Raw genomic sequence first — 114,946 nt, 5'->3', positions numbered from 1 at the left:
GCGGCTGCGCGGGGCGGCCCTGCGGGCCGTGCACGCGTGGGCCTGGCCGAGGATCGGCGGCTTCCCGCCGGCCGACCCGGAGCGCGAGGGCGACGAGCTGGCCGCGCTGAAGGCGGCCCTGGCCGGCCCGAGGGAGCGCCACCCGGACGTGCCGGTGGTCGAGGAGGTCGTCCACGGGCATCCGGTGGCCGTGCTCCTGCAGGCCGCGAAAGGGGCGGACCTGCTGGTCGTGGGCTCCCACGGGCACGGGACGTTCGCCGGCATGCTGCTCGGCTCCGTCAGCCAGGCCATGCTGCACCACGCGCCCTGCCCGCTCGCCGTGGTCCGCGGCGGAGCGTGACCCCGGCCCGCGGCCCGGAGCCGTTCGCGCGTTCCGGTGATCCGGAAAGGCGATCCTTCCAGCGGTGATCGGGAAAGGCGATCTTCCCCGCGGCGGACCGGAGTAGGATGGCGGCGGACCCGACCCGTACGGCGTTCGGATCGAAGGAGGCGCCCCCGTGAGCGAGCTGGAGCGAGTGCCGCCGGGTGTGGACCCCCGCGTCCCGAGCGTCGCCCGGGTCTACGACTACCTCCTTGGCGGCAAGGACCACCTCGCGGTCGACCGCGCCTTCGCCGACAAGCTGCTCGCCGTCGCCCCCGAGACGCGGCTCGTCGCCCGGGCCAACCGGCTCTTCCTCGTCCGCGCCGTACGCCACCTGGCCCGGCGGGGGGTGCGCCAGTTCCTCGACCTCGGCACCGGCATCCCGACCTCGCCCAGCGTCCACGAGGTGGCCCGCACGGTCGCGCCCGACAGCCGGGTCGTCTACGTCGACTACGACCCCGTCGTACGCCTCCACAGCGAGGTGCTGCTGGCCAGCTCGCCCGGCGTCGAGGCCGTCCAGGCCGACCTGCGCGAGCCCGGCGTCATCCTCGGCGACCCGCGGGTCACCCGCCTGATCGACTTCTCGCAGCCCGTCGGCGTGCTCATGGTCGGCATCCTGCACTTCGTCCTCGACAGCGAGGACCCCGCCGGCATCGTGGCGGACTTCCGCAAGTGGATGGCGCCCGGCAGCCACCTCGTGCTCACCCACGCCATGGCCGACAGCTCACCCGAGGCGATCGCCCAGCTCAGCACCGCGACGGCCGGCACGTCGGCGCAGTCGGTGTTCCGCACCCGCGAGCAGGTGCTGCGGCTGACCGAGGGGTTCGAGCTCGTCGGGCCGGGCCTCGCGCCGGTCCACGAGTGGCGGATGCCGGGCGACGAGGAGGACGAGCCGCCCATCCCGCTGCTGGAGGGCGTGCCGGCGGTCCGCATCGACGCCGCCGTGGGCCGCCTGATCACCCCGGCCGAGCCCGGCCGCCGCTGAGCGGCCGGACCGGTCAGGGGGCCGGGGTCAGCGGTCGAGGCGCAGGCTGCCCACCGGGTGCGGCCCCTCGGTCTCCAGCCGGTACTCGTGGCCGGACTTGTCGGCGTTCTCCTGGACGACGGCCTCGGACGGCGCCTTCTCGCCGCCCATGAGCGCCTCCTGCATCTTCTCGAACCGCTCGTGGGCGTCCTGGACGTAGCCGGTGCCGAGCGTGGTGTAGTCGATCTGCGTGGCGATCAGCTCACGCAGGTACTCCTTGTTCGGCTCGAAGGTGACCGGAGCGGGCAGCGCGGGCGCCACCACCTCCTCGGGATCGCGGCCGTCGTGCCTCTTGAACAGCTCGGCGGCCAGCCGCAGGTGCTCCAGCTCCATGTTGAGGTGGAGCTCCCAGATGTTCCTCACCTTCGGGTCCGACTCGGTCTGCATGAACGAGTGGTACAGGTAGCACTCGTTGTACTCGTGGTTGAGCAGCATCTCCCACCAGCTCTCGCCCGGGTCGACCAGCGACTCGTAGTGGGTGACGTGCTCCTCCTCGATCAGCCCGATCTCCTGGTAGAGCTGCCGGGCGATCGGCTCCATGTAGGTGGGGCCGACGTTCATGTAGAAGTTCATGGTCTGCTGCTCGGCGGCCATGATGGTCAGCGCGTGCAGCTTCGAGACGGGCTGGGCCGAGATCCTGTCGTACGGCTCGCGGACGTTGTCGACCGGGTCGCGGTGGTGCAGGTACGTCGGGCGGCCCGGCATGACCTCGGTGAGCTGGTCGACGATCTTCTCGGCCCTGCGGTGCTCGATCATCTCGTACAGGTTGGCGTACCGGTAGAGGTGGTCGAAGTCCTCCAGCACGCCGAACTGGTAGGCCTGCTTGAGGTACGGGTCGGGCTCCATCCGCGCCACCCACGCGGTCAGGTCCACCGCCACCTGCTCGTACGCGAGCGTGGTCTCCAGCACCGAGGCCAGGCCGGGCAGCAGCCAGTTGACCGCCTTCTGCTGCTGGGCCTCGATGTAGCGCACCCGGGCGAGCTGCTGCTTGAGCTCCAGGTCGGGGCAGTGCCGGGCGAGCTGGTGGCTGAACAGGATCGCCTCCACCTCGATGCCGTTCATCGCGATGATCCTGCACCGGGTGTAGGGATCGGAGTGGTCCGGGTCGATCGGGGTGACGTTCAGCTCGCGCCAGTTGCGGAGCTGCTTGTCCAAGGGGATGCCGCGCTCCCGCAGCGGGTCGAAGGTCATGTGGCCGCGCTCCCTCGCTGTCGGCTCCGTGAACCAGCCGCCCTACCCGGAGCCGTGGGGGGCAATCGCCGGGCCGCGAGTGAAGCGGGCCACGCAGGGTAGCCGGACGGTGAGGAAGCGCCACACCCTTGTCGAGGGAGGCTCTCGATGGACACCCCGAGAACCAGAGCGGACCGCACACCCGTCCAGACCGCCGCGCTCATCGTCGGAGCGGTGTTCCTGCTCGTGGGCGTGCTCGGCTTCATCCCGGGCATCACCACCCACTACGGCGCCATCGCCTTCGCCGGCCCCGACTCCGGCGCGTTGCTGATCGGCGTGTTCCAGGTGTCGATCCTGCACAACATCGTCCACCTGCTGTTCGGCATCGCCGGCATCGTGCTCTCCCGCACCTTCAGCGGGGCACGCGGGTTCCTGATCGGCGGCGGGGTCATCTACCTGCTGCTGTGGATCTACGGGCTGATCATCAGCAAGGCCAGCGCCGCCAACTTCGTGCCGTTGAACACGGCCGACGACTGGCTGCACTTCCTTCTCGGCGTCGTGATGATCGCGCTCGGCTTCCTGCTGGCGCGCCGTCCGGCTCTCACCAAGTAGGCCTGTCCCGAGCGGGCCCGTCCCCGCGGGGGCGCAGCGGCTCAGGCCGGCGGCGCAGCGACCGTACGCTGTGCGCGGCGCGCCGCAGTCTGCGCCCCGCGTACGGCACGCCGCCGCCCAGCGCGGCGCCCACCGCCAGCCAGGCGCACGTGGCCCGCTCCAGCACCCACACCGGGGCGAACAGCGACGCGGTCCACGGGAACACCCGGCGGCCGCCCGCCCTGCGCCGGCCCGCCTCCGCCAGGCCCACCGCCAGCCCGGCGGCCATGGCCAGCGTGCCGAACCGGCGCCGCGCCAGCCCGGCCGCCACCGCGGGCAGCACGGACAGGAACAGCGCCAGCCGCGCGGGCTGGGCCAGGTCGTCGTAGGCCTGGCGGACGCGCTGGGACCAGAACCGGGACACGTCCGGGGGCAGCCGGCGCACGTACAGGCCGGGGGCGTGGTACTCGACGCCGCCCCGGGCGCGGACGGTGCGGATCAGCTCCAGGTTCTCGAACAGCACATCGCCGTCGTAACCACCCATCTCCCAGAAGAAGGAGCGCCGGACCCCGAACGTCCCCGGGTAGTCGGCGCCCAGGGCCCGGTTCAGCAGCGTGCGCGCGGTGTCCCAGCGGGCGTGCCAGGGGAGCGGGTCGAAGTGGTTCTGCGGCCGGACCAGGTCGGCCCCGGCCAGCAGGGCGTCCATCCCGGCCAGCGCGGCGGGCTCGTAGCGGACGTCGTCGTCGGCGATCACCACGTGCTGGGCGCGGGCCAGCCGCAGGCCCGTCGTCACGCCGTTCACCTTGCCGTTGGCGAACCGGAGCCCGGAGTCCGGGCGCACGTGCGTCACCAGCCCGCGCCAGCGCTCGGCGTGCCGGTCGAACAGCTCGTCCCGGCTGCCGTCCACGACGATCACCCGCGCGTGCCGCGACAGCTCGCGCAGGTACGCGGTCAGCTCCTCCAGGCCCGCGTCGTCGTCCCAGCGCAGGGGCAGCACGTAGTCGAGGGGCGTCGCGCTGGCCTCGCCCGGGCTGCGGGTCTCGCGGGGCGTACGGGCGAGGCGGGTCATGCTCCTCATGCGGTGCTCGCCACCGCGCTCTCCGGGCCGGCCGTCCCCGCGCTCTGTGCGCGGGCCGTCCTCGGGCGCGCCTCGGCGGCGTCCGGGCGTGACCCGTCCGCCCCGGGCGGCTCCAGGGAGGACGTCCCGCGCCGCCAGCACCCCAGCACGTGCTCGGCCCACAGCCGCTCCACCTCCAGGGCGCACGCCGCCCCGTACAGGATGTCGCCCGCCAGCGCCGGGTCCTGCGCGGCCAGGCCCGCGCACAGGTCGTGCGCGGCGATCTGCTCGTGGACGGCGTCGGCCTGCACGTGCTCGTCGAAGAAGCGGGCCGTCGTCGCGTCGCCGCCGAGCCGCCGCAGGCCTTCGGCGTAGTGCCGGTTCGGCAGCGAGGACGTCATCTCCAGCGCCGCGAGGTGCCCGGCCGCCGCGCCCCGCAGCCTCCGGTGCAGCCCGAACAGCGACATCACGTTGGACACCGCCAGCGTGATGCCGGGAACCCGGTCCAGGTAGGCGCCGTAGGAGTCGTCCAGGCCGAGGCCCCGCATGGTGGCGCGGAACAGCTCCGCGTGCATCCGCTCCGTCCGGCCGCCGCCGTACTCGTCGGACTGGATCTCCACCAGCGCCGCCTTCGGGCCGCCGCGCAGCCGGGGGATCGCCCACGTGTGCGGGTCGGCCTCCTTGAGGTGGTACACCGAGCGGTGCGCCACGAACTCGCGGAACTGCGCCAGATCGGCGTGGCGCCGCAGGAACGCCGCCGTGGACGGCCCCGCGCCGGGCGCGGTCATCGCGGCCAGCGCCGCCCGCACCTCGCCGGGAGGAACGGCCGGCGGCCGGGGCACCGCCCGCGCCAGGGCCCGCTCGAAGCGCCGTTCGAGGACGGCCCGCAAGGCCAGCAGCGACGGCTCCCACTCCCAGCGCGGATCGACGCCGTCGAAGCCCTGGTAGTGCAGCTCGTAGCAGGCGAACAGGGCGAGCTGGAGATCCCCGTCGCCCAGCTCGGAGGGCGCCGGGGCGGACCCGTCCGCGAGCCGCCCCGGCGCCGGGGCGGACCCGTCCACGAGCAGCCCGCCTCCGCCGTCCGCCCACGGCTCGGCGGGCGGGGCGGTGGCGAGGCGGGCGAACAGGGCCGCGGTGACGGGCCCGCGGGGACGCGGCAGGCGCATCACGTCTCCCCGGTCAGCCGGTAGACCGACACGTGCGCCCGGCTGTCGTCGCCGAACGGCGCGCCCTCCCAGTCGGCCCAGCGCGACTCCAGCGTCATGCCGGCCAGCCGGCCCATCAGGTCCAGCTCGGCGGGCCAGGCGTAGCGGTGGTTGGCGGGCAGCAGCCGCAGCCCCTCGTCGGTCATGCGGACGCGGGTCGTGTACATCATCTGCGTGGCGGGCGCCAGGCGGGCGGCCTCGGCGGTGACGGCCTCCTCCGACAGGGACAGCAGCCGCAGCGCCGGCCCGCGGGCGAAACCGCTCAGATCCGGCACCCACGCCTCCACGACGAACCGGCCGCCCGGCTCCAGATGCGCGGCCGCGTTGCGGAAGCACCCCACCTGGGCGTCCTGGGACGGCAGCGCGAAGATCGTGTTCGTGGTCAGGGCCACCAGGGCGAAGCGGCCCTCGACCCTGGTGACCGAGAAGTCGCCGACGGCCACCGGGATGCGGTCGCCGCCCGGTTTCCGCCGCAGCTCCGCGACCATCTCCGGCGAGCCGTCCACTCCCGCCACGGTCAGCCCCCGGGCCGCCAGGGGCAGTGCGAGGCGCCCCGTCCCGATCCCGAACTCCAGCACGGGACCGCCACCGGCGAGCCGGAACAGCCGCTCGACGGTCGCCTCGGTCGGCAGGTCCCGGGCGGTGGCGTCATAGATGTCGGCGATGCTCCGCCCGTAGGCGGAGGCGTCGAATGCTGCCGCCATGAGACCCCCGTTCCCTCATGTTTCCGCAGGTGAAGTGCTGCCCGCGCGGTTCCGGGGCAAACTCGGCCGGCCCGGGGCGGGAGGACGGCCCGCATGGAAGACGGCACGTATGGAAGACGGCACGCACGGAAGACGGGACGCCCCGCGACGGAGTGCCGTCGCGGGGCGTCCTTCGGGGTGGGGGCGGTCAGCGCGCCGCGAAGTCCTGGGTCCAGTAGATCTGGCCCTTGGAGTTCTTGGCCGCGCCGACACCGATGAGGGTGTACTTGCAGTTCATGATGTTGGCCTTGTGCCCGGAGCTGTTCATCCAGGCCTCGACCACGGAGGCCGGGCTCGGCTGGCCCATGGCGATGTTCTCGGCCCAGCCCGTGCCGCCGGTGAAGCCGGCGCCGCGGATGCGGTCCATGAAGCTGCGGCCGTCCTTGGAGGTGTGGCTGAAGTAGTTCTGCGCCGCCATGTCGGCCGAGTGGTCGTAGGCGGCCTTGTGCAGCTGCGGGTCGTGCTTGAGCGGCTGGCAGCCGCCCTTGGCCCGTTCGGCGTTGGTCAGCCGGACGACCTCGTTCTCCTCCGTGCTGCCGACCGTGCCGGACGTCGAGGTGGAGGTGGGGGTCGGCTTCGTGGTCGGCGTGCGGGTCGGCGTCGCGGTCACCGTGCGGCTCGGCGACGGGGAGGCCGTGGGCGTCGGCCTCGGGGACGAGGTGCGGGTCCCGCTCGGGGACGGGGAAGCCGTCGGCGTCCCGGTCGCGGTCGCCGTCGCCGTCGCGGTGGCCGTGGGGATGGAGCTCGAGGTTGGCGACGGGGACGGCGTCCCGGTGGGGGAGCAGGTCAGCTTGACGGGCTTGGACTTGCCGCTGTTGCCGCGGTAGTCGGTGGCTGTCGCGTAGTAGGTGCCCGGCGCGCACGCCATGGCGACCGTCACGCGGTTGACGCGGCCGCGCGCCGCGGCGCTCTTGACGACCGGGTCGTCGCCCGGCACGGCGCGCAGGATGCGGACGCGGACCAGCCCGGGACGGGCGCAGTCCTCCCGTACGGCGGACGCCTGGATCCGGCCGGCGGTGCTGAGGGTGGGCTCGTTCACGGTCAGCCGGCACGCGGCCAGGGACACCGACTCGGCGTGAGCGGTGGCCATGGGCGCGGAGAGCGCCGCGACGCTGACGAGGCCGGCGAGTACCCCTAGGGGTCTACGCATATGGGGTTTCCCTCCAGTTTTGCGGTAAGGCTGGATGGACTCCGCATTCTGTCGAGATCTGACACCCCTGTCATGAAATTCCGGATATTGGGGTGACCAGAAGAGATCAGCGAGGCGCGAGGGGCGGTCCACGGCGCGGACCGGAGCGGCCTACGATGTGATCGTGACCAGCAGCCCCCGGCGTGAGGCGCGCGCGGCCGCCCGTGGCGGGGCCGTCCCCAGCATCCGCGACGTCGCCGCCGCCGCGGGCGTGTCCCACCAGACCGTCTCGCGCGTCCTCAACGACTCGCCCCGGGTGAGCTCAGCGACCCGCGCCGCGGTGCTCGCCGCCATCGACCGGCTCGGCTTCCGCCCCAACCGCGCCGCGCGCGCCCTCGGCCTCGGCCGCGCCCACGGCGTGACCGTCGTCATGTCCGACACCATGCTGTACGGCTACGCCTCGACGCTCCAGGGCATCGAGGAGGCGGCCCGGGTGGAGGGCATGGCCGTGGGGGTGCGCGTCGTCGAGTCCGACGGGCCGGGCGACGTCAAGCAGACCGTCGACTACGTCAGCGACCCCAGCGCGGGAGCCGTGGTGGTCATCGCGTTCGACCCGTCGGGCGCGGCGGTGCTGGAGGCGCTGCCCCCGCACGTGCCCGCGGTCGCCGCGACCGAACCGGCCGCCCCCGACACGGGCCGGGTCGCCATCGCCCTCGACGAGCGCGGCGCCGCCGCCGACGCCACCCGGCACCTGCTCGGGCTCGGTCACCGCACCGTCCATCACGTGGCGATCCCCTCCGAGGGCCGCTCCGGCGGGCGCCACGCCGGCTGGCACGACGCGCTGCGCCAGGCGGGCGCCCCGGTGCCCGAGGTGATCGACTGCGGCTGGGACGTCGCGGGCGCCTACGAGGCCGGCCGGCGCCTGCTGGCCGGCGACCCGGAGGTGACGGCCGTGCTGTGCGGCAACGACGACATCGCGCAGGGCGTGCGCCGGGCCCTGTACGACGCGGGCAGGGACGTGCCGGGGGACGTGAGCATCGTCGGCTTCGACGACATCCCGGGCTCCGCGTACTGGACGCCGGCGCTGACGACGGTGCGGATGGACTTCGCGGGCCTGGGCAAGGCGTGCTTCCGGGCGGCGGTGGCCGAACTCCTGGGCCGGCCGCAGCCCACCCTCACCCTGACCCCGCCCCGCCTGATCATCCGCGAGTCCACCGCCCCTCCCCGCTGACCCTCCCACCCCGCCGCCGCGCCGTCCTCGTCGGTGCCTTCCTCTGCACCTGCGTCCATCGACATGGGCCGGTAACAATCCGGCAAAGGAGGGTTCCTCTGGGTGCGTGTTACCGCTCACACTTACGCCAACGGGATGCATGTGACCGGTCACATAGGCCGTACCTGAGGAGATGTGCCCATGCCCGCTGACGTGATCCAGACCTTGCGCTGGGGCCATGACGCCCTGACGGCGGTGGTGGAGATCCACCCCGACCGGCCCGTGGCGCTGCGGACGCTGGCCGCGCCTGGCGGCGGGGCGGCGGGCGGGGACGGAGCGCCGGCGCAGCCCCTGGTGGAGGTGCTGGTCCCCGGAGAGGGTCGCCGGCGGGCGTCGCAGCGGCTCTCGGAGACCGCCGTGGGCTGCCGGTTGCGGTACGCCGGGGCCGAGCAGTCGCGGGAGGGCGGCCGGCACGTGCTGCGGATCGCCCTGCGTGACGACCGCACCGGCCTGGCCGCCGAGCTGACGCTCCGCTCGTACGAGGGCGTGTCCGCCTGCCAGGCCCGGGTCCGCGTGACGAACCAGGGGACGGCGCCGGTGCTGCTGCTGGGCGTCAGCTCGTTCGCGGCGGGCTTCCCGGGCCGCCACGCCGGCGACCTCGACGTCCTGTACGCCGACAGCGAGTGGCTGGGGGAGGGCCGCTGGACCCGGCGGCCGCTCGGCGAGCTGGTCCCGGATCTCGGGCTGGACGGTCACGGGCAGCACGGCCGGGGCGCGTTCGCGCTGACCAGCTCGGGCACCTGGTCGAGCGGCCGGCACGTGCCGATGGGCGGGCTGGTGGACCGGCGCACGGGCGAGGCGTGGGTGTGGCAGATCGAGCACAACGGCGCGTGGCGCTGGGAGCTGGGCGCCCGCCGGGACGGCGTGTACGTCGCCGCGAGCGGCCCCACCGACCTCGACCACCAGTGGAGCCAGACGCTGGCCCCCGGCGAGTCGTTCACCACGGTCCCCGTCTCCGTGGCCGTCTCCCCGCGCGCCGACGGTCTCGAAGGCGCCGTCGCCGCGCTCACCGCGCACCGCCGCGCGCTGCGCCGCCCGCACCCCGACCGCGACACCCTGCCGGTCGTCTTCAACGACTACATGAACACCCTCATGGGTGACCCCACCACCGCCAAGCTGCTGCCGCTGATCGAGGCCGCCGCCTCCGCCGGGGCCGAGGTGTTCTGCGTGGACGCCGGTTGGTACGACGAGGACGGCGACTGGTGGGACAGCGTCGGCGCCTGGCGGCCGTCCAGGACCCGCTTCCCCGGCGGGATCGAGGAGGTCCTCGGGCACATCAGGGCCCACGGCATGACCCCCGGCCTGTGGCTGGAGCCCGAGGTGATCGGCGTGCGCAGCCCGATGGCCGACGAGCTGCCCAAGGAGGCGTTCCTCCAGCGCGGCGGCGAGCGGGTCGTCGAGCACGGCCGCTACCACCTGGACCTGCGCCACCCCGCCGCCGTCGAGCACCTCGACCAGGTGGTGGACCGGCTGGTGGGGGAGCTGGGCGTCGGCTACGTCAAGCTCGACTACAACATCAACCCGGGGGCGGGCACCGACGTGGACGCCACCAGCGCCGGCGCGGGCCTGCTCGCCCACAACCGGGCCCACCTGGCCTGGCTCGACGGCGTCCTCGACCGGCATCCGGCACTGGTGCTGGAGAACTGCGCCTCGGGCGCGATGCGGATGGACTTCGCGATGCTGTCGCGGCTCAACCTCCAGTCCACCAGCGACCAGCAGGACTTCCTCCGCTACCCGCCGATCGCCGTGGCCGCGCCGCTCGCCATGCCGCCGGAGCAGGCCGCCAACTGGGCCTACCCGCAGCCGGAGATGACCGACGAGGAGGTCGCGTTCACGATGTGCACCGGCGTCCTCGGCCGGCTCTACCTGTCGGGCAACCTGCACGCCATGAGCCCGGAGCGGTTCGCCCTGGTCCGCGACGGGGTGCGGCTGCACCGGGCGCTGCGGCCGGACGTGGCGTCGTCGGCGCCGTGCTGGCCGCTCGGGCTGCCCCGCTGGGACGACCCGTGGTGCGCGCTCGGCCTGCGCGCCGGCGCGGTCACCCACGTGGGCGTGTGGCGACGTCCCGGCGCGGAGGAGAGGGTGGTCCTGTCGTTCCCGCACCTCGCCGGCTGGGACGTCCGGGTACGGGTGGCCTATCCCCGGCAGGCGCCCGGCTGGGAGCACTCCTGGAACCCGGCGACCGGTGAGCTGACCGTGACCACGACCGTCGCCGCCCCCACCGCCCGCGTCATCGAGCTCCGCGAGCTCCGTCCCGAGTAAAACCCCATCTGCCCCCCCATGGGATTGTCCGGCACGATGGTGCCGGACACGGACAAAGGAACCACACCGTGAACCTGGCACCGCGCCTCACCACCGCCGCCACGGCCGCGGCCACCGCGCTGCTCGTCCTGACCGGGTGCAGCGACCCGGCCTCCGGCCCGGCCGCCCAGGCCGGGGACGCGACCCCCGCGGCCTGGCCCTCCCCGACGGGCCGGCTCGACGGCGTCACGCTCACCATCTGGGCCGCGCAGAACAGCACCACCGTGCCCGAGCAGGTGACGGCCGCCTTCTCCAAGGCCACCGGCGCCAAGGTCGACGTCGTCACCATCCCCGACCCGTACGAACAGGGCGTGCAGACCAAGGTGGCCACGGGCGACAAGCCGGACCTGGCCTTCTGGCAGCCCACCGCGTCCATGCTGACCGCCCTGAACGCCCGCGCCAACCTCCAGCCGCTGGACGACGCCCCCTGGCTCCCGTCGATGTCGCCCGAGCTGCGCGACATCACGGGCCTGCTGGACAGGACCCGCTACGCCGCGCTCATCACCAGCCCAGCCGTCGAGGGCGTCTACTACAACAAGGAGGTCTTCGCGGCCAACGGCGTCACCGAGCCGCCCGAGAACTTCGGCGAGCTGGTCGAGACGGCCCGCAAGCTCAAGGCCAAGGGCGTCACCCCGTTCTTCGAGATGGCCGGCGACAAGTGGGCGACCCAGTGGTGGGTGCAGGTCCAGCTCGCCGACGCCGCCCGCGACGGCCTCTGGGACCGGATCAACACCGGCAAGGAGACCTTCGCCGACCGGACCATCGTCGGCGCGATCAAGACGTACAAGTCGCTCATCGACGAGGGGCTGTTCAACGCCGACATCAAGACCGCCACCTTCGAGGACCAGGGCGCGGCGCTGCTGTCCGGCAAGGCCGCGATGGCCGTCCAGGTCAACTCCTTCTTCGGCCAGCTCCAGGCCAAGGCCGACACCGCCGAGCTGGACAAGAAGATCGGCTTCTTCCCGATCTCCCCGAGCGGCAACGTGGGCACGTTCATCCCCGACCAGTCCAACGCCCTGGTGGCGTTCAGGACCGGCGACGCCAGGCGTGAGGCCGCCGCGCGCCAGCTCCTCGCGTACTGGATGGGCCCCGGCTACCAGGAGTTCGTCACCGCCCGCAAGACCGTGTCGCTGAAGACGGACGTGCCCACCCCGGCCGGCGTGCCGCAGGCGCTGCTCGACGTGCACAAGTCCCTCGGCGGCTCGGTCGGGTCGATGCAGGCGCTGGCCGTGGCCAACCCCGACCTGTACCTCAACCTGGCCGACATGATCACCGGCAGCCTCACGCCCGAGCAGGTGGCGGCGGCCACGCAGAAGCAGTTCGCCCAGCTCGCCAAGGCGGCCGGCGCCTCCGGCTTCTGATGCGGCCCGCACCCGCCGGAGCGGGGCGCCGCACCCACCCCATGTGGTTCCTGGCGCCGGCCTTCGCGATCCTGTTCGTCTTCTTCTTCCTGCCCACCCTGTTCAACTTCGTCTACGCGTTCACCGACTGGTCCAGCTTCAAGAGCGAGATCCGGCCGGTCGGCTGGGACAACTTCGCCGACCTGCTGTCGGACGGCACCCTGTACGGCGCGCTGCGCGTCACGCTGGTCTACGCCGTCCTGGTCGCGCTGTTCCAGAACCTGTTCGGGTTCGGCCTGGCCGTCCTGCTGGAGCGCGACACCTGGCTCAACCGGGCGGCCCGCCTGGTGTTCCTCGTCCCCGTGCTCATGTCGGCGCTGGCGGTGGGCTACGTCTTCCAGGCGCTGCTCAAACCCGACGGCAGCCTGAACGACCTGCTCGGCGGCGTGCTCGGGACGAGCGTGACGATCCCCTGGCTGGGCGACACCACCTGGACACTGGTCGTCGTCGCGCTCATCCACGCCTGGAAGTGGATGGGCCTGTCCATGCTCATCTACCTGGCCGGGCTGAAGACGATCCCCGAGGACGTCACCGAGGCGGCCCGCATCGACGGCGCCACCGGATGGCAGGCGTTCTGGTCGATCCGCTTCCCGCTGCTGGCGCCGGCGGTCACGTTCAACGTGGCCACCGCGCTGCTGGGCTCCATGAACGGCTTCGACATCGTCCAGGCCACGACCGGGGGCGGGCCGGCCCGCAGCACCGAGATCCTCAACATCTTCATCTACCGCACCTTCGGCCAGGGCCTGTTCGCGCAGGCCACCACGATGAGCCTGGTGCTGTTCCTCATGGTGGCGCTGCTGGCCTTCCCGGTCATCCGCGTCCTGCGCAAGAGGGAGGAAGTCGTATGACGCGTGGAATCGCGGCCCGGCTGCGGCCGCCGGCCGTCGTCGCCCTCGTCGTGCTCGTCATGGGCGTGCCGCTCTGGCTGGTCGTCGTGACGGCGGCCAAGTCGCAGGGCGAGGCCCTGTCGCCCGACCTGTCGCTGCCGTCCCGGTGGCTGCTCTGGGAGAACCTGGCCCGGGTGTGGGAGCAGGGGGACGTGCCGAGGGCGTTCCTCGGCAGTGTGCTGGTCGTCGCGCCGTCGGTGCTGCTGGTGCTGACGTTCGGCTCGATGGCGTCGTGGGTGCTGGCCCGGCGGGCCACCCGGCTCAACGCCGTCCTGTACGCCTGCGCGATCAGCGGCATCGTGCTGCCCCCGGCCGTGGTGACGATCGTGCTGCTGCTGCGGCAGCTCGGCCTGGCCGGCAGCGCCGTCGGCATGATCGGCGTCTACGTCGGCATCTACCTGTCCACGGTCGTCTTCTTCGTCACCGGCTTCGTGCGCACGGTGCCGCTGTCGATCGAGGAGGCGGCCCGCATGGACGGCGCCGGGCCGGTGCGGGTGTTCTTCTCCGTCATCCTGCCCATGCTGCGCCCGGTGCTCGCGACCGCGACGATCCTCATCTGCCTGTACGTCTGGAACGACGTCTTCTACGCCTTCTTCGTCGTCGGCGGCCGGCTCGACACGCTGCCGCTGAACCTGTTCCAGGTGGCCAACGCCGGTCTCTACCTCAACAACTGGCACCTGATCTTCGCGTACATCATCCTCATGAGCCTGCCCCTGCTGGTGGTCTTCGCGGTGGCCCAGCGGCGCATCATCTCCGGCATCACCGGAGGCGCGGTCAAGTGAGCCGCCCGGACATGGGAAGGGGCGGGCCGGACGGCCCGCCCCTCACCCGGTGCGACGGATCAGCGCGCGCCCGCGCCCGCCCGCCGCTTGGTCCACACGTCGAAGGCGACCGCCGCCAGCAGGACGATGCCCTTGACCAGCATGACCCGCTCGCTCGGCGAGCCGATGAGCGACATGCCGTTGTTGATCACACCCATGATCAGGCCGCCGGTGATCGCGCCGACGACCTTGCCCACGCCGCCCTGGACGGCCGCGCCGCCGATGAACGCCGCGGCGATCGCGTCCAGCTCGAACGAGTTGCCGGCAGTCGGACCGGCCTGGTTGAGCCGGCCGGCGAAGATGATGCCGGCGATGGACGCCAGCACGCCCATGTTGACGAAGATCCAGAACACCACGGACTTGACCTTGATGCCCGACAGCACCGCGGCCTGGAGGTTGCCGCCGACCGCGTAGATGCGGCGGCCGAACACCGACCGGTTGGCCAGCAGCGAGTAGCCCAGCACCAGCAGGGCCAGCAGCACCAGCACCCACGGCAGGTTACGGAAGCGCGCGAGCTGCACCACCACGGCCATGATGAGCACCGCCGCGGCGGCGATCTTCAGGACGAACACCGGCAGCGGGTCGACGCTCTGGCCGTACCCGGCGCGGGCCGCGCGGGTGCGCCACTGGGCGGCGGCCATGCCGGCGATGGCGATCAGGCCGATCAGCAGGCTGAAGACGTCGGCGCCGCCGAGCGGGCCGAGCCCGACGTTGCCCAGGTAGGTGTCGGTGAAGCCGTTCGACAGGGTGCGCACGGCGTCGGGGAACGGGCCGATGCCCTGGTTGCCGAGCACGGTCAGCGTGAGCGCCCGGAACAGCAGCATGCCGGCGAGCGTCACGATGAACGACGGGATGCCGAAGTAGGCGATCCAGTAGCCCTGCCACGCCCCGATCAGGCCGCCCACCACCAGGGTGATGAGCAGCGCCAGCGGCCAGGGGACCCCGTAGTTCACCATGAGCACGGCCGCCACGGCGCCCGTGACCGCCACCACCGAGCCGACCGACAGGTCGATGTGCCCGGCGATGATGATCAGGATCATGCCGATGGCCAGGATCAGGATGTAGGAGTTCTGGACGACGATGTTCGAGATGTTCTGCGGCTGCAGGAGGGCGCCGTCGGTCAGCACCGAGAACAGCACCACGATCAGCGCGAACGCGATGTAGATGCCGCTCTGGCGGATGTTGATGGACAGGCCGCCGAGCTTCAGCCGGCCGGGCGGCTCGCCCTTGGCGTCCCGTCGCGGGCCCGCCTCAAGATCGGCGGGGGTCGTACTGCTGCTCATCCGGACTTACTCCTGTCCCATGGTCATGTGGTACATCAGGCGCTCCTGGGTCGCCTCCTCGCGCGGCAGCTCGCCGGTGATCCGGCCCTGCGACAGCGTGTAGATGCGGTCGCACAACCCGAGCAGCTCCGGCAGCTCCGAGGAGATGACCAGGACGGCCTTGCCCTCGTCGGCGAGCTGGTTGATGATCGTGTAGATCTCGTACTTGGCCCCGACGTCGATGCCGCGGGTCGGCTCGTCGAGGATGAGCACGTCGGGATCCGTGTAGATCCACTTCGACAGCACGACCTTCTGCTGGTTGCCGCCGCTCAGCTTGCCGACGACGCTCTGCACGCTCGGCGCCTTGATGTTCATGCTGCGCCGGAACTCGTCGGCGACCCGGTACTCCTCGTTCTCGTTGACCCAGCCGTTGCGGCTGAGCCGGCCCAGGCTGACCGAGGAGATGTTGCGCTTGATGTCCTCGATGAGGTTGAGGCCGTACCGCTTGCGGTCCTCGGTGGCGTACGCGATGCCGAGCTTCACCGCGTCCTGGACGTTGCGGATGTGCACCTCGCGGCCGTCCTTGTAGACGCGGCCGGAGATGCCGACGCCGTAGGTGCGGCCGAACAGGCTCATCGCCAGCTCGGTGCGGCCGGCGCCCATGAGCCCGGCCAGGCCGACGATCTCGCCGCGCCGCAGCGTGAGGCCGGCCCCGGAGACGACCCGCCGGTCGGGCTGGGAGGGGCTGTGCACCGTCCAGTCCTCGATGCGCAGAACCTCCTCGCCGACGTTCGGCTCGTGCGGCGGGAAGCGGTGGTCCAGGTCGCGGCCGACCATGCCGGAGATGATCCGGTCCTCGGTCACCTGGCCGCCGGCCATCTCCAGGGTCTCGATCGTCTGCCCGTCACGGATGATGGTGATCGAGTCGGCGATGTCGATGATCTCGTTCAGCTTGTGCGAGATGATCACGCAGGTGATGCCCTCGTCGCGCAGGCCGCGCAGCAGGTCGAGCAGGTGGGCCGAGTCCTGGTCGTTGAGCGCCGCGGTGGGCTCGTCCAGGATGAGCAGCTTCACCTTCTTCGACAGGGCCTTGGCGATCTCGACGAGCTGCTGCTTGCCCACGCCGATGTCGGCCACCTGCGTGACCGGGCTCTCCTCCAGGCCGACGCGCCGCAGCAGCTCGCCGGCCTGGTGGTTGGTGCGGTTCCAGTCGATGAGCCCGCGGCTGGCCCGCTCGTTGCCGAGGAAGATGTTCTCGGCGATGGACAGCTGCGGGCACAGCGCCAGCTCCTGGTGGATGATGACGATGCCGGCGTCCTCGCTGTCCTTGATTCCGCCGAACCGGCACAGCTCGCCGTCGAACTCGATCCGCCCCTCGTAGCTGCCGAACGGGTAGACCCCGGACAGCACCTTCATCAGCGTCGACTTGCCGGCGCCGTTCTCGCCGCAGATGGCGTGGATCTCGCCGCGGCGTACGGAGAGGTTCACCTCGTGGAGCGCGCGCACTCCGGGAAAGGTCTTGGTGATCCCCCGCATGTGCAGGATGTCATCGGTCATCGAAGGTCCTTCCCGAGGGGCGTCAGCCGCCGAGCTGGGCGGCGGTGTAGTAGCCCGTGTCCACCAGGGCCTTCTGGTAGTTGCTCTTGTCGACGATCATCGGCTCGAGGAGCTGGGCCGGGACGACCTTGTTGCCGTTGTCGTAGTCCTTGGTGTTGTTCACCGCGGGCTTGCCGCCCTTGAGGACGGTGTCGGCCATGGTGACCGTGACCTTGGCCAGCTCACGGGTGTCCTTGAAGATCGTGGAGTACTGCTCGCCCGCGATGATCGACTTCACCGACGCCAGCTCGGCGTCCTGGCCGGTCACGATCGGGTACGGCTGGCCGGAGGTGCCGTAGCCGTTGGACTTCAGCGCCGACAGGATGCCGATCGACAGGCCGTCGTACGGGGAGAGCACGCCGTCGACCTTGGTGTCGCCGGAGTAGGTCTTGGTGAGGATGTCCTCCATGCGCTTCTGGGCGGTGGCCGGGTCCCAGCGCAGGATGGCGACGGTCTTGAAGTCGGTCTGGCCGCTCTTGACCTTGAGCGTGCCCTTGTCGATGTACGGCTTGAGCACGGACATGGCGCCGTTGAAGAAGAACGTGGCGTTGTTGTCGTCGGGGGAGCCGGCGAACAGCTCGACGTTGAACGGGCCCTTGGCGCTGCCCGCGGAGCCGTCGGCGTTGAGCAGCTTGAGGCCGACGAGCAGCGAGGTGGCCTGCTGGACGCCGACCTTGAAGTTGTCGAACGTCGTGTAGTAGTCGACGTTCGGGCTGTTGCGGATCAGGCGGTCGTAGGCGATGACCGGGATCTTGTTGTCGGCGGCCTGCTGGAGCTGCGTGGTCAGGGCGGTGCCGTCGATCGAGGCGACGATCAGCAGCTTGGCGCCCTTGGTGATCTGGTTCTCGATCTGGTTGACCTGGGTGGGGATGTCGTTCTCCGCGTACTGGAGGTCGACCTTGTAGCCGAGCTTCTCCAGGCTGGACTTGACGTTCTCACCGTCGTGGATCCACCGCTCGGAGGACCTCGTGGGCATGGTGACGCCGATGAGGGCGCCGCTGGTGGTGCCGGAGGCGGCCTCCTTGTCGATCGTCTTCTCACTCGATCCGCACGCCGCGACGGTTGCGGTGAGTGCGAGGGCTGAGACGACCGTCGCGATCCGTCCGAATCTCATGTGTGTCTCCTTGCGAGGTTGCGCGTACGCGAAGGGGATGCCGTCCCTCTCGGACGTGCCGGGCGGAAGGCCGCGAGCCCGGTGCCGGGCATCGACCTGCGCGGTAGGATACGTCCGATTTGTGGCACTTCGTCCCACCCCACTGCATGATTGTTGTGGACGACAACTTGCCTAGGGCCTTGAGTGTTATCGCTAACAATTTGCCTGTCAACGGTGTGCGATAACGTCTCGGAAACAGACCATTCACATTCTGGGACGCTCTTGTCCCAGGTAAACGGCCTGTCATCCCTGTCCTCGCAGCCGATCCGGCGTGCCGGACCCCTCGGTGGGCGGCGTTTGCCATGTGAGCGAGAACACCGGACCCCCTCCGGCCGGGCCCGCGCCGCCCGGAGTCCGTAGGGTGTGGTGTGCGCGTCCGCCTCGCGTGCCGTAGTCTGCGCGCACGAGCGGGCGGGAGGTGAGCATGGCTCGGATCGTCTTCGTCGGCGCGGGTCAGGTCGACCTCATCCGCAGGGTGGTCTCCGACCTGTTCCTCGCCTCCGCGCTGAAGGGCCGCCTGGAGATCGTGCTGCACGACGACGACCCCGGCCACCTGGCGACGGCCGAGGCGCTGGTACGCGCCCTCGACGCCGAGTCCGGCGCGGCGGCGCGGATCACCGCCTGCCCCGACCGGCGGCGCGCGCTCGACGGCGCCGCCTTCGTGATCAGCCATGTCGACCGCGGCGGGTTCGAGGCCGCGCTGCGCGACTTCGAGATCCCCCGCCGCTACGGCCTGCGCCAGACGATCGGCGACACCATCGGCATCGGCGGCGTCTTCCGCGGCCTGCGCTCCATCCCGTTCTTCGTCCGGCTCGGCCACGAGATGGCCGAGCTGTGCCCCGAGGCGTGGCTGCTCAACGGCAGCGACCCCATGGCGATGATCGGCTGGGCGGTGCACGAGGCCACCGGGTTCGAGCGCTTCGCCGGGATGTGCCACGCCGTCTGCGACACCCACGCCTACCTCGCCGACCTGCTCGGCCGCGACCTCGACGAGGTGACGTTCCTCAGCGCCGGGCTCAACCACCAGTCGTTCGTGCTGCGCTTCGAGGCCGGCGGCCGGTCCCTCTACCCCGAGCTGGACGCCGCCCTCGCCGCCGACCCCGACCTCGGGCGGCACGTCCGCATGGAGATGTACCGGCGCTTCGGCTACTTCCCGACGCAGTCGAGCGAGCACGCCGCCGAGTACGTGCCGTGGTTCATGCGCCACGAGGCCGAGACCGAGCGCCTCGGGGTGCCGATGGAGGAGTTCCTGCGCCGCTTCGGCAAGGACATGCACGCCTACGAGGAGACGCGCCGCGCCCTGGCGGCCGGCCGGCCGCTGCTGATCCGCTGGCAGCACCAGGAGCCGGCCGCCGCCGCGATCCTCGCCATGCTGACCGGCCGCGGCAAGGAGGTCTACGTCAACGTCCGCAACGGCGGCCTGATCGGCAACCTGCCGGAGAACTGCTGCGTGGAGGTGCCCGCCACGGCCGACGCCACGGGCCTGCACCCCCGGCCCGTGGGCGACCTGCCGGTCCAGCTCGTGGCGCTGCACCGCACGTTCCTCAACGTCGTCGAGCTGACCGTCCGGGCGGTGCTCGACGGAGATCGCCGGCACGTCCACCACGCCGCGATGCTCGACCCCAACACCGCCGCCACGCTGCCCCTGCCCGCCATCGAGGAGCTGTGCGACGAGCTGATCGAGGCGCACGGCGAGCTGCTGCCGGAGGCGATCCGCCGATGACGGAGTCCATGCCGACCGAGGTGCGCCGCGAGCGCATGCTCGGGCTGCTCATGGAGCAGGAGTTCGCCCGGGTCGCGGAGCTGGCCGAGGCGTTCGGCGTGTCCACCGTGACCGTCCGGGCCGACCTCGACGCGCTGGAGGAGCAGGGCAGGGTCCGGCGGGTGCGCGGCGGCGCGGTGGCCGCCGGGTCGCCGCCCCGCGTCGAGCCGTCCTTCGAGCTGTCGCTCGGCACCGCCGCCGTGGAGAAGGCGCTGATCGCCAAGGCGGCGGCCAGGCTGGTCGCCTCGGGGGAGAGCGTGCTCATGGGGGCCGGCACCACCACGGCGTACGTGGCCAGGGAGCTGGTCGCCCGCGCCGACCTCACCGAGGTCACCGTGTTCACCAACGGGCTGCGCACCGCGCTGGAGCTGGAGCCGGCGCTGCCGCGCTTCGCCGTCGTCGTCACCGGCGGCAGCCTCCGCCGCCAGCAGCACTCCCTGGTCGACCCGCTCGCCACCCGCGTCCTGGAGGGCATCCGGGCCGACCTCGTCTTCCTCGGCTGCGGCGGCGTCCACCCGGAGGCCGGCGTGACCAACGTCAACCTGCCCGACGCCGAGATGAAGCAGCGGATGCTGCGCGCCGCCGGGCGGTGCGTGGTGGTCGCCGACTCCTCCAAGCTGGGCAAGGTGGAGATGGCGCCGGTCTGCCCGCTGACGGAGGTGGACCTGCTCATCACCGGGGAGTCGGCCGACCCGGCGACGGTGGCGCTCCTGCGCGAGCGCGGCCTCAAGGTGGACCTCGTCGGCTGACGCCGCCGGGCCCGGGTGCGGTCAGGGCGTGAGGGTGACCCGCAGCGGTTCGGGGAGCAGGTCGCCGTGGGCGCGGGTCAGGTCGTCGCACATCCGCCAGATCGCGTCCAGCGACAGCGTGGCCGCGGTGTTCGGGTCGGCCATCAGCGCGTGCCGCACGTGCTCCGGCCGCCCCTCCTCGGCCGCCCGCACGGTCAGCTCGTTGACGCTGACGTACGCCCGGTTGAGCGCCGCGCACTGCGCCGGCAGCGCGCCCACCCGGGTGGGCCGCACCCCCGTCGCGTCCACCACGCAGGGCACCTCCACCACGCAGCCGGGCGGCAGGTTCGCGATGAGCCCGTCGTTGACCACGTTGCCGTAGACCACGCGCGGCACGCCGGTCACGACGCTGTGGATGATCTGCGGCGCGTACTCGCCGGTCCCCTCGACGGGCAGGTCCCCGCCGGTCCGCACGGCGTCGCGCGTGCGCTTGTACTCGCGGACGTTCTCCTCGCTGATGCCCACGTACGCGCCGACCGGGATGCGCAGCCGCTCGATCTCGGCGTCGTGGCGCAGCAGCCACGGCACGTACTCCGAGGAGTGCTCGCTCGTCTCGGTCGGGTAGTGGCCGAGCCGCCGGTACATCTCCACCCGGACCCGGCGGCGCAGCTCGGGGTCCGCCTCGATCCGCGCGTCGAGCCGCTCGTACAGGTCGGCGCCCGCGCGCTCGAAGCGCAGCACCCACGCCTGGTGGTTGACGCCCGCCGCCAGATAGGTGACCTCCTCGTACGGCACCCCCACCAGCGCCGCAAGGTCGTGCATCGTCCAGTAGACCGAGTGGCACAGGCCCACCACGTTGCGGACCCGGGAGGCCAGGTACCACACGTTCATGGCCATGGGGTTGGTGTAGTTGAGCAGCAGCGCGTCCGGGCAGACGGCGCGGATGTCGGCGGCCAGCGCGTCCAGCACGGGGAACGTGCGCAGGGCGCGGAAGACGCCGCCCACCCCGATCGTGTCGGCGATCGTCTGCCGCAGGCCGTGGCGGGCGGGGATCTCGAAGTCGGCCACGGTCGCGGCGTGCCCGCCCACCTGGATCATGTTGATGACGAAGTCCGCGCCGTCGAGCGCGGCCCGCCGGTCGAGGGTCGCGCTGACCTCGGGGGCGGCGCCCCGGGCGGCGGCGATGCGGCGGGCCACGGCCTCGGCCGTCTCCAGCCGCTCCGGGTCGATGTCGTGCAGCGCGATCCGGGCCTGCCGCAGCTCCGGATGGGCCAGCAGGTCGGCCAGCAGGCCATGGGTGAACACGACGCTGCCCGCGCCGATGAAGACGATCTTCGGGTTGCTCATGAGGTGGCTTCCTCCCAGGTGGGCTGTGCCGCTGTGCCCCCCGCGGCTCGGGTGGAGAGGGTGCCGCAGGCCACGGCCACCTCCAGGCTCCGCCGTACGGGCAGGCCGCGCCGGCGGGCCGCGATCAGGCCCGCGTCGAAGCTGTCGCCCGCCCCGACCGTGTCCACGGCGTCGTTCGCACCCTCGCCGGCGTCCTTCGCCGCCGGGGCGGGCACGTGCAGCGGCTCGCCGTCCACGATCGTCATGGCGCCCTCGGCGCCGCACTTGACCACGGGGGTCGTGCCCCGGGCGGCCAGCTCGCGCACGGCGCGTCCGAGGTCGGCGACGCCCGCGATCGCCAGGGCCTCGCGCTCGTTGGGCAGCAGGACGTCGGTCAGCGGCAGCACCTCCTCCAGGCCCTCCCAGCGGCCGGCCGGGTCGTCGTTGGTGTCGAGCGAGGTGGTCGCGCCCGCCGCCCGGGCGGCGCGGAACAGCTCCGGCACGCCCTCGGCCAGCAGCGGCTGGAGGTAGAACGAGGAGACGTGCACGTGCGCCGCGCGCGCGAGCAGGCCGGGCGGCACGTCGCCGGCCGAGGTGCGGCCGAGGCAGCCCGGGGCGGTCAGGATGGCCCGGTCCTGCCCGTCGGCCAGGATGACGGTGAGCGCGGTGGCCGCTCCCGGCTCGACCACGCAGGCGGAGACGTCCACCCCGCGCCGCCGGAGCGCGTCCAGCACGAACGCGCCGGCCGGGTCGTCGCCCACGCGCCCGGCGAAGGCCACGCGCAGCCCGAGGCGGGCGGCCCCGCACGCGGTGATCGCGCCGGAGCCGCCGAGCACCAGGTCGCCGGTGTCCACCAGGTGTTCGCGCTGGCCGTAGGCGGGCCGCCGGGGCGCTCCCGAGACGATCACGTCCGGGTTGGCGTCGCCGACGACGAGCAGGTCGAAATCCGTGAAGGCCATGGGCAGGACGCTCCCAGGACCTTCGAACTCTTGTCAATACTTTCGAAGATTGTCGGCCATCGCGCACGACATGGCGCGTTTCCCGAAGGTATTGACAAGTTTTCGAAAGTCACCATGATGGGCTGCACCACGGCCGCTCGGCCGGCTCCCTCGCCCCCAGGAGGTTCGGAGATGCTGCTACGACAGGGCGAGCCCGCCGCGCCACCCGTGGCCGGGCCCGCCCACCGGCTCAAGGCCGGCACGCGCGGCGACGGGCGGCTCGCCGCCGCCTTCCTCGCGCCGGCGCTCATCGGGTTCGGCCTGTTCTACCTGTATCCGGCGCTGCGCGGCGCCTGGTACTCGATGACCGACTGGAACCTGCTGTCGCGGCCACGCTTCGTCGGCCTGGACAACTACGCCCGGCTCCTCCACGACCCCCTGTTCTGGAACGCGCTCAAGGTCACCGCCGGCTACGTCGTGCTCAACCTCGGCATCCAGCTCCTCGCCGGCCTCGGCCTGGCCGCCCTGCTGCACCGCCTGACGCGCTCCCTGGTGCTCCGGTCGCTGCTCGTGGTGCCGTGGCTGGTGCCCAACGTGACGACCGGCCTGCTGTGGATGTGGCTGCTCGACGCCGACCTCGGCTTCGTCAACCACCTGCTCACCGGCGCCGGGCTGCCCGCCCAGGGCTTCCTCACCTCGCCGGACCTGGCGCTGCCCAGCGTGGCCGTCATCACCTCGTGGAGCGGCACCGGCTACACCGCGCTGCTGCTGTACGCGGGGATGCTCCTGGTGCCGCGGCACGTCTACGAGGCGGCGGCCCTGGACGGCTCCGGCGAGATCCGCACGTTCTTCCGCGTGACGCTGCCGCTGATGCGCCCCATCCTCGCGTTCGTGCTCGTGGTGTCGCTGATCGACTCGTTCCAGCTCTTCGACGCCGTGGCGGTCACCACCAAGGGCGGCCCGGTCAACGCCACCCGGGTCATCTACCACTACATCTACGAGCAGGCGTTCACCCACTTCAAGATGGGCTACGCCTCCGCGCTGGCGCTGAGCCTCGTGCTCGTCCTCGGCGTGCTGACCTTCGTCCAGATGCGCCTGCTGCGCGCCTCCACCTCGGACCTCGCATGAACCGCCCCTCCCGGATCCGGATCGGCCGCCCGCTCGCCTGGGCCTGCCTGATCCTGGCCGTCCTGATCTCGTTGTTCCCGCTCTACTGGATGCTCCGCACGGCGATCACGCCCGGACGCGAGCTGGCCGGCGACAACGCCGGGCTGCTGCCCCGGCACCCGACCCTGCTCAACTTCGAGCGCGTGCTGGGCCTCACCACCCGGGAGGAGGCGCGGGCGGCCGGCGGGTCCGGGGCCGACCTCGACTTCTTCCGCTACCTGCGCAACTCGATCCTCTACACGGGCCTCGTCACGGCGGTGCAGACCCTGCTGTGCGCGATGGCCGGCTACGCCTTCGCCCGCCTCCGCTTCCCCGGCCGCGACCTGCTGTTCGGGATGTTCGTGGCCGCCCTCATGGTGCCGCCGATCTTCACGCTGCTGCCCAACTTCGTGCTGGTCAAGGAGCTGGGGTGGCTCGACACCGTCCCGGGTCTCGTCGCGCCCGGCCTGCTCATGACGCCGTTCGCGGTGTTCTTCCTGCGGCAGTTCTTCCTCGGCGTGCCGCGCGACGTGGAGCAGGCGGCCCTCATCGACGGCGCGGGCAAGGGCCTGATCTTCTGGCGGGTGGTGCTGCCGATGAGCCGCGGCCCGCTGCTCACCCTCGCCCTCACCACCGCGGTCTGGACGTGGAACGACTACCTGTGGCCGCTGCTGGTGGCCCCGGGGGAGGAGACCCGCGTGCTCACGGCGGCGCTCGGCATCTTCCTCAAGCAGTCGCCGAACACCGCGCCCGACTGGACCGGCCTCATGGCCGGCTCCGTCCTGTCGATCATCCCCGTGCTGCTGCTCGTGGTCTTCTTCGGCCGCCGGCTCGTGGACTCCATCCAGTTCTCCGGCATGAAAGGTTAGACATGAACAAGGCGCATCTGGCGGCGGGCGCGCTGCTGCTGCTCACGGCGGCCTGCGGCGGCGGCTCGGGCGGCTCGGGCACGGACGACGGGCCCGTCACGCTGACGTACGCGCTGTGGGACGACGCCCAGCAGGGCGCCTACCAGCAGTGCGCCGACGCCTTCCAGAAGGCGAACCCCGGCATCACCATCAAGATCAACCAGGCGGCGTGGGACCAGTACTGGCAGAACCTCACCACGCAGATGGTCTCCGGCAAGGCCCCCGACGTGATCACCATGCAGACGACCTACTACCCGCAGTTCGTCAAGAACGGCCAGCTCCTCGACATCGGCCCCATGGCCGAGGCCGACAGGATCGACTTCGGTCAGTACCGGCCCGGCCTCGCCGACCTGTGGGTCAAGGACGGCAAGAGGTACGGCCTGCCCAAGGACTGGGACACGATCGCCATCGTCTACAACACCGCCATGGCCGAGAAGGCCGGCCTCGACCTGGGCGACCTCACCTGGAACCCGGCGGACGGCGGCACCTTCGAGAAGGCCCTCGCCCGGCTCACCGTCGACACCTCCGGCCGGCGCGGCGACGAGCCCGGCTTCGACAAGTCGAAGATCGCCGTGTACGGGATCGTCGCGGAGCTCAACGACGGCTCCCAGGGGCAGAACGGCTGGGGCGACCTGGCCGTCTCCAACGGCTTCCGCTACATCGACAAGAACCCGTTCGGCACCCGGTACTTCTACGACGACCCCAAGCTGGCCGAGACCGCCGCCTGGTTCAAGCGGCTCATGGACAAGGGCTACGCGGCGCCCTACGACAAGAAGAGCTCCCTCGGGCCCGACGTCGTGCTCGGCTCCGGAAAGGGGGCGCTCGGCATCACCGGCTCCTGGATGATCAAGACGTACCTGGGCTCGACGGAGCAGAAGTTCGCCTTCGCCCCGCTGCCGACCGGGCCCCAGGGCCGCAAGTCCGCCTTCAACGGCCTGGCCGACACCATCTACGCGGGCACCGAGCACCCGGAGGCGGCGTGGAAGTGGGTGAAGTTCCTCGGCTCGACCGCCTGCCAGGACATCGTCGCCGACAGCGCCGTGGCCTTCCCCGCCATCACCTCCTCCACCGAGCGCGCCGTCGCGGCGCACAAGGCGGCGCACCGGGACGTCAGCGCCTTCACCAGCCAGGCCGACGCGCAGGGCGGCACGTTCCTGCTGCCGGTCAGCGACCACGGCGACGAGATCGACCAGATCGTGGGCACGGCGATGGAGGAGGTCTGGCTCGGCCAGAAGGACGCCCGCACCGCCCTGACGGCCGCCAACCAGCGGGTCAACGCCCTGTTCACCGCGGGCGGGTGACACTCGGCCCTGGGGAAGGCGTGCGGGCGGGGGACAGTCGGCCCCGGGGGCGGCGGGGGAGGGGCGATGGCCGGCCGGGCGTGGGCGGCGTGGCAGGGTGGCGAGTGGCAGGCCCGCCGCGGGCGGGGGAGCGGCCGAAGGAGATCGTCATGCGCACGTGGCTCACCGAGCGGTTCGACCTGACCGTGCCCCTGGTGGGGGCGCCCATGGCGGGGGTGGGAGCGGGCCGGCTGGCCGCCGCGGTGTCCGCCGCCGGGGCGCTCGGCATGTTCGGCGTGCCGGCCACGGCCACGGCCGAGTGGATCGGGGAGCAGGCGTCGGTCGCCGCCGCGACCGGCCGGCCGTACGGGATCGGGCTCATGGCGTGGGCGCTGCCCGGCAACCCCGCCCAGCTCCAGGCCGTGCTCGACGCCCGGCCCGCGGTCGTGTCCGTGAGTTTCGGGCCGTACGAGCGGTATGTCGGAGAGCTGCGACGGGCGGGCATCACGGTCGTCACCCAGGCCGGCACCACGGAGGAGGCGCTGGCCGCCGAGCGGGCCGGGGTGGACGCCGTCGTGGCCCGCGGCGCCGAGGGCGGCGGCCACGGCCGCGCCGACGTGGCGACGCTGCCCCTCCTGGAGGGCGTGCTGGACGCGGTGCGGGTCCCGGTGCTGGCCGCCGGGGGCGTGGCCACGGCCCGCGGGCTCGCCGCCGTGCTCGCCGCGGGGGCCGAGGGCGCCTGGGCCGGCACGGCGTTCATGGGCTGCGAGGAGACGACGATCTCGCCGGCGGCCAGGCGGCGGCTGCTGGAGGCCGCGGAGACCGACACCGCGTACGGGCGGGTCTTCGACGTGGCCCAGCGGCTCGGCTGGCCGGTCGAGTACGGCGGGCGCGCCCTGCGCAACGCCTTCTTCGAGCGGTGGGCGGGCCGCGAGGACGAGCTGGCCGCCGACGAGAGCGCCCGGGCCGACCTGGAGGCGGCCCGCCGCGACGAGGACTTCGACACCGCCTACATCTACGTGGGCCAAGGGGTGGGGCTGGTGCGCGAGCCCCGCACGGCCGCCGACGTGGTCGCCGCCTTCGCCGGGGCCGAGAAGCTGCTCGCCCGCTTCGCCCGGTAGCCCGCCGGCCCTCGACCGTCCGCGCCCGAGCCGGCGGACCGCTTCCCGAAAACAGGACGCGGCCTGGGCGAACGTCGCCCATCCGGTGGGAGAACCATGGCCGGGAGGGCGTGGTAAGCTCATACCCGTTGCAGTGTGGTACCCATGAACGTGTGTGCGCCTGACGGGATCCGACCCCTCGGGCGCCTTTTGTTTTCCGGTCATTTCCGGCGGGGGATCGCGGCGACGCGGGGCTCGTGACGTGCGAGTCCCAGACCTGCGCCTATCGAAGGAGATTGACATGGCGACCGGTACCGTGAAGTGGTTCAACGCGGAAAAGGGCTTCGGCTTCATCGAGCAGGACGGCGGCGGCGCCGACGTCTTCGCCCACTACTCCAACATCGCGGGCCGCGGCTTCCGCGAGCTGCACGAGGGCCAGAAGGTGAGCTTCGACATCACCCAGGGCCAGAAGGGCCCGCAGGCGGAGAACATCACCCCCGCCTGACGCGAGACGTCCTCGGCTGAGCCGGTCCCGCCCCTGACGAAGGGGCGCGGGCCGGCTCTCCGCTTTCCGGCCCCCGACCGCTTCATGGCGCGAGGCTTACGAGGCCCGCAGCGCCTGGACCGCGTCGTCGGCCGTGTCGTACGTCTGGAAACGCTTGTCCAGGCCCGTCACGCGCAGCAGCCGCGCCATGCGCGGCCCGATGCCGCTCAGCACCGCCCGGCCGCCGGCGCCCGCCGCGCCGTTGATCGTGGACACCAGCACGCTGAGGCCGGTGGAGTCGCAGAAGTCGACGGCCAGCATGTCGATCACCAGGAGCGGCGGCTCGTCGGGCGCGCCGGACAGCGCGTCGGTCACGGCCTGGCGCAGGGCTCCCGCCGTGGCGATGTCGAGCTCGCCGGCCAGGGCGACCACCGTCACGCCGTCGTGCCGCCCGCCGGTCCAGGAGAAGCCGGCCCGCCTCGCGCCCGCCCGTTCCACCTCGTGCCCTCCCGCCGCCGCGCCTGGGCGGTATCTCGGCTCTGCGCTTACGGCGCATACGTTCCGAGACACCATGATTGCACAGCGCGAGAGAACGGCGTAACCCTGCCCCGCCGCGCGCTGCCGGTCGGCGCCTCGGCGGGGGCGCGACCTCGCACACGCATCGGTTGACGATGTTTCGCCGGTGTGGGTACGTTCTCATGTGTGTGATCGTTGCCACACGGGGCAGCGCCACGTCGCCATCCCTCGCTTGACCCCGCGTGAAAGGCGAACACCTATGAGGTCCCGTCTTGTCCGTTGGTCCGTCGTGCCGATGTCGCTGGCCCTGGCCCTCAGCGGCTGCGCCAAGGGCACGGGCGGAGGCGCCCGGCCCGCCGGCGGCGTCACCTACGACCCCTCGGCCACGTTCCACGGCACGTTATCCATCATGGGCTTCGGCACCGGCGACGAGATCGGCAAGGTGCGCGCCGACCGCGCCGAGGCCGCCCTCGGCGGCATGGACGTGAAGCTCGCCGAGGGCGACCTCGACATCCAGCAGTTCCTGTCCTCGGTCGCCGCCGGCTCCGCGCCCGACCTCGTGTACGCCAACCGCGACCAGATCGGCACGTTCGCCTCGCGCGGCGCGATCGTCCCGCTGACCGACTGCGTCAAGGGCGAGGGCGTCGACACCACGATGTTCGACCAGAACGCCCTGGCCCAGGTGACCTTCGGCGGCGCGGTCTACGCCATCCCCGAGTTCAACCAGGTCCAGATCACCATGGCCGACTCCTCGCTGCTGGACAAGGCCGGCCTCACGATCGCCGACGTCAACGGCTCCAGCTGGGAGTCCCTGTCGGCCGCCGCCACGAAGCTGCTCCAGGCGCCCGGCGGCAAGCTCAAGGTGATCGGCTTCGACAGCAAGCTGCCCGAGTTCCTGCCCCTGTGGGCCAAGGCCAACGGCGCCGACCTGCTGTCGGCCGACGGGAAGACCGCGCAGCTCAACAGCCCGCAGGTGGTCAAGGCGCTGGAGTTCGCCGTCGGCCTCTACACCGCGCAGGGCGGCTTCGCCAAGGTCAAGGCGGCGCGCGACTCGGCCGACTTCTTCGGCAAGGGCAACCAGTTCGCCAAGCACGAGCTGGGCGCCATGCCGATGGAGCAGTGGTACGTCAACGTGCTCAACGACGTCTCCCCCGAGGCCACCCTGGCCTTCGACACCTTCCGCACACCGCGGGGCGAGCCGATCGCCTACTCCTCCGGCTCGGCCTGGGCCGTCCCCAAGGGGGCGAAGAACCCGCAGGCCGCCTGCCGCTTCGCCAAGACGATGACGCTCGTCGAGTCCTGGAAGGCCGCCGCCGAGGCTCGCGTCGCCAAGCGCAAGCAGGACGGCAAGCCGTTCACCGGCATCCTCACCGCCAACGACCGCGCCGACGAGGAGATCAGGAAGATGGTCACCTCCGGCGGCCGGCCGTGGGACAGCGGCGTGCAGGCCATGTACGAGGCGAACGACCACACCTTCAGCCTGCCCGCCAACCCGGCGGACAACGAGTTCAAGACCGCCTGGCAGGACGCCGTCAACCGGGTGCTCAACGGCCAGGAGAAGCCGCAGCAGGCCCTCGACCGGGCCCAGCGGGACGCGCAGGCGGCCCTGGACAAGGCATGGGCCGAGTGGGCGGACAAGAAGACGAACTGACCGGCCCGCCATGTCCCTCGCACGCGAACACGCGAACCGCCTCCCGCGACGGCGTTCCACGCGGTGGATCGAGACCCGGGCGGCCCTGCTGTTCATCAGCCCCTGGCTGATCGGGCTCCTGGTCTTCACCGCCTGGCCGATCATCAACAGCGCCTACCTGTCGCTGACCGACTACGACGTCATCAACGACCCGTCGTTCGTCGGCTTCGACAACTACGTGACGCTCTTCGAGGACCCCAAGGTCGGGCTCGCGATCCGCAACACGTTCCTGTTCGCCGTCATGTCGGTGCCGGCCCACCTCGTCGTCTCCCTCGCGCTGGCGCTGCTGCTCAACAGCGCCGCCAAGGCGACCGGCTTCTTCCGCACCGCGTTCTTCCTGCCCAAGATGACGCCGCCGGTGGCGATCGGCGTGCTGCTGGTCATGCTGTTCAACGGCCAGAGCGGCCTGGTCAACGGCGCGCTGGGGCTCGTCGGCATCGACGGCCCGGCCTGGACCACCGACCCCGGCTGGGTCAAGCCGGGACTGGTGCTCATGAGCCTGTGGACCGTCGGGGCGTCGGTCATCATCATCCTGGCCGCCCTGCGCGGCGTGCCGCAGGAGCTGTACGACTCGGCGCTCGTCGACGGGGCCGGCTGGTGGCGGCGCACGCTGCGCATCACGGTCCCGATGATCAGCCCGACGCTGTTCTTCCTGTTCATCGTGGACACCATCAACGCCCTGCAGTCGTTCACCGAGGCGTACACCGCCTTCTTCGGCGCGGGCAACACCACCTACAGCAACGACGCCGCCCTGTTCTACGCCATCTACCTGTTCCGGCAGGCCTTCGAGTTCCTGCACATGGGCTACGCCTCGGCGCTGGCCTGGCTGCTGTTCGTCATCATCATGGTGATCACCGCCGTGCAGATCCTGGTGACCAGGAGGTACGTGCACTACGAGGGGGGACAGTCATGAGGAGGGCCCGGCTCGTCCTCACCTGGGCCGCGCTCGGCGTGCTCACGGTCGCCTTCATGTACCCGTTCGTGTGGCTGCTGAGCGCGTCGTTCAAGCCGCGCGGCGAGGTGTTCGACCACCGGATCATCCCCGAGACGTTCACCTTCGACAACTACATCCAGGTGTGGCACGCGGCGCCGCTCGGGCTGTGGCTGGTCAACACCCTGTTCGTGACGGTCCTCGCGGCCGTCGCGGTGACCGTCACCAGCGCCATGGTGGCCTGGGGCTTCGCCTACTTCCGCTTCCCCGGCCGGAACGCGCTGTTCGGCGTGCTGCTCGGCACCATGATGCTCCCGGGCGCCGTCACCATGATCCCGACGTTCCTCATCTGGAACTCGCTCGGCATGGTCGGCACCCTGACCCCGCTGTGGGCGCAGAACCTGTTCGGCAGCGCCTTCTACATCTTCCTGCTGCGCCAGTTCTTCCTCGGGCTGCCCCGTGAGCCGTTCGAGGCGGCGAAGATCGACGGGGCGAACAACTGGAAGATCTTCACCCGCATCGCCCTGCCGCTGTGCCGGCCGGCGATCGTGGTGACCCTGCTGTTCGAGTTCCAGGCCGCCTGGACCGACCTGATGCGACCGCTGATCTACCTGCGCGACTCGGCCACGTTCACCGTGCCGCGCGGGTTGAAGGCACTGCTCGACCAGTTCGGCTTCGGCGGCGAGTGGCACTGGGAGATCGTCATGACCGCCGGCGTCATCACCACCGTCCCCATGATCATCCTGTTCTTCCTCGGCCAGAAGCACTTCGTCAAGGGCATCGCCACGACGGGCGGCAAGTGACGGCCCTCCCGTGTCCGCACGATCAAGGGTTGCGGCCGCTACCATCCCATGCTCACCACCGGGGCCGGCCAGGTCCCGCCCGCCCCGGATCGAGGCCCTCGGGTAACCCATGCACATCACCACCTCCGGCGACGCCTTCGGCGTGCGCGCCGACACCTACACCCTCACCGTCTCCCGGACCGCGCCCCGCGCCGAGCTCGACGGCTGGGGCACGCTCAGCCTGATCGCCGCCGTCAACACCACCGGGCGGCGCGACGAGACGTACGAGACACTGCCGCCCGTCCTCGTCGAGCGGGGCGAGCGGGCGGTGTTCGAGATCCCCCAGCGCACGGCCGTGTGGGACGCCAAGACCGTGCGGCTGGTCTGCGAGCCCGACCGCGTCGCGGTGGAGGTGAGCGTCGAGGGCGAGGCCGCCGTCGCCGACGTGACGCTGCTCGGCGGCCGGGCCGTGCTCAACACCGGGCCCGCCGGGACGTTCCGCTCCCACATCCGGGCGCGCAGCGTCTTCAACCCCACCCCCACCCAGCCCGTCCAGGTCGTGCGGCCCGCCGGCGAACCCGTGACGCTCGGCGTGATCGGCGACGCCGACCCCGGCCGCCTGCACGCCGTCTTCTCGCCCCCGCCGCTGGTGCTGGCCTTCGGCAAGGAGCCGGCGAGCACCCGGCCGGGGCGCGCCACCCGGGTGCCCGGGGGCCCGTGGCTCGGGCTCTCGCTCCGCGCGGGCGTGGCCGGGCTGACGTTCACGCAGTTCGGGTACGAGCCGCTCGACGGCGGGGCGCTGCTCCGCCTCGACTACGAGGGCCACACCCTCACCCACGGCGCCTGGACCTCGCCGGCCGTCGTCATCCGGCCCGCCGCCTCGCCGTGGGAGGCGATCGCCCACCACCGCGCCGACCTCGTCGAGCACGGCCTGGCCCCCGAGGGTCCCGTGCGTCCCGCGCACGACTGGTGGCGCCGCGTCATCTTCTGCGGCTGGGGCGCGCAGTGCGCGCGGGCCGGCGGCGGCGTCACGCCGATGCAGCTCTCCCGCCAGGACCTGTACGACGAGTGGCTCGACCGGCTGGAGCTGCACGGCATCGTCCCCGGCACGATCGTCGTGGACGACCGGTGGCAGGCCCACTACGGCCGGCCGGAGCCCGACCCGGAGCGCTGGCCGGACATGCGCGCGTGGATCGCCGCGCGGCACGAGCGCGGCCAGCGGGTGCTGCTGTGGTGGCGGGCCTGGGCGCCGCACGGGCTGCCCGCCGAGGAGTGCGTCACCGACCCGGCCGGGCGCCCGGTCGCCGCCGACCCGACCAACCCCGCCTACCGGCGCCGCCTGGCCGGCACCGTGGCGGAGATGCTCACCGGGCTGGGGGCCGACGGGCTGAAGATCGACTTCACGCAGTGGTTCCCGAGTGGCTCCCATCTGCGCGCGTACGGCACCAACTGGGGCATCTCCCTGCTGCACGAGATGCTCGCCACCATGTACGACGCCGCCAAGCGCGCCAAGCCGGACGCCCTGATGGTCACCCACACCCCGCACCCCGCCTTCGCCGACGTGACCGACATGATCCGGCTCAACGACGTGCTGGAGACCGACCCGCGAGGCCGTCCGGTGGCGGCCGTGGACCAGCTCCGCTTCCGGCACGCGGTCGCCGCCCACGCCCTGCCCGGCCACCTCGTCGACACCGACCAGTGGCCGATGCGCACCAAGGCCGACTGGCTCGCGTACGCGCAGGCGCAGCCGGAGCACGGGGTGCCCGCGCTGTACTACGTGGAGGCCATCGACGGCACGGGGGAGGAGATCACCGGCGAGGACCTGCGGCTCGTGGCCAAGTGGTGGGGCCTGTGACCGACGGGTCCGCCGCGGGCCGCCCGACCTCGCCGTAGGCACGGTCGCACGCTCCCGCTCTCCCGCCGGGCCCGTGCCCGCTCTCGCCCGCAGCCTCGCTCATCCCCTCTGAGCCTCGGACCTCGATCCGGACCCGTCCGTCGACTTCGGTGGACGGTCGATCGCGGGGACGGCCTCGACGTGAGGTGTGCGGGTTGCGGCTGTGGTGTCGGCGGTGGTGGAGCCGGACGCCGCCGACTCGGCCCCGGCCCTGGTCACGGAGCGACGGGGTCCGCGGGGGAGGGGGCGGTCGCGGGGGCGGGCATCGTGGTGGCGCGGAGAGCGGTGGTGACGGGGGCGGGTGGCGTGACGGCGGGGGCGGCCCGGTCGAGGACGGCGCGCACGAACGGCGGCAGGACGCCGCGCAGCACGTTCACCTCGTGCTGCTCCGCCCGCGCCAGCGCCTCCGCCACAGCCCGCGCCGCCTCGTGCCCGGCCTGTCGCGCGGCGGTTTCCGTGTCGTCTCGTGTCGTCTCGTGCCTGGCCTGTGGTGTGGCGGTTTCCGTGTCGTCTCGTGTCGCCTCGTGCCCGGCCCGTGGCATGGCCCCCTCCGCCGCTCCCTGCGCCGCCTCGTCCGTGGTGGCGGGCGGGAGCGTGGTCAGGAGGTCGAGCGCGGCCAGGGCGGCGGTGGCGATGTCGCGGGCGGCGGCGATCCAGGGGCGCAGCTCCTCGCCGATCCGCCCCGGCGCGCTCGTGGGCAGCGCCGCCAGCCGCTCCAGCTCGAAACGCAGCCGCCGCGCGGCGCCAGCGTCCTCCCCGTCCCGCTGCGCCGCGCCAGTGTCCTCCGCGCTCCGCAGCGCCGCGCCTGCGTCCTCCGAGCCCTGCCGTCCCGCGAGTGCGTTCGCCCCGTCCGGCCGTACCGCCACGTTGGCGGCCCTCTCGCCCCGCGGCCGTGCCGCAGCCCTGGAGGTGCCTGCGAGGACGGACGCGCACAGCGCCGACAGCGCCGGGCTCTGGTCGGCGCTCGGCGGCCACGACGAGCACGCCTCGACGAGCGGGGCGAGCTCGGCGGCCCCCGGCACGAGCCGCACCGCGCGTTCGTGGGAGAGCTCCGGGTCGTAGGCGGCGGGCTGCCAGGCGTAGTCGGCGACCGTGGCGAGCGCGAGCCGCGAGGCGGCGGCGTGGACCATGGGGTTGGCCGTCACTCCGGCCAGGGGAACGGTGTCGAGCCGGGTGTCGCGGCCGGTCAGCGGCCCCAGGAACACCCGGGTGAAGTCGAAGTCGTTGACCGGGAAGTTGTCCCACAGCGCCACCCGGTGCCCGTAGGAGGCCGCGGCGGCGGCGATCTCGTCGGCCGTGACCGTGCCGACGACCACGTCCCGGCCGGTCCACCACACCAGCACGCCGGGCGGCAGTTCCTCGGCCAGCCGGTCGCGGTAGGCGGTGCGGGACGTGCCCGCGTAGTCGGTCGGCACCATCGTCAGGGGCCGCTCCGCGCCCCGGGGTTCCAGGAACGCCTCGGTGAAGTCGCGGCACACCGCGGCGTGCGCGCGAGCGCTCGCCCCCGGCGCGGTGCCGAAGGCCGCGCGGTCGCGCTCGTGCTCCAGCTCGGCCGGGATGTCGTCGAACAGCAGGGCGAACTCCCGCACGCCCGCCTCCCACACCTGCGCGGCCTTGGCGCGCAGCGCGGCCCGCTCGGCCGGGTCGCTGTAGACCATCGACAGTCCGGGGCTCAGCGCGAACACGAACCGCACGTGCCGCGCCGCCGCCTCGGCCACCAGCTCGCCCAGCCGGGCCAGCTCCGTCGCGGGGTACGGCTCGCGCCAGCGCTCCCGGTGGTACGGGTCGTCCTTGGGCGCGTAGACGTAGGCGTTGAGCTTGTGCCGGCCGGAGAAACGCAGGTGCTCCAGCCGGTCGGCGTGGGACCACGGGGTGCCGTAGAAGCCCTCGATGGTGCCCCGCAGCGGCAGGTCGGGCCAGTCGCGCACGTCGGCGGCCGGCACGCAGAGCGCGTGCTCGGCGCACGGGGCGGCCACGAGCGCGATGAGGGTCTGCGCGCCGTAGAAGGCCCCGGCGGGGTCGGCGCCGGTGACGAGCACGGCGTCGCGGCCGGTGGTGAGCGTGTAACCCTCGGGCGGCAGCGCGGCGCCGGAGTCGACCCGCACCTCGACGCGCACGACGCGGCGGGACCCGGCGGCGGGTCCCGCGGCCGGGTCGGCGGGACCCGTGGGGAGGCCTGTGGGAAGGTGCGTGGGAAGGCTCGTGGGCAGAGCGTCGTGGAGCGCGGCGACGGCCGTGGCCGTGCCGGGGCCGCCGTCGACGTGGAACGCCTCGCACTCCAGGTGAGGGGCGCTGACCGAGGCCTTCTGAGGGGTGGGGTTCAGCCACTCCAGCGTCTGCATTGTGGGAACGATACCCGATAGCATGCGCACTCGTGAGTGCCGAAGTCACCGAAGTCGCCCCAGGGGTCTTCCGCGTCCTGGACACCTGCCACGTGTACGTCGTCGCGGTGCCCCCGGGGCCCGGCGGGGAGCGCACGGGCGTCGCCGTCGACTTCGGCTCCGGCCGGGTGCTCGACCTGCTTCCCGAGATGGGGCTCGACCGCCTCACCGACGTGCTCATGACCCACCACCACCGCGACCAGGCGCAGGGCTTACATCGGGCGGCCGGCGCGGGCGTGGCGGTCCACGTGCCGCCGGTCGAGCGTGAGCTGTTCGACGAGGTGGACGTCATGTGGGCGGGCCGGCGCCTGGTCAACGACTACGACCTGCGTGACGACCGGTTCTCGCTGCTGGAGCCGGTGCCGGTGGACGGGGTGGTCCCCGAGTACCGCACGGCGAGCTTCGGCGGCGTGGACGTGCGGGTCCTGCCCACGCCGGGCCACACCGTCGGGTCGGTGACCTACCTCGTGGAGACGAGGGGCGGCCGGGTGGCGTTCACCGGCGACCTCATCTACGCCCCGGGCAAGGTGTGGTCGCTGGCCGCCACCCAGTGGTCGTACACCGAGAACGAGGGCCCGGCCATGGTCATCCTGAGCTGCGAGCTGCTGCGCGCCGAGCGGCCGGACCTGCTGTGCCCGTCGCACGGCGAGCCGATGCCCGATCCCGACGCGGCGCTCGCGCGGCTGTCGGCCACCATGCAGCGCTACGTCGACGCCCGCCGCGCCTACCCGTGGGACGTGCGCGGCCTGCTCGACAACCCGTTCGTCCAGGTCACGCCGCACCTGCTGATGAACAGGAGCAGCCTGTCCCACAGCTACGCGCTGCTGTCGGAGTCGGGCGCGGCGCTGCTGTTCGACTTCGGCTACGACATGACGACCGGGCTGCCCGCGAGCACCGACCGGGCGGCCCGCCGCCCATGGCTGGCCTCGCTGCCCGCGCTGCGCCGCCACTACGGTGTCACGGACGTCGAGGTCGCGCTGCCCACCCACTACCACGACGACCACGTGGCTGGCATGCCGCTGCTGCGCGACGTGGAGGGCACCGAGCTGTGGGTGCCGTCCCACATCGCGCCCGTGCTGGCCGCGCCGCTCCACCACGACCTGCCGTGCCAGTGGTACGACCCGATCCCCGCCGACCGGGTGCTCGGGCTGGGCGAGACCGTGCGGTGGCGGGAGTACGAGATCACCGTCCACGACCTGCCGGGGCACACGCTGTACGCGGCGGCGTACGAGGTCGTGGTGGACGGCCACAAGGTGCTGGTGACGGGCGACCAGCAAGACGGCCAGGGCATTCCAGGCGAACGCCATGAGATCCTTAATTATCAGTACAAGAACCGGTTCCGGATCGAGGACTACCGGCGCAGCGCCGCCCTCTACCGGCGCCTGCGCCCCGACCTGATGATCAGCGGCCACTGGAAGCCCCGGTGGGTCGACGACGACTACCTGCGCATGCTGGCCGAAGGAGGCGAACGGCTCATCGACCTGCACCAGGAGCTGTTGCCGCTGGACCGGCTCGACCTGGGCGCCGACGGCGTCCTGTGCCGTCTCACCCCGTACCACACGCGTGTGGCGGCGGGCGGCGAGGTGGTCCTGACCGCCACCCTGCGCAACCCCTGGCCCGAGAAGGTCGCGGCCTGGGTGGAGCCCGTCGTCCCGCCCGGCTGGCGGCGCGAGCCGGGAACGTTTCCGGTGACGCTGCCCGCGCGGGGTACTGAGCAGGTGCACCTCCGTCTCGGCGCCGCCGCCATGCCCGGCCGGCGCGTCCGCCTGGCCGTCGACGTGACCATCGGCGACCTGCGGCTCGGCCAGCACGCCGAGGCGCTGGTGGACGTGATCCCGGAATGACCCTCCAGGAGAGGACCCGATGACCACAGAGCGCGGCGCCTCGCCCCTCGGCCGCGGCCGGCGACCGACGATCAAGGACGTGGCGCAGGCCGCGGGAGTGTCCCGCTCCACGGTCTCGCGGGCGCTGACCGGCCGCGGCTACGCCGCCGACGACGTCCGCGAGCGCGTCCAGCGGGCGGCGGCCGAGCTGGGCTACGTGCCCGACGTGATGGCCCGCACCCTCAAGCAGCAGGTCAGCCGGTCGATCGGGGTGATCGTCAGCGATCTGCGCAACCCGTTCTACGCCGACCTGGCGGCGGGGGCCGGCGCCGAGGCGCGCAGTCGCGGCTACACCATGGTGCTGGCCGACACGGGGCTGTCCGCCGACGCCGAGAACGAGGCGGCCGAGGCGTTCGTGGCGCTGCGCGTGGCGGGCGTCGTCGTCACCCCCAACTCGCCGAAGGTGTCCACGTACCTCGGCTCCCACGGCATCCCGGTCATCGAGGTGGACCGGCAGTTCGCGCCCGGCGTCACCGACGGCGTGGTGGTGGGCAACCGCGTCGGCGCCCGCGACGCCACGACGCACCTCGTGTCGCTCGGCCACCGCCGCATCGCGCTGTTCATCGACGAGACCAACTGGACCACCGGCTACGAGCGCTACCAGGGCTACTCCGAGGCGCTCGCGATGGGCGGCGCCACCGTGGAGCCCGAGCTGGTGGTCTCCTCCGGCTGGGACGTGGCCGACTCGCGGCGGCGGGCGCTCGACATGCTGCGCCTGCCGGACCGGCCGACGGCGGTCTTCGCCGCCAACAACGTGCTGGCCGAGGGCGTCTGGCGGGCGATCGCCGAGCTGGGGCTGCGCGTGCCCGCGGACGTCAGCCTGGTGGCCTTCGACGACGCGCCCTGGATGAGCATGGTCTCGCCCACGGTCACGGCGGTCGCGCAGGACACCATGGGGCTGGGCGCCGCGGCGGTGCGGCGCCTGCACGAGCGGCTGGAGACGCCGGACGGGGAGTCGCTGACCACGGTCCTCGCCGTCCGCCTGGTGACCCGCGGCTCCACCGGCCCGTGCCCGGACGGGGCTCGCGGTACCGGCTGACCCCCCTTGGCACGTCCGGCTCGCGGCACCGGCTGGCCCCCCTTGGCACGTCCGGCTCGCGGCACCGGCTGGCCCCCTGGCACGTCCGGCTCGCGCCGCTGGCGCGTCCGGCTCGCGGCGGAGTGCGGAGATTGACCCGGCAGGGGTGCGCTCCTAGGACCCGTGTGGGAACGATGCCATATCGGTTCCGCGTGCAGGGCTGCCGATCGGAGGCACATGGACCCGCACCTTCCCGCGGCCGAGCCGCCGCCCGTCCTCGCCCTCGACATCGGCGGCACCAAGCTGGCCGTCGGCGTGGTGACGCCCGACGGGCGCGTCCACGGCTGGCAGAGCGCGCCGACCCGCCGGGAGGAGGGGCCCGAGGCCGTCCTGACCCGGCTGTTCGACCTCGGCCGCAAGGCCGTCGCCGAGGCCGGGCGGCTGACCGTCGGCGCCGTCGGCATCTCCTGCGGCGGGCCGCTCGACGCCGCCGCGGGAGTCGTCCAGTCGCCGCCCCACCTGCCCGGCTGGGCGGACGTCCCGGTCCGCGCCCTCGCCTCCGAGGCGTTCGAGGTGCCGGCCGTCCTGGAGAACGACGCGACGGCCGGGGCGCTGGCCGAGTTCCGCCACGGCGCGGGGCGCGGCACCGCCACGATGGTCTACCTGACGGTCTCGACCGGCGTCGGCGGCGGCACCGTCGTCGGCGGGCGCCTGCACCGGGGCGCGGCCGGCAACGGCGGCGAGCTGGGACACCTGGTGGTACGGCCGGGCGGGCGGCGGTGCGCGTGCGGCCGGCTCGGCTGCGTCGAGGCGTACGCCTCGGGCACGGCCATCGCCGGGCGCGCCCGCGAGGCCCTGGCCGAGGGCCGGCCGTCGAGCCTCGCCGCGCTGCCGGCCCCCACCGCCCGCGACGTCGGCGAGGCGGCCGCGGCGGGCGACCCGCTGGCCGTGGAGATCTGGGACGAGTCCGTCCGGGCCCTGGGCGCGGCGGTCACGGACCTGGTCAACGTGTTCGAGCCCGACCTGGTCGTGCTGGGCGGGGGCGTTGCCCGGGCGGGCGAGCGGCTCATCGGGCCGGTCGCCGCGATGGTGGCCCGCGAGGCCATGCCGCCGGCCGCCCGCGCGGCGCGCGTCGTCCGGGCCGAGCTGGGCGCGGCGGTGTGCGTCGTCGGCGCGGGCGCCGTCGCCCACGACTTCCTCGCCGCGCCCACCGGCGCGACCGGATCCGCCCATCCCGCCGCCGTCTCCGGAACGAGTGGAACGAACCATGCCTGACCCCACCGAACCGCTGACCTCCCCGGCGGGCGCCTCCACTACGGGCGCCTCCGCGGCCGTGCGGACGCCGGCCGTCGCCGCCGCGGCCGGCCTGGCCGAGCAGGTGGCCGCGCACGTGGCCGCCGCGCGGGCCGTCGAGGCGATGCTCCCCGCCGTCGAGGCGGTCGGCGAGCTGCTCATGAAGGCGTTCACCGCCGGCGGCACCCTCTACACGATGGGCAACGGCGGCAGCGCGGCCGACGCCCAGCACTTCACCGGCGAGCTGATCGGCCACTACCGGCGCGACCGCCGTCCGCTGCCCGCCGTCACCCTCACCACCGACGCCACCGTCATGACCTGCATCGCCAACGACTACGCCTACGACGAGGTGTTCGCCCGGCAGGTCCGCGCCCTGGCCCGGCCGGGCGACGTGGTGGCCGCGTTCACGACCAGCGGCAACTCGCCGAACATCGTCGCCGCCCTGGAGGCCGCCCGCGCGGGCGGCGCGGCGACCGTGCTGTTCGGCGGCGGGGACGGCGGCGCGGCGGCCCGCCACGCCGACCACCTGCTCCTCGCCCCCTCCTGCCAGACCCCTCGCATCCAGGAGATGCACACCCTCATGCTGCACATGATCAGTGACCGGCTCGACGCCTGGGCCGCCGCGTGAGCGGCCCCGCCGCCCGGCGCGCCGCGCCCATGGCCAACGCCCCCTCCGGCCCGCAGCCGGACGGCATGCCGTGGGCGCCCCGGCCCGCGGCGGCCCCCGGCCGCACCCTGCACATGATCGGCAACGCCCACCTCGACCCGGTCTGGCTGTGGCCGTGGCAGGAGGGCTACCAGGAGGCGCGGGCGACGTTCTGGTCGGCGATCCACCGCATGGACGAGTACCCCGACTTCGTCTTCACCTGCGACCAGGTGGTGCTGCTGTCGTGGGTGGAGGAGGCGGACCCCGAGCTGTTCGCCCGGATCAGGGAGCGGGTGGCCGAGGGCCGCTGGCACCTGGCCGGCGGCTGGTGGGTGGAGCCCGACTGCAACATGCCGTCCGGCGAGTCGTTCGTCCGCCAGGGCCTGTACGGCCAGCGCTACCTGGAGGACCGCTTCGGCGTCATGGCCACGGTCGGCATGAACGTGGACCCGTTCGGCCACAACGCCATGCTCCCGGCGATCCTGCGCGGCCAGGGCATGGACTCCTACTGCTTCCTGCGGCCCGGGCCGCACGAGAGCGACCTGCCCGGCACCATGTTCTGGTGGGAGGCCCCCGACGGCAGCCGGGTGCTGGCGTACCGCATCCCGTTCGAGTACTGCAGCCCGCCCGGCGACGTGGCGGGGCAGACCGAGAAGGCCTTGGGCCAGCTCGACCGCTCCCTCGGCGACCTCATGGTGTTCTACGGGGTCGGCAACCACGGCGGCGGCCCGACGAAGGCCAACATCGACTCCATCCACCGCTACGACCGGATGGGCACGTTCGGCGAGATGGTCATGTCGTCGCCGCGCCGCTACTTCGACGAGACGGCCAAGCGGCTCGGCGAGGAGGGGCTGGCCGCGCTGCCGGTGTGGCGCGACGACCTCCAGCACCACGCCGCCGGCTGCTACTCCGCCCACTCGGGTGTCAAGGCGTGGCAGCGCCGGGCGCAGGCCGCGGTCCTGTCGGCCGAGCGGTGGGCGGCCGTCGCCGGCCACGACGCCCGCGCCGAGCTGGAACGGGCGTGGAAGCAGGTGCTGTTCAACCAGTTCCACGACGTGCTGCCCGGCTCGGCGATCGAGCCCGCCTACGACGACGCCCGCGACCAGCTCGGTGAGGCCGTGGCGATCTCCAAGCGGATCATCACGCGGGCCCACAACGTGATCGCCCGCGACGTGCGCGTCCCCGCGGAGCCGGACACCTCGCCGGTGCTCGTCTTCAACCCGCACCCCTGGCCGGTCGCCTGCGACGTCGAGATGCAGTACGGCCTCGCGCCGGGCGGCGTCCACGTCGTGGACGCCGGCGGCGGGGCGGTCGCCTCGCAGGGCACCCAGCCGGTGGCGACGACCGACGACCAGGGGCGCGGCGCGACGGTGTTCCGGGCGGAGCTGCCGCCGCTGGGCTACCGGCTCTACCGGATGCGGCCGGGCGCGCCGCTCCCGCGCCCGAGCCGGCTGACGGCCACCGCGAGCCGGCTGGAGAACGACGTCCTGCGGGTGGAGTTCGACCCCGCCACGGGCTGGCCGGCGAGCCTGCTCGACAAGCGCACCGGCGCCGACCTGGTGCGCGGCGCCCTCGGTGAGCACACGCGGATCTGCGCCGACCCGACCGACACGTGGGGCCACCGCGTCGTCTCCTACGACTGGCCCGGCGACGAGATGGCGGTCACGTCCGTCGTGCTGCGCGAGAGCGGGCCGCTGCGGGCCCGCCTGCGCGTCGAGCGGGAGTGGGGACGCTCGTCGATGGTCGAGGAGTTCCTGCTCGGCGAGGACTCCGACGCCGTCGAGGTGCGGGTGAGCATCGACTGGCGGGAGCGGGCCCACCTCATGAAGCTGCGGTTCCCGCTCGCCGTGGAGGAGCCGGTCGCCACGTACGAGATCCCGTTCGGGCAACTGCGGCGGCCCGTGGACGGCGCGGAGGAGCCGGCGCAGTCGTGGGTGGACATGTCGGGCACCGTGGACGGCGTGCCCGCCGGCCTGGCCGTGGTCAACGACGCCAAGCACGCCTACGACGTCGCGCCCGCCGGGCCCGGCCGGAGCCCGAGCATCGGCATCACCGCCGTGCGCAGCCCCGTCCACGCCTGGCACGACCCGCGGCTGCTCGACCCCGACGGTTTCTACGCCTACCAGGACCAGGGCGTCCAGCATTTCCGCTACCTGCTGGTGCCGCACGGCGGCGACTGGCGGGAGGCCGGTCCGACCCGGCGGGCGGCGGTGCTCGGCTCGCCCGTACGGGCCATGCTGGAGAGCTTCCACGACGGCTGCCTGCCGCCCGAGCGGGCCTTCGTGGACGACGGCGGCGGCCAGGTCATGGTGACGGCGGTCAAGTGCCACGAGGACGAGCCGGGCGACCTGGTGGTGCGGGCGGTGGAGACGCACGGCCGCGCGGTCACCGCCACTCTGGACGTGCCGCTGGCCGGGGTGCGGATCACCGCCGCCTTCGGGCCCTGCCAGATCCGCACGTTCCGCATCCCGCGCGCCGACCCGCTGGCGGCCGTGGAGACGGACCTGCTGGAGCTGGGCGCGCGCAAGGGCGCCCTGACGGTGGAGCCGCTGTGACCGGGACCGTCTCACCCCTGGAGGTCCCGAGGACCCAGGGGACGACCGTGGTGGTCGCCGAGCCGGGCGGGGGAGAGCTGGTCGTCGAGGTCGGCGGCGGCGGCCCGTACATCGTCGTCCCGGAGTGGGGCGCCCCGCTGCCGTCCGGCCGCCGGGAGCTGCGGCTGCGCGTGCGGCACGACGGCGCCGCGCCGGCCGAGGCCCGCGTGCGGGTCAGCCGGTCGGTGACCGCGCGCGCCCCGTGGTGGCTGATCCCCGGCCTGTTCTACGGCGAGAACCGGCCGGAGGGCTGCCACCGCGTCTTCCCCCGCTTCGCGGCCGGCGCCGACCTGCCGGAGGAGATGGTCAGCTCCCGCTGGGGGTTCCGCGCGGACCGGGCGGCGACGCCCGCGGTCATGGTGTGGGGCGACGCGGGCGGGGCCGCGCTGCTCGCCGGCGAGGACTCGCCGCTCGGCACGACCGGGCTCGCGTTCGAGCACGCGGCCGGGGTCGCCACCGTGTCGCTGCTGTTCCCGTACCGGGAGTACCCGGTCACCTACTACGGCTCCGCGCCGCCCCTGCCGCCCGAGGCCGCCGCGCACGTGTGGCAGCCAGGCGAGGAGCACGTGCTGACGCTCGCCACCTGCCCGCTGCCGGCCGACCGGCACGCGTACGCGGAGCTGCTGCGCGAGGACCACGCGCTGCGCGCGCCAGGCGCGCCCGTCGAGCCGTGGACGGACGTGGAGAGCGCGGCCGGCATCGCCGCCGAGGGGCTGTACCGGTGGCACTACGACCCCGACCCCGGCGTGCTGCTGGAGACGGTCGGCTTCGACCGCGAGGTGTGCGGCACCAACGGCGAGCGGGTCGACCGGCAGGCCATGCACGTCGGCTGGGTGAGCGGCGTGCCGTGGGCGGCGGCGCTGCTGGAGCACGCGCTGCGGACCGGCCGCGCCGACCAGGCCGCCGCCGCGGAGCGCGTCATCGACTTCGTGTGCGCCGAGCTGTCGCCTTCCGGGACGTTCTGGGGCACCTGGTACCGCGACGCGGGCTGGTCCCAGAGCTGGACCCCGATCGAGGACGGGCTGCACGCGCGCACGCTGGGCGAGGCGACGCTGTTCCTGCTGCGGGCGCTGCGGCTGCGCGACCGCGAGCGCCGGCCGCCGCGGCCGCGTGGCGGAGGGCGGGGGGCCTGGCGGGAGGCGGCCCGCTCCAACCTGGACGTCATGGCGGGCCGCCAGCGCCCCGACGGCAACCTCGGCGCCATCCACCACGCCCGCACGGGGGAGGTGCTGTCGTGGTCGGGCGCCTCCGGCCTGACCTGGGTGGCCGCCCTGGCGGAGGCCGGCGACCTGGACGGGGACGGCCTCTACCTACGCGCCGCCGAGCGGGCGGGCGAGTACTACGCCGCGTTCGTGGACGACGAGTTCATCTACGGCGCGCCCGAGGACGTGGACCTCGCGCCCACCTCGGAGGACGGCTACGCCGCGGTGATGGCGTACATGGCGCTGCACCGCCGCACCGGCCGGGCCCGCTGGCTGGACCTCGCGCGCCGGGCGGCCGACTGGATGCTGACCTTCCGCTACAGCTACAACGTCCGCTTCGGGCCGCGCACGCCGCTCGGCGCGTACGGCTTCGCCACCCGCGGCGGCGACCAGGCGTCGCCGTCCAACCAGCACCTGCACGCCTACGGGCTGGTCTGCACGGCCGAGCTGCTGGAGCTGTCGGCCGCGCTGGGCGACCCGTACTACGCCGAGCGGGCGCACGAGACGCTGGACTGCTTCCGCCAGCTCCTCCCGGCGGCCGACGGCGACCTCAACGGCTACCGCGGCATGATCACCGAACGGTACTACCAGACGGCGTGCTTCCAGCCGAAGGGCATGTACCTGACGCTGTCGCACGCCTGGAGCGCCGGGGTGCTGCTGCTGGCCTGCGAGCAGGTCCTCCGCGTCTGAAAATTTCATCAGCGCACCGATAATTTCGGCCGCCCAGGGCCATACGTCACCCTCGAAGCCCCGCGCCGCGTTGACCGGCGCATGCCCGACCTCTACCGTCCGGGGAGCTCGGCCCGTCGCCGGGCCGAAAATTTCGGAATCCGGTACGCCGCGGAGGTGGACCCCCATGCCCCCGTCCCCGCCCCACCGCTCCAGGAACCTCGCCCTGGCCGCCCTCCTCGGGCTGCTGGCCACGTTCCTCCTGCACGCGAGCCCGGCCGGCGCGTCGGCCGCGCTGCGCGTGCACGCCGCCGCCCGCGCGAAGTTCATCGGCGCCGCCCTGGCCACCGGCCCGCTGGCGAACGAGAGCGCCTACCGCGGCCTCGCCGCCGCCGAGTTCAACCAGGTCACCGCCGAGAACGCCATGAAGTGGGACGCCACCGAGCCCAGCCAGGGCCAGTTCACCTTCGGCGGCGCCGACGCGGTCGTCTCCTTCGCCACCCAGAACAACCAGCAGGTCCACGGCCACACGCTCGTCTGGCACAACCAGACCCCCGGCTGGGTGCAGGGCCTCGGCGCCAGTGCCATGCGCGCCGCCCTGCAGAACCACATCAGCCAGGTCGTCGGACGCTACGCCGCCAACCCCGCCGTCGTCTCCTGGGACGTCGTCAACGAGGTCTTCGACGACAACGGCACCCTGCGCACCTCGTTCTGGTACAACACGCTGGGCCAGAGCTACATCGCCGACGCCTTCCGCGCCGCCCGCGCCGCCGACCCCGACGCGCGGCTGTGCATCAACGACTACAACACCGAGGGGATCAACGCGAAGAGCACCGCCCTCTACAACCTGGTGCGTTCGCTGCGCCAGGACGGCGTGCCGGTCGACTGCGTGGGCTTCCAGAGCCACCTCGCCATCCAGTACGGCTTCCCGAGCCAGCTGCAGCAGAACCTCCAGCGCTTCGCCGACCTGGGCGTCCAGGTCCGGATCACCGAGCTGGACGTGCGCATGGTGATGCCCCGCGACGCCGGCAAGGACGCCACGCAGGCCGCCTACTACCGGGACGTCGTCAACGCCTGCCTGGCCGTCACCGCGTGCGCCGGGATCACGATCTGGGGCTTCACCGACAAGTACTCCTGGGTGCCCGACACCTTCTCCGGCCAGGGCGCCGCGCTGATCTACAACGACAGCTACCAGGCCAAGCCCGCCTACACCGCCGTCCACGACGCCCTGGCCGGCGGCACCGGCGGCACCGACACCACGCCGCCCACCACGCCCGGCACACCCGCGGTGTCCGGCGTGACCGCCGGCTCCGCCACCCTGACCTGGGCGGCCTCCACCGACTCCGGCGGCAGCGGCCTGGCCGGCTACACCGTCTACCGGGAACAGGGCGCCACCGACCCCGAGCTCGGGCGCAGCACCGGCCCGACGATCACGCTCAGCGGGCTGAGCGCCGCCACGCAGTACCAGGTGTACGTGCGGGCCCGCGACGGCGCCGGCAACCTGTCCGCCGCATCGCCCACCGCCATGTTCACGACCTCCACCGGCGGCGGGGACACGGGCGGCTGCTCGGCCACCGGGACCGTGCAGAACCAGTGGGACGGCGGCTACGTGGTGCAGCCCGTGACCGTCACCAACACCGGCACGGCCACGATCAGCGGCTGGAGCGTCACCTTCACCCTGCCCGCCGGCCACGCCGTCACCGGCTCGTGGAACGCCGCCCTCACCGTCAACGGGCAGACGGTGACCGCGCGGAGCCTGCCCTACAACGGCACCCTCGCCCCGGGGGCGAGCGCCACCTTCGGCTTCCAGGCGTCCCGCCCGCCGGGCGACACCTCCACGCCGAGCCGCTACACCTGCGCCTCCTGACCCGGCCGGGGACTCCCGCCCGCGAGCGCTCGACCCCGAGTCCGAGACCGACGTCGGCGGCTACGGCGTCCTGAGGTTCGGCGCGTTCCACCTGATCATCGACAACCGCAAGGACATCGGCGACAGGAACCCCGAGCCGGGCCGGATGATCCTCAACTTCGAGGTGCCGGACGCCCGCGCCGTGGTGGCGCGCATGGAGGAGCTGGGCGCCTCCTGGGTGGCGGAGCTGGAGGACCGCGACGGCAGCCTGTTCGCCACCGTCCTCGACCCGGACGGCAACTACGTCCAGATCCTGCAGCTCGGTGAGGAGGCCCGCGCGGCCATGTGACGTCGCGGGCCCCCGGTGTCAACGGCCGGCGCCGGGGTTGCGCGTGTAGCCGAGCAGGTCACCGGGCTGACAGTCGAGGACCTCGCACAGCCGGGCGAGGGTGGAGAACCTGATGGCCCGGCCCTTGCCGGTCTTGAGGACGGACAGGTTGGCGATCGTCACCTCGACCCGGTGGGACAGCTCGGTCAGCGTCATGCCGCGCCGGGCGAGCAGTTCGTCGAGCCGGACCTCGATGCGCCCGTCGAGCTCCCCGGGCGGCACTCAGATCGTGCCTTCGAGATCGTCGAGCATGGCCAGCCCACGCCCGATCACCTCGGCCGCCACGAACGCCCCCACGCCCATCAGCACGGTCACCACCGGCACGTCGACGTCGCCCGGCACCGGACGCGGATCGACCGTCAGCAGCCGCGCGGCCACGGTCTTGGCGGTGAAGTCGAGGGCGAGGGCCGCCAGCGAGCCGAGCGTGAGGACGGCCCCGATCCTGCGCAGGTCACGGACCGTCCCGGCGGAGAAGAACGCCCGGTCGCCGGCCACGCCCCTGCCGGTGATGCGCACCAGCCAGAACGGGGACAGCAGGATCGCCAGCATCCCGGGCAGCCAGGTGAGCAGGTGCAGCACGGCCAGCAGCGGCGCGTGGGCCGGGTCGTACAGGGCCGCCTCCACGGTGACGGCGACCGCCCTCGCCCCGGGGGTGAGGGCGCCGTCGAACGACACGCCGGTGTGGGACGGCCGGAGCCCGGTGAAGCCGAAGTCCGGCTTCGCGGCCGGGACGGCGGCCAGGATGACGTCACCCGCCAGGCGCGCGAGGAGAGCGAGCGCGCCGAGCACGAGAGCGGTGCACAGGATCGCGTGCAGACGCCGGGTCCACGCACCGGCCGTCGAGGGCATGTATCCGGCCGCGGCCTCACTCATCGGACGCCTCCTTATCGAATATCGATGCGACCCTGGCCACGATAGCATCGAAAAACGATAAAACAAGTCCGGCTTGTGACGGGTGTTGCCTGCTGTGTGACGGGAAGGCGGGCTGTATGGGGAGCAGCACGAACGCGGCCGGCGGGGAGAGCGGCGACGGCCGGATCGTCACGGTGTCGTCCTGGCGGGAGCTGGACGACGCGATCAGCGAGGTGAGCGGACCCCGGGGGCCGCGACCGCGCGGCGGCCCCTCGCACTCCGCCATGGTGTTCCGGGGGCGGTCGCGCCCCCCGCACTCGCACCTGTCCGGGCTGGCCCGGCTGGCCGGGGAGTACCCGGCGGTGGAGCGCCACCTCATCCGCAACTTCCGCAAGTACGCCCACCGCCAGGCGCCCGGCCCGACGATCTGGGACTGGCTGGCGCTCGGCCAGCACCACGGGCTGCCCACGCGGCTGGTCGACTGGACGTTCTCGCCGCTGGTCGCGCTGCACTTCGCCACGGCGGCCTGGCCGCACGACGAGGCGATGCTCATCGGGCTCGACTGCGAGGCGGCGCACCGGCTGCTGCCCGGGCCGCTGCGCGAGGTCCTCGACCACGAGGGCGCCGTGCTGTTCACGACCGAGATGCTCGCCCGGCGCGCCCCCGACCTGGACAGCTTCGGCAAGCTGGCGGGCGCGGAGCCGTTCCTCGCCCTGTTCGAGCCCCCCTCGCTGGACGAGCGGATCGTCACCCAGTCGTCGGTGCTGTCGGCGCTGTCGGACGTGACGTGGCCGGTGGAGCGGTGGCTGAACGCCCACCCCGACCTGTGGCGGGCGTGGCGCATCCCGCCGGAGGTCAAGGCCGAGGTGCGGGAACGGCTCGACCAGGCCGGCATCACCGAACGGGCGCTGCTGCCCGGCCTGGACGGGCTGGCGGCCTGGCTGCGCCGCTACTACTCGCCGGAGGCGTGCCTGGAGCACCAGGGCGACGAGTGCGCCCCCGGCAACACCGGCAACGCCTGAGCGGCCGGCCCGGAGCCCCCCGAACGCCTCAGGACGTCTGGAACTGGGCGACGTTGGCCTTCGTGGCGACCTTCACCGGCACGGCCACCGTCTTCGCGATCGTCTCGCCGTTGGCCGCCTTGACCGCGGCCTCCACAGCCCGCTGGCCGAGCAGCTTCGGCTGCTGGGCGATCGTCGCGGTCATGGTGCCCGCCGCCACCGCCTTCAGCCCCTCGGGCGTGCCGTCGAAGCCGACCACCTTGACCTGCTGACCGGCCTTGGCGCCGAGCGCCTTGACCGCGCCGAGCGCCATCTCGTCGTTCTCGGCGAAGACGCCGTTCAGGTCGGGGTGCGACTGGAGCAGGTTCGTCATGACGTCCAGGCCCTTGGTGCGGTCGAAGTCGGCCGGCTGCTGGGCGACGACCTGGATCCCGGGGTACGCCTTGATGCCCTCGGTGAAGCCCTGGCCGCGGTCACGGCTGGCGGACGTGCCGGGCACCCCCTGCAGGACCACCACCTTGCCGCTCCCGCCCACCGCCTTGGCCAGCTCCTGGGCCGCGTACCGGCCGCCCGCCACGTTGTCGGAGGCGACGGTCTGGGCCACCTCGGCGCCGTTGACGCCGCGGTCGGCGGCGATCACCGGGATGGAGACGCGGTCGGCGGCCTTGACCGCGGGCGCCGCCGCGTCGGAGTCGACCGGGTTGATGATGATCGCCTTCATGTTCTGGCTGGTGAAGTTCTGGACCTGGTTGACCTGCTGGGAGGCGTCGTTCTGGGCGTCGGTGACGGTCAGCGCGGCGCCGAGCCGGGCGGCCGCGGCCTGCGCGCCGTCCCTGAACTGCACGAAGTACGGGTTGTTCAGCGTCGAGACCGACATGCCGATCTTGACGCCGGCCCCGCCGGCCGAGCCGCCCCCGGCCGAGCCCGCCGAGGCCGCCGAACCCGCCGAACCGGACGAGCCGCACCCGGCCAGGCCCGCCACCAGGGCGGCCGTGGCCAGGACTGTCGCGGAAATCCGCATGATCTTCCCCCTCCTAGGACGTTTCCCTGCGGCGCAGGGTGTCGACGAGGACCGCGAGCGCGATGACCACGCCGATCACCACCTGCTGCCAGAACGCCGAGACCGACAGCAGGTTGAGGCCGTTGCGCAGGACGGCCAGGATGAGCGCCCCGACGAACGTGCCCAGCGCACGTCCCTTGCCGCCGGACAGGCTGGCCCCGCCGATGACCACGGCCGCGATCGCGTCCAGCTCGTAGCCGGTCGCGGCCTGCGGCTGGGCCGAGGCCAGGCGGCTGGCCAGCACGATGCCGGCCACCGCGGCGAACCCGCCCGACAGCGCGTACGTGATGAGCTTCTGCCGGTCCACCTTGATGCCGGACAGGCGGGCGGCCTCCTCGTTGCCGCCGATGGCGTACATGGCGCGGCCCGCGTAGGTGCGGTTGAGGATCACGGCCGCGACGACCCCCATGACAACCATGACGATGACGGGGACGGGCAGGTAGCGCCCGATCGTGTCGCCGAGGTGGGCCACCTGCGCCGGCAGCTCGATGGGGCTGCCCTGCGAGATCACCAGGGCCAGGCCGCGGGCGACGCCCAGCATGGCCAGCGTGGCGATGAACGGCGGCAGCTTGCCGTACGCGATGAGGACCGCGTTGACCAGCCCGCACGCCACGCCCACCGCCAGCCCGGCGACGGTGGCGACCGGCCACGGCCAGCCCGCGGGCGTGGCGCCCCAGGCCAGCGCGATGGCCGACAGCGCGGCCACCGACCCCACCGACAGGTCGATGCCGCCGGTGACGATGACGAACGTGGAGCCGAACGCGAGGATCGCGGTGACGGCCGCCTGCACGCCCACGTTGAGCAGGTTGGTGACGCTGAGGAAGTCGGACGACAGCACCGACAGCCCGACGACGAGCACGACGAGCGCGACCAGCGCGCCGTTCTCGGCGAGCCACACCGCCGCCGGCGAGCGCCGCTGGACGAGCACGTTACTGGACACGGCCACCCTCCACCTCCGCGACGGCCATCGCCATCACGTCGTCCTGCGTGGCCCCGGCGGCCGGGAGCTCGCCGACCAGGCGGCCGCGCGCCATGACGAGGATCCGGTCGCTCATCCCGAGCACCTCCGGCAGGTCGCTGGAGATCATCAGGACGGCGTCGCCCGCGGCGGTCAGCTCGTTGACGAGCTGGTAGATCTCGACCCGGGCGCCCACGTCGACGCCCCGGGTCGGCTCGTCCAGGATGAGCACGCGGGCCCCCGCCACGAGCCACTTGCCGATGACGACCTTCTGCTGGTTGCCACCGGACAGGGTGCGGACCTCCTGGTCGAGGCCCGCCATGCGGATGCCGAGCTGGTCGGCGACCTTGGCGGCGGCGCTGCGCTGGCCCCTGCGGTCCACGAACCCGGCCCGGGTGGCGTCGCGCAGGGTGACCAGGCCCAGGTTCTCGGCCACGGCGGCGCCCAGCACCAGGCCCTGGCCCTTGCGGTCCTCGGGGACGAGGCCGAGCCCCGCCTCCATGGCCGCGTGCACGTCGCCGGGCGGCAGCCGCCGGCCGTTCACGGTGACCTCGCCCGCGTCGTAGTGGTCGGCGCCGAAGACCGCCCGCGCGACCTCGGTCCGGCCCGCGCCGACGAGCCCGGCCACGCCGACCACCTCGCCCGCGCGCACCTCGAACGACACGTCCGCGAACACCCCGCGCCGGGTCAGCCCCGTCACCCTCAGCAGCGGCTCGCCGGGGCGGGCGCGCTGCCGCGGGTACTGCTGGTCGATGGGGCGGCCCACCATGAGCCGGACCAGCTCGTCGTGCGGCGTGGAGGCGGGCACCTCGGCCACGGAGCGGCCGTCGCGCAGCACGGTCACCCGGTCGCCGATCTGCGGGATCTCCTCCAGGTGGTGGGTGATGAACACGATGGACACGCCCTCGTCGCGCAGCTGCCTGACGATCGCGAACAGCTTCTCGACCTCGCCGGTGGTCAGCACCGCGGTCGGCTCGTCCATGATGAGGATCCGCGCCTCCAGCGCGAGCGCCTTGGCGATCTCGACCATCTGCATCCGCGCGATGCCGAGCCGGCCGACGGGCGTGCGCGGATCGACCCGCACGTCCACGCGGGCCAGCAGGCCGGCCGCGTCCCGCTCCATGCGGGCCCGGTCCACGAGGCCGAAGCGGCGCGGCGGGCGGCCGAGCGCCAGGTTCTCCGCCACCGTGAGCTGGGGGACCAGGTTGAACTCCTGGTAGATGGTGGCGATCCCGAGCGCCCGGGCGTCGCCCGCCGACCGGATCCGCACCGGCCGCCCGTCCATGACCACCCGGCCGCCGTCCGGGTGGTAGGCGCCGGACAAGATCTTGATGAGCGTGCTCTTCCCGGCGCCGTTCTCGCCCAGCAGCACGTGCACCTCGCCCGCGCGCAGGCTCAGGTCCACCCCGTCCAGGGCGAGGACGCCCGGGAACTGTTTGCGCAGGCCCTCGGCCCGGAGAATGTCCCCCGTCACGTCGTGATACTTGCCGATAACACGCCGTACGAACCTGAAAGGCGCAGGTCAGGTGCGCCGTCAGGGTTTCCGGAGGGTCACGGCCGGCGCGGCGGGGGAGGGGCGGTGCTGCCGCGGGGCACGAGCCGGGCGTCCTCGTCGCGCACGCCCTCGACCAGCTCGCCGCCGATGAGCGCCAGCAGCGCGCGCGCCGCGTGCGCCCCGTACGCGGGGATGTCGCGGGTGAGCGCGCTCAGCGCGGGCCGGACGATCTGCGACAGCGGGGAGTCGTCCCAGGCCACGATCGACAGGTCGCCCGGCACGTCGAGCCGCATCTCCTGGGCCGCCGACATGCCGGCCACGGCCATGATGTCGTTGTCGTAGACGACGGCGGTGGGCCGGGTGGGCGAGCCGAGCAGGCGGCGCGTGGCCCGGGCGCCCTCGCCGCCGGTGTAGTCGGTGTGCATGATGGCGTGCTGCTCCAGGCCGAGCTCCTCGCACACGGCGGTGAACGCCTGGTCGCGCAGCACGGTGTGGACCAGCTCGGGCAGGCCCGCCACCCGGGCGATGCGGCGGTGGCCGAGCGCGGCGAGGTACTCGACGGTCTCGCGGACGGCCGCGGCGTCGTCGGACCAGACCGGCGTCAGCGCGCCGGCCTGCGACGGATGGCCGATCACCACGGCCGGCAGCCCCAGCTCCTCCAGCGCGCTCACGCGCGGGTCGTCGAAGCGCAGGTCGACGAGGATGGCGCCGTCCACCCGCCGCTCGCCCCACCAGCGCCGGTGGACCTCCGCCTCCTGCTCCGGCGTGGCGGCCACCTGGAGCATCAGCGCGTACGAGCGGTCGGCCAGCTCGCCCTCGATGCCGCTGATCAACTCCATGAAGAACGGCTCCACGCCGAGGATGCGCGCGGGCCGGCACAGGGTCAGCCCCACCGATCGGGCCCGCGCCCCGCTCAGCGCCCGCGCGGCGCTGTTGGGCCGCCAGCCGATCTCCTCCGCGATCGCCTTGATCGCGGCACGCCTCGCCTCCGACACCCCCGGCCGGTCGTTCAGGGCGTACGAGACCGCCACCTTGGACACGCCCGCCCGACGCGCGATGTCGGCGATCGTCGGTCGCTTCACCGATCCCCCTCGATACGCCGCCGAGTGAACCGGTTAGCCACTCGTGCACACGCACCTTACTACCGCGCCGCCCGGATGGCACGACCAGGGTCCGGCGCCGGAAGCGGCGCGATCAGAACGGGTCTTGACGCCGCGCCCGGACCACTTTACGTTCGCGTTACTTCACCGGTTCAGTGGGAGCGCTCTCATACGACCGGTCGGAGCTTCGGGGGCTGACACAGACGGTCGAGCCTCCGCCGCGCGAAAGCGGGCGGGGGAAGGAGAGACAGATGCGCAAGCGGACGCCGATCCTCGTCCCGCTCCTGGCGGCGGCGGCCCTGACCGCCGCCGCGTGCTCCGGCGGCGGCCCCACCGTGGGCCCGACGGCGGCTCCTCCCGGCTCCCAGGGGGCGACCGGGGCGAACCCCGGGGCGCTGCCCCGCAACGAGACCCTCTACACCACCGGCACCCAGTGGGGACCGCCCGCCAACTTCAACCCCATCCGCGAGTGGGACTCCGCGACCGGCACGAAGGGCCTGGTCTACGAGACCCTGTTCCACTACGACCCCAACGCCGCCAAGCTCGTCCCGTGGCTGGCCGAGAGCGGCTCCTGGACCAGCCCCACCGTGTACGAGGCCAAGCTGCGCGCCGGCGTGAAGTGGTCCGACGGCAAGCCGCTGACGGCCGAGGACGTCGCCTTCTCCTTCGGGCTCGGCAAGATGGCGACCAGCCCCTACCACCACCTGTGGGACTGGCTGAAGAGCGCCGACGCCGTGGACGAGCGGACCGTGCGCTTCACCTTCTCCACCGCCAACTACCAGGAGTGGGACTTCAACCTCTACAGCCGCTCCATCGTGCCCGAGCACCTGTGGTCCGGCCGGTCGGAGGAGGACGTGCTCAACGGCGTCAACGACAAGCCCGTGGGCACGGGCGCCTACACGTACCAGAGCCACGACCAGGACCGCGTGGTGTGGAAGCGGCGCGACGACTGGTGGGGCAGGAGCGCGCTCGGCGTCGAGCCGAAGCCGCGCTACATCGTGGACGTGGCCACCCCCGGCAACGAGGTGGCCATGGGCATGCTGCTGCAGAAGGGCCTCGACCTGAGCAACAACTTCCTGCCCGGCGTGGCCAACCTGGTCAAGGGCAACTTCGGCATCGTGTCCTACTACGATCAGCCGCCGTACATGCTGTCGGCCAACACCGCCTGGCTGGTGCCCAACACGCGCAAGAAGCCCATGGACGACCCGGCCTTCCGCAAGGCGCTCGCCTCGTCCGTCGACACCAAGAAGATCGTCGAGGGCGTGTACGGCAACCTGGTCAAGGCCGCCAGCCCGACGGGGCTGCTGCCGCAGTGGGAGCAGTTCGTCGACCAGGCGGTGGTGGGCCGCAGCGGCTTCACCTTCGACACCGCCAAGGCCAAGAAGACGCTCGCCGACGCCGGCTACCGCGACCGCGACGGCGACGGGCTGGTGGAGAACAAGGACGGCTCCAGGATCAAGCTGACGCTCATCGTGCCCACCGGCTGGACCGACTGGATGGAGGCCGCCCGCACCATCGCGGCCGGCGCCAAGGCCGCCGGCATCGACGTCACCCCCGACTTCCCCGACTTCAACGCCCTGGTCGAGAAGCGCGGCAAGGGCGACTTCGACCTGCTGCTCAACAACGAGCGGCAGCTGTCCAGCACGCCCTGGACCTACTACGACTACATCTTCCAGCTCCCCGTCCAGAAGACGCAGAACACCGTCAACTTCGGCCGCTACGAGAACAAGCGGGCCTGGCAGCTCGTCCAGCGGCTCGACCAGGTCAGGACCGACGACACCGCGGGCATGAAGGCGATCATCTCCCAGCTCCAGCAGATCCACCTGGACGAGCTGCCGATCATCCCGCTCTGGTACAACGGCCTGTGGGCGCAGTCCAGCGTCAGCGTGTGGAAGAACTGGCCGTCGGCCAAGCCGGGCGCCCCCAAGTCGGCGCCGGCCATGTGGCGCAACTGGATGGAGCTCGGCGGCTTCGAGACCCTCACCCAGATCCAGCCCGCCGCCTCCTAGCGCTGGAGCCCCACGTGCGTCGTTACTTCGGCAGGAAACTGCTCGTCTACGCGCTGACCTTCGTGGTCGCCGTCACCGTCAACTGGATGATCCCGCGCTTCATGCCGGGCGACCCCGTGGCCGGCATGCTGGCCCGGGCCGGCGTCTCCCAGCCCGCCGCCGTCGAGGCCATGCGGGTCTACTACACGAACCTGTTCGGCCTCGACCGGCCGCTGTGGCAGCAGTACGCGAGCTTCTGGGGCACGCTGCTGCGGGGCGACTTCGGCATCAGCATCTGGCTGTTCCCCACCCCGGTCAGCACGGTCATCCTGCGCGCCGTGCCGTACACGCTCGGGCTCATGGTGCCGGCCGTGCTGCTGAGCTGGGTCGCCGGCAACCGGCTCGGCGCGTTCGCGGCGCGGCGCCGGCTGCTCGACAACACCGTCCTGCCCCTCGGGTACGTCCTGACCGCCACCCCGTACATGTGGCTGGCCGTGATCCTCGCCTGGGGGCTCGGCGTCGTCGCCGGCTGGTTCCCCGTGGCCGGCGGCTACAGCTTCTCCCTGCAGCCCTCCTTCACCGCCGGCTTCCTGCTCGACCTGCTGCACCACTGGGTGCTGCCGTTCCTGTCGTTGTTCCTCGTCGCGCTCGGCGGCTGGGCCATCGGCATGCGCAACATGATCATCTACGAGCTGGAGTCCGACTACGCGTCCTACCTGGCCGCGCTCGGCGCGCCCGCGCGGCTGATCCGCCGCTACGCCTTCCGCAACGCCGTCCTGCCGCAGATCACCGGGCTGGCCCTGCAGCTCGGCGTGCTCGTGGCCGGCGCGCTCGTCACCGAGATCGTCTTCTCCTATCCCGGCCTGGGCAGCCTCATCCTCAAGGCCATCCAGAACCAGGACTTCTTCCTCCTGCAGGGCACGTTCATGTTCATCGTGATCGGGGTGCTCGTGGCCAACTTCGTCATCGACCTCGTGTACGTCGTCGTCGATCCCCGTACCCGGGCCGGGATGGCGGGGGCGCGGGGATGACGGCGGCGCCCACCGAGACCCGGCCCGAGCCGCGCGTGGTGCGGCGCGAGGCCCTGCACTTCGCCGTGCGCAACGGCAAGCTGGTCACCGGCTTCGCCGTCGTGCTGGTCCTGCTGCTGACCGGCCTGCTCGGGCCGCTGCTGCTCGGCTCGGCCCCGCCCAACGAGTACGTCGCCGCGCCCATGCTGCCGCCGTCGGCCGAGCACTGGTTCGGCACCACGACCTTCGGCCAGGACGTCTTCACCCAGTTCGTCCACGGCCTGCGCACCACGTTCGCCGTCGGCGCGCTCGGCGGCGGCATCGCCGCGCTGATCGCGATGGTGGTCGGCTTCACCGCCGGCTACCGGGGCGGGCTGCCGGACGAGGCGCTGACCATGCTCACCAACGTCATCCTCGTCATCCCGACGCTGGCGGTGCTGCTCGTCGTCAACGCCTACCTCGGCGTCCGCGGCGTCGCCGTGCAGGGCCTGTTCATCGGGCTCACCTCCTGGCCGTGGGCGGCCCGCGCGATCAGGGCGCAGACGTTCTCGCTGCGCACCCGCGACTTCGTGGACCTGGCCCGGCTCAGCGGCCTCGGCACGGGCCGGATCATCGCCCGGGAGATCGCGCCGAACATGAGCTCCTACCTGTTCATGACCTTCATCCTGCTGTTCGGCGGCTCCGTCCTCATCGCCTCCTCGCTCGACTTCATCGGCCTCGGCCCCACCGAGGGCGTCTCGCTCGGGCTGATGCTGCAGAACGCCACCCAGTGGAGCGCGCTCCAGCTCGGCCTGTGGTGGTGGTTCGTCCCGCCCGGCGCGGCGATCACCGCCGTCGTCGGCGCCCTGTACGTCGCCAACGTCGGCCTCGACGAGGTCTTCAACCCGAAGCTGAGGACGACATGAGCCTGACGGTCACCGACCTGCGGGTCTCCTACCAGACGCTGCGCGGCGAGGTGCGGGCGCTCGACGGGGTGTCGTTCACCGTGGCCGACGGCGAGATCCTCGGCCTGGCCGGCGAGTCGGGCTGCGGCAAGACGACGCTCGGCAAGAGCCTCATCCGGCTGGACGGCCGCATGCGCCACGCCGGCGGCACCGTCGAGCTGGACGGCCGGGAGCTGCCCATCGCCGACGACCGGGCCATGAACGCCTTCCGCTTCCGCGAGGTGTCGCTCGTCCCGCAGTACTCGATGAGCGCCCTGAACCCGACCCGGAAGATCGGCCGCATGGTGGCCGAGCTGCTGCGCTCGCGCGGCGAGACCCCCGACCGCGCCAAGCTGGAGTCGCGCCTCGCCCAGGTCGGGCTGCCGCGCGAGGTGCTCGACCGCTACCCGATCGAGCTGTCCGGCGGCATGAGGCAGCGCGTGGTCATGGTGATCTCGACCCTGCTCGACCCGTCGCTGCTGATCGCCGACGAGATCACCTCCGCGCTCGACGTCTCCACCCAGCAGGCGGTCGCGCGGGCGCTGCTCGGCTTCCGCGACGCCGGGCACGTCACGAGCATGGTCTTCATCACCCACGACCTCGCGCTCACCGCCCGCATCGCCGACACGATCATGGTGATGTACGCCGGGCGGCTCGCCGAGAAGGCGCCCGCCGAGGTGCTGGTCGAACAGCCGCGCCACCCGTACACCCGGCTGCTCGTCAACGCGCTGCCCGAGGTCGGCGCCCGGCACGCGGGCCGGCGGCTGACCGGCATCGCCGGCAGCCCGCCCTCGCTGCTCGACCCGCCGCCCGGCTGCCGCTTCCGCGAGCGCTGTCCCCTCGCCGACGACGGCTGCGCAGAGCAGCCGCCCGTCACCGAGGTCGCCCCCGGCCACCACGTCGCCTGCTGGAAGGTCTGATGCTCACCTCCGACATGCTGAAACTCGACAACGTCACCAAGACGTACCGGGTCGGCGCCCTCGGCGGGAAGGCGGTGACCGCCGTGGACCGCGTCAGCTTCGACGTCCGGGCCGGCGAGGTGGTCTCGCTCATCGGCGAGAGCGGCAGCGGCAAGTCCACGATCGGCCGCATGATCCTCGGCCTCACCCCCGTCACGGGCGGCTCCATCACCGTCGCCGGCGCCCCCGTCCGCCCCGGCCGCGACTACTACCGCTCCGTCCAGGGCGTCTTCCAGGACCCGTTCAGCTGCTACAACCCGGTCTTCAAGGCCGACCGGGTGTTCCGGCTGATCAAGGAGACGTACCATCCGGGCGTGCCCGAGGACGAGTGGGCCGCGCGGGTCCGCGCGGCCGTGCGCGACGTCCGCCTCAACCCCGGGGAGGTCCTCGGCAAGTACCCCCACCAGCTCAGCGGCGGCCAGCTCCAGCGCATGCTCATCGCCCGCGCGCTGCTGCTGGACCTCAAGCTGCTCGTCGCCGACGAGATCACCAGCATGCTCGACGCCTCCACCCGCGTCGACGTGCTGAACCTGCTGGCCGACCTCAAGGCCCGCGGTCTCGCCGTGCTGTACGTCACGCACGACCTCGCGCTCGGCACCTACCTCGCCGAGCGGACCGTCGTGCTGTGGCGCGGCACGGTCGTGGAGCGCGGCCCGACCGAGCAGGTGTTCGGCGACCCGCTCCACCCCTACACCCGCCGGCTGCTGGCGGCCGTGCCCCGGCTGCACGCCCCCTGGGAGGACGCGCCCGAGGTGCGCTCCTGCCTCTACCACGACACGGGGGCCGTCGGCGGCCTGGCGGAGGCCACGCCGGGGCACTTCGTGGCCTGCGCCCGGCTCAGCGACTGCCAAGGAGACGTTTCTTGACTGTGTACCACCCGCTGTCCGACGGCTGGACCCTGCGGCCCGCCGGCACCGCCGTCCCCTCCGAGGTCCTGGACGCCGGGGCGGTGCCCGCGACCGTGCCCGGCTGCGTCCACACCGACCTGCTCGCCGCGGGCCTCATCGACGACCCCTACCTCGACGACAACGAGAACCGGCTGGGCTGGATCGGCGACACCCCCTGGACCTACGCCACCGCCTTCACCTGGACGCCCGACGGGCACGAGCGCACCGACCTCGTGTGCGAGGGCCTGGACACCGTCGCCACGGTCACGCTCAACGGCGTCCGCCTCGGGCAGACGGCCAACCAGCACCGCTCGTACCGCTTCCCGGTGCGCCACCTGCTGCGCGAGGGCGCCAACACGCTGGAGATCCGCTTCGACCCGGCCCCCGCGTACGCCGAGGCGTGGCGGGCGGCCCTCGGCGACCGGCCCGGCGCGTACGCGGCGCCGTACCCGTTCGTGCGCAAGGCGGCCTGCAACTTCGGCTGGGACTGGGGCCCGGCCCTCGTCACGGCCGGCGTCTGGCGGCCCGTCGGACTGGAGAGCTGGAGCGGCGCCCGCCTGGCCGAGGTCCGGCCCGTCGTCCGCGTCGCGGGGGATCGGGGGGAGGTGGAGGTGCACGTCCGGGTCGAGCGGACGTCGGAGGAGCCGCTGGTGGTGACGGCCGAGGTGGCCGGGGAGAGCGTCGAGGTGCCGATCCCCGCCGGGCGGCGCCGCGCGGTCGCGCGCCTGTCGGTGGAGGAGCCGGCGCTGTGGTGGCCCCGCGGGTACGGCGCCCCGCACCGCCACGACCTGACCGTCCGGCTCGGCGACGGCAACGGCCGGGCCGCGGGGGAGTGGCGGCGGAAGATCGGCTTCCGGACCGTCGAGCTGGAGCGCGAGGCGTTCCGGCTGACGGTCAACGGCGTGCCGGTGTTCGTGCGCGGCGTCAACTGGATCCCCGACGACTGCTTCCCGGCCCGCGTCACCCGCGAGCGCCTGGCCGGGCGGTTCGCCCAGGCCACCGGGGCGGGCGTCAACCTGCTGCGCGTCTGGGGCGGCGGCCTGTACGAGAGCGAGGACTTCTACGACCTGGCCGACGAGCTGGGCCTCATGGTCTGGCAGGACTTCCCGTTCGCCTGCGCCGCGTACCCGGAGGAGGAGCCGTTCCGCGCGGAGGTGGAGGCCGAGGCCCGCGAGAACGTCACCCGTCTGGCCCCCCACCCCAGCCTCGTGCTGTGGTGCGGCAACAACGAGAACCTGGAGGGACACGCGGACTGGGGCTGGCCCGAGCGCCTGGAGGGCCGCACCTGGGGCGCCGGCTTCTACCACGACCTGCTGCCCTCGATCGTCGCCGAGCTCGACCCCACGCGGCCGTACTGGCCGGGCAGCCCGTACTCCGGGTCGCCCGAGCTGCCGCCCAACGACCCGGCGAGCGGCACCGTGCACATCTGGGACGTGTGGAACCGCGAGGACTACACCCGCTACGCCGCCTACACCCCGCGCTTCGTCGCCGAGTTCGGCTTCCAGGGCCCGGCGGCGTACGCGACCATGCGCCGCGCCATCACCGGCGAGCTGGCCTGCGACGCGCCGCTCGTGCTGCACCACCAGAAGGCCGACGACGGCAACGGCAAGCTGCTGCGCGGCCTCGGCGACCACCTGCCGCGGCCGGGCACGTTCGACGCCTGGCACTGGCTGACCCAGCTCAACCAGGCCCGCGCCGTCAGCTACGGCATCGAGCGCTTCCGCGCGCTCGCCCCGCACTGCTCCGGCACGATCCTGTGGCAGCTCAACGACTGCTGGCCGGTGACCTCCTGGTCGGCGGTGGACGGCGACGGGCGGCGCAAGCCGCTGTGGTACGCGCTGCGCCGCGTCTACGCCGACCGGCTGCTGGCCGTGCTCGACGGCGAGGTCGCCGTCGTCAACGACGCCGACCGGCCGTGGCGGGGCGAGCTGCTGCTCGTCCGGCACGGGCTCGGCGGCGAGCCGCTGGCCAAGGAGGCCGTCCCGGTCGACGCGCCGCCCCGGTCGGCGGCCCGCATCCCGCTGCCCCCGGCCGTGGGCGTCCCGGGCGACCCGCGGCGCGAGCTGCTGGTCGCCCGGCTGGGCGAGAGCCGGGCCGTGGGCTTCTACGCCGAGGACACCGCCGTGGACTTCCCGCCGGCCGCCTACGAGGCGCGCGCCGAGCCGGTCGCGGGCGGCTACCGGGTCACGGTCACCGCCCGGACGGTGCTGCGCGACCTGGCGCTGTTCCCCGACCGGCTGGACCCCGGCGCCTCGGTGGACGACATGCTCGTCACCCTGCTGCCGGGGGAGTCGGCGACGTTCACCGTGGCGACCGGCCAGGAGCTGGACCCTGGCGCCCTGACCGGCCACCCCGTCCTACGGTGCGTCAACGAGACTGCGCCCTGACGCGTTGACCGGGCCGTCCCGCTCCGGCAGGGCGGCCCGTGCGGCCACCTCCACCCGGCCGTCCGCCACCCGCGCCGGATAGGTCGGCACCGCCGTGCCCGGCTCGTCCAGGCAGGCGCCCGTGACCAGCGAGAACACCTGCTTGTGCAGGGGGGAGGCCACCGTCGGCTCGCCGCCCCGCGTGCCGACGATGCCCCGGGAGAGCACATGGGCGCCGCTGAACGGGTCGAGGTTGCCGATCGCGTACACGGCGCCGTCGAAGGTGCGGAAGACGGCCACCTGCTCGCCGCCCACCAGGGCGCACACGCCGCGCTCCGGCAGCAGCACGTGGTAGTCGCACACGGTCGTCCAGGTCATGGGAAGGGTCACGGTCACGGGGTCACCACCATCGGCTTGATCTGGTCACGTTCGCGTTCGAAGACGATCGAGGGGTCGGGGACGCCGGGGGCGTTGACGAAGCTGACGAAGCGGCTCAGCTTCTCCGGGTCCTCGATGGTGGCCCGCCACTCGTCCTCGTACGTGGACACGTGGTGGGCCATCTGGGCGTCCAGCTCGGCGCACAGCCCCAGCGAGTCGTTCACGATCACGTCGCGGACGTGGTCGAGGCCGCCCTCGATGGACTCGACCCAGGCGGCGGTGCGCTGGAGCCGGTCGGCCGTGCGGATGTAGTACATGAGGAACCGGTCGATGGTCCTGATCAGCTCGTCCGTGGTCAGGTCGGAGGCGAACAGGTCGGCGTGGCGGGGCTTGAAGCCGCCGTTGCCGCCGACGTACAGGTTCCAGCCCTGCTCGGTCGCGATGATGCCGAAGTCCTTCGAGCGGGCCTCGGCGCACTCGCGGGCGCAGCCCGACACCGCCGACTTCAGCTTGTGCGGGGCCCGCAGGCCGCGATAACGCAGTTCGAGGGCGATGGCCAGGCCCACCGAGTCCTGCACGCCGTAGCGGCACCAGGTGGAGCCGACGCACGACTTCACCGTGCGCAGCGCCTTGCCGTACGCGTGGCCCGACTCGAACCCGGCGTCCACCAGCCGCTTCCAGATCTGCGGGAGCTGTTCGACGCGGGCGCCGAACAGGTCGATCCGCTGCCCGCCGGTGATCTTGGTGTAGAGGCCGAAGTCGCGGGCCACCTCGCCGATCACGATGAGCTTGTCCGGCGTGATCTCGCCGCCCGGGATGCGCGGGACGACCGAGTAGGTGCCGTTCTTCTGGATGTTGGCCAGGTACGCGTCGTTGGTGTCCTGCAGCGCCGCCCGCTCGCCCTCCAGCACGTGCCCGTTGTGCAGCGAGGCCAGGATCGAGGCCACCGTGGGCTTGCAGATGTCGCAGCCGCGCCCCGTCCCGTGGCCCGCGATCAGCTCCGAGAACGTCGTGACGCCGCGCACGCGGATGATGTCGAACAGCTCGGCCCGCGAGTAGGTGAAGTGCTCGCACAGCGCCTTGCTGATCTCGACGCCCGACTTCTCCAGGAGCTGCTTGAGCATCGGCACGCAGCTGCCGCACGTGGTGCCGGCCCGCGTGCACGCCTTGACCCCGGGGACGTCGCTCACGCCCTTGTCGGCGATGGCGGCGCGCACCGCGCCCGCGCTCACGTTGTTGCAGGAGCAGACCTGCGCCTCGTCCGGCAGGTCCAGGCCGGCCGCGCCCGTCCCGGTGAACAGCAGGTCGGCCGGCGCGGCCGGCAGCGGCTTGCCGACGAACGGCCGCAGCGTCGCGTACGGCGCGGCGTCGCCCACGCAGATGCCGCCGAGCAGCGTCCGGGCGTCGTCGCTGATGAACAGCCTCTTGTAGACGCCGCCCACCGGGTCCATGTACGTGACGTCGAGCGCCCCGCTCATCGCCCCGAACTGGGCCACCTCGACGCCGAGCAGCTTCAGCTTGGTCGACAGGTCAGCCCCCTCGAAGACGGCCGTCCCGCCGAGGATCCGGTCGGCGGCCACCTCGGCCATCGTGTTGCACGGCCCGACCAGGCCGTAGACCTGGCCGCCGGCCAGCGCGCACTCGCCGATGGCGTACACGGCCGGGTCGGAGGTGCGCATGCCCGCGTCCACCACGACGCCGCCGCGCTCGCCCACGTCGATCCCGGCGGCCCGGGCCAGCTCGTCGCGCGGCCTGATCCCGGCCGAGAAGACGACGATCTGCGCGTCGAGCAGGGAGCCGTCGGGCTTGCGCAGGCCGGTGACCCGCCCCTCGGCGTCGGTGACGACCTCCTGGACGCCCGCGCCGGCGTGGACGCTCAGCCCCAGGTCCTCGATGTGGCCCTTCAGGACCGCGCCGCCGCCCTCGTCCACCTGGCGCGGCATGAGCCACGGGCTCATCTCCACGATGTGCGTGCGCAGGCCCAGGCCGCGCAGCGCGTCGGCCGCCTCCAGGCCGAGCAGGCCGCCGCCGACCACCACGCCCTCCGACGCGCCGTCCGACGCCGCCCGGATCGCGTCGAGGTCGTCGATCGTGCGGTAGACGTGGGCGTGCTCCGCCCCCGGCACCGGCGGCACGAACGGCGCCGACCCGGTGGCCAGGACCAGCACGTCGTACGGCACCGTGGCGCCCCCGGCCGTGGCGACCACGCGCGCCTCCCGGTCGATACCGGTCACGCGGGTCCCGAGCAGGGTCTCGACGCCCTCGGGCACCGCGTAGGTCAGGTCCGCGAGGCTCGTGCCGGTCAGGTACGACGTCAGCGCCACCCGGTCGTAGGCGGGGCGGGGCTCCTCGCCGATCACCGTGATCCGGCCGTCGAAGCCCCGCTCGCGCAGCGCCTCCACGAACCGGTGGGCGGCGGGCCCGTACCCCGCGACGACGACTCGGCTCATGCCGAAACTCCTTCCTGCTCACACAGCCAGCCGACGATGCCCTCGACGGCGTCGCGGCAGGTGCCGCAGCCGGTCGTGGCCCTGGTCGCCGCCGCTATCCCGGCCACGTCCCGCGCGCCGGCCTCCCAGCACGCCCGGATCTGGCCCTTGGTCACGTTGTTGCACTGGCACACCCGGGCCGCGTCCGGCATCAGCGTCGGGCTGTCGGCCACGTGCGCCGCCGACGACAGGCCCGGGAACAGCAGCCCGGCCCGGTCGCCCGGCAGCGTGCCGCCCCGGTCGAACAGCTGCGTCAGCGTGCCGACCGCGTCGCTCTCGCCCAGCAGGATCGCGCCCACCAGCCGGCCGTCGCGGATGACGAGCTTGCGGTAGGTGCCGCGGGCCCGGTGGCTGAAGCGCACCACCTCGGCGTGCTCCTCGGTGAGCTGCGTCTCGCCCATCGCGGCCAGCTCCACGCTCTTGGCCTTCAACCGGGTCACCAGCCGCGAGCCCCGGTAGAGCGCCTTGCCGCCGGTGATGACGTCGGCCGCCACCGTGGCCTGCTCCCAGGCGGGCGCCACCAGGCCGTACACGGTGCCGTCGTGCTCGGCGCACTCGCCGATCGCGAAGATCGACGGGTCGTCGGTGCGCATCTCGTCGTCCACGACGACGCCGCGCCGCACCTCCAGCCCGGCGTCGGCGGCCAGGCCGGTGAGCGGGCGCACGCCGCAGGCCAGGATCACCAGGTCGCCCTCGACCAGCTCGCCGTCCGCCAGCGCCACGCCGTCCGCGCGCACCTCCCGCGCGGTCACGCCGGTGCGGATGTCCACGCCCAGCCCGGCCAGCGTCTCGCCGAGCACCTGCCCGGCCTCCACGTCGAGCTGGCGCTCCATCAGGTGGCCGGCCAGGTGCAGCAGCGTCACGGGCAGGCCCCGCCCGGCCAGGCCGCGGGCCGCCTCGACGCCGAGCAGCCCGCCGCCGACGACCACGGCCCGCCGGCTGCGCCCGGCCGCCTCCAGGATGCGCTCGCAGTCGTCCAGCGTGCGGAACGGGATCGCCCGCTCCACGCCGGGGATGGGCGGCACGATCGCCTCGCTGCCGGTGGCCAGGACGAGCACGTCGTACGGCACCCGCCGCCCGTCCTCGGTGACCACCATGCGGGCGTCCCGGTCCAGGCACGTGACGGCGCTGCCGAACACCGCCTCCACCCCGTGCGCGGCGTACCACGACGGCTCCACCAGCCGCACCTGGTCGGGCCGGGTCGTCCCGGCCAGCACGTTCGACAGCAGCACCCTGTTGTACGGCCGGCACGTCTCGGCGCCGAGCACCGTGACCGTGACGTGCGGGTCGCGCGCCCGCACCTCGCTGACCAGCCGTGAGCCGGCCATGCCGTTGCCTACGACGACGAGTCTCATGCGACCCTCTCCACTCTGACGGCGCACACCTTGAACTCCGGCATCCGGGAGACGGGATCGAGCGCGGGGTTGGTCAGGCGGTTGACGCCCTCCCAGTGGAACGGCATGAACACCGTGTCGCGCCTGATCGCGTCGCTGATCCTGGCCACCCACCGGCCCTCGCCCCGCCTGCTGGTGACCCGCACCAGGTCGCCGGCGCCGATCTCCAGCTCGCCGGCGAGGTCCGGGTGCAGCTCCACGAACGGCTCGGGCGCCGCCTCGGCCAGCGGGGCGATGCGGCGGGTCTGAGCGCCGCTCTGGTACTGGGCGAGCACCCGGCCGGTCGTGAGGTAGAGGGGGTAGTCCTCGTCGATCTCCTCGACGGCCGGGCGGTGCTCGACCGCCACGAACCTGGCCCGGCCGTCCGGGGTGGCGAACCGGTCGAGGAACGGCCGCGGCGTGCCGGGGTGGTCGGGGGAGGGGCAGGGCCAGAAGACGCCCTTCTCCGCCTCGATCCGCTCGTACGTGATGCCCGCGTAGTCGGCGAGCCCGCCCGCGCTGGCCCGGCGCAGCTCGTCGAACACCTCGCGCGGGTCGGCGGAGAACGCGTGGCCGAACCGCTTGGCCAGCCCCTGCAGCAGCTCCAGGTCGCCGCGGACGCCGTCGGGCGGCCGGACCGCCTGGCGGCGCAGCAGCACCCTGCCCTCCAGGTTCGTCATCGTGCCGGTCTCCTCGGCCCACTGGGTGACCGGGAAGACCACGTTGGCCATGGCGGCGGTCTCCGACAGCACGACGTCGGCCACCACCAGCAGGTCCAGGGCGCGCAGCCGGTCGGCGACGTGCCCCGAGCGGGGCGCCGAGACCACCGGGTTCGAGCCGAACAGCAGCAGCGCCCGCGGCCCCTCCGGGGTGCCGAGCGCGTCCAGCAGCTCGTAGGCCGAACGGCCGGGGCCGGGCAGGTCCTCGGGCGGGACCCCCCACACGCGGGCGACGTGCTCGCGGGCCGCCGGGTCGTCGATCCGGCGGTAGCCGGGGAGCTGGTCGGCCTTCTGGCCGTGCTCCCGTCCGCCCTGGCCGTTGCCCTGCCCGGTCAGGCAGCCGTACCCGGAGCCCTCCCGGCCGGGCAGGCCGAGCGCCAGCGCCAGGTTGATGAACGCGGTGACCGTGTCGGTGCCCTTGGCGTGCTGCTCGGCGCCGCGCCCGGTGAGCACGATCCCGCGCCCGGCCGAGGCCAGCGCGCGGACCGCCTGCCGCATGCGGGGCACCGGCACGCCGGTGATCCGCTCGACCCGCTCCGGCCACCACGAGGCGAGCGAGGTGCGCACCGCGTCGAAGCCGGAGGTGCGGGCGGCGACGTACTCCTCGTCCACCAGCCCGTCGGCGATCGCCAGGTGCAGCAGGCCGAGCGCCAGCGCCAGGTCGGTGCCCGGGGTCGGCTGCAGGTGCAGCCAGGCGAGCTTGGCGGTCGCGGTGCGGCGCGGGTCCACGACGATGAGCCGCGGCCCGTTCAGGTGCCGCACGAACGGCGGCATCGTCTCGGCCACGTTGCCGCCGGCCAGCAGCACCACGTCGGCCTCGGCGAGGTCCGTGACCGGGAACGGCATGCCGCGGTCCATCCCGAACGCCCGCGACGATGCGGCGGCGGCCGACGACATGCAGAAGCGGCCGTTGTAGTCGATCTGGCTCGTGCCGAGCACCACCCGGGCGAACTTGCCGAGCTGGTAGGCCTTCTCGTTGGTCAGCCCGCCGCCGCCGAACACGGCCACGCCGTCGGGGCCGTGCTCGGCGCGGATCTCGGACAGCCGGCCGGCCACGTGGTCGAGCGCGCTCTCCCACGAGACGGGCCTGCCGTGCAGCAGCGGGGTGGTCAGGCGCTCGCCGCCGGTCAGCAGCTCGGCCGCGGTCCAGCCCTTCTGGCACAGGGCGCCGCCGGCGTTGGCGGGGATGTCGGTCCGGGGACTGATCACCGCCTCGGCGGTGATGGCCATGCCGCACTGCAGGGCGCAGTAGGGGCAGTGGCTCAGCACGGGAAGGTCCGTCATGTCTCAGACCCGCGCGTGGGCGAGGCTGGCCACCCGCGAGACGCCGACCGTCCGCGTGTAGCACCACCAGGTCAGGACGAAGCAGGCCACGTAGAAGGCGCCGAAGGCGGCCAGCGCGGTCGCGGGGCTGCCGGTCTGCGCGAACGACATCCCGAACGCCCGGTTGATGAGGAACCCGCCCAGCGCGCCTACCGCGGAGATGATGCCGATCGCCGCCGACGCCTGCCGCTTGCCGTACAGCAGCGCCTCCTCGCTCTCGCCGCGCTCGGCGACCGCCTTCGCCTGGAAGATCGCGGGGATCATCCGGTACGTGGAGCCGTTGCCGATGCCGGCCGTGACGAACAGCACCTGGAAGGCCAGGAAGAACGGCCAGAACGCGCCCGCCTCGACCGCCAGCCACACCAGCGCGACCCCGGCGCCCATGCCGGCGAAGTTCCACAGCGTGACCGGGGCGCCGCCGAGCCGGTCGGCCAGCCAGCCGCCCACCGGCCGGATCAGCGAGCCGACCAGCGGCCCGGCGAAGGCCACCGCCGCCCACGGCGAGTCCGGGAACAGGCTCTTGGCCAGCAGCGGGAACGCCGTCGAGTAGCCGATGAACGAGCCGAACGTGCCGATGTAGAGGAACGACATCACCCACGTCTGCGCCCGCCCGGCCACCGCGAGCTGCTCGCGCGGGCTGGCCTTGGCGCTGGCCAGGTTGTCCATGAAGAACCAGGCGCACCCGGCGGCCAGCAGGATGAACGGCACCCAGAACCACCCCGCGGCGGCCAGCCCCAGCCCGCCGATCACCAGCGGCATGACGAGCTGCACGGAGCTGACGCCGATGTTGCCGCCGGCGGCGTTGAGCCCGAGGGCGACACCCTGCCGGGAGCGCGGGTAGAAGTAGGTGATGTTGGCCATGCTGGAGGCGAAGTTGCCGCCGCCGACGCCGGCCAGCGCCGCGATCAGCAGGAACAGCCAGTACGGCGTGCCCGGGTCGCTCACCGCCACCCCGAGGAGGACGGCGGGGATCAGCAGCATGAGCGCGCTGAAGGTGGTGAAGGTCCGCCCGCCGAAGCGCGCCGGGCCGAACGTGTAGGGCACGCGCAGCGCCGACCCGATCAGGTTGGGCAGCGCGACCAGCCAGAACAGCTGGTCGGTGGAGAACTGGTAGGCGCCCATCCTGGTCGCCACGATGCTCCAGAGGGTCCAGACGGTGAAGCCCAGATGCTCCGCGAAGATCGAGAAGATGAGGTTCCGCCGTGCGATCCTCTTGCCCGTGGTCTCCCAGAAGGTCTCGTCATCGGGGTGCCATTCGGCGAGCCACCGCGCCATCATCTCCTCCTACGCTCTTCCTCTTACTGGTCGCCGAGCGTAGGAAGCGCGGGTTACGCACTCTGACGGTCCGTGGCGGTGCTCCGGTTACGTGTGTCGCACGGCTGTAACAAGGCGCACACATGGGTAACGCTCGAAACACGTCCGCAACAAAGCCATTGTGAGAAGGGACTTCAAAGGCAAGGTCCTCCCGGGGGCGCGCTTCGCGCGATCTGGGTTCGGGCTGTGACAGCGGGGGAGCCGAGCTCCCCCACACCCTCTTGCCGGTGGCCTCCGGCCCCCTGACCCCCGAGCGCCGGCCGGCTCGACGGGAGAGAGCCGATGCCGAGAGATCGGCGCCACCACGCCCCACACCGAGATCGTCCCGCATGGAGAACTCCGGCGACCCATGCCCACCACAGGCCCTAACGTTGATCTATGTCCGAAATGCCATCACGGGTCGAACTGCACCCGCTCACCCTCTCCGACCAGGACGAGTTCTGCTCGCTCGTGCGGGCCAGCACCGAGCTGCACCAGCCGTGGATGCAGCTCCCCGCGACCGCGGAGGACTTCACGTCCTGGATGCGCCGCTTCGACGACGGCCTCAACCAGGGCTTCCTGATCCGCGTCCGGGAGACCGGCGCGGCCGCCGGCACGGTCAACATCAACTCGATCATCCGGGGCCGCTACCAGGGCGCGTCCCTCGGCTACGCGGCCTTCGCCCCGTCCGCGGGCCGGGGTTACATGACCGAGGGGCTCACCCTCGCCCTGCGGTACGCCTTCACCGACCTGCGGCTCCACCGGCTGGAGGCGAACATCCAGCCGGGCAACAAGGCATCCCTGGCCCTGGCCCAGCGCCTGGGGTTCCGCTACGAAGGGCTGTCGCCCGCGTACCTCTTCATCGACGGGGCGTGGCGCGACCACGAACGCTGGTCGATCACCGCACCGAACCCCTGGACACCCGACCCCTCCCTCCCAGAGGTCTGAGCCGCGCGGCGCCGCCGGCGGAGCGCGTCCGGCCCAGACGCTGGTCGATGACAGGGCCGGACAACACCGTGGATCCTCCCCGCGCCCCCGGACGACGAGGCGCCGGGCGGCTGACCACCGTTGTCGCCGGCTGATCCGTCGAGCACGCGCGGGAGATCCACACCAGCCGCCGGGCGTTCGGCACCCCGACGTCCGCCGATGCGCGCCCCCTTCCGGCCGCGTCCGCCTCTTGGCGAAGCCGAGGGCCGTCCGCCGCGTGGTCCGGGTCAGCCCTCGATGAAGGCGAGCGGCACGCCGCAGGCGTCCTCGGCGGCGACGTAGAAACCGTCAGGGGTGGTGTGTGTCGCGACGGTGTTGCCTTCGATGAGCTTGCGCGCGACGGTCAGGTCGGTCACGGCGATGGTGTGGGCGGCCAGCAGGGGCAGGGCGGGCGGGGTGTGTCCAGGCAGCAGCTCGTGGAGCGCGGAGTGGGGGACGATCTCCACGCGGCCGTGCCGCAGCGGCAGCACTCGCTTGACGCCGTCGATCCACACGTCGGTGTCGAGCATCCGGGCGTAGCGTTCCTCGTGGGTGTCCACCTCGTCGTCGGGGACGACCAGCAGCACGCTGTGCAGCCCTGTCGCGCCGTTGGGGTGATCGAGGAAGCGCGGTTGGTGGACGTACTCCGGCGTGTGGTGCTGGGTGGCCTGGAGCGCGCCCTCGGGGGTGTGCTCCGCATCGATGCGGACGCTGTCGGCGCGGACGGTGCGGGGCCCTTCGGGGGTGGAGACCTCTCGTTCCAGCGCGCGCACGCCGGTCGAGGCCAGGCCGGCGGCGTGCAGCCGGTCGGCGGTGGCCCGCACGTCACGGGAGCCGAGGGTCATCAGCAGGCCGGGGTAGGTCTCGCGCAGCTGGTGGACGCCCCAGGGGTCGGGGGCGGCCGGGTCGACGACGCCGAGCAGTTCGATGAACGACTGGCCGAAGTAGGCGCACCGGTTGGCGGTGCAGGTGGGCAGGAGCGGGCCGCCGGGGCGTTCGGCCAGCAGGTGGGGCGAGGCCGGGCTGAGCGTGAAGCCGAGGGCCTCGAAGCGGGCGGACGCCGCGGCGAGATCGGCGGTGATGAGCACCGTGTGGTCGATGTAGTCGATGTCCGGCGAGGTGCCATGAGCGTTCATCCGTAGTCCTTCGGTGTCGTGGGCGCGAGTCCGATGCCGGTGACCGGGCAGGGCCGGACAGCCACCGATCAGGGCTGTGGATGGGGCCGTTCGTCCCTGCCATCTTGTCATGGGAAAGATTGGTGGAGATCCGGCATCTTGTCAACGTAAAGATGGTGGCCTGCGGCGCGCCGCGGTCGAGGCCGTCGTGGGTCCGGCTCAAGCGCGGCGCCGCCTGGCGACGTGAGGGAGCGGGCTCCGCGGCCTCAGCCGGTGATGGTCCGCCAGGACTGCTCCTCGACCAGCTCGCGGCTGCGCCAGCCGTCGGGGGTGCGGCACACGCGGTGGTGGTACCAGCCGCCGCCCCGCAGCAGCCCGGCGGTGCCGGCCGCCACCATCTCGCGGGACGGGGCCAGCGTGTCGGTGAACGCGGCGCTCACCGCGGCCTCGTCCCGCGCCCCGGGGCCGGGCCCGTCGAAGCTGATGGTGACGGAGCCGATCAGGTGCAGCCGGCCGGGCCACCCGGACAGCACGTCGGCCAGCCACGCCGTGACCTCGGCGCGGGTGCCGCGGATGCCGCCCGCGGAGCGGTAGTCGATGACGGCGTCGGGGGTGAAGACGTGGTCGAGGAGGTGCCACTGGCCGGAGTCGACGGCGCGGGCGTAACGGCCCAGCAGGTCGGTGATCTCCAGGCGGTCGGCGAGCTCGCGGAGGTCCATCCCTGGATCTAACCAAACGCTTGGTAGGCAATCTAGGGAGCTCCGGGACCGGGCCGCACCTCCAGGTTCGGACGCCCACTCAGGGATCAGGCCGGGCCGATGACTTCGGCGCTCCGGAAGGGGACGCCGGCGAGCCGGTGAGCAGCGCCCTGGCGCACGTGCGGAACGCCGGCACCAGGCGGTTGCGGTCGCCCGCCCGGGTCGCCAGCACGACGTGGCTCGGCTCGACGTCCTCCAGGGGAACCGAGGTGAGGTCCGGGCGGAGGTTGACGAAGATCGGGCCGGCCGCGATGGCCACCGCCTCCCCGGCGGCGATCAGCTCGAACTTGTCCTCGATGTCGGCGATGAGGGGGCCGTCGGGGGCCGGGCGGCCGTCGGGACGGGGATCGATGCGCCAGTACGCCTCCCAGGCCGGGTCCGGGTCGGCCAGCCGGGGCAGCGGCTCGTCGGCGATGTCGGCGAGCGTCACGGACGCCCTGCCCGCCAGGCGGTGGTCGCGCGAGAGCAGCAGCGTGCGCGGCTCGTCGTACAGGATCGTCACGTCGAGCCCGTCGGTCGCCAACGGCAGCCGGGTCACCACCGCGTCCACCCGGTAGCCGAGCAGCGCGGGGCGCGGCTCGTTCCAGGCCACGTGTGCGGTGCGTACGTCGGCGTCCGGGTGCAGGCGGCGCAGCTCGCGCACGGCCGGCGTGACGATGAGGCCCGTCGTGTACCCGATCGTGATCCGGCGGGGGAGAGCGGCGGCGCGGGTCTGCGCCGCCGCCTGGGCGGCCGAGCGCAGCAGCGTCTTCGCGCGCGGCAGGAAGACCTCGCCCGCCGCGGTGAGCCGCGTGCCCTGAGGGGTCCGGTCGAGCAGGAGGACGCCCAGTTGCCGTTCGAGACGGCGGATCTGCCGGCTCAGCGACGGCTGGGTGATGTGCAGCGCCTCGGCGGCGCGGCCGAAGTGCCGGTGCTCGGCGACGGCCGTGAAGTAGCGCACGAGCCGCAGATCGAGGTCGGGCGAGTCGGGCATGCCCGGCAGCCTACTGGGGTGATGCCTGAAACGTATTGCCCGATGAGCAACAGGCTTTGGACGCAGCGCGGGGCCCGCTCCGACGATGGGAACACCGCTGAAGAAGGAGATCATCATGCGTGTTTTCGTCACCGGCGCCACGGGTTTCGTGGGGTCCGCCGTCGTCCGTGAGCTCGTCGAGGCCGGGCACCAGGTGACCGGTCTGGCCCGTACGGACGAGGCCGCCGCCGCGTTGAGGGCCGCGGGAGCCGAGCCGCGCCCCGGCTCGCTCGACGACCTCGCCGTCCTGCGTGACGGGGCCGCCGCCGCGGACGGCGTCGTCCACCTGGCCTTCGTGCACGACTTCGCGAACTTCGAGGCCGCCACCCGGACCGACCGGCGGGCCATCGCGGCGCTCGGCGAGGCGCTGGCGGGGTCCGGCCGGCCGTTCGTGGTCACCTCGGGCACCGGCCTGCTCCCGCCCGGTCGCGTCGGCACCGAGGAGGACGAGCCGGGGACGCACTCGCCCCGGGGCGCGGCCGAGCAGGTGGCGCTGGCGTTCGCGGAGCGCGGGGTGCGGGTCTCGGTGCTGCGGCTGCCGCTGGTGCACGGGGAGGGCGACCCGGGGTTCGTCGCGACCGCGATCGGCATCGCCCGCGCGAAGGGCGTCTCCGCGTACGTGGGCGACGGCGGCCACCGCTGGGCGAGCGTGCACCGGCTGGACGCCGCCCGCCTCTACCGGCTGGCCCTGGAGGAGGCTCCCGCGGGCGCGCGCCTGCACGCCGTCACCGAGGAGGGCGTGCCGGTACGCGACGTCGCGGGCGTCATCGGGCGCCGGCTGGGCGTTGCGGTGACCGCGATCACCGAGCGAGAGGCGGGCGAGCACTTCGGCTGGCTGGCCCCCTTCGTCACGCTGGACATGCCGGCCTCCTCCGCCCTGACCCGGAAGCTGCTGGACTGGCGTCCCGACCGGCCCGGGCTCATCGCCGATCTGGACGCGGGACACTACTTCGGCGGCTGAGCCCGCGGCCCCGTCCGGTGGCGCCCCGGCCGAGGCGGCGATCAAGAAGACGACGAGCTGAGGGCTGCCCGGTCATCCGGTCCCATGCGATCACCTTATGGGTGCCGGCATCGGTACGCCGGCGCCCGCGAAGCTCCGGCCCGGCCCACGGCGCCGCGGGAAAACCCTTTGCGCCTTCCTCCCGCGTTCCCGTAGGTTGCCCGCGGCCCCGTCACCGTGAGGACAGAGGACAGAACCGCGTGACCCCGCCTGCTCTTCAGACCTGACACCTTCTTCCACTCACCTTCACGCCGACCCTCCCGTCGGCTCCGCCGGGCTGCCCGTGTGCGCCCGGTCCTTCAGCGTTTGAGGCCGCGCGCAATCGGCCTCGTGTCAGGTCCAGAGAGATCATGTCTTCACAACCTCATATCGTGCTGCCCTGGGTCGTCCGCCGGACCAGGCTGCCTCTGCTGTCGTTGCGGTGCGTGGACTGCGGGTCGGAGTCCGCGACCACCGGCAAGGGCAGGTTCCGTGTCAATGCCAACGGCAAGCAGCTGCACGTGTGGCTGCTGGTCCGCTGCGTGTCCTGCAACCGGACGATCAAGCTCGCCGTGCACGAGCGAGCGCCGGTCAGCTCCTTCGACCCGGCCGAGCTCGACCGCTACCACGCCAACGATCCGGCGCTCGTCGCCGCCACACTGCTGGATCCGCTGTTCGCCCGGCGCAACCGCTTCGCCCTGGACTGGGCGGGGGCCTGGCGGCTGGACGCTCCGCCGGCGTCGCCGGTCGAGGCGTGGCCGGTGCGGGTGGAGGTGGTCTTCGAGGATCCGGTGCCGGTGCGCCCCGAGCGGCTCATCGCGCAGGGGCTCGGCCTCAGCAGGAACGAGGTGCTGCGCCGGATCAAGTGCGACATCCCGCTGCGCCGTACGACGAGCGCAGGGTTCACCTTCACGGTGATGGCCGGGGACTAGCGGGGACGGAGTCGCCCCGGGACGGAGCTGTCCCGGGGCGACTCCGTCCCGGCCGGGGCGCGACGCATCGCGAACGCATAGCGATCGCATCAACGGCACGCCCCACACTCGGGAGACGTGAGGGACACACCCGGGTCGACGCCGACGGCCGCCCGGCGCGGGTCAGTGAGCCGCACGAACGAGCGAAAGTCCCCGTCCACGCACGTCAGGAGAGATCTTCATGACCACCACGCACGTCATCATCACCGTCCTCGCCGCCGCCTGGGTCGGGTTCTCCGGCTTCTCGCTGCTGCGCAGGGCCGATTTCGTCGCCAAGCCGCTGATCGAGTACGGGGTGCCGCAGTCGTGGTGGACCCTGCTGGGCGCGGCCAAGGCCGCCGGAGCCGTCGGCCTGCTGGTCGGCCTGGCGGTTCCCGCGATCGGCGTCGCCGCCGGGATCGGCCTGATCCTGTACTTCGCCGGCGCGGTCGTGACGGTGCTGCGGGCCCGCTCGTACAGGACCGTCGTCTTCCCGCTGCTCTACCTGGCGCCCGTCGCCGTCGCTCTGGCCCTGGGCGCGGCGGCCTGACCCACCGCAGCAGGGTCGCCCGCGGGCCCTCAGAGGCGGGGGCCGAGGAAGGTGCCGCCGGTGGCGTCGATCACGTCGCCGGTGATCCATCGGGCGTCGTCGGAGGCGAGGAAGGCCACGATGTCGGCGATGTCGGACGGCTGACCGATGCGGTTGAGAGCGGAGGCGGTCGCTGTGAGGGTCTCCGTCTCCGGGCTGGAATGAATCCACGCGTTGGCGTCGGTGTCGGTGACGCCGGGCGCGACGGTGTTGACGGTGATGCCCCGCGCGCCGACCGTGTGGGCCAGCGTCCTGCCGAGCACGTTGATCGCGCCCTTGGCCATCGAGTAGGCGAGTTCCTGGGGGAGGGCGACGCGGGTGTCGGCGGAGGAGATGTTGACGATGCGGCCGCCGTCGCGGAGCAGGGGCAGGGCCCGCTGGATGATGAAGAACGGCGCCCGCATGTTGAGCGCGATCAGCCGGTCGAACTCCTCGGGGGTCGTGTGCTCGATGGAGCCGGTCCTCATGGCGCCGCCGGCGTTGTTCACCAGGATGTCCAGCGGGCGCCCGGTCAGGCCGGCTTCCAGCCCGGCGAAGAGGGTGTCCACGTCGCCGGGCGCGCCGAGCTCGGCCCGGACGGTGAAGGCGCGCCCACCGGTCCGCTCGATGTCCGCGACCGTCTGCCTGGCCGCGGCCTCGTCGTGGCCGTAGTGCACGGCGACGTACGCCTCCTCGGCGGCCAGGCGCCGGGCGATCGCCCGTCCGATGCCTCGCGAAGCCCCTGTGACCAGCGCCGTCTTGCCCGCCAGCTTGCCCATGTCGTCGCTCTCCCGGCTCGTGCGGCACAACTGTTTATGCCGCATACAGTTTTGTTTATGTTATATACAGTTCTTGGACGAGGGGCAAGGCGAGCCGGGAGTGCTGATGGCGGCGAAGGGCGACGGGGGCGGCGACCCCGGCCGCGGCATGGATCTCCTGTGGGGCGCGGCGGACAGGCCCAGCCGCGGTCCGAAACCCCGCCTGTCGATCGACCAGATCACCCGGACGGCCGTCGAGATCGCCGACGCCGAGGGCCTCGGGGCCGTGTCCATGCAGCGCATCGCGGCGACGTTCGGCTTCACCACCATGTCGCTGTACCGGTACGTGCCGGGCAAGGCCGAACTGGTCGCCCTCATGGTGGACACGGCCATCGGCGAGCGGCCCGATCTGGACGCGGTGCCCGGCGGATGGCGTGACCGGCTGGCCCAGTGGGCGCGGCAGTGCCTGCGGGTCTTCACCCGGCGTCCCTGGCTCCTGGAGGCGACGAGCGGGCACCGGGTCATGGGCCCGAACGAGCTCGGCTGGATGGACGCCGCGCTCGCGGTCCTGGCGGAGGCCGGGTTCACCCCCGTGGAGCAGCATGACGCGTTCCTGCTCGTCGCGGGGCACGTGCGCAGCGTCGCGCAGTACACCGCGGGCGCCGACACCCTACGGGTCGACGAGTGGTCGGCCGCCGTCGGAGAGCGGCTGAGCCGGCACCCCGATCGCTTTCCGGCGGTGGTCGCGGCCATCCAGGGCGGCGGATACGCCAAGGCGGCGGACGAGCCCTTGGAGTTCGGACTGCGGTGCCTGCTGGCCGGCCTCGACGAGCTGCTCGCCTGAGCACCGGAGCCGCGGAGCTACGACCGCGCGGCCGCGATGATCATCGTGAGGCCGAGCACCGCCACGGCGAGGTTGGCGAACAGCGGCTGGGCGGCCAGGATCTCCACGCGGGGCACGATCACCCGGTTGAAGAAGTTGAGGAACAGCCCCATGAACGGCTGGACGGCCAGATGGTCGATGGCGCCGCTGACGCCCTGCAGCAGCAGGATCAGCCCGGTCACCTGGATGGCTCTGCGCATGATCGGACACTATGACCCGCTCCTTTCCCAGCGGATCGGTCATCAGGATGGGGTCGGGCGACTTTCGTAGGGGTCCCGCGCGGCAGCGGAGGCGCTAACCGGAGGGCCGGGCCGGCGGGGAGTGCGCGCACATCGGCGCCGCCCGCACGCCGGCGTGCCCGCCTGCGGCGCGGTGAGGCCGGGAAGGAAGCCGGCGCGCACGGTGCCGCGCGCGGGCGAGCGGGCAGGGGAGGGGGATGAGAGTGGTGGTCCTTTCCGACACGCACGCGCCCCGCCGCTGGCGCTCCTGCCCGCCCCCGGTGGCCGCGCACCTGCGTGACGCCGACGCGATCCTGCACGCCGGCGACGTGTGCGTCGCCTCCGTGATCGACGAGTTGTCGGCGTACGCGCCCGTCCACGTCGTCAAGGGCAACAACGACGGTCCCGACCTGGTCGCGCCCGAGACGCTGGAGCTGACCCTGGACGGCCTGCGTGTCGGCATGATCCACGACAGCGGACCGGCCAAGGGACGCCTGCCGCGGATGCGCCGCCGCTTCCCCGAGGCCGATCTGGTGGTGTTCGGCCACTCCCACATCCCGATGGACGAGACGGGCGACGGCCTGCGCATCTTCAACCCCGGCTCGCCGACGGACCGCCGCCGCCAGCCCCACGGCACGGTCGGCCTGCTGACGATCGAGCACGGCGAGCTGCGGGAGGCGCGCATCGTCGCCGTCACTCCCTGACCCCGGGATCGCTGCCGCGCCGGTCACGTCGATTCGGCGCTGAGGGCCTGCGCCACGGGGCGACGGGCCGCCAGGCGCGCGGGCAGGGCGGTGAGCGCCGCCGTCACCACGAGAGTCGCGAGTGCGGCGCCGAACAGCCAGGAGGACGGCGGCAGGGTCCATTTCCCGACAGTGAACATCGCGCACAGGCCGATGCCCAGAGGAACGCCGGCGACGGCGCCGGGCAGGCTCGGCAGGAGCTGGGCCGTGGACAGTCCCAGGGAGATCTGCGACGGGGTTGCGCCGAGGGTGCGCGCGATGGCCACGTTCGCCCTGGCCTCCATGGCGGTGGTCCAGGTGAACGTGATGGTGTTCACGACGGCCAGCGCGATCAGCAGGACGGTGACGGCGAGCATCACCCGGCGGTCGTGCTCGCCCCGCAGGTTGGGCAGCGCGGACGAGCCGTCCAGGCCATAGCCCCGCTCCGGCTGGGCGCCGATGACCAGCAGGGCGACGATGCCGATCACCGTGGTGGCGGTGGAGCACGCCTGCAGCACGGCACGGCCCGGCCGGCGGGCGGTCAGCCGCAGCCCGAGCAGCAGCGGCGTGGGCAGCAGCGCGGACAGCGCGGTGAGCCAGGGGCGGTGACGGGGCTGGTGCGCGGGGGCGGACAACGCCCTGACGGTCGCGGTGCGCATGGCGCGCAGCGTGGGACGCAGCGCCGACAGCACCGCCACCGCCACGGCGAGGACGGTGGCCGCGACGACGGTGGCGCCGTCCGGCCCGGCCGCGCCGCCGATCCGGCTGGCGGTGGGGCTGGCGACGGCGGGCGCGGTCAGGTGGGCGATCACCAGCCCCAGCGCGTCGCCGGCCAGCGCCAGCGCCAGGTACTCGGCGAGCAGGACGGTGGCGATCAGGCCGGGAGTGGCGCCGACGGCCTTGAGCAGCCCGGCCCGGCGCGTCTGCGCGACGGCGCGGCCCGCGGCCAGCACCGCGATTCCGGTGACGGCCAGGAAGCCGAGCAGCCAGCTGCCGACGACCAGGATCGGCTGGCTGTTCCTGAGGATGACCATGTCCTGTCCGGCCGTGAACTGCCACGAGTGGAAGGTGATGGGGACGCGGTGGGCGTCGATGAAGCTCTCGGTGGCGGCGGGGTCGCGCAGCTTGAGGTCCAGGGCCGTGGTCACCGGGAGATCCCGGGACGACGCCAGGGCCCGGGCGTCCGCTCGGGTCATCCAGGCCAGGCCGGTGTAGTCGCTCGGCCCGCCGTACGGGCCGATCTGCGCCGCCCAGGGATAGATGGAGGTGGCCGCGGTCACCGCGATCCCGGCGACGGGGTACGAGCGGCCGGCGATGGTGACGTGGTCGCCGACGCCGACGCCCAGCGCGGTGGCGAAGCCGCGTTCGAGCACCGCGCCGCCGGGACGTACCCATCGACCCGAGGTCACCAGCGGCCGGTTGAGCGGGCCGGGCGTCTCGGCGAAGCCCTGTACCACCACGGGGGACGAGGTGGACCCGCGCGTGGTGAGGTCGGCGTAGACCACCTGGTAGGGGCCGTGGTGGGCGGTCACCTCGGGCGCGTCCGCCAGCTCGGCCAGGGCCGAGGTCACGGCCGGGCCGGTGTCGCCGGACAGTGCCACCACGTCCGGCCCGGCGGTGGCCGCGCGGGTCTGCTCGTACATCGCGTCGCTCACGCCGCGCAGGGACAGGCCCAGGGCCATCGTGGCGGTGGCCACGGTCACCGCGAGCAGGAGCATCGCGGCCTGGACCTGGTGCCGTCGCACGTCGGCCAGCACCAGACGGGCGACCAGCACGATGGAGCCCATGACGTTCAGCCCTCCAGCCCGATCAGGCCGCCGAGCCACCCGGTGCCGGTGCCCGCCTCGGGGACGGGACCGGCGCCGGCGCCGGCCAGCCTGGTGTCGTCGACGAACATCCCGTCGCGCATCGAGATCAGCCGGTCGGCGGTGGCCGCGACCCGCTCGTCGTGCGTGACGATCACGAGGGTCTGCCCGGCCGAACGCAGCTCCTCGAAGATCCGCAGCACCTCCAGGGTCGCCGCGGTGTCGAGGTTGCCGGTCGGCTCGTCGGCCAGGACGATCAGCGGGTCGTTGGCCAGCGCGCGGGCGATGGCGACCCGCTGACGCTGCCCGCCGGACAGTCGCGACGGCAGATGCCGGGCACGGTCGGCCAGCCCGACCCGTTCCAGCAGCAGGCCCGCGCGCCGCCGCGCCTCACGCCGCGAGCACCCGGCCAGCAGCGCCGGCAGCTCGACGTTCTCGGCCGCCGACAGCTCCTCCACCAGATGGAACGCCTGGAAGACGAACCCCACCGACCGGCGGCGCAGCCGCGCCAGGGCCGGCTCGCCCAGGGTGTCGATGCGCCGGCCGGCCAGCCGCACCTCCCCACCGGTGGGCCGCTCCAGACCGCCCAGCAGGTGCAGCAGCGTGGACTTCCCGCAGCCGCTGGGGCCCATCACCGCCAGCGTCTGCCCCTGGGGCACCTCCAGGTCGACGGCGTCGACCGCGCGGACCCGGCCCTGCCCCTCACCGTGGTGCTTGACCAGGCCGCGGACATCGACCACGGGACTCGGTTCGTTCATGCGTCCTCAGCTTCGTCGTCGTCGTTCGCGGACCAGGCTCGTTCGCAGGCCGCCAGCCAGCGCAGGTCCGCCTGCAGCCGCAGGACGACGCCTTCCAGCAGCAGGCCGGCGCCCGGTCCCGCCGGCTCGTCCAGCGCCGCCCGCTGCACCTCACGCAGGCGGCGCAGCAGCTCGCGGCGCTGGGCGGCCACCAGCTCGACCGGGTCGGCGAGCCGGGCCGCGGCGGCCGCGGCGAGCTTGAGGTGGAACTCCGCCAGGTCCGGTTTCGGCCAGCCCACCTCGGCCAGCCAGGCGGCCACCCGCTGCTGCCCGGCCGGCGTCAGCGCGTAGACCTTGCGGTCGGGCCGCTCGGGCAGGCCGTCGGCCCGTTCGCAGACCACGAGCCCGGCCTTCTCCAGCCGGGCCAGGGTCACGTAGATCTGGCCGGGGTTCATCGACCCGCCCAGCGGGCCGAGACTCCGCTGCAGCCGGGCGCGCAGGTTGTACCCGTGCGCCGGCTCCTTGGCGAGCATCGCCAGCACTGCGTCCTGCACGTCATCCTCCTGGGGCCGAGACCCTTGGCGACCCGTCGTCGCCGTTGCCGTTCATGGTCTCGCCGCCCGCGTCGTCCTCGGTGGACGGGTCCTGGACCGGCTCGGACGTCGGCTCGGACGTCGGCTCGGACGTCGGCTCGGACGTCGGCTCGGACGTCGGCTCGGACGTCGGTCCGGACGTCGGCTCAGGCGTCGGCCTGGACGTCGGCTCAGGCATGGGCCTGTGCACCAGGTCGTGCCGCCGGCCGCCGAAGACGGGCGCCGGGAACGGCTCGATCGGCCGGCCCGCCATCGCGATCGTCATGAAGTCGCGCCAGATCCCGGTGGGCGTGTCGGCGCCCTGGATGGCGCCGAGGGAGACCTCCTTGGACAGCGGATGGCCGTTGGCGTCCTTGACCACCTTCCCGGTCCTCGGGTCGGTCTGGGGGACCTCCTTGTACATCCCGACCGCCGTGGACAGCTGCGGGACATAGCCGACGAACCAGGCTTCCTTGTTCTCGTTGTTGGTGCCGGTCTTGCCGGCGATCGGCCGCCCGCCGGGCAGCGTGGTGCCCGCGGCGGTGCCGTACCTGACCACCTGCCGCATCGCGTAGGTGGCGTCGGCGGCGGCGTCGGGGCCGATGACCGTCCTGGGCAGGCCGGCCTCCTTCATGACGGTCATCCCCTTGTACGTCCTGACCGAGACGACCACGTGCGCGCCGTGGTGGACGCCGCCGTTGGCGAAGATGCCGTACCCGGCGGCCTGCTCGACCGGGGTGACCAGGCCGGCGCCGATGGACATGCCGTACGCGTGGTCCTTGACGGCCCGCTCCACGTCGCGCCTGTCGATCCCGGCGCCCACGGCGATCCGCTCGACCTCCTTCAGGCCGACCTCCTGCGCCATCGTGGCGAACGCCGTGTTCACCGACTCGGCGGTGGCCCGGTCGATCTGCACGGCCGCGCCCACGTCGTGGGAGTTGCCGATCGGCTTGGTGCCCGGCAGTGTCACCGGCCCGTCGCCGGACACGTAACTCCTGAGGCTGTAGCCGTTCTGGAGCCAGGCGGCCAGCACGTACGGCTTGAACGCCGACGCGGCCTGCTTGCGGGCGTCGAAGGCGTTGTTGGTGAAGCTCTTCAGGTAGTCGTGGCCGCTGTAGAAGGCGATCACCCGCCCGTTGCGCGGGTCGACGGCGGCCAGGTTGGCGCGGATGTGCCGGTCGTGGAGGGCGGCGAGGTTGCTCTCGACCGCCTTCTTGGCGGCCCGCATGAGCTTCCTGTCGAACGTCGTCGTCACGCGGTAACCGCCGCTGCGCAGCTTCTCCTCGGTGATCCCGCGCTGCTCCAGCTCGCGCCGCACGATGTCGACCATGTAGCCGTTGACGCCCTTGAGCGTCTCCCTCTTGTCCAGCTCGGCGAGCTTGGGGAACGTCGCCGTCCTGGGCAGGTGCCCGTACCTCGCCGGGTCGACGATCGCCATGCCGCGCACGGCGTAGGCGAACCGTTCGCGGGTCGGCGCCCAGTTCTGCTCCGCCTCCGCCTTGTCGAACGCGATCGGGCTCTGGATCCGGCCCGCCAGGTACGCGGCCTCGGCCGGGGTCAGCCGGTCGACGTCCTTGTCGAAGAACGCCTGGGCGGCGGCCTGGATGCCGTTCGCGCCGCGGCCGAAGTAGATGGTGTTGAGGTAGTTGGCAAGGATCTGGTCCTTGGACATCTCCTTGCTGGCGCGGATCGAGACGAAGATCTCCTTGAACTTGCGCTGGAGTGTCCGCTCCTGGCTGAGACCGTCGTAGTAGCCCCGCGCCATCTCCTGCGTGATCGTCGAGCCGCCCTGGACCTGCTGTCCGGTCACCGTGCTCCACGCCGCTCGCATGATGCCGGACACCGAGATGCCCGGGTCGGTGCGGAACGTGCGGTTCTCCGTGGCGATGAAGGCGTCCTGCACATGCCGGGGAATCCTGGAGATGGGGACGATCTCCCGCTTGGTGCCGAGCCGGGCGATCTCGGTCCTGCCGTCCCGGTAGTAGATGACGCTGCCCTGCTCGACCGCGTGGTCCTGGGTCTCGACGGGCAGCGGGGTGTGGGCGTACGCCACCGCGATCATCGCGAAGAGACCCGTCACCAGCACCGCGCAGCCGAGGAGCACGACCTTCCAGCCGGGGACGAACCGCTTCCAGTTCCAGCCGGTACGGCCACCTGGTCCCCGGTCGCCGGACCCGCGTAACCGGCCACGACCCGGCCGCGCGCGGCGAGCCCTCGCCGGCACTGCGTCCTGCATCCCACCCCCCTAACGGTTAGCCAATAGATAGCGGTTAGCCAGTAGAGGTGTCAAAACGCTCCACCCGCCGACGGCCGAGACCGGGGGAGAGCGCGAGAAGATCCGCTCGCGACACACGAGAAGGCGGCGAAAACCGGTGCGCCGGGAGGACGGCGAGCTGGTCTGCGGCGCTCAGTCGGCGCGGGCTGAGCTAGGGCCTGCAGGAGTTGAGACCAGTGAGATTCGCCTGTACCGGGCCTGCGATCCTGGTACGCCTTCGTCATGGCGCGTGGCGACCCCGGCGAGGCCCGATCCCGGACCTGCGACAGCAGTTCAATGCGGTGATGCGGCGGTCGCGTACCGGCAGTCGATGGCGGACCTGCCGGTGGAGTACGGGCCGTGGTCCACGGTCCATGACCGGTTCCGGTTGTGGGCGAGTGGGAGACCCTCGCACTCCAGTGACACTTCGCGAGCCGCAGCGGTGATCAGCCGAGCAGCCCCTTCACGGCTCGGCGCACACTCGGCCATTGGTCGCCGGCCGCGAAGTACGCATGAACGAGTGGCTGGAAGACGTCATACCAGTGCGGTTTGAAGGCGCTGGCCAGCGCCTGCGCTGCCTGCCAGCGAGCACGGCGAGGGTCCTGGTCGGGATGCACCTCGAATCGGCGGGCTTCGTAGTCCACCTGCAGCCGGGAGGTCAGCGAGTCGCGCCCCGTGAGGCCCGGTGGGTCCGCTGTGACCTGGCCGGCAGCCAGCAGCTCGAGTCCCGCGCGGACGGCGGGGTCGTTCAGCAACTCGTGCTGAGTCAGCACCTCGGTCACCGCCCGCTGAACGGCGTGGGCTTGAACCGAAGGGTCAGCGAGACGGAGCCGGGCGTCCAGGTCGGGATCCAACCCGACGATGCCACCGGACGGCACATCGGGTCGCGGGACCTTGGCCTCCCGTCGGACCACGGCGTGCGGCTGGGCGAGCCAATCGAGGTCCAGCCGGACTCCTGTGGCCGCCTCCACTACGGCCATCGCAGCCGCGGTGTGGAGGTCTGGATGGCCCGGTTCGGGGGCGGTGACCTGCTCGAGGACGGTCAGCTCCTCGTCCAGGGCATGCGGCTGGGCGCCGTAGCGCCAGTCGGGAGAGTGGATCGCCAGGGAGGTCACCAGTCGGCCGTAGACGGCGTACTGCAGGTCACCGGGAGTGGTGGCGCCCCAGGAGACGCTGCACGCCCGAGCACCCGTACTGAGGCGGAGCAGAACCTCCTGCAGGGCGGTCTGGTAGCCGTTGGGTTCGACGACGACAAAGGATGAGCCGGACCGGCCGATGAACATGCCTTCTTCGAGCTCGCCCGTCAGGTCAACCGGGCGTGCCGGTTCCAGGTCGGATTCCTGCAGTCCCATGCGCTCCAGGAGTTCGGCAAGGGTGGGAGTACCGGTCATGGGCTGGATCACGGTCCAGGTCAGGGCGTCGGAAATGGGCTCCAGGGCGCCGTTCAGGAGGTACTGATAATGGGCAGACGCGTCGTTGATCACGCGATCAGTATGGCGAGGCCTGCCGACAACGCCCCGGGTGCTGATGCGGGCTGGAGCGGACCCAAGTTCCCTTCGACCAGCGCCGCCCCGCGAACTCAGCTGACCCGCGTCGACTCCCGCAGCACCAGGCTGCACGGCACCGTCAGCACCCCCCGCGCCCGCGGCGCCCCGCCGATCGCCTCCAGCAGGTGCTCCGCCGCGATCCGCCCGATCTCGCCCAGGTTCATGTCCACGGTCGTCAGCGGCGGTCGGCACCCCTCGACCATGGGCTCCCAGTTGTCGAAGCCCACCACCGCCACGTCGTCCGGGATGCGCCGCCCGCGCTCCCGCAGCGTCTCCGACACCCCCCGGGCGATCTGGTCGCTCCCGCAGAAGACCGCCTCCACGTCCGGGTGGGCCCGCAGCAGGATGTCGGCGCCCTGCCGCCCCCACTCCTCGGTCCACTCCCCGAACAGCGGATCCCCGGCCAACCCCGTGCCCGCCTCGGCCAGCGCGTCCGTCAGGCCCTCGGCGCGCCGCCGCGCCGCCTCGAACCGCTCCGGGCCCGTGACGTGGCCGATGCGGGTGCGGCCGGTGGCGAGCAGGTGGCGGGCGGCGAGCGCCCCGCCGCCCCGGTCGTCGGGGATGACCGAGAAGTCGTCGTCGCTCGCCGACTGGGTCATCGCGTAGACCACCGGCACCGGCAGGTCGGCGCCGATGCTGGGCCGCGGCTCGGTGCGGCGGCCGGTGACGATGATGCCCTCCACGCGTCTGGCCAGCAGCCGCTCGACGTAGTGCTGCTCCCGGATCGGGTCGTCGCGCGTGTCGCACATGAACACCGAGATCTGCCCGGCCCCGAGCGCGTCCTCCGCGCCCAGCATGACGGGGATGCTGAAGCGGCCGAAGCTGTCGCCGGTCACCAGGCCCACCGTGTACGTGCGGCCCTGGAGCAGGCCCTGGGCGAGGGGGTTCGGGCGGAAGCCGAGGCGCTCGGCCGCGGCGCTCACCCGGGCCCGGGTCTCCTCGCGCAGCTTGCCGCGGCCGTTGAGGGCCTTGGAGGCCGTGCCGATGGAGACGCCGGCGGCCGCGGCGACTTCGCGGATGGTGACGACGTGCGCCTGTTCAGAGGACAAACCTTTTCCTTCCCGCCCACTCTCACTATATAGCTCTTGACGCTGACCTCGCGCTGGATCTACGTTCTGCGAAGGAAAACCTATTCCTTATTTTCCTTCATGGCGAGTGATCGCCTGGAAGGCAGCACGTGAGGAGCTCCATGGTCAACCCGTCCCAGGTCTGCGGCCCGGCCGTGCCCACCCAGGGTGCCAAGGCCGTGTGGCGCCCGCTGGGCGTCCGTGACGTCGACATCACCGGTGGGCCGATGGGCCGCTGGCAGCGGATCAACCGCGAGGCCAGCATCCCCCTCGGTCTGGAGCAGATGGAGCGCGCGGGCAGCGTGCCGAACCTGCGGCTGGCGGCCGGCGAGGCCGAAGGCGAGTACCAGGGCTACCGGTTCCAGGACTCCGACCTGTACAAGCAGCTGGAGGCGGTGGCCTGGGAGCACGCCCGGCGGCCCGGACCCGGCTACCCCGAGTTCATCGCCGAGTCGGCGGCCCTGCTCGGCCGGGCCCAGCGGGCCGACGGCTACCTCAACTCCCACTACCAGGTGGTCAAGCCCGGCAAGATCTACGCCGAGCTGGAGTACAGCCACGAGATGTACTGCGCCGGCCACCTGTTCCAGGCCGCGGTGGCCGGGGCCCGGACCGGCGCCGACGAGCGGCTGACCGCGGTGGCGCGCCGGCTCGCCGACCACCTGGTCGAGGTGTTCCTGACCGGCGGCGACGACGGCATCGACGGGCACGCCGAGGTCGAGACGGCCCTGGTCGAGCTCTACCGGGTCACCGGCGAGCGGTCCTACCTCGACCTCGCGGCCAAGCTCGTCGACAACCGCGGCAAGGGCCTCATCAAGGACAGCGGCATGGGCCCCCTGTACGCCCAGGACCACCTGCCGGTCAGGGAGGCCGACACCCCGGTCGGCCACGCCGTGCGCCAGCTCTACCTGGAGGCCGGCGTCGTGGACGTCTACCTGGAGACCGGCGACGAGTCGCTGCTGGAGTGCTCGGTCCGCCGCTGGGAGGACATGGTCGCCACCAAGATGTACCTCACCGGCGGCGTCGGCTCCCGCCACGACGGCGAGGCGTTCGGCGAGCGCTACGAGCTGCCGCCGGACCGCGCCTACAACGAGAGCTGCGCCGCGATCGCGAGCATCCACTGGAACTGGCGGCTGCTGCTGGCCACCGGCCACGGCCGCTACGCCGACCTGATCGAGCGCGTCCTCTACAACGCCTTCGCGGCCTCCACCTCGGCCGACGGAGTGCGCTTCTTCTACGTCAACCCGCTCCAGCGCCGCGACGACACCGTCGAGGACGCCTACCTGGGGCGGCGGCGGGAGTGGTTCGCCTGCGCCTGCTGCCCGCCCAACATCATGCGGACGGTCTCCTCGCTCGGCCACTACGTCGCCACGACGGCCGAGCGGGCGCTGCACGTCCACCAGTACGCGCCGGGCGCGATCCGCTCGGGCGACCTCGACCTCGCCGTCGCCACCGGCTACCCCTGGGACGGCAAGGTCGTCTTCACCGTCGAACGGGCCCCCGAGGGACCCTGGTCGCTGGCGCTGCGGATCCCCGCCTGGAGCGCGGGCCGCGCCACCCTCACCGTGGGGGGCCGGAGCGTCGCGGCCGAGCCGGACGAGCGCGGCTACGCCGTCGTCACCCGCGAGTGGCGGACCGGCGACACCGTGGAGCTCGGCCTCGACCTGACCCCCCGCCTCACCTACCCCAACCGGCGGATCGACGCCCTGCGCGGCACGGCCGCCGTCGAGCGCGGCCCGCTCGTCTACTGCTTCGAGCAGGCCGACCAGCAGGCCGACGTGGACGACCTGGTCCTCGACCCGCACGCCGAGCTGCGCGTGATCGACAAGCAGGACGTGCCGGGCCTCGGCCGGACCGTCCTCATCGAGGCCGGCGCGTACGCCGCCGAGCCGCCCGCCACCGGCCTGCCGTACGGCAGCGCACCCCCCACCACGGACCCCGGCGCCGCCCGCCTGACCGCCACGGCCGTCCCCTACTACCAGTGGGACAACCGCGGCGCGGGCGCGATGCGGGTCTGGCTCCCCCTCGCGTAAGGAACGACCTGATGAAACGACGTGACCTGTTCAGGATCGGCGGGCTCGCCGCCCTCGGCGCCGCGGCGGCGGCCTGCGGGGGCGGCGGTGGAGGCGGCGGCTCGAAGGGGAGCACCCAGCTCCAGTTCATGTACTGGGGCTCCACCTTCGAGAAGGCGGCCGTGGAGAAGATGCTGCGGCAGTACGAGCAGAAGAACGCCGGCGTCGACGTCAAGCCGCTGTTCACGCCCGACGAGTACGACGTCAAGCTCAACACCCTGGTGGCCAGCGGCCGGGTCCCGGACGTCGGCTACGTGCCCATGAGCATGTCCTACCGGCTGGCCGAGCAGGGCACGCTGGTCAACCTGTTCCCGTACGTGAAGAAGTACCCGCAGCTCGCGGGCTGCCTGCCCGACGCCTACCTGTGGTACGGCCAGGACAAGCTGCACGGCCTGGCCACCGCCAACGAGGTCATGCTCCTCTGGTACGCCAAGGACGCCCTGGCGGAGGCCGGCGTCGCCGCGCCGCCCGCCGACGCGGCCTCGGCCTGGACCTGGGACCAGCTCGTCGAGAACGCCTACAAGCTGACCGTCGACCAGAACGGCAAGCACCCCGACGAGTCGGGCTTCGACCCCAAGCAGATCCGGCAGTTCGGCATCTCCAGCAGCATCACCTACGGCGCCGCCTGGTACGGCTTCCTGCGCAGCAACGGCGCCGACTTCGCCGACGAGGCCGGCAAGCGCTGCCTGCTGGACACCCCCGAGGCGATCAAGGTGTTCCAGAACCTCCAGGACCTCATCTACAAGCACCGGGTCATGCCGGGCCCCGGCCAGCTCGCCGCCACCGGCGACGACGTGCCCGGCACGAACGTCCTGCTCAAGACCAAGCGGGTGGCCATGGTCGTCGACGGCCACTGGTCGCTGCTCGACATGAACCAGAGCAAGGTGAACTACGGCATCGGCGTGCTGCCCAAGTACGGCGAGCCGTTCACCACGACGCAGGTGGCCGGCGCGTCGGCGGTGTTCGCCGGGAGCAAGCACGTGGAGGAGGCGGTCGAGCTGTTCGCCTTCCACAACGACCCCCGCTACGTGGACCTGTTCCAGCAGGGCCTGTGGATGCCGCAGGAGAAGAGGTACTACGAGGACCAGGCGTCGGTGGACGCGTGGACCAGGAACGCGGCGCACCCGCCGGAGTTCCGCACGGCGGTCGTCGACTACACCCGCGGGCACGGCGTCCCCGACCTGCGCAACCGGCTCAAGAACATGTCGGCCGTCTCCAGCGACGTGCTGACGCCGGCGCTGCAGGAGATCGAGTCGGGCAAGCGGCCGGCCGCGGACGTGCTCAAGGAGGCCACCCCGAAGATCACCGCGATGCTGCAGGGCTGGCACCACACGCAGGAGATCTAGGATGCGCAGGTTCGAGGCGCGCTGGGGCGTCCTCATGGCGCTGCCCGCCATCCTCGGGTTCGTCATCTTCACGGTCGGCCCGATGATCGCGTCGTTCTTCTTCAGCCTGACCGACTGGCAGGTGGGCGGGCAGCCCTCGTTCGTGGGGCTGGACAACTACACGGCGCTGGCCGACGACGCGCTGTTCTGGAAGTCGCTGTCGGCCACCACCTACTACACGCTCGGCGCGGTGCCGCTCACGCTGCTCGTCAGCTTCGCCGTGGCCATGCTGCTCAACCAGAAGGTCCGCGGCCTGGCCCTGTGGCGCACGATCTTCTACCTGCCGACGCTGGTCCCGGCCATCGCGAACGTGGTGCTCTGGATCTGGATCTTCAACCCGGACTTCGGGCTGCTCAACTCCCTGCTGCGCCAGGCCGGGCTGCCGACCTCGCAGTGGGTCTACAGCGAGGAGATGGCCGTCCCGTCGCTGATCATCATGAGCACGTGGGGCTTCGGCAACACCATGGTGATCTTCCTGGCCGGGCTCCAGGGCGTGCCCCGCCACCTGTACGAGGCCGTCTCGATCGACGGCGGCGGCCCGTGGCGGCGCTTCTGGCACGTGACGCTGCCCATGATGACACCGACCATCTTCTACAACCTCGTGGTCGGGGTCGTCGGCACCTTCCAGGTCTTCACCCAGGCGTACGTCATGACCGAGGGCGGCCCCAACCAGGCCACGCTCTTCTACGTCTACTACATCTTCCGCAAGGCCTTCACCGAGAGCGAGATGGGCTACGCCAGCGCCCTCGCGTGGGTCCTGTTCATGATCATCATGGTGGTGACGTTCCTCATGTTCCGCAACGCCCGCCGCTGGGTCTACTACGAGATGGCGGGCGCCCGATGACCGCGCTCGCGACGCCGGAGAAGACCCGCGCGCGTGGCGTCGCGCCGACCGCCGGGCTGCGCCGGCCACGCAGGTACGGCAGGGCGCTGCTGTACGTGGCGCTGCTGCTCGGCGCGATCCCGACGATCCTGCCGTTCGTGTGGCTGGTGCGCAGCGCCCTCATGACCGACACGCAGATGTTCGTCGCCCCGCCGGAGTGGATCCCCGACCCCTTCCAGTGGTCGAACTTCGGCGAGGCGCTCACCGCCCAGCCGTTCGGCCTCTACCTGCTCAACACGGTGATCATCGCGGTCGTCTGCGTGATCGGCACGGTGTTCACCTGCTCGGTGGCCGCCTTCAGCTTCGCCCGGCTGCGCTGGAAGGGCCGCAACGTGGTCTTCGCGCTGCTGCTCACCGGCGTGATGCTGCCGTACGCCGTGACGATCATCCCGACGTTCGTCATGTGGCAGGAACTGGGGGCGATCGACACGTTCGTCCCGCTCACCGTGCCCGCCTGGTTCGCCGGGGCGGGGGGTGGCGTGTTCAACGTGTTCCTGCTGCGGCAGTTCTTCCTGACCATCCCGTTCGAGCTGGACGAGGCCGCCTACATCGACGGCGCCTCGCCGTGGCGGGTCTACTGGACGGTCGTCATGCCGCTGTCCAGACCGGCGATCGTCGTCGTCACGATCTTCACCTTCATCGGCACCTGGAACGACTTCCTGGGGCCGCTGCTCTACCTGCAGGACGAGTCGAAGTACACGCTCTCGCTCGGGCTCGCCTCGTTCCAGAGCGTGTTCATCACGCAGTGGGGCTACCTCATGGCCGCCTCGGCGGCCGTCATCGCCCCGATCGTCGCGCTCTTCTTCTTCCTGCAGCGCTACTTCATCGAAGGAGTCACGCTCACCGGCATCAAGAACTGAGAAGAGGACACCCCCCATGAAGCGATCAGCCGCCGCGCTCGTCCTGCTCCTCGCCTCGATCCTCGCCCCCCTCGGCACGGGCGTGCTCCCCGCGCACGCCCTGTCGGCGGCCCAGGTCGTCGACATGTTCGGCCGGGTCGTCAACGACCACGGCGTCAAGCTGGTGGACTGGCAGGGCTACCTGGCCAACCCGTACGTCGAGCTGACCGTCAAGCCCCCGCAGGACGCCCGATTCCCGGTCACGATCGACCTCAAGGCCGAGGGCACCTCCCGGCTGATGATGGACCTGCCCAGCCAGCTCACCGCCACCGGCGCCACCAAGACGCTGACCTTCGCGAGCGCGGGGGAGCAGAAGACGTTCAAGCTGGCCATCCACTCCAAGCGCGGGCCCGGCGCCGACGAGCTGCACACCCTGCGGCTGTCGGTCCGGGACGCCGCCGGGGCCACGTTCCAGCAGACCATGCCGATCATGGTCCAGCAGGACGAGAAGACCGCGCTGGAGCCGTCGATCCCGATCACCTTCGACTACCGCCACGACACGATCACCGGCTACTTCTCCGACCCGGCCTTCCGGACGGCGGCGGAGGAGGCGGTCAAGGACTGGTTCCGGTTCTTCGACATGCAGCCGTTCGACACCGTGGCGGCCGGCGCCGAGAACAACCACCTGCCGGGCGACGACTGGCAGAACACCGTCAACGTCACCAACGCCACCGCCTACAACGGCATGTACGTGTTCTTCCGCGGCATCCAGAGCCCGTACTCGACCGGTTACCCGGCGGCCAACGGCACATACAGCACCCAAGGCGGCCGGCAGGTCGCCGGCCCGCTCCACCGCTCCACCGCGATGATCTTCGAGTACGACGAGGCGGGGAAGCGGCTGTTCACCTCCCTGGCCGACGAGGACTGGTACAAGACCGACATCGCGGGCTCGGTGCTCGACGTCCACGGCCTGGTCATGCACGAGTACGGCCACGCCGTCGCCTTCCACAGCGACTGGGCCGGCATGCGGTCCTATGTCCAGAACGGCGGGAACGACCCGGACGTCGTCGAGTACCAGGGCTACCCGGTGCCGCTCGACAGCAGCTACCACATCCCCGGCGACCAGAAGTACTGGGACCGGATCAGCGGCCAGAGCGGCGGCTGGACCCACCTGTTCCCGACCCGCCGCTGGATGATGACCAAGCTGTCGCTGCTGGTCGCCGAGAACGCCGGATGGAAGCTCAACCGCAACCTCACCCCGTTCCTCAAGCCGTCGATCGTCACCACGTCCCTGCCGCAGGCCACGCCCGGCCAGGCGTACCGGCAGACGCTGGCCGCCAAGGGCGGCGTCCCGTTCTACGACTGGCAGGTCACCGCGGGCTCGCTGCCGCCGGGTCTGACGCTCGACCGCTTCACCGGCGCGATCAGCGGCACGCCCACGACGGCCGGCACGTACGGCCTCACCGTGCGCCTGCGCGACTACGACAAGCTGAGCACCCCGGTCACCCAGACCTTCCAGCTCACGGTCGGCGGTGGCGGCGGCACCCCGACGAACCTGGCCAGGAGCGCGACCCCGTCGGCCTCCTACACCTCGCCCTGGGAGAGCGTCGCGGCGGTCAACGACGGGATCGACCCGCCGCGCTCCGACGACACCGCCAACCCGCGCTGGGGCACCTGGCCCGACACCGGCCAGCAGTGGGCCGAGCTGACCTGGCCGTCCGCGCAGACGATCAGCTCCGCCGACGTGTACTTCTTCGACGACGCCGACGGGGTGCGCCTGCCGGCCTCCTGGAAGCTCCAGCGGTGGAACGGCTCGGCGTACGTGGACATCCCGGGCACGTACCCGGTCGCGGCGGACGCCTACAACCACGTGACCTTCACCGGCGTGAGCACGACCCGGCTGCGGGTGGTGCTCCAGAGCGGGCAGGGCTCGGTCGGCCTGCTCGAAGTCAAGGCATACCCCTGAGTCAGCCCTGAGAAAGGACTCCATGAGGAAGACCGCCATCGTCGCCGCGGTGGCCGGGCTGCTGGGCACACTGTCCGTGCCCAGCCCCGGCCTCGCGGCCCGGCAGGCCGCTCCCGACCTCGACGTCTTCGACATCTTCTACCGCGACGTCACCACCTACGGCGTGCAGCTCGTGGACTGGCAGGGCTACCTGGCCAACCCGTACATCGAGCTGACCGTGCGGGCGCCCAAGGTCCCCGGCATCGCCTACCCGCTGACCGTGGACCTCAAGGCCGAGGGCACCTCGCGGCTGATGTTCAACATGCCGAGCGAGCTGACCGCGACCGGGGCGACCAAGAGCTTCACCCTCACCGGTCCCGCCGACCGCGAGGTGGTGCGGCTGTCCATCCACTCCAAGCAGGGCGCCGGCCAGGACGAGCTGCACAAGTGGGTCATGAGGACGACCGACGCCACCGGCGCGACGGTCACCCAGACCATGCCCATCCGGGTCCAGCAGGACGAGAAGAAGAAGCTGGAACCCACCATCCCGATCGACTTCGACTACCGCTACGACACCATCACCAAGTACTTCTCCGACCCCGGTGTGCGCAGGGCCGCCGAGACGGCCGTGCGCGACTGGTTCGCCTTCTTCGACCTCAAGCCGTTCGACACCGTCCCGGCCGGTGATGAGGTCACGCGGCTGCCGGGCGACGACTGGCAGAACGAGGTCGAGGCGAGCAACGCCAAGCCGTACAACGGGATGTACGTGTTCTTCCGCGGCATCCAGACGCCGTACTCGACCGGCTTCCCGACGATCAACGGCAAGTTCCACACCCTGGACGGCAAGCCCACGCCGTACCACCGCTCGACCAGCATGATCCTGGAGTACGACGAGCAGCTCATGAAGCTGTTCACCGCCCTGGGCGATGAGGACTGGTACAAGACCGACCTCGGCTCGGTCATCGACGTCCAGGGGCTGGTCATGCACGAGTACGGCCACGCCGTCGCCTTCCACAGCGACTGGGAGGGCATGGCGAAGTACGTGGAGAGCAAGGGCCGCGACGACCAGGACGTCATCGACTACCAGGGCTACCCGGTGCCGCTCGACTCCAGCTACCACGTGCCCGGCGACGACCCGTACTGGGACCGGATCAGCGGCCAGAGCGGCGGCTGGCGGCACGTCTTCCCGACCAGGAGGTGGGAGCTGACCAAGCTGTCGCTGCTGATCGCCGAGAACGCCGGCTGGAAGCTCAACCGGAAGCTCACGCCGTTCCTCAAGCCGTCCATCGAGACGGGCTCGCTCGGCCGGGCGAGCGCCGGCGAGCCGTACCGGCAGCGGCTGGCGGCCAAGGGCGGCGTGCCGTTCTACGACTGGCAGGTGACGGCCGGCGAACTGCCCGAGGGGGTCACGCTCGACCGGTTCACCGGCGTGCTCGCCGGCACCCCGGCCAAGGCGGGCGCGTACACCTTCACCGTCCAGCTCAGGGACTACGACAAGCTCAGCGCCCCGGTAACGAAGGAGTACAAGCTCACCGTCGGCTAGCAGGCTGACATTCGCCCTGACCAGATTACATTTCATGACATGTCGGGTCTTGTAATGGCAGGACCCTTGCAAAGCGGACACGATCTCTTCACCCTCGACGCGTAGGCGTAAAGATCAGCTCTACCCCGGCGGGGGCCCGCCCCCGCCGGGCGTGAAGGAGAGCGTGTGCCGAACACCCCCCGCCGGCGAGCGATCCTGACCGGGATCATCGCCGTTCTCACCCTCGTCCTGCCGCTGGGCGCCGGCGCGCCCGCGGCGGGCGCGGCCGCCGCGCCAGGCGCCGACAAGATCAGCCCCGCCGTCCGGTCCGACCTCGACGCCGACGGCAAGTCCACCTTCTGGGTACGCCTCAAGGGCGCGGCCGACCTCAGCGCCGCCCGGAGGGCCAGGACCAAGGAGGCCAAGGCCGAGCAGGTCTTCGAGGCCAAGACCGAGCAGGCCGCCACCTCCCAGGCCGGCCTGCGCAAGCTCCTCGACGCCCAGGACGCCGAGTACACCCCGTACTGGATCGTCAACGCCGTCCGCGTCACCGCCGGGCCCAAGCTGGCCGCCGAGATCGCCGCGCTGCCCGAGGTCACCGGCATCGAGCCGGTCCGCACGCTCGCCCTCCCCAAGCCCGACCCGGGCAAGGCCGAGGCGCGCGTCAAGGCCGTCGAGTGGAACATCGACCGCGTCGGCGCCCCGCGCGTGTGGAGCGACCTGGGCGACCGCGGCGAGGGCATCGTCGTCGCGCACATCGACTCCGGCGCCCAGTTCGACCACCCCGAGCTGGCCGCCGCTTACCGGGGACGCAACCCCGACGGCAGCTACACCCACGACTACAACTGGTTCGACCCGGCCCACGTCTGCCCGAGCGCCGCGCCGTGCGACAACAACGGCCACGGCACCCACGTCATGGGCACCATGGTCGGCGCCAACGGCATCGGCGTCGCGCCCGGCGCCCGGTGGATCGCCGCCAAGGGCTGCGAGGTCAACACCTGCACCGACGCCTCCCTGCTCGCCGCCGGCCAGTGGATCCTCGCCCCCACCGACCTGGCCGGCCGCAACCCGCGGCCCGACCTCGCGCCCGACATCGTCAACAACTCCTGGGGCGGCGACGGCTTCGACCCCTGGTACAAGGAGACCGTCGACGCGTGGGTGGCGGCCGGCATCTTCCCGGCCTTCGCCAACGGCAACGAGGGCCCGGCCTGCCGTACCAGCGGCTCGCCCGGCCAGTACGTGAACAGTTACAGCGCCGGCGGCTTCGACGTCAACGGCGCCCTCTACGCCCGCTCCAGCAAGGGCGAGGGCGAGAACGGCGAGACCAAGCCGAACATCGCGGCCCCCGCCGTGAACGTGCGCTCCTCCGTGCCCGGCGGCGGCTACGACTCCTACACCGGCACCTCCATGGCCTCGCCGCACGTCGCGGCCACCGTGGCGCTCATCTGGTCGGCCGCGCCCGCCCTCCAGGGCGACGTGGCGGCCACCCGGCCGCTGCTGGACTCCACGGCGATCGACGTCGACGACACCTCCTGCGGCGGCACCGCCGCAGACAACAACGTCTGGGGCGAGGGCCGGCTCGACGCCTACGCCGCCGTCCGGCTCGCGCCCCGCGACGGCGTCGGCGACCTGACCGGCACCGTGACCTCGGGCGGTGCCCCCGTGGCGGGCGCCACCGTGACCGTCACCGGCCCGGTCACCCGCACCGTCGTGACCGGCCAGGACGGCACGTACGCGGTGCCGCGCCTGCTGCCCGGCGACTACCGGATCACCGCCGAGAAGTTCGGCTACGCCAAGGGCAGCGGGGCCGCCGCCGTCGTCGCCGGCCAGAGCGCCACGGCCGACGTCACCATGGCCCAGCAGCCCTCCGCCGTCGTGTCCGGCACCGTCACCGCGGCCGGCACGCCGGAGGCCGGGGCCACGGTCGAGGCGACCGGCACCCCGGTCAGAACGGTCACCGACGCCGCCGGCCGCTACCGGCTCACCCTGCCGCACGGCGACCACACCCTCACGGTCACGCCCTCCAGCCGCTGCTCCCGCGGCGCGTCCGTGGGCATCGGCCTGACCGGCGACACCGTCAAGGACATCGAGCTGGGGCTGCGCGGCGACGGCTTCGGCTACACCTGCCGCACCGGCGCCGAGCCGTACGTCGCGGGCACCGACAAGCTCGCCCTCACCGGCGACGACGAGGCCCAGCAGGTGACGCTGCCCTTCCCGGTCCCGTTCTACGGCACGGGGCAGGCCAAGGCGTGGATCGCCACCAACGGCCTGGCCACCTTCGCCGCCGACAAGGTCACCAGCGGCGGCAACGGCCGGCTGCCCACCACCGGCACGCCCAACAACGCCGTCTACCCGTACTGGGACGACCTGGTCGTGGACGCGAGCGCCGGCGTCTACACCGGCGTCACCGGCACGGCGCCGCACCGCCGGTTCGTGATCGAGTGGCGCAACGTCCGCTACTACAACGACGCCGCGCAGCGCATCTCCTTCGCCGCGCTGCTCGGCGAGGACGGCACCGTCAGCTACCGGTACAAGGACGTCGACAGCCAGCGCGACCAGGGCACCAGCGCCACCATCGGCATCGAGAACGCGACCGGCGCCGACGGCCTGCTCTACTCCTACGAGGAGCCGGCCCTCACCGACGGCCAGAGCCTCACCTTCACCGCCAGCCGGCACGGCCTGGTCATCGGCGTCGTCACCGACGCCAACGACGGCGACCCGCTGCCCGGCGCCACGGTGCGGATCGGCGACGTGGCCACCCTCACCACCGGCCCCGACGGCGCCTTCTCCGGCCAGGTGCTCGCCGGCGACTACCAGGTCGAGGTGGCCAAGGAGAACTACGGCACCTTCACCAAGCCCGTCACCATCGCCCCCGCCACGATCACCCGGATCGACACGGCCCTGGTCACCGGCCGGGTCAGCTCCTCCGTCGGCGAGCTCACCCTGGTGATGCCCGCCGACGCCGCCCGGACGCGCACCTTCGAGCTGACCAACCTCGGCTCACCCACCGCCTACACCGTCACCGCCGACCCGGCGCAGAGCTGGCTCGCCGTCACCCCCACGGCCGGCGACCTGGCCAAGGACCAGCGGGTCACGCTCAAGGTCACGGCCTCCAGCGCCGGCGTCCAGCCCGGCACGCTCCGCTCCGGCAAGCTGGTGATCAAGTCGGCCAGCGGGCGGCAGCCGGTCATCGAGGTCAAGGTGACGGTCGTCGTGCCGAAGTACCAGGTCGCGGTGGACGTGGGCGCGAGCAAGGGCCTGGTCGACGCCGCCGGCGACTCCTGGACGGCCGACCGCAAGTACGCCCAGGGCGGCCACGGCTACGTCGCCACCGCCAACCGCACCGCCTCCACCTCGAAGACCATCAAGGGCACCGACGACCAGGCGCTGTTCCGCACCGCGCGCGAGGGCGTGCTGGAGTACCGCTTCGACGGCGTGCCCGCCGGCACCTACACCGTCGAGCTGGGCTTCGCCGACATCAGGTCGACGGGCATCGGCAAGCGGGTCTTCGACGTGCTGGCCGAGGGGCAGCTCGCCATCCCGGCCCTGGACCTCGCGCTGGAGGCGGGCACGTACACGGCCGTGACCAGGCAGTACACGGTGAAGGTCACCGACGGCCAGCTCAACGTCCGCTTCGCCACCCGCGAGGGCAGCACGATCGTCAACGCCGTCCGCGTCTCCGAGCGGCCGGACAAGGCGACCCCCTGAGACCAGGCGGTTCCTGACGCGCCGGGCGCGACTCGCCCCGCCGATGCGGGGCGAGTCCTGACCCGGAGCGGATCCTTCCTTGACCCGGTGCCGGGTATCCCTGGGGGAAGGCGCTACGCGCAGGACAGGACCCAGGGGAGGGCCCGGTGACGACGCAGAAACCGGCCACCGGCGAGCCGATGACCTCACCGCTCGCCCCCGCCAAGCGGCGCCGCGCCGGCGCGGTGCTCGCCAACTGGCTGTCCACGACCGACCACAAGGTCATCGGCTATCTCTACCTCATGACGTCCTTCGGCTTCTTCCTCGTGGCCGGCGTGATGGCGATGATCATCAGGGCCGAGCTGTTCGAGCCGGGGCTCCAGGTCGTCACGGCCCAGCAGTACAACCAGCTCTTCACCAACCACGGCGTGATCATGCTGCTGCTGTTCGCCACGCCGCTGTTCGCCGGGTTCGCCAACGTCATCATGCCGCTGCAGATCGGCGCGCCGGACGTGGCGTTCCCGCGGCTGAACGCGGTGGCGTACTGGCTGTTCCTGTTCGGCGGGCTGATCACGCTCTGGAGCTTCGTGGCGCCCCTCGGGGCGGCGGACTTCGGCTGGTTCGCCTACACGCCGCTGTCGTCGATCACCTTCTCGCCCAGCATCGGCGGCGACTTCTGGATCATGGGGCTGGTGATGTCCGGCCTCGGCACGATCCTCGGCTCGGTCAACTTCATCACCACGATCATCTGCATGCGGGCGCCCGGCATGACGATGTTCCGCATGCCGATCTTCACCTGGAACACGCTGCTGACCAGCATGCTCGTGCTCATGGCGTTCCCGGTGTTGGCCGCCGCGCTGCTGGCGCTGGAGATCGACCGGAAGTTCGGCACGCACGTCTACGACGCGGCCAACGGCGGGCCGATCCTGTGGCAGCACCTGTTCTGGTTCTTCGGCCATCCCGAGGTCTACATCATCGCGCTGCCGTTCTTCGGGATCATCACCGAGGTCATCCCGGTCTTCTCCCGCAAGCCGCTGTTCGGCTACGTCGGCCTGGTGGGGGCGACGATCGCGATCGCCGGCCTGTCGATGACCGTGTGGGCGCACCACATGTTCCCGACCGGTCAGGTGCTGCTGCCGTTCTTCTCGTTCATGACGTTCCTCATCGCGGTGCCGACCGGGGTGAAGTTCTTCAACTGGATCGGCACGATGTGGCGCGGCCATCTGAGTTTCGCCGCGCCGATGATGTTCGCCATCGGCTTCCTCGTGACGTTCCTGCTCGGCGGGCTGACCGGGGTCATCCTGGCCTCGCCGCCGCTGGACTTCCACATCAGCGACACCTACTTCGTGGTGGCCCACTTCCACTACGTGGTGTTCGGCACCGTGGTCTTCGCGATGTTCGCCGGCTTCTACTTCTGGTGGCCCAAGATGACCGGCCGCATGCTGGACAACCGGCTCGGCCTGGTCCACTTCTGGATGCTGTTCATCGGCTTCCACACCACGTTCCTCATCCAGCACTGGCTGGGGGTCGCCGGGTTCCCGCGCCGCTACGCCGACTACAGCGCCGCCGACGGCTTCACCACGCTGAACCAGATCTCCTCGCTCGGCGCGTTCCTGCTGGGCCTGTCCACGCTCCCGTTCATCTACAACGTCTGGAAGACCGCCCGGCGGGCCCCGCGGATCACGGTGGACGACCCGTGGGGCTTCGGCAACTCGCTCGAATGGGCGACCTCCTGCCCGCCGCCGCGGCACAACTTCACGTTCATGCCGCCCATCCGCTCCGAACGGCCCGCCTTCGATCTGCACTACCCGCGCGAGCCCCTGGACAAGGCCGCCTGACCCGGCGCGGGAGCCGCGCGGAAGCGGATGAAGTGGTTTAAGGGCGGCCTGAGGTGCCATATGCACGGGGTGGGCCGACACGCCGGAAGGGGCACCTCGTGATGATGGACGCAATGCGGCAGAAGCGGACGGGCAGACCGCCGCACGTCGTCGTGGTGGGCGGAGGCTTCGGCGGGCTCAGCGCCGTCCGCGAGCTCGCCCGCGCCGGCGCCAGGGTCACGATCGTCGACCACAACCCCTACACCACCTTCCAGCCGCTGCTGTACCAGGTGGCGACGGCCGCCATGGCCGCCGGCGACGTGACCTACCCGCTGCGCGCCTTCGCCGCGAAGTACCCCACCGTCCGCGTGCACCCCGCCGGCCTCGGCAAGCTGCTCCTCGACCAGAAGCAGGTGCAGCTGACCGACGGCGCCGTCCTCGACTACGACTACCTCGTCATGGGCACCGGGGTCAGCACGAACTGGCTGTCCATCGAGGGCGCCGAGAAGAACGCGCTGCCCCTGTACTCCGTGCGCGACGCCAAGGCGCTGCGCCAGCGGCTCCAGACCTGCCTGGAGGAGACCGCCATGGGCAAGCGGCCCACCACCCACGTGGTGGTCGTCGGCGGCGGCGCGACGGGCGTCGAGATCGCGGGCTCCATGGCCGAGCTGCGCATGCGGACGATCCCGCTGACCTACCCCGAGATCAGGCCCGAGCAGACCAGCATCACCCTGGTCGAGCGGTTCGACTACGTGCTCGCGCCGTACAAGCCGCACCTGCGCGACGCCGCCGCGCGCGACCTGCGCGAGCGCGAGGTGCGGCTGCGCCTCGGCGCCACCGTCGCCTCGGTCGAGCCGGACGCCGTCGTGCTGTCCGACGGCACTCGCCTGCACAGCGACGTCACCGTGTGGGCGCTCGGCGTGACCGCGCCCAAGGAGATCGCCGACTGCGGCCTGCCCCAGGGCAAGGGCGGCCGGGTCGTCGTCACCGAACGGCTGAACCTGAGCGAGCATCCCGAGGTGTTCGTCGTCGGCGACCTCGCGCTGCCGCCCGAGCCGCTGCCGCAGCTCGCCCAGCCCGCCATCCAGATGGGCAGGCACGCCGGCCGGCAGATCGTCGCCGCGGCGACGGGACGTCCCACCGTGCCGTTCCACTACCGCGACCCCGGGATCATGGCGATCGTCGGCCGGTTCGCGGCCGTCGTGCAGCTCCCCAACGGCTTCACCTTCCGGGGCCTGCCCGCCTGGCTGGCCTGGATCTTCCTGCACGTCGCCTACCTGCTCGGCGGGCGCAACCGGACCAGCGTCCTGGTCAACTTCTTCTGGCGTTACTTCGGGCCGCGCAGGAGCCGCGCGTCGGTCGCGGAGTAGCCCACGTCCCGGCCAACGAGGGGGTTCGCGTCATGCGGAAGGCCGACGGTGGAAGCGTGCTGTTCATCGGCAACGCCACCACCCTGATCCGGTACAACGGCTTCACCCTGCTCACCGACCCCAACTTCCTGCACCGCGGGCAGCGCGCCCACCTCGGCTACGGCCTCACCTCGCGCCGCCTCCTCGACCCGGCCATGGAGGTGGAGGACCTGCCGCCGCTGGACGCGGTCGTCCTGTCGCACCTGCACGGCGACCACTGGGACCGCGTGGCCCGCGCCGGCCTCGACCAGGCCACGCCCGTCATCACGACGCCGCACGCCGCCCGGCGGCTCAGGAAGCAGGGCTTCGAGCGGGCCGTCGGCCTGAGGACCTGGCAGGAGCACCAGCTGCGCAACGGCACCGACGCGCTCACGGTGACCGCCGTGCCGGCCCGGCACGCCCCCGGCCCGGCCGAGGCGCTGCTGCCGCCGGTGATGGGCAGCGTGCTGGAGTTCCGCCGCGAGGGCCGCGTCGACCTGCGCCTGCACATCAGCGGCGACACCCTGATGGACCGCCGCCTGCACCAGATCCCCAGACGCTTCCCCGACCTGGACGTGGGCATCGTCCACCTGGGCGGCACCAAGCTGCTCGGCGCGCTCATGGTCACCATGGACGGCCGGCAGGGGGCCGACTGGGTGGACCTGATCAGCCCCCGGCGGGTGCTGCCCGTCCACTACGACGACTACACGGTCTTCAGCTCGGGCCTGGACGACTTCCGCGAGCACATGGAGCGCTCCGGCCACGCCGACCGCGTCGTCCACCTCGACCGCGGCGACACCTACACCCTGCCGGTCCGCCCACCGGCCCCGGCGCGCACCTAGGCGGCGGGCGGGAGACGCAGTTCGGCGAAGACGCCGCGGTGGTCCGTGCCCGGGACGTCCACGATCTCCGTGCGGGCCACCGCCGCCCGCCGGTCCACCAGGACATGGTCGATCGTGATGAACGGCGGCACCGCGCGCCCGTTCGGCCACGTCGGCACCAGCCCCTTGCCGGTCTCCTCGGCCGCGTCCACGTAGCCCCGGGCGAGCAGGTCGCGGAAGGCGCGGTGGTCGAGGCTCGCGTTGAAGTCACCGGCCAGCACGCGCGTCACCCGCGGCGAGGGCGGCGGCAGCGCGTCCAGGGAGGCGTCCCACTCCTCGGCGCGGCGGCCCAGCGGCGGGTTCGGGTGGACGGCGACCACCTGCGCGGTCGTCCCGCCCGGCAGGGTGATCGTCGCCGCGGGCATGTGGTGCCCGATGGCGGTGAACAGCCCGGTCAGCTCGGTCAGCGGGTGCTTGCCGTACAGGCCGCTGCCGGTCGAGCCGAGGTCGGCCTGGAGCACCTGGTACGGCAGGAGCGCGCCCAGCCCGGCGGCGTCGAGCGCGGCCGCCTCCCGGTAGGTGAGCTCCAGCGCGCTGAAGACGTCCGGGTCGTAGGCCCGGACGAGCCGCACCACCGCGCCGGCGTCCGCCCGGCCGAACAGGTTGATCGTCAGGACCCGCAGCACCGGCCCCGAGGCCGCGACGGGAACGGGCGCCGTGGGCGGGACCGCCCGCGGGACCACCGTCGCCGCCAGCGTCGCGCAGGACACGGCCGTGACGAGCGCCGCCCGCCGGTTCCGGAAGAGGAACAGCACCGTCAGCAGCGCCGTCACCACCACCGCGTACGGCGTCAGCGTCATCAGCTGGATGTCGAACGAGCCCTGCTCCGCCCCGGCCAGCCGCTCCAGCGCCCACACGGCGAAGCACCCGGCGACGGTCCACGAGGGCCAGCGCCTCCTGCGGGGGGCCGCCCCGGACCGGTCGCCCGCCTCCTGCCGGCGGCCGGACGTGCTGCTCACCTCGATGCCCGCCTTCACCCATGGTGACATGTCCGGGCAGACCCTAGACGCTCTCCGGCGGCCCCGGCCACCCCCGCCGGAGCCGCCCGCGCCGGACACACGCCGACCTGCGGAAACTCCGGACGTTCGCTGATAAAGCTCTCAGCCAGGACGCGGCCGGGCGCGAAGCCGGGCCGCGCGCCCCACGGGTTAGGGTGCTGGCATGCCTACCGCACTGATCACCGGCGCGACCGCCGGCATCGGCGCCGCCTTCGCCCGGCGGCTGGCCGCCGACGGCTTCGGCCTCGTCCTCGTGGCCCGTGACGAGCAGCGGCTCGGCGAGTGCGCCGACCGGCTCAAGCTCAGGTACGGCGTGAGCGTCGAACTGCTCCCCGCCGACCTCGCCACCGAGGAGGGGCTGGCCCGGGTCGAGTCACGCCTGCGCGAGAACGACGGCCGCCCGATCGACCTGCTGGTCAACAACGCCGGCTTCGGCCACCCCGGGGCGTTCCTGGACGTGCCGGTCGAGGACGAGGTGCGCATGCTCAAGGTCCACTGCGAGGCCGTGCTGCGGCTGACGCTGGCGGTCCTGCCCGGCATGCGGCGGCGCGGCCGGGGCGGCGTGATCAACGTGGCGTCCGTCGCCGCCTTCTTCACCCGCGGCACCTACAGCGCCTCCAAGGCGTGGGTGGTGAACTTCAGCGAGTCCACCGCGCTCGAGCTCCACGAGCCGAAGGTGCGGGTCATGGCGCTGTGCCCCGGCTTCGTGCGCACCGAGTTCCACGAGCGGGCGTCGATGGACATGTCCGGTGTCCCCGGGTTCCTGTGGCTCGACGCCGACGAGGTGGCGCGCGTGGCCATGCGCGATCTCGCACTGGGCAGGCGGGTGTCGGTGCCCGACGCCCGCTACAAGGCGATCGTCGCCGTCGGCAGGTTCGTGCCGCGCGGGCTCGCGGGCGCCGTGTCGGCCCGCCTGGGCCGCCGCTGACCCTCCCGGCCGAAGGGCCGCTGACCCTCCCGGCCCGAGGGCCGCTGACCCTCCCGGCGGAAAGGATGGGCCCCCGCCGCGGGAGGGGGTCGCGGTGGGGGCCCGGTCGGTCACGAGCGCGGCTCGTGGCCGACGCCTCGGGAGGTCACCGGCCGGAGTGCGCCGGCCGGGACCCTTGATTCATGTCGTCACAGGCCGCGGTTCTGCTCGTGGCCGATCGCCAGGCCGCTGGCCGGGTCGAAGAAGTGCAGGTTGTGGGTGTCCACGACCAGCTCGATGTTCTGGCCGGGACGGACGTGGCTGCGGGCGTTGACGCGCGCCGTCCACAGCGACTTGTCGCCCACCAGCGGCAGCGCCGCCTCGTCGTCCTCGCCCTGGTCGGCGGCGGCGACGGTGTCCTTGTGCTCGACCGGCGGGGCGTCGATGAGGAACAGCACGTTGATCTCGGAGCCGAGCTCCTCCGTGACCTCCGCCTTGACGGGCAGCGTGGCCCAGCCGTTGGCGTGGTTGCCGGCCGCGCTCGCGTCCTCGAAGTCGGACGGGCGGATACCGAGGATGATCTTCTTGCCGATGAACTTGTCGAGGCCCGGCTTGTCGGTGAACGTCGAGTCGGGGATCGGCAGCCTGATGTCGGCGAACGCCACGGCCGCGCCGCCGTCGCCGCGCACCAGCTCGGCGGTGACGAAGTTCATCGACGGCGAGCCCATGAAGCCGGCGACGAAGAGGTTGACCGGCTTGTCGAACAGGTTCTGCGGGGTGTCCACCTGCTGGAGCAGGCCGTCGCGCAGAACGCAGACGCGGTCGCCGAGGGTCATGGCCTCGACCTGGTCGTGGGTGACGTACACGGTGGTGACGCCGAGGCGCTCGTGCAGCGTGTTGAGCGAGGCGCGCATGGAGACGCGGAGCTTGGCGTCCAGGTTGGACAGCGGCTCGTCCATGAGGAACGCCTGCGGCTCACGGACGATGGCGCGGCCCATGGCGACACGCTGGCGCTGACCACCGGACAGGGCGGCCGGCTTGCGCTTGAGGTAGGTCTCCAGGCCCAGCATCTTGGCGGCCTCGTTGACCCGCTTCTGGATCTCCGGCTTGGGCATCTTGCGGAGCTTGAGGCCGAAGGCGAGGTTCTCCTCGACCGTCATGTGCGGGTAGAGGGCGTAGTTCTGGAAGACCATCGCGATGTCGCGGTCCTTCGGCGGCAGGTGGTTGACCACCTTGTCGCCGATGGCGATCTCGCCGCCGCTGATGTCCTCCAGACCGGCGATCATCCGCAGCGCGGTCGACTTGCCACAGCCGGAGGGGCCGACCAGGACCATGAACTCGCCGTCCTTGATCTCAAGGTTGAGCCCGTTCACGGCCTTCACGCCACCGGCGTAGACCTTGTCGACATTGGTCAGAACGATGGATGCCATGCCATTCCTTCGCGGTCCAGGGCGGTGGCCCGGATGTTGTGCGGGTGTCCACTCACATGGATACGTTTTCAAGCATCTCACCCGAAACGGACAGGGGTGTCAAGGGTTGCCGGGTGAGCGGCTTCTGCGGGAGGGGCGGGGTTCCGGTCCGGTGGAAACCATGATGGAATCGTTTCCATGGAGGCGAAGCGGGCGACCATCAAGGACGTCGCCGAGGCGGCGGGCGTGGGCGTGGCCACGGTGTCCCGGGTGCTGTCCGGGGGGTCGGCCAGCCCCGCCACCCGGGAACGCGTGCTGGCCGTCGCGGCCCAGCTCGACTACCGGCCGAGCGCGCTCGGCCGCAACCTGCGCCAGCGCCGTACGGGCGGCATCGGCCTGCTCGTCCCCGACCTGACCGACACCTTCTTCGGCCAGCTCGCCGAGGGCGTGCTGGCCTGCGCCAGGTCCGCGGGAGAGCCCGTGGTGCTCGGCTCCACCGGCGACGACCCCGAGCAGGAGGCCGAGCTGGTGGGCATGCTGCTGGAGCAGAGCGTGGACCGGGTGATCGCCGTGCCGTCGGGCGGCGCCGACACCTGGGAGCCCGCCGCCCGGGCCGGCATGACGGTCGTGTTCGCCGACCGGCTGCCCGCCGAGCGGCCCGGCGACGCCCTGTCCGGCTCCGCGCCCGGCCCCGTGTCCGGTTCCGCGTCCGCGTCCACGGCCGATCTCATGCTGCTCGACGGCGTCCCGCCGCCCCCGCCCGTCCCGCCGGTCCCGCCCACCGGGGTGCCCGCCGTCCTGGCCGACGACCGGGCCGGCATCCGCACGGCGGTGCGCTACCTGCGCGGCCTGGGCCACCGGCGCATCGCCTTCCTCGGCGGCCCCGGACACGACCGGCGCGTGGCCGCGTTCCGCGAGGCGGTCGGCCCGCAGGTGGACGACGACCTCGTCGTGTTCGCCACGGGCAGCCGCGACTCGGCCTACGCCGCCGCCTCGGGCCTGTTCCAGAGCCGCCCCGACCTGACGGCCGTGCTGGCGGGCGGCAACGTGCTGGGGGAGGCCGCCGTCCTGGCCGCCCGCGAGCTGGACCTGCGGGTGCCGCGCGACGTGTCGCTGGTCATGTACGACGACGTGCCGTGGGCGGAGCTGTGCTCACCCCCGCTCACGGTGATCGCCCAGCCGGGGCGCGACATCGGCTACCGGGCGTGCGAACTGGTGCTGCGCACCGCGGGCCGCCGCCCGCGCACCGTCGTCCTGCCCACGGAGCTGATCGTCCGGGGGAGCTGCGGCCCCCTCCGCTGACCGCCGTCATACCTGAGAGCTACGCGCGAGTGGGCTCTCCGGAGGGACGATGACCACGAGGGGCGATCCCTAGCGTCGGTGCCGGAACGATCTCCGGCTCGAAAGGACCGACAGCGATGGCACCCCCGCCCCAGGGACCCCACCCGCCTCCGTCCCGGCGAAGCGACCCGCCGGCGACGGTGGAAGCGGCCGGCCGACCCGGTCACCGCCCGACAGCCCGCCCAGTGGGCATGCCGGTGGACGGACCAGTCGGTCGCTCAGTGGGCGGGCCGGCGGGCCGCCCTGTGAGTGGGCCGCGCCTGCGACGCGCCCTGCTGGCCGGGCTCGTCGCCGCGGCGGTGGCCGTCCCGGTCTCCGGCGCGGCCCGCCCGGAAGCCGTCCCGGCCCCCGCCCCCGCGACCGTGCGGCCGCCGCGCTCCGCGACGCCCGCCGCCCTCGACGAGCGCTACGTCGCGACCCGCGCGGACATCCTGGCGGCCGGGCGGGCGGCCGAGCGCGCCGGTCATCGCCGCCGGGCCGGGAACCTGCGCGCGATGGCCGCCCCGGACCGGCGGTTCCTGTCGTTCGACGGGCGCGACGGCGGTCGCACGGTGGAGGTCTTCGGTGACCTGGCCCGGGCGGAACGGATCGCCGTGCTGGTGCCGGGTTCCGACACCGGCCTGGACTCGTACGCGAGACTGCTGGCCGGCGCCACGCGGCTGCGGGCGGCGCTCCCCGGCAGGGTGGCGCTGCTGGCGTGGCTCGGCTACCGGACGCCGGCCACGCTGAGCGCCGAGGTGCTGACCTCGGCCCGCGCCGCCGAGGGCGCGCACGCCCTGCGGGGGTTCGTGCGCACGCTGCGCCGCCTCAGGCCGGACGCCGGGATCGCGCTGCTGTGCCACTCCTACGGGTCGGTGGTGTGCGGACGGGCCGCACCGGGCCTGGAGGTGACGGACATCGTCCTGTACGGCAGCGCCGGCGTGGGCGCCGACTCCGTCGCGGCCCTGCGCACCCGCGCCACCGTCTGGGCCGGGCGCGCGGGCGGCGACTGGGTGGCGGGGGTGCCGCACACCCGGATCGTCCTGCCGTTCGCCACGCTGGGCTTCGGCACCGACCCGGTCGCGCCGGAGTTCGGCGCGCGGCCCTTCGCGGCGGGCGACGGCGGGCACAGCGACTATCTCAAGGCGGGGACGATCTCCCTCGCCAACCTCGCGGCGATCGCGTCGGGCGGGGCTCCGGTGGAGGCGGGCGCACATGCGTGACACAGGTGTCCGTCGCCCGGCAGGGCGGGTCGAGGGCATGGTGGGGCGGGTCGAGGCGGGCACGCCGGAGGGACGCGACCGGGCCCTCGACGGGCTGCGCGCGCTGGCGATCGCGGGGGTGGTCCTCGGACACTGGTTCGTCACCGCCCTCGTCCTGGACAGCGGCGCGCTGCGCGGCGCGAGCCCGCTGTCGTACCAGCCCGGGCTGGCGCCCGTCTCCTGGACCCTGCAGACGCTGGCGGTGTTCTTCTGGGTGGGCGGCAGGAGCGCGGCACGCGGGTACGCCGCCGCGCGGGCCGGGGGAGCGGGCTACGGCTCGTGGGTGCGCGGCCGGCTGGCGCGGCTGTCCCGCCCGGTCGTGCCCGTGCTGGCCGTGTGGGGCGTCGCGGCGGTGACGATGCTCGCCCTGGGCGCCGGGCAGCAGACCGTGTACGCGCTCTTCAGGCTGGTGCTCTCACCGCTGTGGTTCCTGCTGGTCTACGCCGCGCTGACGGCCGCCACCCCGCTCGCCGCCCGGATGCACCCGGCGTGGCCGCTGGCCGTCGTCGCGCTGGCCGATCTGGTCCGGTACGGGCTCGACGGGCCCGCCTGGGCCGGCTGGATCAACCTGCCGGCGGGCTGGCTGGTGCCGTACTGCCTGGGCGCGGCCTTTGCCTGGGACGGCCCGCGCGCCCGCGCCGCCGGGTGGTCGCTGCTGGCCGGTGGCGGGGCGCTGGCGGCCGGGCTCGTGCTGTGGGCGGGGTATCCGGCCGCGATGGTCGGCGTGCCGGGCGCCCCGGTCTCCAACCTGTCGCCGCCCACGCTGGCCGCCGTCGCCTTCGGCCTGGCGCAGTGCGGGGCCGCCCGGTTGCTGTACGACCCGCTGGGACGGGTGCTGCGGCGGCCCGCCGCCTGGGCCGTGGTGGCGCTGGTGAACCTGTCGGCGATGACGCTGTTCCTCTGGCACCAGACCGCCATGATGGCGGTGACGGCGCTCGGCCTGCTCGCCGGACGGCCCGTGCCCGGCCTGCACACGGTCCCTGCGGACGCGGGCTGGCTGCTGGCCCGGCTGGCCTGGCTGCCGGCCTTCGCGCTGGCGCTGCTGGTCTGCCTGGCGGCCTTCCACGCGTACGAGCGGGGTTCTTCGCGGACGGCCCGTGACCGGAGCTCCTTCGCGCGCGCCGGAACCGGGTCCGGCGGTCGGTCCGAGAGTGCCGGAACCGGGTCCGGCGGTCGGTCCGAGAGCGCCGGAACCGGCCTCGCCCGAGGGGAGGCGGTCCGGAATGTCTAGGGTAGGCGTGGTGATCGGGAGGGCGGCATGGGCGTGAACCGGGTGGCGGAGCTGGCGCGCACCCTGCGCGCGGACCTCTGGACGATCGCCGCCGACCCGCTGCCGCGCCGGACCGGGTCGCGGCTGCTGGCGCGGCTGCCGCACACGCTGGTGGTGGTGTACGCCGTCGTGCTCGCCCTCACCGGCCGGGCGTACCCCGAGTACCCGGTCTTCGCGGCGCTGGCCTGGGTCCACGCGGCGGTGCTCGTCGTGGCGATGTTCCGCCCGATGATGGCGTGGTGGGCGTCCATCGGCGTCATGATCGTCGGTTCGTCGCCCACCGATCCACGGGTGACCACGCTGCCCGGCCTGCCTCCGCCGCCCGACATGCCGGATCCGGCGGTGTCCATCGTCGAGTGGCTCCCGCACGCCTGGTCCTGGACCGGTACCGGGATGGCCCTGGAGGCCGGGGTGCTGTTCCTGGTCGCGCTCAGAGTGCGGCCCCGGGTGGCGGCCGAGACGCTGACGATCACCATCCTGGTGGCGGTGGCGTATGTGGCGTTCTCGCGCATGCCGCCGGCATCGGGCGACCCCGTGGTCGCCCTGCCGGTCTTCCTGGTCGCGACCGTGACGGGCGCCGCGTTACGCGGCCGCCGCGTGGCCCGTGCCCGCCTGGTCGAGCAGGAGGTGCTCACCGCCGACGAGCGCGCGCGCCGCGCAGTGCTGGAGACCCGCAACCGGATCGCCCGCGAGCTGCACGACGTGGTCGCCCACCACATGTCGGTGATCTCCATCCAGGCTCAGGTGGCCCCCCACCTGGTGGAGAACCCGCCCCCGGAGCTGACGGAGAGCCTCGCGGGCATCCGCGAGAACGCCGTCGAGGCGCTGACCGAGCTGCGGCGGATCCTCGGGGTGCTGCGCTCGGAGGACGCCGAGGCCGACGGCCTGCGCCACAGCCCGCAGCCCACCCTCGACCGGCTGGAGGAGCTGATCGGCAACGTCCGCGGGGCCGGGCTGGCCGTCACCGTGGAGACCGCCGGCGAGCCCCGGCCGCTGTCGCCCGGCGTGGAGCTGTCGGCGTTCCGCATCATCCAGCAGGCGCTCAGCAACGTGCTGCGGCACGCGCCCGGGGCGCGGGTGCGGGTGGGGATCGGCTACCTGCCCGCCGCCCTGGCGATCCGGGTGGCCAACACCGAGCCCACACGTCCCGCTCCGCCCGCGCACGGCCCCGGGCACGGGCTGCTGGGCATGCGGGAGCGCACGGCCATGCTGGGCGGCGAGCTGGTCGCGGGCCCGGCGCCCGGCGGCGGCTTCGAGGTGACCGCCATCCTTCCCGCACCCGTACCTGCCCGGCAGCCCGATCCCCGCGAGGACAGCACCCCATGACGACCCCCATCCGCGTAGTGATCGCCGACGACCAGATGATGGTGCGCCAGGGCTTCACGGTGCTGCTCGGCGCCGAGCCCGGCATCGAGGTCGTCGGCCAGGCCGTGAACGGCCTGGAGGCCGTCGCCGTCACGGAGCGGCTGGTCCCGGACGTCGTCCTCATGGACATCCGGATGCCCGAGCTCGGCGGCATCGAGGCGACCCGCCGCATCACCCGGCTCGGCGGCGTCAGCGCCAAGGTCCTGGTGCTGACCACGTTCGACCTCGACGAGTACGTCTACGAGGCGCTGCGCGCGGGCGCGTCCGGGTTCCTGCTGAAGGACGCCTCGGCGGCCGAGCTGGCGCACGCGGTGCGCGTGGTGGCGGCCGGCGACGCCCTGCTGGCGCCGAACATCACCAAGCGGCTCATCGCGGAGTTCTCCCGCATCGCCGATGCGCCCCGCGTCCCGCTGAAGGAGCGGGTGGGCGACCTGACGGAGCGCGAGACCGAGGTCCTGGCCCTGATCGCGCAGGGGCTGTCGAACGCGGAGATCGCCGCGAGCCTGGTGGTGGCGGAGCAGACCGTGAAGACCCACGTGAGCCGGATCCTGGTCAAGCTGGGCCTGCGCGACCGCACCCAGGCGGCGGTCTTCGCCTACGAGGTGGGCCTGGTCCGCCCGTCCGGCTACTGAGCTCCGGCCGGGGCCTGGGCCGGGGCGTCGTCCGGGGCCGTGCCGAACAGGGCGGCGTGGCGGTCGACCATCATGTCGCGCCCCTTGAGCTGCGCGACCATCTCCGGTGTCGCGATGCCGCCGTCGCCGAAGAAGCCGGAGCCGCCCTCCGGCCCGAGCGGCACCGCGATGAGCGACCCGATCGTCGCGTACTCCAGCGGCTCCCCCTCGCCGGTGATCAGCGCGCGGATGTTGCCGGCCACCACCTCCGCCTGGCGGCCGGCGGCCGCGGCCACGTCGCGGTCGGCGTTCGTGATGTCTCCGAGGGCGAAGACGCGTGTCTCGCCCTCCACCCGCATCCGCGGATCGACGCGGACGTAACCGCGCTCGTCGCGCACCCCCGCGAGCGACCCGCCGTCGAGGTACTCGGTGTGCAGTTTGACGCCGAACGCGCGGTACCAGATGTCGGCGGCGATCTCGTCGCCCTCCGTCGTCGTCACGCGGACGGTCCCGCGCGTGGCGGGCGGCGCGCTGGGCAGTTCCCGCAGCTTGACGCCGAGCCGCAGCTCGACGCCCAGCTCGGTGAGCTGACGGCGTAGCTCGTCACGCAGTTCCTGGACGAACGGGCCGGCCAGGACGTCGTCGGCGATGTCGGTGATGACGACGTGCTTGTCCGGCGCGAACGCCTTGATCTCCCCGGCCAGCTCCAGCCCGGTCGGGCCCGCGCCCACGATGAGCACCCGCCCGGCGCCGGCCAGCTCCTCGTGGGCCGCCCGGTGTCGGGCCTTGGCGGCGTCGAGGTCGGGCTCGTCGTTCTTGGCCGGGAACGGGTACGAGGAGCCGGTGGCGAGGACGAGGTAGTCGGGTTCGAGGACGCCGCCGGACTCCAGCTCGACCCGCCGCCCGTCGACCCGTACGGCGCGGTCGCGGACGAACCGGCCGTGCACGAGCAGGCGCTCGTACGGAAGGTAGATGCGGTCGACGAAGTCGGGCTGCACCAGCGAGCGCAGCGCGGCGACGTTGTGCACGAAGCCCTCGGTGGGGTCGACGAGGGTGACGTCGGCGACGTCGTCGAGCGTCTTGGCGACGCTGACGCCCCCGTACCCGCCCCCGAGGACGACGACGGAGGGACGGGCGGCGGATGTGGTGTCGGTCATGACGTGTCCAGCCTTTGCGGATCAGAGTCACTACTAATTTAGTAGTGACAAGCTACACGCTAGCCCCTAGTGAACGCGATGGGGACCCCTCTTCCTGGCGACAGGGTGAGCGCCGCGTGGCTGGAGGGCCGTTCGGAGGGCCGTGTTCGCAGCCGGATCGTCACCATCCGCCGGGCGGCCCCGTGCGCTAGCGTGGGAGCATGGCGGCGACCCCCAACCCGAGCCACAGCGTGACGTCCGAGGCGTGCGTACGCGGCGACGCCGCGCTCGCCCGCGCGTTCGTGTTCCTGGGGAAGCGCTGGAACGCCGTCATCCTCGGCGCGCTGAGCGAGGGCCCGGCGGGCTTCCGCGAGCTGTCGCGCTTCATCGACGGGATCTCCGACTCGGTGCTGTCCGACCGCCTCGCCGACCTGGCCGCCGCGGGCCTGATCACGCGGCGGGTCGAGGAGGGGCCGCCGGTCGCGGTGTCGTACGCGCTGACCGAACGCGGCGAGGCGCTGATGCCGGCCCTCGCCCAGATCTCCGCCTGGGCCCAGGAGCACCTGCTCGCCGGCGACTGCTAGAGGGCGCCGCGGCGGAGAGCGGGACGGGCATGTCCCGTGCGGGGGCGAGCTGTCACAGCCGGCCGGGCCCCGCCCCGACGGGCGGTTGAAAATCCGCCCCACCTCTGTCGGCGGCGCCTGGCCGACATGTGGACGAGGCGGAACTCATCGGCCGTGTGGCGGTGGTTGCGCATCGCGCCAGGCATCTGTGACGCATGCCTCCTCGAAGTGCCACCAGCCATCCTGCCGGCCTCGCCTCAGCAGCATCTTGATCTCCTTCAGGTCCGCGTCCGCCGGGACGGTGTAGGCGATCAGGGGGAATTCCTGGCTGAAGACTTCTCCGCTGACACCGTACGGGGCCAGATGCTCATGGACGGCGTGAGGACTGCGCCCCAAGGGGCCCGTCGGAACCGGCAGGACCCGGATGGTGCAGTTGCCGGATGCCTGCACCCGCTCCGTGGACCAGTGCAGACCATCGGCATCGGTGATGAAGCGCACGACTTCGCCTTCGGCGAGTCCGTCCTGAAGGAAGGGAGCGTTCTCCACGCGGGCGGTGTCCTCGCTCAGCCGCGTGGCCCAGAGGCCTTCGGTGTCGTAGGGGAGCCAGCCTTCTCTAGGTACGAATCGGAACCAGACCTTGATCAGGTCTGGCGATGCCGGCACGCGTTCCGTCGGAGCCGCCGAAGTCATGCATACATGATCGCCCCTTCCAAGCCTGAGTAGACGTAGGCGACCCGGCAGTGAGGTGCGGACATGCACTCCGCCTCTCCCCGGTAGACGGCCACGAGGGAGTCGCTGCCGCGCCACCAGTTGTCCGCCAGCCCGGCGACCTCGGGAACCGTCTCGTAACCCGCCAACGGGAGAGCATCGACGTCCTGGCCGGTGACCTTGGTGATCGACTTCGCGTGGGTGGACGCGTGATACGCCAACGCCAACGATTCCACCCAGCCTTCAACCGACGAGTGCAGAGGCGCCCATCGATAGCCGTAGAGGCCGAATTCGCCCTGGGGGCCGATCATGAAGCTGTAGGCAACGGCCGTTCGCGGCTCTCCTGCTTCGAACAACCACCCTTCGGCCGGCGTCCTCTCGGGAATGTCAGGATTCAAGATCCTGGGACCGCCGTCGTAGCGCGGAGCGGGAGGAAGCGCGAGCCCGCCCCATCGCCTCGCATAGGCGGTCACCCGGTCGATCTCCGTTGCGGGGATGCCCAGTCCGAGCCAACGCTTCCG

Annotated in this window: 95 protein-coding genes and 1 pseudogene (2 of these 96 only partly in view); 57 read left to right on the top strand and 39 right to left on the bottom strand. The window is 72.6% G+C overall.

Annotation, left to right across the window (positions count from 1 at the left end; all coding sequences use genetic code 11):
- A protein-coding gene (locus tag HT134_RS29440; RefSeq protein ID WP_175603703.1) for a universal stress protein crosses the window boundary here: on the top strand, positions 1-340 show its 3' end. The gene continues 500 nt to the left of window position 1, outside the view; the window shows 340 of its 840 coding nt (coding positions 501-840); its start codon lies beyond the left edge, outside the window; the stop codon is at positions 338-340.
- 157 nt (positions 341-497) lie between these two features.
- A complete protein-coding gene (locus HT134_RS29435) occupies positions 498-1,346 on the top strand; it encodes an SAM-dependent methyltransferase (RefSeq protein WP_175603702.1) in 849 nt (282 codons plus the stop codon).
- Positions 1,347-1,373: 27 nt separating this feature from the next.
- Here the strand turns inward: HT134_RS29435 and HT134_RS29430 are convergent, their stop codons facing one another.
- A complete protein-coding gene (locus HT134_RS29430) occupies positions 1,374-2,576 on the bottom strand; it encodes a hypothetical protein (protein ID WP_175603701.1) in 1,203 nt (400 codons plus the stop codon).
- A gap of 147 nt (positions 2,577-2,723) precedes the next feature.
- Between HT134_RS29430 and HT134_RS29425 the strand changes: the two genes are divergently transcribed.
- The gene (locus HT134_RS29425) at positions 2,724-3,167 is read left to right on the top strand and encodes a DUF4383 domain-containing protein (protein ID WP_175603700.1); all 444 of its coding nucleotides are present in this window, start codon (positions 2,724-2,726) and stop codon (positions 3,165-3,167) included.
- Here the strand turns inward: HT134_RS29425 and HT134_RS29420 are convergent.
- The 4 genes from HT134_RS29420 to HT134_RS29405 form a co-directional block, all read right to left on the bottom strand.
- On the bottom strand, positions 3,157-4,215 hold the full coding sequence (locus HT134_RS29420; protein ID WP_175603832.1) for a glycosyltransferase family 2 protein: 1,059 nt from the start codon (positions 4,213-4,215) through the stop codon (positions 3,157-3,159). The genes HT134_RS29425 and HT134_RS29420 overlap by 11 nt on opposite strands.
- 5 nt (positions 4,216-4,220) lie before the next feature.
- Complete coding sequence (locus tag HT134_RS29415) at positions 4,221-5,369, bottom strand: iron-containing redox enzyme family protein (protein WP_175603699.1); 1,149 nt, start codon at positions 5,367-5,369, stop codon at positions 4,221-4,223.
- Positions 5,369-6,112, bottom strand: coding sequence for a class I SAM-dependent DNA methyltransferase (locus HT134_RS29410; protein WP_175603698.1), 744 nt, complete (start codon positions 6,110-6,112; stop codon positions 5,369-5,371). The genes HT134_RS29415 and HT134_RS29410 overlap by 1 nt, the downstream gene beginning before the upstream one ends.
- Positions 6,113-6,299: 187 nt before the next feature.
- The gene (locus HT134_RS29405; RefSeq protein ID WP_217708519.1) at positions 6,300-7,301 is read right to left on the bottom strand and encodes a CAP domain-containing protein; all 1,002 of its coding nucleotides are present in this window, start codon (positions 7,299-7,301) and stop codon (positions 6,300-6,302) included.
- Positions 7,302-7,464: 163 nt separating this feature from the next.
- Between HT134_RS29405 and HT134_RS29400 the strand changes: the two genes are divergently transcribed.
- From HT134_RS29400 to HT134_RS29380, 5 genes are all read left to right on the top strand, one after another.
- Positions 7,465-8,511 (top strand): LacI family DNA-binding transcriptional regulator, encoded by a 1,047-nt coding sequence (locus HT134_RS29400; RefSeq protein ID WP_175603697.1) that lies wholly within the window; start codon positions 7,465-7,467, stop codon positions 8,509-8,511.
- 180 nt (positions 8,512-8,691) lie between these two features.
- Entirely contained in the window at positions 8,692-10,812 is a 2,121-nt protein-coding gene (locus HT134_RS29395; RefSeq protein WP_175603696.1) for an alpha-galactosidase, read from the top strand.
- A gap of 68 nt (positions 10,813-10,880) precedes the next feature.
- Positions 10,881-12,212: an ABC transporter substrate-binding protein gene (locus tag HT134_RS29390; protein WP_217708518.1), complete on the top strand. Its 1,332-nt coding sequence runs from the start codon at positions 10,881-10,883 to the stop codon at positions 12,210-12,212.
- Positions 12,212-13,099: a carbohydrate ABC transporter permease gene (locus HT134_RS29385; RefSeq protein WP_175603695.1), complete on the top strand. Its 888-nt coding sequence runs from the start codon at positions 12,212-12,214 to the stop codon at positions 13,097-13,099. The genes HT134_RS29390 and HT134_RS29385 overlap by 1 nt, the downstream gene beginning before the upstream one ends.
- Positions 13,096-13,920 (top strand): carbohydrate ABC transporter permease, encoded by an 825-nt coding sequence (locus HT134_RS29380; RefSeq protein ID WP_175603694.1) that lies wholly within the window; start codon positions 13,096-13,098, stop codon positions 13,918-13,920. The genes HT134_RS29385 and HT134_RS29380 overlap by 4 nt, the downstream gene beginning before the upstream one ends.
- A 59-nt stretch (positions 13,921-13,979) precedes the next feature.
- Here HT134_RS29380 and mmsB read toward each other — a convergent pair whose 3' ends face one another.
- Genes mmsB through chvE form a run of 3 tightly spaced genes read right to left on the bottom strand, consistent with a single transcriptional unit; the run spans position 13,980 to position 17,931 of the window.
- Complete coding sequence (mmsB, locus tag HT134_RS29375; protein ID WP_175603693.1) at positions 13,980-15,242, bottom strand: multiple monosaccharide ABC transporter permease; 1,263 nt, start codon at positions 15,240-15,242, stop codon at positions 13,980-13,982.
- A 6-nt stretch (positions 15,243-15,248) separates the two neighbouring features.
- Positions 15,249-16,778: a multiple monosaccharide ABC transporter ATP-binding protein gene (gene mmsA, locus HT134_RS29370; RefSeq protein ID WP_175603692.1), complete on the bottom strand. Its 1,530-nt coding sequence runs from the start codon at positions 16,776-16,778 to the stop codon at positions 15,249-15,251.
- 22 nt (positions 16,779-16,800) lie between these two features.
- Positions 16,801-17,931 (bottom strand): multiple monosaccharide ABC transporter substrate-binding protein, encoded by a 1,131-nt coding sequence (gene chvE, locus HT134_RS29365; RefSeq protein WP_175603691.1) that lies wholly within the window; start codon positions 17,929-17,931, stop codon positions 16,801-16,803.
- Between the two features lie 463 nt (positions 17,932-18,394).
- On the opposite strand from chvE, the gene HT134_RS29360 reads away from it, so the two are divergent.
- Positions 18,395-19,693 carry a family 4 glycosyl hydrolase gene (locus tag HT134_RS29360; RefSeq protein WP_175603690.1) on the top strand — a complete coding sequence of 433 codons (1,299 nt, stop codon included), beginning with the start codon at positions 18,395-18,397 and terminating at the stop codon, positions 19,691-19,693.
- Positions 19,690-20,481 (top strand): DeoR/GlpR family DNA-binding transcription regulator, encoded by a 792-nt coding sequence (locus HT134_RS29355; protein WP_175603689.1) that lies wholly within the window; start codon positions 19,690-19,692, stop codon positions 20,479-20,481. The genes HT134_RS29360 and HT134_RS29355 overlap by 4 nt, the downstream gene beginning before the upstream one ends.
- Before the next feature lie 21 nt (positions 20,482-20,502).
- Here the strand turns inward: HT134_RS29355 and HT134_RS29350 are convergent, their stop codons facing one another.
- Together HT134_RS29350 and HT134_RS29345 are read right to left on the bottom strand one after the other, a co-directional pair.
- The gene (locus HT134_RS29350) at positions 20,503-21,807 is read right to left on the bottom strand and encodes an alpha-glucosidase/alpha-galactosidase (protein WP_175603688.1); all 1,305 of its coding nucleotides are present in this window, start codon (positions 21,805-21,807) and stop codon (positions 20,503-20,505) included.
- Positions 21,804-22,745 (bottom strand): carbohydrate kinase family protein, encoded by a 942-nt coding sequence (locus tag HT134_RS29345; protein ID WP_175603687.1) that lies wholly within the window; start codon positions 22,743-22,745, stop codon positions 21,804-21,806. The genes HT134_RS29350 and HT134_RS29345 overlap by 4 nt, the downstream gene beginning before the upstream one ends.
- Before the next feature lie 171 nt (positions 22,746-22,916).
- Here HT134_RS29345 and HT134_RS29340 point away from each other — a divergent pair, with 171 nt between their 5' ends.
- From HT134_RS29340 to HT134_RS29320, 5 genes are all read left to right on the top strand, one after another.
- Positions 22,917-23,852 (top strand): carbohydrate ABC transporter permease, encoded by a 936-nt coding sequence (locus tag HT134_RS29340; RefSeq protein ID WP_175603686.1) that lies wholly within the window; start codon positions 22,917-22,919, stop codon positions 23,850-23,852.
- Positions 23,849-24,739, top strand: a complete 891-nt coding sequence (locus tag HT134_RS29335; RefSeq protein WP_175603685.1) for a carbohydrate ABC transporter permease — start codon at positions 23,849-23,851, stop codon at positions 24,737-24,739. The genes HT134_RS29340 and HT134_RS29335 overlap by 4 nt, the downstream gene beginning before the upstream one ends.
- Positions 24,740-24,741: 2 nt before the next feature.
- Positions 24,742-26,079 (top strand): ABC transporter substrate-binding protein, encoded by a 1,338-nt coding sequence (locus HT134_RS29330; protein WP_175603684.1) that lies wholly within the window; start codon positions 24,742-24,744, stop codon positions 26,077-26,079.
- A gap of 149 nt (positions 26,080-26,228) precedes the next feature.
- On the top strand, positions 26,229-27,179 hold the full coding sequence (locus tag HT134_RS29325) for an NAD(P)H-dependent flavin oxidoreductase (RefSeq protein WP_175603683.1): 951 nt from the start codon (positions 26,229-26,231) through the stop codon (positions 27,177-27,179).
- Between the two features lie 280 nt (positions 27,180-27,459).
- A complete protein-coding gene (locus tag HT134_RS29320) occupies positions 27,460-27,663 on the top strand; it encodes a cold-shock protein (RefSeq protein WP_175593730.1) in 204 nt (67 codons plus the stop codon).
- Positions 27,664-27,759: 96 nt separating this feature from the next.
- On the opposite strand, the gene HT134_RS29315 is transcribed toward HT134_RS29320, so the two are convergent.
- A complete protein-coding gene (locus HT134_RS29315; protein WP_175603682.1) occupies positions 27,760-28,140 on the bottom strand; it encodes an STAS domain-containing protein in 381 nt (126 codons plus the stop codon).
- A 277-nt stretch (positions 28,141-28,417) separates the two neighbouring features.
- Between HT134_RS29315 and HT134_RS29310 the strand changes: the two genes are divergently transcribed.
- The 4 genes from HT134_RS29310 to HT134_RS29295 all read left to right on the top strand — a co-directional run bounded on the left by HT134_RS29310 (position 28,418) and on the right by HT134_RS29295 (position 33,416).
- Positions 28,418-29,809 (top strand): ABC transporter substrate-binding protein, encoded by a 1,392-nt coding sequence (locus HT134_RS29310; RefSeq protein ID WP_175603681.1) that lies wholly within the window; start codon positions 28,418-28,420, stop codon positions 29,807-29,809.
- 10 nt (positions 29,810-29,819) lie between these two features.
- Complete coding sequence (locus tag HT134_RS29305) at positions 29,820-30,761, top strand: carbohydrate ABC transporter permease (RefSeq protein ID WP_175603680.1); 942 nt, start codon at positions 29,820-29,822, stop codon at positions 30,759-30,761.
- On the top strand, positions 30,758-31,582 hold the full coding sequence (locus tag HT134_RS29300) for a carbohydrate ABC transporter permease (protein WP_175603679.1): 825 nt from the start codon (positions 30,758-30,760) through the stop codon (positions 31,580-31,582). The genes HT134_RS29305 and HT134_RS29300 overlap by 4 nt, the downstream gene beginning before the upstream one ends.
- Before the next feature lie 109 nt (positions 31,583-31,691).
- Positions 31,692-33,416 (top strand): hypothetical protein, encoded by a 1,725-nt coding sequence (locus HT134_RS29295; RefSeq protein WP_175603678.1) that lies wholly within the window; start codon positions 31,692-31,694, stop codon positions 33,414-33,416.
- 254 nt (positions 33,417-33,670) lie between these two features.
- Here HT134_RS29295 and HT134_RS29290 read toward each other — a convergent pair whose 3' ends face one another.
- Entirely contained in the window at positions 33,671-35,797 is a 2,127-nt protein-coding gene (locus HT134_RS29290) for a glycoside hydrolase family 84 protein (RefSeq protein WP_175603677.1), read from the bottom strand.
- Positions 35,798-35,829: 32 nt separating this feature from the next.
- Between HT134_RS29290 and HT134_RS29285 the strand changes: the two genes are divergently transcribed.
- The 8 genes and pseudogenes from HT134_RS29285 to HT134_RS29250 all read left to right on the top strand — a co-directional run.
- Positions 35,830-37,680, top strand: a complete 1,851-nt coding sequence (locus HT134_RS29285) for an MBL fold metallo-hydrolase (RefSeq protein WP_175603676.1) — start codon at positions 35,830-35,832, stop codon at positions 37,678-37,680.
- A 19-nt stretch (positions 37,681-37,699) separates the two neighbouring features.
- Positions 37,700-38,758, top strand: a complete 1,059-nt coding sequence (locus HT134_RS29280) for a LacI family DNA-binding transcriptional regulator (RefSeq protein WP_175603675.1) — start codon at positions 37,700-37,702, stop codon at positions 38,756-38,758.
- A gap of 216 nt (positions 38,759-38,974) precedes the next feature.
- On the top strand, positions 38,975-40,012 hold the full coding sequence (locus HT134_RS29275; protein WP_175603674.1) for an ROK family protein: 1,038 nt from the start codon (positions 38,975-38,977) through the stop codon (positions 40,010-40,012).
- Positions 40,005-40,658: a D-sedoheptulose-7-phosphate isomerase gene (locus HT134_RS29270; RefSeq protein WP_175603673.1), complete on the top strand. Its 654-nt coding sequence runs from the start codon at positions 40,005-40,007 to the stop codon at positions 40,656-40,658. Before HT134_RS29275 ends, HT134_RS29270 begins: the two co-directional genes overlap by 8 nt.
- Positions 40,655-43,231, top strand: coding sequence for an alpha-mannosidase (locus HT134_RS29265; RefSeq protein ID WP_217708517.1), 2,577 nt, complete (start codon positions 40,655-40,657; stop codon positions 43,229-43,231). Before HT134_RS29270 ends, HT134_RS29265 begins: the two co-directional genes overlap by 4 nt.
- Positions 43,228-45,162: a YyaL domain-containing protein gene (locus tag HT134_RS29260; protein ID WP_175603672.1), complete on the top strand. Its 1,935-nt coding sequence runs from the start codon at positions 43,228-43,230 to the stop codon at positions 45,160-45,162. Before HT134_RS29265 ends, HT134_RS29260 begins: the two co-directional genes overlap by 4 nt.
- 166 nt (positions 45,163-45,328) lie before the next feature.
- Positions 45,329-47,008, top strand: coding sequence for an endo-1,4-beta-xylanase (locus tag HT134_RS29255; protein ID WP_175603671.1), 1,680 nt, complete (start codon positions 45,329-45,331; stop codon positions 47,006-47,008).
- Positions 47,009-47,072: 64 nt separating this feature from the next.
- Positions 47,073-47,336: pseudogene (locus HT134_RS29250) on the top strand (VOC family protein); the annotation flags it as partial.
- 18 nt (positions 47,337-47,354) lie between these two features.
- On the opposite strand, the gene HT134_RS29245 reads toward HT134_RS29250, so the two are convergent.
- Both HT134_RS29245 and HT134_RS29240 read right to left on the bottom strand, forming a co-directional pair.
- Positions 47,355-47,597 (bottom strand): helix-turn-helix domain-containing protein, encoded by a 243-nt coding sequence (locus tag HT134_RS29245; protein WP_175603670.1) that lies wholly within the window; start codon positions 47,595-47,597, stop codon positions 47,355-47,357.
- Positions 47,598-48,248 carry a DUF2975 domain-containing protein gene (locus HT134_RS29240; RefSeq protein WP_175603669.1) on the bottom strand — a complete coding sequence of 217 codons (651 nt, stop codon included), beginning with the start codon at positions 48,246-48,248 and terminating at the stop codon, positions 47,598-47,600.
- Positions 48,249-48,364: 116 nt separating this feature from the next.
- Here HT134_RS29240 and HT134_RS29235 point away from each other — a divergent pair, with 116 nt between their 5' ends.
- Positions 48,365-49,249 carry an FRG domain-containing protein gene (locus tag HT134_RS29235; RefSeq protein ID WP_175603668.1) on the top strand — a complete coding sequence of 295 codons (885 nt, stop codon included), beginning with the start codon at positions 48,365-48,367 and terminating at the stop codon, positions 49,247-49,249.
- Positions 49,250-49,277: 28 nt separating this feature from the next.
- On the opposite strand, the gene HT134_RS48180 is transcribed toward HT134_RS29235, so the two are convergent.
- The 4 genes from HT134_RS48180 to HT134_RS29220 form a co-directional block, all read right to left on the bottom strand.
- Positions 49,278-50,249 (bottom strand): substrate-binding domain-containing protein, encoded by a 972-nt coding sequence (locus tag HT134_RS48180; RefSeq protein WP_281387714.1) that lies wholly within the window; start codon positions 50,247-50,249, stop codon positions 49,278-49,280.
- 13 nt (positions 50,250-50,262) lie between these two features.
- On the bottom strand, positions 50,263-51,228 hold the full coding sequence (locus tag HT134_RS48175) for an ABC transporter permease (protein WP_376768118.1): 966 nt from the start codon (positions 51,226-51,228) through the stop codon (positions 50,263-50,265).
- Positions 51,218-52,720, bottom strand: coding sequence for a sugar ABC transporter ATP-binding protein (locus HT134_RS29225; RefSeq protein WP_175603667.1), 1,503 nt, complete (start codon positions 52,718-52,720; stop codon positions 51,218-51,220). Before HT134_RS29225 ends, HT134_RS48175 begins: the two co-directional genes overlap by 11 nt.
- Positions 52,721-52,797: 77 nt before the next feature.
- Positions 52,798-53,823 carry a LacI family DNA-binding transcriptional regulator gene (locus HT134_RS29220; RefSeq protein WP_175603666.1) on the bottom strand — a complete coding sequence of 342 codons (1,026 nt, stop codon included), beginning with the start codon at positions 53,821-53,823 and terminating at the stop codon, positions 52,798-52,800.
- A gap of 269 nt (positions 53,824-54,092) precedes the next feature.
- Between HT134_RS29220 and HT134_RS29215 the strand changes: the two genes are divergently transcribed.
- From HT134_RS29215 to HT134_RS29190, 6 genes are read left to right on the top strand one after another with little or no spacing between them, the layout of a single operon-like run.
- The gene (locus tag HT134_RS29215) at positions 54,093-55,850 is read left to right on the top strand and encodes an ABC transporter substrate-binding protein (protein WP_175603665.1); all 1,758 of its coding nucleotides are present in this window, start codon (positions 54,093-54,095) and stop codon (positions 55,848-55,850) included.
- A gap of 14 nt (positions 55,851-55,864) precedes the next feature.
- A complete protein-coding gene (locus HT134_RS29210) occupies positions 55,865-56,860 on the top strand; it encodes an ABC transporter permease (RefSeq protein WP_175603664.1) in 996 nt (331 codons plus the stop codon).
- Complete coding sequence (locus tag HT134_RS29205; protein WP_175603663.1) at positions 56,857-57,744, top strand: ABC transporter permease; 888 nt, start codon at positions 56,857-56,859, stop codon at positions 57,742-57,744. Before HT134_RS29210 ends, HT134_RS29205 begins: the two co-directional genes overlap by 4 nt.
- Positions 57,741-58,682 carry an ABC transporter ATP-binding protein gene (locus HT134_RS29200; protein ID WP_175603662.1) on the top strand — a complete coding sequence of 314 codons (942 nt, stop codon included), beginning with the start codon at positions 57,741-57,743 and terminating at the stop codon, positions 58,680-58,682. Before HT134_RS29205 ends, HT134_RS29200 begins: the two co-directional genes overlap by 4 nt.
- 14 nt (positions 58,683-58,696) lie before the next feature.
- On the top strand, positions 58,697-59,587 hold the full coding sequence (locus tag HT134_RS29195; RefSeq protein WP_175603827.1) for an ABC transporter ATP-binding protein: 891 nt from the start codon (positions 58,697-58,699) through the stop codon (positions 59,585-59,587).
- Positions 59,584-61,995 carry a glycoside hydrolase family 2 protein gene (locus HT134_RS29190; RefSeq protein WP_175603661.1) on the top strand — a complete coding sequence of 804 codons (2,412 nt, stop codon included), beginning with the start codon at positions 59,584-59,586 and terminating at the stop codon, positions 61,993-61,995. The genes HT134_RS29195 and HT134_RS29190 overlap by 4 nt, the downstream gene beginning before the upstream one ends.
- Here the strand turns inward: HT134_RS29190 and nirD are convergent.
- The 5 genes from nirD to HT134_RS29165 are packed head-to-tail and all read right to left on the bottom strand — an operon-like array spanning position 61,966 to position 69,531.
- Positions 61,966-62,370: a nitrite reductase small subunit NirD gene (gene nirD / locus HT134_RS29185; RefSeq protein WP_312888520.1), complete on the bottom strand. Its 405-nt coding sequence runs from the start codon at positions 62,368-62,370 to the stop codon at positions 61,966-61,968. The genes HT134_RS29190 and nirD overlap by 30 nt on opposite strands.
- Positions 62,367-64,802 carry a nitrite reductase large subunit NirB gene (nirB, locus tag HT134_RS29180; RefSeq protein ID WP_175603660.1) on the bottom strand — a complete coding sequence of 812 codons (2,436 nt, stop codon included), beginning with the start codon at positions 64,800-64,802 and terminating at the stop codon, positions 62,367-62,369. The genes nirD and nirB overlap by 4 nt, the downstream gene beginning before the upstream one ends.
- Entirely contained in the window at positions 64,799-66,196 is a 1,398-nt protein-coding gene (locus tag HT134_RS29175) for an FAD-dependent oxidoreductase (RefSeq protein WP_175603659.1), read from the bottom strand. The genes nirB and HT134_RS29175 overlap by 4 nt, the downstream gene beginning before the upstream one ends.
- Positions 66,193-68,217: a molybdopterin oxidoreductase family protein gene (locus tag HT134_RS29170; protein WP_175603658.1), complete on the bottom strand. Its 2,025-nt coding sequence runs from the start codon at positions 68,215-68,217 to the stop codon at positions 66,193-66,195. The genes HT134_RS29175 and HT134_RS29170 overlap by 4 nt, the downstream gene beginning before the upstream one ends.
- A 3-nt stretch (positions 68,218-68,220) precedes the next feature.
- On the bottom strand, positions 68,221-69,531 hold the full coding sequence (locus HT134_RS29165) for an MFS transporter (protein ID WP_175603657.1): 1,311 nt from the start codon (positions 69,529-69,531) through the stop codon (positions 68,221-68,223).
- 417 nt (positions 69,532-69,948) lie between these two features.
- Here HT134_RS29165 and HT134_RS29160 point away from each other — a divergent pair, with 417 nt between their 5' ends.
- Entirely contained in the window at positions 69,949-70,497 is a 549-nt protein-coding gene (locus HT134_RS29160) for a GNAT family N-acetyltransferase (protein WP_175603656.1), read from the top strand.
- A 266-nt stretch (positions 70,498-70,763) separates the two neighbouring features.
- Here the strand turns inward: HT134_RS29160 and HT134_RS29155 are convergent, their stop codons facing one another.
- The 3 genes from HT134_RS29155 to HT134_RS29145 all read right to left on the bottom strand — a co-directional run bounded on the left by HT134_RS29155 (position 70,764) and on the right by HT134_RS29145 (position 73,361).
- Positions 70,764-71,651, bottom strand: a complete 888-nt coding sequence (locus tag HT134_RS29155; protein ID WP_175603655.1) for a VOC family protein — start codon at positions 71,649-71,651, stop codon at positions 70,764-70,766.
- Positions 71,652-71,896: 245 nt separating this feature from the next.
- The gene (locus tag HT134_RS29150; RefSeq protein ID WP_175603654.1) at positions 71,897-72,349 is read right to left on the bottom strand and encodes a nuclear transport factor 2 family protein; all 453 of its coding nucleotides are present in this window, start codon (positions 72,347-72,349) and stop codon (positions 71,897-71,899) included.
- Positions 72,350-72,428: 79 nt separating this feature from the next.
- A complete protein-coding gene (locus HT134_RS29145; protein ID WP_175603653.1) occupies positions 72,429-73,361 on the bottom strand; it encodes a LysR family transcriptional regulator in 933 nt (310 codons plus the stop codon).
- A gap of 115 nt (positions 73,362-73,476) precedes the next feature.
- Here HT134_RS29145 and HT134_RS29140 point away from each other — a divergent pair, with 115 nt between their 5' ends.
- The 3 genes from HT134_RS29140 to HT134_RS29130 all read left to right on the top strand — a co-directional run bounded on the left by HT134_RS29140 (position 73,477) and on the right by HT134_RS29130 (position 75,879).
- Positions 73,477-74,361: an SDR family oxidoreductase gene (locus HT134_RS29140; RefSeq protein ID WP_175603652.1), complete on the top strand. Its 885-nt coding sequence runs from the start codon at positions 73,477-73,479 to the stop codon at positions 74,359-74,361.
- A 410-nt stretch (positions 74,362-74,771) separates the two neighbouring features.
- Positions 74,772-75,311 carry a DUF1062 domain-containing protein gene (locus tag HT134_RS29135; RefSeq protein WP_312888519.1) on the top strand — a complete coding sequence of 180 codons (540 nt, stop codon included), beginning with the start codon at positions 74,772-74,774 and terminating at the stop codon, positions 75,309-75,311.
- A 220-nt stretch (positions 75,312-75,531) separates the two neighbouring features.
- A complete protein-coding gene (locus HT134_RS29130) occupies positions 75,532-75,879 on the top strand; it encodes a DoxX family protein (protein WP_175603650.1) in 348 nt (115 codons plus the stop codon).
- Between the two features lie 29 nt (positions 75,880-75,908).
- Here HT134_RS29130 and HT134_RS29125 read toward each other — a convergent pair whose 3' ends face one another.
- The gene (locus tag HT134_RS29125) at positions 75,909-76,721 is read right to left on the bottom strand and encodes an SDR family oxidoreductase (RefSeq protein ID WP_281387712.1); all 813 of its coding nucleotides are present in this window, start codon (positions 76,719-76,721) and stop codon (positions 75,909-75,911) included.
- 28 nt (positions 76,722-76,749) lie between these two features.
- Here HT134_RS29125 and HT134_RS29120 point away from each other — a divergent pair, with 28 nt between their 5' ends.
- Positions 76,750-77,499, top strand: a complete 750-nt coding sequence (locus HT134_RS29120) for a TetR/AcrR family transcriptional regulator (protein WP_217708516.1) — start codon at positions 76,750-76,752, stop codon at positions 77,497-77,499.
- Positions 77,500-77,516: 17 nt separating this feature from the next.
- Here the strand turns inward: HT134_RS29120 and HT134_RS29115 are convergent, their stop codons facing one another.
- Positions 77,517-77,738, bottom strand: a complete 222-nt coding sequence (locus tag HT134_RS29115; RefSeq protein WP_175603649.1) for a hypothetical protein — start codon at positions 77,736-77,738, stop codon at positions 77,517-77,519.
- Positions 77,739-77,974: 236 nt separating this feature from the next.
- On the opposite strand from HT134_RS29115, the gene HT134_RS29110 reads away from it, so the two are divergent.
- Entirely contained in the window at positions 77,975-78,460 is a 486-nt protein-coding gene (locus HT134_RS29110) for a metallophosphoesterase family protein (protein WP_175603648.1), read from the top strand.
- Positions 78,461-78,483: 23 nt separating this feature from the next.
- Here the strand turns inward: HT134_RS29110 and HT134_RS29105 are convergent, their stop codons facing one another.
- From HT134_RS29105 to HT134_RS29080, 6 genes are all read right to left on the bottom strand, one after another.
- The gene (locus tag HT134_RS29105; RefSeq protein WP_175603647.1) at positions 78,484-80,265 is read right to left on the bottom strand and encodes an FtsX-like permease family protein; all 1,782 of its coding nucleotides are present in this window, start codon (positions 80,263-80,265) and stop codon (positions 78,484-78,486) included.
- A gap of 5 nt (positions 80,266-80,270) precedes the next feature.
- The gene (locus tag HT134_RS29100) at positions 80,271-81,041 is read right to left on the bottom strand and encodes an ABC transporter ATP-binding protein (RefSeq protein ID WP_175603646.1); all 771 of its coding nucleotides are present in this window, start codon (positions 81,039-81,041) and stop codon (positions 80,271-80,273) included.
- Entirely contained in the window at positions 81,038-81,574 is a 537-nt protein-coding gene (locus HT134_RS29095; protein ID WP_175603645.1) for a PadR family transcriptional regulator, read from the bottom strand. Before HT134_RS29095 ends, HT134_RS29100 begins: the two co-directional genes overlap by 4 nt.
- A 1-nt stretch (position 81,575) precedes the next feature.
- On the bottom strand, positions 81,576-83,828 hold the full coding sequence (locus tag HT134_RS29090) for a transglycosylase domain-containing protein (RefSeq protein WP_175603644.1): 2,253 nt from the start codon (positions 83,826-83,828) through the stop codon (positions 81,576-81,578).
- A gap of 464 nt (positions 83,829-84,292) precedes the next feature.
- Entirely contained in the window at positions 84,293-85,330 is a 1,038-nt protein-coding gene (locus HT134_RS29085; RefSeq protein ID WP_175603643.1) for a DUF6461 domain-containing protein, read from the bottom strand.
- A 95-nt stretch (positions 85,331-85,425) separates the two neighbouring features.
- Positions 85,426-86,442, bottom strand: a complete 1,017-nt coding sequence (locus HT134_RS29080; protein ID WP_175603642.1) for a LacI family DNA-binding transcriptional regulator — start codon at positions 86,440-86,442, stop codon at positions 85,426-85,428.
- Positions 86,443-86,582: 140 nt separating this feature from the next.
- Between HT134_RS29080 and HT134_RS29075 the strand changes: the two genes are divergently transcribed.
- The 10 genes from HT134_RS29075 (at position 86,583) to HT134_RS29025 (ending at position 102,837) form a co-directional block, all read left to right on the top strand.
- A complete protein-coding gene (locus HT134_RS29075; RefSeq protein WP_175603641.1) occupies positions 86,583-88,490 on the top strand; it encodes a glycoside hydrolase family 127 protein in 1,908 nt (635 codons plus the stop codon).
- 11 nt (positions 88,491-88,501) lie between these two features.
- The gene (locus tag HT134_RS29070; RefSeq protein WP_175603640.1) at positions 88,502-89,875 is read left to right on the top strand and encodes an ABC transporter substrate-binding protein; all 1,374 of its coding nucleotides are present in this window, start codon (positions 88,502-88,504) and stop codon (positions 89,873-89,875) included.
- A gap of 1 nt (position 89,876) precedes the next feature.
- Entirely contained in the window at positions 89,877-90,758 is an 882-nt protein-coding gene (locus HT134_RS29065) for a carbohydrate ABC transporter permease (protein ID WP_175603639.1), read from the top strand.
- The gene (locus HT134_RS29060; RefSeq protein WP_175603638.1) at positions 90,755-91,657 is read left to right on the top strand and encodes a carbohydrate ABC transporter permease; all 903 of its coding nucleotides are present in this window, start codon (positions 90,755-90,757) and stop codon (positions 91,655-91,657) included. The genes HT134_RS29065 and HT134_RS29060 overlap by 4 nt, the downstream gene beginning before the upstream one ends.
- A gap of 16 nt (positions 91,658-91,673) precedes the next feature.
- Positions 91,674-93,602, top strand: a complete 1,929-nt coding sequence (locus tag HT134_RS29055) for an Ig domain-containing protein (RefSeq protein WP_217708515.1) — start codon at positions 91,674-91,676, stop codon at positions 93,600-93,602.
- Positions 93,603-93,624: 22 nt separating this feature from the next.
- Positions 93,625-95,124: an Ig domain-containing protein gene (locus HT134_RS29045; protein ID WP_175603637.1), complete on the top strand. Its 1,500-nt coding sequence runs from the start codon at positions 93,625-93,627 to the stop codon at positions 95,122-95,124.
- Positions 95,125-95,289: 165 nt separating this feature from the next.
- Entirely contained in the window at positions 95,290-98,811 is a 3,522-nt protein-coding gene (locus HT134_RS29040) for a S8 family serine peptidase (protein ID WP_175603636.1), read from the top strand.
- A 179-nt stretch (positions 98,812-98,990) separates the two neighbouring features.
- Entirely contained in the window at positions 98,991-100,628 is a 1,638-nt protein-coding gene (ctaD, locus tag HT134_RS29035; RefSeq protein ID WP_175603823.1) for an aa3-type cytochrome oxidase subunit I, read from the top strand.
- A gap of 101 nt (positions 100,629-100,729) precedes the next feature.
- Positions 100,730-101,977, top strand: coding sequence for an NAD(P)/FAD-dependent oxidoreductase (locus HT134_RS29030; protein WP_246365806.1), 1,248 nt, complete (start codon positions 100,730-100,732; stop codon positions 101,975-101,977).
- A 32-nt stretch (positions 101,978-102,009) separates the two neighbouring features.
- Positions 102,010-102,837 (top strand): MBL fold metallo-hydrolase, encoded by an 828-nt coding sequence (locus HT134_RS29025; protein ID WP_175603634.1) that lies wholly within the window; start codon positions 102,010-102,012, stop codon positions 102,835-102,837.
- Here the strand turns inward: HT134_RS29025 and HT134_RS29020 are convergent.
- Positions 102,834-103,865, bottom strand: coding sequence for an endonuclease/exonuclease/phosphatase family protein (locus HT134_RS29020; protein ID WP_175603633.1), 1,032 nt, complete (start codon positions 103,863-103,865; stop codon positions 102,834-102,836). The genes HT134_RS29025 and HT134_RS29020 overlap by 4 nt on opposite strands.
- 172 nt (positions 103,866-104,037) lie before the next feature.
- On the opposite strand from HT134_RS29020, the gene HT134_RS29015 reads away from it, so the two are divergent.
- Positions 104,038-104,802, top strand: coding sequence for an SDR family NAD(P)-dependent oxidoreductase (locus HT134_RS29015; RefSeq protein WP_175603632.1), 765 nt, complete (start codon positions 104,038-104,040; stop codon positions 104,800-104,802).
- Positions 104,803-104,990: 188 nt separating this feature from the next.
- Here the strand turns inward: HT134_RS29015 and HT134_RS29010 are convergent, their stop codons facing one another.
- A complete protein-coding gene (locus HT134_RS29010; protein WP_175603631.1) occupies positions 104,991-106,211 on the bottom strand; it encodes an ABC transporter ATP-binding protein in 1,221 nt (406 codons plus the stop codon).
- Positions 106,212-106,388: 177 nt separating this feature from the next.
- Here HT134_RS29010 and HT134_RS29005 point away from each other — a divergent pair, with 177 nt between their 5' ends.
- The 5 genes from HT134_RS29005 to HT134_RS28985 all read left to right on the top strand — a co-directional run bounded on the left by HT134_RS29005 (position 106,389) and on the right by HT134_RS28985 (position 112,039).
- Positions 106,389-107,492, top strand: a complete 1,104-nt coding sequence (locus HT134_RS29005; RefSeq protein WP_175603630.1) for a LacI family DNA-binding transcriptional regulator — start codon at positions 106,389-106,391, stop codon at positions 107,490-107,492.
- 284 nt (positions 107,493-107,776) lie between these two features.
- Positions 107,777-108,733 carry an alpha/beta hydrolase gene (locus tag HT134_RS29000; protein WP_312888516.1) on the top strand — a complete coding sequence of 319 codons (957 nt, stop codon included), beginning with the start codon at positions 107,777-107,779 and terminating at the stop codon, positions 108,731-108,733.
- A complete protein-coding gene (locus tag HT134_RS28995) occupies positions 108,726-110,003 on the top strand; it encodes an acyltransferase family protein (RefSeq protein WP_217708514.1) in 1,278 nt (425 codons plus the stop codon). The genes HT134_RS29000 and HT134_RS28995 overlap by 8 nt, the downstream gene beginning before the upstream one ends.
- 27 nt (positions 110,004-110,030) lie before the next feature.
- On the top strand, positions 110,031-111,368 hold the full coding sequence (locus tag HT134_RS28990; protein ID WP_175603629.1) for a sensor histidine kinase: 1,338 nt from the start codon (positions 110,031-110,033) through the stop codon (positions 111,366-111,368).
- Positions 111,365-112,039, top strand: coding sequence for a response regulator (locus HT134_RS28985; RefSeq protein ID WP_175603628.1), 675 nt, complete (start codon positions 111,365-111,367; stop codon positions 112,037-112,039). The genes HT134_RS28990 and HT134_RS28985 overlap by 4 nt, the downstream gene beginning before the upstream one ends.
- On the opposite strand, the gene HT134_RS28980 is transcribed toward HT134_RS28985, so the two are convergent.
- Positions 112,033-113,175 (bottom strand): FAD-dependent oxidoreductase, encoded by a 1,143-nt coding sequence (locus HT134_RS28980; protein ID WP_175603627.1) that lies wholly within the window; start codon positions 113,173-113,175, stop codon positions 112,033-112,035. The two genes, HT134_RS28985 and HT134_RS28980, sit on opposite strands and share 7 nt — an antisense overlap.
- A 200-nt stretch (positions 113,176-113,375) precedes the next feature.
- Between HT134_RS28980 and HT134_RS28975 the strand changes: the two genes are divergently transcribed.
- Positions 113,376-113,738, top strand: a complete 363-nt coding sequence (locus HT134_RS28975) for a winged helix-turn-helix transcriptional regulator (protein ID WP_175603626.1) — start codon at positions 113,376-113,378, stop codon at positions 113,736-113,738.
- Positions 113,739-113,882: 144 nt separating this feature from the next.
- Here the strand turns inward: HT134_RS28975 and HT134_RS28970 are convergent, their stop codons facing one another.
- The gene (locus HT134_RS28970; protein WP_175603625.1) at positions 113,883-114,407 is read right to left on the bottom strand and encodes a DUF4265 domain-containing protein; all 525 of its coding nucleotides are present in this window, start codon (positions 114,405-114,407) and stop codon (positions 113,883-113,885) included.
- Positions 114,404-114,946: the 3' portion of a hypothetical protein gene (locus HT134_RS28965; protein ID WP_175603624.1), read on the bottom strand. 105 nt of this gene lie beyond the right edge of the window; the window shows 543 of its 648 coding nt (coding positions 106-648); its start codon lies off the right edge, out of view; its stop codon occupies positions 114,404-114,406. Before HT134_RS28965 ends, HT134_RS28970 begins: the two co-directional genes overlap by 4 nt.

Origin of the sequence: Nonomuraea rhodomycinica (assembly GCF_013363995.1) — a bacterium.
In the GTDB taxonomy this organism is placed as follows: Bacteria; Actinomycetota; Actinomycetes; order Streptosporangiales; family Streptosporangiaceae; genus Nonomuraea; species Nonomuraea rhodomycinica.
The sequence above is the reverse complement of the archived record's forward strand: the minus strand, read 5'-3'. Positions and strand labels throughout refer to the sequence as shown.

Excerpts from the sequence above, each read along its gene's own strand:
- HT134_RS29430 (WP_175603701.1), bottom strand. The coding sequence starts at position 2,576 with ATGACCTTCGACCCGCTGCGGGAGCGCGGCATCCCCTTGGACAAGCAG.
- HT134_RS29425 (WP_175603700.1), top strand. The coding sequence starts at position 2,724 with ATGGACACCCCGAGAACCAGAGCGGACCGCACACCCGTCCAGACCGCC.
- HT134_RS29420 (WP_175603832.1), bottom strand. The coding sequence starts at position 4,215 with ATGACCCGCCTCGCCCGTACGCCCCGCGAGACCCGCAGCCCGGGCGAG.
- HT134_RS29415 (WP_175603699.1), bottom strand. The coding sequence starts at position 5,369 with ATGCGCCTGCCGCGTCCCCGCGGGCCCGTCACCGCGGCCCTGTTCGCC.
- HT134_RS29410 (WP_175603698.1), bottom strand. The coding sequence starts at position 6,112 with ATGGCGGCAGCATTCGACGCCTCCGCCTACGGGCGGAGCATCGCCGAC.
- HT134_RS29405 (WP_217708519.1), bottom strand. The coding sequence starts at position 7,301 with ATGCGTAGACCCCTAGGGGTACTCGCCGGCCTCGTCAGCGTCGCGGCG.
- HT134_RS29395 (WP_175603696.1), top strand. The coding sequence starts at position 8,692 with ATGCCCGCTGACGTGATCCAGACCTTGCGCTGGGGCCATGACGCCCTG.
- HT134_RS29385 (WP_175603695.1), top strand. The coding sequence starts at position 12,212 with ATGCGGCCCGCACCCGCCGGAGCGGGGCGCCGCACCCACCCCATGTGG.
- HT134_RS29380 (WP_175603694.1), top strand. The coding sequence starts at position 13,096 with ATGACGCGTGGAATCGCGGCCCGGCTGCGGCCGCCGGCCGTCGTCGCC.
- mmsB (WP_175603693.1), bottom strand. The coding sequence starts at position 15,242 with ATGAGCAGCAGTACGACCCCCGCCGATCTTGAGGCGGGCCCGCGACGG.
- mmsA (WP_175603692.1), bottom strand. The coding sequence starts at position 16,778 with ATGACCGATGACATCCTGCACATGCGGGGGATCACCAAGACCTTTCCC.
- chvE (WP_175603691.1), bottom strand. The coding sequence starts at position 17,931 with ATGAGATTCGGACGGATCGCGACGGTCGTCTCAGCCCTCGCACTCACC.
- HT134_RS29360 (WP_175603690.1), top strand. The coding sequence starts at position 18,395 with ATGGCTCGGATCGTCTTCGTCGGCGCGGGTCAGGTCGACCTCATCCGC.
- HT134_RS29355 (WP_175603689.1), top strand. The coding sequence starts at position 19,690 with ATGACGGAGTCCATGCCGACCGAGGTGCGCCGCGAGCGCATGCTCGGG.
- HT134_RS29350 (WP_175603688.1), bottom strand. The coding sequence starts at position 21,807 with ATGAGCAACCCGAAGATCGTCTTCATCGGCGCGGGCAGCGTCGTGTTC.
- HT134_RS29345 (WP_175603687.1), bottom strand. The coding sequence starts at position 22,745 with ATGGCCTTCACGGATTTCGACCTGCTCGTCGTCGGCGACGCCAACCCG.
- HT134_RS29340 (WP_175603686.1), top strand. The coding sequence starts at position 22,917 with ATGCTGCTACGACAGGGCGAGCCCGCCGCGCCACCCGTGGCCGGGCCC.
- HT134_RS29335 (WP_175603685.1), top strand. The coding sequence starts at position 23,849 with ATGAACCGCCCCTCCCGGATCCGGATCGGCCGCCCGCTCGCCTGGGCC.
- HT134_RS29330 (WP_175603684.1), top strand. The coding sequence starts at position 24,742 with ATGAACAAGGCGCATCTGGCGGCGGGCGCGCTGCTGCTGCTCACGGCG.
- HT134_RS29325 (WP_175603683.1), top strand. The coding sequence starts at position 26,229 with ATGCGCACGTGGCTCACCGAGCGGTTCGACCTGACCGTGCCCCTGGTG.
- HT134_RS29320 (WP_175593730.1), top strand. The coding sequence starts at position 27,460 with ATGGCGACCGGTACCGTGAAGTGGTTCAACGCGGAAAAGGGCTTCGGC.
- HT134_RS29310 (WP_175603681.1), top strand. The coding sequence starts at position 28,418 with ATGAGGTCCCGTCTTGTCCGTTGGTCCGTCGTGCCGATGTCGCTGGCC.
- HT134_RS29305 (WP_175603680.1), top strand. The coding sequence starts at position 29,820 with ATGTCCCTCGCACGCGAACACGCGAACCGCCTCCCGCGACGGCGTTCC.
- HT134_RS29300 (WP_175603679.1), top strand. The coding sequence starts at position 30,758 with ATGAGGAGGGCCCGGCTCGTCCTCACCTGGGCCGCGCTCGGCGTGCTC.
- HT134_RS29295 (WP_175603678.1), top strand. The coding sequence starts at position 31,692 with ATGCACATCACCACCTCCGGCGACGCCTTCGGCGTGCGCGCCGACACC.
- HT134_RS29290 (WP_175603677.1), bottom strand. The coding sequence starts at position 35,797 with ATGCAGACGCTGGAGTGGCTGAACCCCACCCCTCAGAAGGCCTCGGTC.
- HT134_RS29280 (WP_175603675.1), top strand. The coding sequence starts at position 37,700 with ATGACCACAGAGCGCGGCGCCTCGCCCCTCGGCCGCGGCCGGCGACCG.
- HT134_RS29275 (WP_175603674.1), top strand. The coding sequence starts at position 38,975 with ATGGACCCGCACCTTCCCGCGGCCGAGCCGCCGCCCGTCCTCGCCCTC.
- HT134_RS29270 (WP_175603673.1), top strand. The coding sequence starts at position 40,005 with ATGCCTGACCCCACCGAACCGCTGACCTCCCCGGCGGGCGCCTCCACT.
- HT134_RS29255 (WP_175603671.1), top strand. The coding sequence starts at position 45,329 with ATGCCCCCGTCCCCGCCCCACCGCTCCAGGAACCTCGCCCTGGCCGCC.
- HT134_RS29240 (WP_175603669.1), bottom strand. The coding sequence starts at position 48,248 with ATGAGTGAGGCCGCGGCCGGATACATGCCCTCGACGGCCGGTGCGTGG.
- HT134_RS29235 (WP_175603668.1), top strand. The coding sequence starts at position 48,365 with ATGGGGAGCAGCACGAACGCGGCCGGCGGGGAGAGCGGCGACGGCCGG.
- HT134_RS48180 (WP_281387714.1), bottom strand. The coding sequence starts at position 50,249 with ATGCGGATTTCCGCGACAGTCCTGGCCACGGCCGCCCTGGTGGCGGGC.
- HT134_RS29215 (WP_175603665.1), top strand. The coding sequence starts at position 54,093 with ATGCGCAAGCGGACGCCGATCCTCGTCCCGCTCCTGGCGGCGGCGGCC.
- HT134_RS29205 (WP_175603663.1), top strand. The coding sequence starts at position 56,857 with ATGACGGCGGCGCCCACCGAGACCCGGCCCGAGCCGCGCGTGGTGCGG.
- HT134_RS29200 (WP_175603662.1), top strand. The coding sequence starts at position 57,741 with ATGAGCCTGACGGTCACCGACCTGCGGGTCTCCTACCAGACGCTGCGC.
- HT134_RS29195 (WP_175603827.1), top strand. The coding sequence starts at position 58,697 with ATGCTGAAACTCGACAACGTCACCAAGACGTACCGGGTCGGCGCCCTC.
- nirB (WP_175603660.1), bottom strand. The coding sequence starts at position 64,802 with ATGAGCCGAGTCGTCGTCGCGGGGTACGGGCCCGCCGCCCACCGGTTC.
- HT134_RS29175 (WP_175603659.1), bottom strand. The coding sequence starts at position 66,196 with ATGAGACTCGTCGTCGTAGGCAACGGCATGGCCGGCTCACGGCTGGTC.
- HT134_RS29170 (WP_175603658.1), bottom strand. The coding sequence starts at position 68,217 with ATGACGGACCTTCCCGTGCTGAGCCACTGCCCCTACTGCGCCCTGCAG.
- HT134_RS29165 (WP_175603657.1), bottom strand. The coding sequence starts at position 69,531 with ATGGCGCGGTGGCTCGCCGAATGGCACCCCGATGACGAGACCTTCTGG.
- HT134_RS29160 (WP_175603656.1), top strand. The coding sequence starts at position 69,949 with ATGTCCGAAATGCCATCACGGGTCGAACTGCACCCGCTCACCCTCTCC.
- HT134_RS29155 (WP_175603655.1), bottom strand. The coding sequence starts at position 71,651 with ATGAACGCTCATGGCACCTCGCCGGACATCGACTACATCGACCACACG.
- HT134_RS29150 (WP_175603654.1), bottom strand. The coding sequence starts at position 72,349 with ATGGACCTCCGCGAGCTCGCCGACCGCCTGGAGATCACCGACCTGCTG.
- HT134_RS29145 (WP_175603653.1), bottom strand. The coding sequence starts at position 73,361 with ATGCCCGACTCGCCCGACCTCGATCTGCGGCTCGTGCGCTACTTCACG.
- HT134_RS29140 (WP_175603652.1), top strand. The coding sequence starts at position 73,477 with ATGCGTGTTTTCGTCACCGGCGCCACGGGTTTCGTGGGGTCCGCCGTC.
- HT134_RS29130 (WP_175603650.1), top strand. The coding sequence starts at position 75,532 with ATGACCACCACGCACGTCATCATCACCGTCCTCGCCGCCGCCTGGGTC.
- HT134_RS29125 (WP_281387712.1), bottom strand. The coding sequence starts at position 76,721 with ATGCGGCATAAACAGTTGTGCCGCACGAGCCGGGAGAGCGACGACATG.
- HT134_RS29115 (WP_175603649.1), bottom strand. The coding sequence starts at position 77,738 with ATGCGCAGAGCCATCCAGGTGACCGGGCTGATCCTGCTGCTGCAGGGC.
- HT134_RS29110 (WP_175603648.1), top strand. The coding sequence starts at position 77,975 with ATGAGAGTGGTGGTCCTTTCCGACACGCACGCGCCCCGCCGCTGGCGC.
- HT134_RS29105 (WP_175603647.1), bottom strand. The coding sequence starts at position 80,265 with ATGGGCTCCATCGTGCTGGTCGCCCGTCTGGTGCTGGCCGACGTGCGA.
- HT134_RS29100 (WP_175603646.1), bottom strand. The coding sequence starts at position 81,041 with ATGAACGAACCGAGTCCCGTGGTCGATGTCCGCGGCCTGGTCAAGCAC.
- HT134_RS29090 (WP_175603644.1), bottom strand. The coding sequence starts at position 83,828 with ATGCAGGACGCAGTGCCGGCGAGGGCTCGCCGCGCGCGGCCGGGTCGT.
- HT134_RS29075 (WP_175603641.1), top strand. The coding sequence starts at position 86,583 with ATGGTCAACCCGTCCCAGGTCTGCGGCCCGGCCGTGCCCACCCAGGGT.
- HT134_RS29070 (WP_175603640.1), top strand. The coding sequence starts at position 88,502 with ATGAAACGACGTGACCTGTTCAGGATCGGCGGGCTCGCCGCCCTCGGC.
- HT134_RS29065 (WP_175603639.1), top strand. The coding sequence starts at position 89,877 with ATGCGCAGGTTCGAGGCGCGCTGGGGCGTCCTCATGGCGCTGCCCGCC.
- HT134_RS29060 (WP_175603638.1), top strand. The coding sequence starts at position 90,755 with ATGACCGCGCTCGCGACGCCGGAGAAGACCCGCGCGCGTGGCGTCGCG.
- HT134_RS29055 (WP_217708515.1), top strand. The coding sequence starts at position 91,674 with ATGAAGCGATCAGCCGCCGCGCTCGTCCTGCTCCTCGCCTCGATCCTC.
- HT134_RS29045 (WP_175603637.1), top strand. The coding sequence starts at position 93,625 with ATGAGGAAGACCGCCATCGTCGCCGCGGTGGCCGGGCTGCTGGGCACA.
- ctaD (WP_175603823.1), top strand. The coding sequence starts at position 98,991 with ATGACCTCACCGCTCGCCCCCGCCAAGCGGCGCCGCGCCGGCGCGGTG.
- HT134_RS29030 (WP_246365806.1), top strand. The coding sequence starts at position 100,730 with ATGATGGACGCAATGCGGCAGAAGCGGACGGGCAGACCGCCGCACGTC.
- HT134_RS29025 (WP_175603634.1), top strand. The coding sequence starts at position 102,010 with ATGCGGAAGGCCGACGGTGGAAGCGTGCTGTTCATCGGCAACGCCACC.
- HT134_RS29020 (WP_175603633.1), bottom strand. The coding sequence starts at position 103,865 with ATGTCACCATGGGTGAAGGCGGGCATCGAGGTGAGCAGCACGTCCGGC.
- HT134_RS29015 (WP_175603632.1), top strand. The coding sequence starts at position 104,038 with ATGCCTACCGCACTGATCACCGGCGCGACCGCCGGCATCGGCGCCGCC.
- HT134_RS29010 (WP_175603631.1), bottom strand. The coding sequence starts at position 106,211 with ATGGCATCCATCGTTCTGACCAATGTCGACAAGGTCTACGCCGGTGGC.
- HT134_RS29005 (WP_175603630.1), top strand. The coding sequence starts at position 106,389 with ATGGAGGCGAAGCGGGCGACCATCAAGGACGTCGCCGAGGCGGCGGGC.
- HT134_RS28995 (WP_217708514.1), top strand. The coding sequence starts at position 108,726 with ATGCGTGACACAGGTGTCCGTCGCCCGGCAGGGCGGGTCGAGGGCATG.
- HT134_RS28990 (WP_175603629.1), top strand. The coding sequence starts at position 110,031 with ATGGGCGTGAACCGGGTGGCGGAGCTGGCGCGCACCCTGCGCGCGGAC.
- HT134_RS28985 (WP_175603628.1), top strand. The coding sequence starts at position 111,365 with ATGACGACCCCCATCCGCGTAGTGATCGCCGACGACCAGATGATGGTG.
- HT134_RS28980 (WP_175603627.1), bottom strand. The coding sequence starts at position 113,175 with ATGACCGACACCACATCCGCCGCCCGTCCCTCCGTCGTCGTCCTCGGG.
- HT134_RS28975 (WP_175603626.1), top strand. The coding sequence starts at position 113,376 with ATGGCGGCGACCCCCAACCCGAGCCACAGCGTGACGTCCGAGGCGTGC.
- HT134_RS28970 (WP_175603625.1), bottom strand. The coding sequence starts at position 114,407 with ATGACTTCGGCGGCTCCGACGGAACGCGTGCCGGCATCGCCAGACCTG.